A 115343-nucleotide genomic window follows, 5' to 3' on the forward strand; every position below is an offset into this window, starting at 1 on the left:
CAGGGTTCGGCGGTTCGAATCCGTCCCCCTCCACCATTTATCATAGGGGCATAGTTTAAAGGTAGAACTGAGGTCTCCAAAACCTCCAGTGTGGGTTCGATTCCTGCTGCCCCTGCCATTTTAATTATCAATGGCGGCTGTGGCGAAGTGGTTAACGCATCGGATTGTGGTTCCGACATTCGTGGGTTCGATTCCCATCAGCCGCCCCATTATAGAAACGCGGGTGTAGTTTAATGGTAAAACCTCAGCCTTCCAAGCTGATGTCGTGAGTTCGATTCTCATCACCCGCTCCATTCAATTTTATCTTTGGGCTATAGCCAAGCGGTAAGGCAACGGACTTTGACTCCGTCATGCGTTGGTTCGAATCCAGCTAGCCCAGCCATAATGCGGAAGTAGTTCAGTGGTAGAATACAACCTTGCCAAGGTTGGGGTCGCGGGTTCGAATCCCGTCTTCCGCTCCATTATACGGCGGCATAGCCAAGTGGTAAGGCCAAGGTCTGCAAAACCTTTATCCACCGGTTCGAATCCGGTTGCCGCCTCCATAACTTTTTTGCCGGTGTGGCGGAATTGGCAGACGCGCACGACTCAAAATCGTGTTCCTCACGGAGTGTCGGTTCGACCCCGACCACCGGTATGATTGATTTTTATGCGGGTGTAGTTTAATGGTAAAACCTCAGCCTTCCAAGCTGATGTCGTGAGTTCGATTCTCATCACCCGCTCCATTATAATGAAGTCTTCGAGTTGTCCTTATCGCGCTTCTTGTTCGATTCACTTACTGAGATGAGGACATTTGGCAACACGAAACCAAATTAAGGCAACATTATTACTTTTCCGCAGTAGCTCAGTGGTAGAGCATTCGGCTGTTAACCGAATGGTCGTAGGTTCGAGTCCTACCTGCGGAGCCATAATGGAGAGCTGTCCGAGTGGCCGAAGGAGCACGATTGGAAATCGTGTAGACGGGTAACCCTGTCTCAAGGGTTCAAATCCCTTGCTCTCCGCCATTTGTATTGGCCCCTTGGTCAAGCGGTTAAGACACCGCCCTTTCACGGCGGTAACACGGGTTCGAATCCCGTAGGGGTCACCAATTCCATATGTGTGGAGGATTAGCTCAGCTGGGAGAGCACCTGCCTTACAAGCAGGGGGTCGGCGGTTCGATCCCGTCATCCTCCACCATTTATATTACCGCGGGGTGGAGCAACGAGCTTGACTTCACTGAATATCTTCGAGTTGTACGGATTGAGCCGCTGCTAGGTTTGGCTTTCTGAAATCCGGACAGTCTACAGTACACTTAGTGCATAAATTAAAATTGTATCATTTATATTACCGCGGGGTGGAGCAACGAGCTTTACTTCACTGAATATCTGCGAGTTGTACGGATTGAGCCGCTGCTAGGTTTGGACTTCTGAAATCCGGACAGTCTACAGTACACTTAGTGCATAAATTAAAATTGCATCATTTATATTACCGCGGGGTGGAGCAACGAGCTTTACTTCACTGAATATCTTCGAGTTGTACGGATTGAGCCGCTGCTAGGTTTGGCCTTCTGAAATCCGGACAGTCTACAGTACACTTAGTGCATAAATTAAAATTGCATCATTTATATTATCGCGGGGTGGAGCAGTCCGGTAGCTCGTCGGGCTCATAACCCGAAGGTCGCAGGTTCAAATCCTGTCCCCGCAATCAAAAACCTTAGGACTGTTTCCTAAGGTTTTTTCGTGTTATCAGGGACCTTCGGCTGAACGTTTTCCTATTTTAGGAACAGCATATGGGTTCATAAGGGGTTGTGTATCACGCAGCAAAGTACAGCCAAATATGATGAATTGTTGTAAGATGCAGAATAATTTATCCGGGGCAAAAAAAGTAATTATTATCCTGCAATTTATACATCATGCGACCTTATTATTAAAGGAAATCATTAAATAAAACTCCCGAGGAAATATTTGGTATAATCAGCGTCGAATTAATTTTTGACGATTTTTTTATAAATGCCAAAGATAATGGTATAAGTTAGCTGAAATTATATTAATATATTTTATTGACATTTTTTAAGATGCTCACTATTATATTATTATGCATTAAATTGAATAATTATTTTATGCAATGATGACTTAAATTGCTTAATATTTTAGGTAATTTAATAATTATTGCATATATTATGCTTGTTTGATTCGTATCTAGAAGAAATTATAGATATTATTTTGTGAAAATAAATGAGTGACAGCGAGAAGGGAGCAACTGGATGAATTCGAAGTATAAGTTAGGATTTTGGATATTAACAGCATTGGTTACCGGTAACATGGTAGGTTCTGGAATTTTTATGCTGCCAAGTTCTTTAGCCAAGCTAGCAAGCCCTGGAGGTGTGCTTGCTGCCTGGGGCATCACTGGTTTTGGTGTGCTGATGCTTGCACTTGTATTTGGCAATCTGGCAATCAGGAAACCGGAATTGACAGGGGGACCGCAAATATATGCAAAAGAGCTTTTTAGACCAGGATCCATAGCATCATTATTATCTGGCTTTATGTCCTCCTGGGGGTATTGGATCGGGAATTTTGCCGGCAATGTTGCTATTATTACTACATTTGCTGGCTATCTTTCAGCATTTTTCCCAATTTTAACAAATCAGGCTGAGCTCTTTAGCATTGGGTCATTCACTCTAAAAATAGGAAATGCAATGACCTTCATTGTAAGCTCAATTTTATTATGGGGGATACACTTCATCATCTTAAAGGGATTGGAGGGAGCTGGAAAGCTCAACTTCCTAGCTACAGCTACGAAGGTTCTTGGCTTCATGATATTTATTATAGTTGGTATTTTTGCTTTCCAAAAAGCAAATATCCTGCCCTTTGTAGCACCAAAGACGACGGATGAGGGTGAAATCATTGGCATGTATGGGCAAATCAGCAGTGCAGCTGTTACGACACTTTGGGCCTTTATAGGAATAGAATCAGCGATGGTATTTGCATCCAGGGCCAAGAAACCTGCGGATGTAAAAAGGGCTACAATTCTTGGACTCATCATTTCACTGGCAATCTATATTGGAATTAGTACGTTAGTAATGGGGATGCTTAGCCCTGAACAATTGATGAATTCCGGAAAGCCCCTAAGCGAGGCAATTGAATCTGTCGCTGGCCCTATCGGCGGAAAGCTTCTGGCTGTCCTGGCCTGTGTAAGCATGATAGGTTCAACGATTGGATGGGTGCTGTTAAGTGCGGAAGTACCTCATCAGGCTGCCAAACAAGGATTATTCCTGCCGGCGTTCCTGCAGGAGAATAAAAAAGGTATTCCTGTTTTTTCGCTTGTTTTATCGAATGGCCTTGCACAGCTATTCTTATTTTCAACAATTTCGAGCTCTATTTCAGAGGCATTTAATTTTGTAATCTTTATTGCTACTTTAGCTTATTTAATACCATATTTTATCTCTGCTGTATTTCAGGTAAAGCTAGTATTCACAGGAGAAACTTATAACACCATGTCAAGCAGGGTAATAGATGGAGTTATTGGAGCATTAGCTACCCTTTATTCACTGTGGGTGATCATCGCAGGAACAGCAGATCTAAAAACCTTTATGTTCGGGGTAGTCTTGTTAGCAAGTGGTATTGTATTCTATAAACAATTATTAAAAAATCCATTGGCCGCACAATCGATTAAGCAAAAATAAACCAGCCAATTTTCTTTTACTAGATATTATGCAATTTGAACCAGGTGGAAATAGAATTTCCACCTGGTTTTTTAGTGAATTTCCTGAGGATTATCAATATCGTCATTCTGTTCATTTTCTTGTTTCTGGTTTTGCGTATGATCCTGCGCCCAAAGCCTCCACCATTTCTTTTTATTACCTTTCGCAGCAGCTGCTTCTCTAAAGCTTGAGACCATGTTCTGGAAGGCATCTTCTCTTTCTCTAATGGCTTGGGTTAGTTCTTTTAAATTGTCGTTCATAGAGCTTACGAAATGCTCCTGTTCCGCATGCAAGGATTTGGATACAGCCCGAATGTCTTTCTGCGCTTCATTAACTGTTTGGGATACTTTATTTACCAGGGTTTTGTAATCTTTTATAGATGTCCTGGATGTTTCATTTATCCGTTTATTCAGCTTTTCGTAAGTATCCTCGGAGGCTTTCGAAATGTCCTCAGAAAGAATTTCGAAGGACTCGGAAGTATATTCCGAAACCTTTGCAATCGTTTGGGCCAATTCTGTAAACTCTTGTTTGTTTTTCTCATTTGACCGCTGGATTGATTTTGAAAGGCCCTGAACGGTATACAAGGATTTCTGATTTAGTTCATTGCTTATCTCCTGCACCATTTCTCTTCTTGAATCTGTCATCATGCTTTGGATTTCGGCAATCATATTATTCTTATATGTCTCCATAGCGTGATAGAAGTCTTCAATTAATTGAGTTTGCTCAATTACTTGTGAATCCATAACTGGCTGGATTTCCTGGCTCGTAACTGTGGGTACATAGCTTTCGACTGTTTCGGAAGAAGGTTCCGAAGGCTCGTTTATATGCTTGTCAAGCAGGGTTCTGATCATGTCCTTACTTAGATTTTTTGCTCGCATTTCTTTAACCTTCTCAAGAATCGCAACCTCCTTATCCGTATAGAATCTTGCTCCCTGCTGAGAACGCGGAATAACCAGAAGCCCCTTTAAATCTTTCTCCCATTGCCTAAGTGTCCCTGTCGGAATGTTAATTCGCTTTGATACATCCTTTATCGAATAAGTTTTCATATATTGAGCAGAAGACATTTTCTCATCCCCTTGTTATTAGATTTTTAAGATTCTCTTTATTAGTAGTGATATTCTTCAGATCTCTTCTCTTATTCCTGCTGCTTGACAAAAGCTATCAAAACAAGTTTGCATTCTTCAAAACCATTTAACATTCAACAAGTTTTACAGTTCTTACATTAATCAATGTACTCTGAAATACTAGATTATTTAGCATCCATAGCTGCAAAATACTACAAAGGTAACTGTTTATATATATTCTGAATTGTTAAAATATTTGTAACATCAAGGCGGAGCCATACTTCATAATTATTAGGAGGGGACAGGGATGGAACGAAAAGTGCGTTTAATTCCGTATCGAATCATTGAAGAGGCTGAAGAGGTTTCCGAGATCCCAAGAGGGGTGGAACTGATACAATCCCCGAAGATCTGGGACCATACAAAAGGAGAAGGAATAACTATTGCAATTTTGGATACTGGTTGTGATGCCGACCATCCTGATTTGAAATCGCAAATCATTGGGGGGAGAAATTTTACGGGAGATGACCAAGGGAACCCTGACATTTATGAGGATTATAATGGACATGGCACTCACGTGGCAGGAACAATGGCAGCCGAAGAAAATAATTCAGGCGTAGTAGGCGTTGCACCAGCAGCATCATTATTAATTGTAAAGGTACTTGATAAAAATGGCTCGGGCATGTATGAGTGGATTATTAATGGAATCAATTTTGCAGTAGAGCAAAAAGCAGATATCATATCCATGAGCCTGGGAGGTCCTGAGGATGTACCCGAACTGCATGAAGCTATCCAAAATGCAGTGAGAAATAATATACTCGTTGTCTGTGCTGCAGGAAATGAAGGGGATGGCAGTGAAACAACAGATGAAATGGGATATCCGGGCTGCTATAATGAAGTGATAAGTGTCGGTGCTATCGATCTAGAGAGGCGTTCATCCGAGTTCACTAATTCTAATAGAGAAGTAGACCTTGTAGCTCCTGGAGAGGAAATAATATCAACGTATAAAAACGGGAAATATGCAAAATTAAGCGGGACGTCCATGTCGACTCCACACGTGTCGGGTGCATTGGCTTTAATAAAAAATATTTCTAATAAAAGCTTTGAAAGAGAACTTACAGGGACAGAGTTATATGCACAGTTAATTAAGAGAACAGTTCCGCTTGGGTACTCACCAAAGCTGGAAGGAAACGGACTGCTGTATTTGACGGCTGTTGAGCACTTATCAGGGATATTCAGCCAAAAATTCATGGCAAAAGTCTTGAATATGCAATGAACAGCAGGACAAAGCTCTTGGAGGAGCGCAATGAGGCAGAGCGGGAGCTGTTGGCAGGTTTACAAGATCGTCCTTATTATGATGCCAAACAGGATAGTCAGCGTAAAGAAGATTATTATGGTGGCATTTCCTTTGAAGGTGACAATCTATTCAATCATTTGAATGTTTTGTTGAACGATACACATGAAAAAAAATTGGAGTATGCACCGCACCGTTATATATATCCCTGGGTCGATCTCCATGAAAATGGAAAGCTAAGAAGTCTTTATTCCGGGATAAAAATGGAGCCTTTGGAAGCCATAGACCAAGATTATCAAATGTTAATCAGCGATAATTTCATTACTTTTTCAATCGGCAAACCTCTAAATTGTGAACATGTGGTTCCCCAGTCGTGGTTCCGCCATGAAGAACCCATGAAGGGCGATTTGCACCACTTGTTTTCGTGCGAACCAAGCTGCAATAGCAGGCGGGGGAACAGTCCATATTATGATTTTACCGACTATGTTCCAGAGGTGTCGGGGATAAAGGACGGATGCGGTAAAGCGGTCGAAGGTAAGTTTGAGCCTGAATATGGAAAAGGAATTGTTGCCAGAGCCACATTATATTTTCTCATTAAATATAAAAATGCAATAGATATGGGGAATATTGATATGCCGATTTTGTTGCAATGGCATAAAGCATTTCCAGTATCGATTTACGAGAAGCACAGGAATGCTGCTATTCAGGATCTTCAGGGAAATCGCAACCCCTTGATAGATTTTCCCGACATATCGATCTTACTTTTTTAGGGCTTGGATGGAGTAAACATAAAACAGTGGACTGTAATTGCCCACTGTTTTATTAATTTTCGAATATTATTTCTTAGTTTTATCATTCTGGGAAGTTATTTGCTCCTGATCTTCCCCAAATTCCGTTCCATAAGCAAGATTTCTCCTAAAGTTTGCCTGTTGCGATGTATGTGTCCTCTCCTGAGACATACCACTTGTTAAGTATATATGAACAAAGAGTTCTGCGACCGTAATAATAGCAGCAGAAATAATGCTCCCCCAGGCAATTTGCAAGTAACTGTTAAGCAGGATATTGCCAAAGAGCCAGACCAGTACATAAGTTAATATAAAATCTGCAGTTGTAGCAGCAATAATACCGAAATGCTTCAAGATAAATCTGTCTCCAATAATGTAAGAAAATACTGTAGTAATAAAGCTAAATGAAATGATATGTGCCATATTTGCATCAAAAAACAAATCTAAGCCAATGGCAAACGCTGCTAGGCATGTAATAAATTTTATCAATAATACAGTAATAAGTTTTAGCATGGTATCCTCCTTTGGTTTCAGTTTTAATCAAAATAGGAATAAACATACATATGAGATAAAATAATCATAGGGTTATTAATGGATAAGTTGAGATGAGCAGGGCCCCAAATGAAATAACGAGCAAGAATCATTCCAAAACTTTATGAAATGGGTACTTTTTTAATCATGAAAAAAGACAGGACATTTTTCCTGTCTATTATTTAGCAATGAAGGAAATGGGTTATTCAGTATCAGGAATTATATCGTTATTTCTCTTTTCATCGTTCATTTTGTTATCTAATAGATCGTCATTGTCCTTGCCTTTATTATCTTTATTTTTATTGTTATCTGATGGATCTGCGTCACCGGGCATTCTGCCATCATCATCATTTCTGTCATGATCCCTTAATGTGCCGTTGTTGTTTTTTGGGTCTTGGTCTTCTAGTTCCACATTTGTATCGCCGTTATTACCGTTGTCATTATCAAGAACACCGTTATTGTTATCCTCTGGAGCTGGATTGTTGTTATCATCATTATTGCAGCCAGTAAGCATGAGCAAAACAGCCAGGATTGAAACGGATAAAATGGAAGATAGTCGTTTCTTCACGGGATATTCCCCTTTCTTAGCATTATTTTATAGCCGTAACAGGCCATTTCTTATTGTTTCCACAACGACTGTAATTATGACAAATTATTCAGGGTACATGGTACATGCATTGTGTAAAGAAAGGAGGGGCAGCGAGAATAGGCTTTACAAAGAATCGAAATACATTCATAACTACAGCTGAAATTAACTGATTGTAACGATTATGGACTGTAGATTTGTTAATCAATATGTCATCTTGCTATAGTTAGGTAGTAAGAGGTTGTATCAAAAAATAACAAAGCAGGAGATTGAAGAGTGATTGAACCAAATTGGACTATTTTAATTAGCTTATTCGCACTTTGCGGGCTGGGCTGTATTTTTGTGGCAAGAAAGAATTTTAAACGATATGGGTTGGTTTTCTCCATAAGCTTAGTCATTTCGGCCGCTTTATGTTTGTTTTTTTACTTGTTAGGCTTCTATCAGTTTGCTTTGCCCTTATCGTATGTAATACCTGCAGCAGCTGTTAGTTTCAGCTTTTTGGTATTGTTTACGATAAGATTTACTCCAATAAGACAGGCATTTTCATTTTATTTCATGATCGTTATTTTCATATTTTCTCTCGAAGTGCTCATAATTAAACTTTCCGAATTAATACGATATAGAAGCGGCTGGGATTTCTGGGATTCGTATACCTTTTATTGGGCTTATACCCTTGGCCTTGGCTATATAGGCGGATTATTCATCCCTGCTAAATATCGAAATCCTGTGGATTCAGATTCAAAAGTCTATAAATTGTCTTATTACTTGTCCCTGTTTTTTGCAATTTTATTGTTTATCTACATTTATTCAGACTATAAGGGTTACATTTAAACGAATAACTTAGGCTTCTTACATACAGGATTTAATCAATATCCTTTGTTATTCACTATGACATTTCTTGTATTCCCAGTGGCAAATCTGCATAATTCAACATATTTTTAACAAATTCTTTTATCTTTTGACAATATTGCGGTTTATTTTTATACCATGCGGGAAGAGTATAATACAACACTATAAAGTGTTACCCCCCTGCTAGCCCAGTGACTCTTCACTGGGGATTTTTTTTGCTTGAAAAGTCGAATTATTTATGGATTTTGAATGGGTTTGTCGATAATTAAAACCTTGTAATGATACTGCTATTGCTTGGAGTATATCAATCAGCGGGTGACGAATCTTCTAGCGTCTGGAACAGGAACCCTACCGGCACAGCACCAGTAGGGAGTGGGAGATAGCTACTATTGTGTCAATCGCTCGTCCTTGGTTGCCATAGGCTGAATCTCATTGGTAGTTCCTTTTAAGTTTTTGTTATTTGAATTTTGTTTTTCAAGTTGATCAAGCTGCTTATCAACATAATTCGAATGTATCATACTACTCTCATTGTCTTTGGTCATATTCTCCCCTCCTTTCGTTATATCAACATAGTTATTATGATTGAAAGGAGTTGCGATTATGTATATGGAGGATAGCTGTATTGTAAAACGCTAATCCCTACACACGTGTTTAAATGGCAAATACTCAAGAATCGTGGAAAGAGAGGGTGTTAAAAAAATGCTAAGATAAATAAAGCAACAAAGATGTTCCATTTCATAGCGCTCAGATTTTTTAACTACCATTCATTTAAAATCCTCCTGAGGGCTCTTTTCTTCTAATATCTCTTAACATGTATTCGAGCTTCATCCTTTGATTCGTTTATTCTATTTCAAATTAAGTGATTAAGTGAAACAATGTAATGCATCCAATTTAAAATAAAAAGAATATTAAAAGTAGCAGGGTTGGGCGCATTGCTGGCATTGCATTTGGGTGAAGCAACTATTTATGAATTTAACAATTGTCTCTTTACATACATGCTGCTAGCAATCGTATTTTTTGTTTTCTATAATTTTGTAAGGGCTGAATTTATAATATTACCTTTTTCCTATTCTTATGAGATATACATCTTGTCACAAATGGAAAATCTAATACCAAATAAAATGTGAGAGGATGTTACGTAATGGATATAAACGAAAGCATCAATTATAGTGGGTTAACAAATGTTTTCATGAGTATTGAAGGAGTAGATCAAGAAATAGGAGTAATAGAAGAACATCCGACATCAACAGGATATTTTAGAGCTTTTGCATATGATGGTTCATTATTACAATCATCTGAAAACAATTACGCCTTTTTCAATTTCGCACACGCAAAAGAAGCAGTGATTGCTGCATATAATTCTACTCAGGAATTTAAATAAATAGAGCATTCTTTAAAAAAGAACACTCTGTGAGAAAAAGACAAATTTACAAAAGGAACTACTGAAATTTATAGTCAGCAGTTTATATTAAAGTATAATAGCTCAAAATCGAAAGCAGTGTTTGGGCGGTTTTTGTTCGAATCTTTTATTCTGTATTTTCTCCATAACGTGATCCATGTCATCGGTGAGACACCTTCTTCAAAGGTGATCGTCTCGGCTTCCATAATCGGCTCATAACGGTCATTGACCTTTGCTAAATGCAGGTTTTCTCCAAAGTCAGCGAACAATCCCTTAATCACTGTTTCTCCCATTTTCAGGTATAATTCAGCTTCGGGTGTATGTTCGACAATCTGCGCGGCTGCTTCCACAACTTGATGCGTATCAACCCATTCCCTCAGTTCACGTTTTTCACTTGCCTTCCATATTCCAAGGTCTTCTTAAAATGTTCTAATTCTTCGAGGTTAACTTCAAATATCTCATATACTCGTTCCTGTACCATGTTCATGACCTGTGCCTTCATGATTTCAGGCATGGATTCGTTATACTCGATAAATTTTAGAAAGTCTTCAAAATAGCGGGCATGGGATGACTGGTGAATTTTTAACTCACTGTGTTTCCACCATGCCTTCTTCCGGCATATACCGGTATTGAATCGACTTCATGTTTTTAGCAATGAACGCCATTTCCACGATACGGATAAGAGAATCACCTTTTCCTTCGACCGTAACGACAAAAAAAGATAAGAATATAATATCGAAGTCCATAATTTCACCTTGGTTTCTGTTAATCAGCTTTTTTAAGTATAAAAGAGGTTCAAGCCATTCGTTAATGAGAGTTGTCTGGTTTTACATATGTCATTCTGGTTAAATTGTTATATAAAGGGGGCGGAAATAGGATGAAAATTATTGTGGTTTCCGATACACATATGCCAAAACGCGCGAAAAGCCTCCCTAAGAAATTAACTGAGGCTTTAAAGACAGCCGATTTAATTATACATGCTGGAGATTGGCAAACGATCGATGTATATAATGAACTCTCTAGCTTTGCTCCGGTGGAAGGAGTGTATGGCAACGTAGACGGGGAAGACGTCAAGTCTCGTTTTGAGCAGAAGAAAGTCCTGGACATAAACGGCTATAGGATAGGGATTGTACATGGGCATGGGCAAAAAGGCAGTACGGAAAAGAGGGCCCTTTCCGCTTTTTCGGAAGAAATGGTGGATGTAATCGTTTACGGGCACTCGCATATCCCCATCAAGAAAATGGTGGGCGATCTGCTGTTATTTAATCCCGGGTCAGCAACCGATAAGCGCAGGCAAAAAAAGTTTTCATTCGGTATGATTACCATCAATGGTGAATTACACGCTGAACACATTTACTATGAAGATAAACAATGACTGCATTAGTTTATATTTGAGCAAGTATCTTGCTCTTTTTTATGCTCTGGGCGCCTCTGACTGTTTGATGTACTATAACCAATTACATAAAACAAAACTTTAATCCTCAAACTATAGGCATCAGTGTTTATAGAGGAGGAAGAACTTATGTCATCAGAGAAGGCCCAGGCATGCGGTTCGGATGAGGGTAACTTAAAATGGTGGCAGCTCTCGCTACTCGGCGTAGGCTGCATAATTGGTACCGGTTTTTTTCTGGGATCAGGAATAGGGATCAAGAAGGGCGGTCCATCTATTTTATTTGCCTTTCTAATTGCAGCATTTGCAACATATGTAGTTTTTGATGCCCTTGCAAGGCTGACTGCGGATAATCCGCAGAAAGGTTCGTTCTGTAAATATGCACAAATCGCATATGGCCGCTGGGCAGGGTTTAGCAACGGATGGGTGTATTGGACTTCAGAAATACTGATTACGGGAAGTCAGCTCACAGCACTTGGCATTTTTACACGGTTTTGGTTTCCAAATGTCCCTTTATGGCTACTCGCAGCGATATTTGCGATTTTAGGTTTAGTGGTTATTTTTATGGGGACAAAGCTATTTGAAAAAGTGGAGGACGTTATGGCAGTGATCAAGGTCCTCGGCATATTCATGTTCATTGTCGTTGCGGCCCTTGCTTTATATGGCATTTTTGGACACCATGGAAATAATCCAACTGTCCCAAAGGATTATCGATCATTTTTTCCGCACGGTCTGACTGGTTTATGGTCAGGGCTTATCTATGCCTTTTATACATTTGGCGGAATAGAAATCATGGGTTTGATGGCTAATAACCTGAAAAAGCCAAAGGAAGGCTCGAAAGCGGGAAAAATCATGCTGCTTCTTCTCGTAATTATTTATGTTGTTTCAGTAGGCTTGGCTGTGATTTTAGTGGATTGGTCTGAATTTAACACAAAAGAAAGTCCCTTTGTTATCGCGTTGCATGATTATAATCTTGCTTTTGTACCACATGTGTTCAATGGGATTTTAATAATTGCCGGCTTCTCCACAATGGTTGCTTCACTCTTTGCCGTAACAGATATGCTCGTTACACTTTCAGAAAATGGGGATGCACCCAAGATGTTTTCAAAAAAACTGAAAAAGGTGAAGGTTTCTTTGCCAGCACTTGCTGTTACGGCAGGAGGACTGGTAGTTTCGATTATTATGTCTCTTATACTTCCTGAAAATATTTACGAACATTTAACAACTGCGGCGGGGCTAATGCTTTTGTATACCTGGATTTTCATTCTCTTTTCATTTAATAAAATTATGGAGCTGAAGACAGGGGACAAAATAAAAAGAATCGCTGGCTTAATCTTTATCCTTCTGGCAATCACAGGAACCCTAATGGCCAAGGACAGCCGGCCTGGTTTTTTTATCAGCATCGGTTTTTTAGTAATAATAGCACTTGCTACGATCATTATGAGAAAAACCGTGTGGCACAAAACCAAGACCACCTAGTATGATTTTTCGATTTACCGCATTAAAGGGGAGTCTGGCCCCATTTTGTTTTTTAAATGAATAATTTGACCGCTTGATATCCGAAGTAGAAGCCAAAGCCAACAAGGGATAATCCGGACAACACCGATATCGCTTTCAGAACACGGGTTGTCAGCAACTTTCGGGCCGTGCTTGCCACGAATGCCATTGCGATATCCCAGCATAAAATTCCAAAGAAAATCGCGAAACTGTAGATCATTAACTGTTGTGGATTATATTTTTCTGCAGCATTAGCTAAAACTGAGCCGAAGATTCCGAGCCAGAAGAGAATGGTAAGCGGGTTAGATATGCTCATAAAGAATCCCGCAAAGAATGATTTGAATAGGGACTCCTTGCTGGACCTTCTTCTTGTATCTAAATTGACAGCACTTACCATGCTTTCAATCCCGGAGTATGTAAGTACAAAAAATCCGAATAGCCATAGGAACGCTTTCATGAAGGGTGTCTCCAAAAAGTGAACCACACCGAAATAAACTAACAACATATAAACCGCATCCGCCAAAGCTGCTCCCCAACCAAGGATCCAAGCGTGCCAGAACCCATTTTTTATGCCCCGGTCAAGCTGTGCAGCATTGATTGGACCTATAGGAGCAGCCAAAGATAATCCAAGAAACATATAACTGATAAAAATACTCATAACATCTTCCCCCAATAGAATGTCCTGCCTGGCTCGTACCATTTTATTCACGTGAGGGCATTTCTACTACAAATTCCCTAAATTCATTGCCAAAAGTGACCAGGGGTTGAAACAGCTGAAAGAAGATGTTATATTAATAGAGCGATGAGCTAAATTGTGTAAGCCGGGAAACACGCAGATTGCAGCGTTTGGATGTGGCCAAACGGTTTTTCGCCTCAATACGCATCAAAGACGCCGGCAATTGCCAGGCGTCTTTTCTATTTCCGTTAAATAAGTCGTTTTACTTCACAACGGCAGACGGTCCTAGTATGATAATACCTTCTAATCACACATACAAAAGAATCCTCTTCAAGTAGAATACTAGAAATACAGTCAGCAAAAGGAGAGAGAAATGAAACTTGTACTTAAAGCAGTCATGCTTGCATTATTAATTGTCCTGTTCTTATTCTTGCTAAGTTATTGGCGTAAGGAATCAGGTGCTGTCAGCAGCAAGGTCAAGATTGAAGAGAAATATTATTCCCCTGAATCGAACGGCAGGGTTACAGGCATCAGTACGAACGATGTTGTATCGGTTGAGCCAAAGTCCTCCGATCATAGTGCTGTTTGCGCCATGAAGTTCAGCAATAATAAGATTCTTACACTCGATTGTGAACGTTATCTGGATTATAGACTAGGGGAAGAGGTTAAAATAAGGTTTCGAGACGGGGAAGTAACGGAAATCCAGAGTGTCGAATAGGCAATATTACTTACATAACACTTTGATTTACATGACGCGTTTCTTCTTACAGTTGATTTTAACAGCAAATAAAATGCCATAAAAACGCGGAAAACATGCTAAACACAACTATTTTAAGTAAGAACGGTATTCTTGTTTATTTGTTTTTCAAACATCCTGCTTATTACACTTGCTATCCGCTAAAATTACTGATAACCTAAAGAAGAATTATTTTTGTTCAATTTTATGAGATTGTTATCTGTACAAGCATGGTACATCTTCAAGGATTTTGAGCAAGGATAGTAATACAATGTGCTTTATATGCACTAGGAGGCAACAAATATGGAACAAGGTAAAGTTAAATGGTTTAACGCAGAAAAGGGATTTGGATTCATCGAGCGCGAAGGCGGAGATGACGTATTCGTACATTTCTCAGCTATCCAAGGAGAAGGTTTCAAATCTCTTGATGAAGGTCAAGAAGTTTCTTTTGAAGTAGAACAAGGTCAACGCGGACCACAAGCTTCTAACGTTGTAAAACTTTAATCTAGACCACATACATAAAAAGCAGGCTCCCAGTTGAGCCTGCTTTTTAACTGGATCCGGAAGGCCGGCAAATATTAAATGCTTGATGATAAGGTACATGATAAAAAATGGATTACGTAATCCTGGGGTTAATTCCATTTGATTTAGGGCAAACTTCTTAAAAACATTAAGGGGTTAAAATATGAGATGCTCTATTTGCAAGAGGCATAAAGAAATTGTACATTCTTCCGAAATGTATTATTGCCATGACTGCTGGTCTGTGCTTTGCACTCCGCTTCCTATATTAACAAGCCTGGGACAGCACTACATACATTCAGCCGACGATGTTGATGAATATGGGATCAGTTGAAAGCGGATTCAAAAATAAATGTTTACGCAAGCCTACCATTGCGGTGGGCTAACTTTTTTTATCGAAAAATAGGAAAGGCGTACTTCATCAACAAAAGTGAATTGAATAATTGCGGAACAGTAAGTTATCAAGGTTCTTGGTAAATTTATTTATATTTTTAGAGGATAAACAAATATGTTATCGCAATGTTTGCAGTGCTTGGTAATGATGGCGGAAGCGAAACTGATGTAATGCCTTTTCTCAAGTACTTGGCGTATTCATCGTTGCCATTTTATGTTGGTCCATCTTGACTTTCAAAGTCAGCACTTTCAGAACTAAAATAATTATGTATCTGCCAGCAATATATAAAATTTCGGGAATGCTGATTATCCTTCTTGCTCTCATGTCTTATTTTAATAGTAGACAATTAGGGCCTGCTGGATAGGAAGATATTCCATTATTGCCGTTTAACAATGCAAATTCCTTTAGCCATTTATCAGTTAAAATGTCTAATGCCTTTAGCAAGAAACATTTCACGTTTTTTTCTTTCGGCCTGGAACCTTATCCAACTTAAGAATGAATGAATCGTCCGCTCAGTTTAACTTAGTTTTCCAAAGCTTACTATCTTGACAAGTCAGCTGTTTCAAAGGATAATATCAAACAAATTATTAAATTGAAAACGGTAAGGGATTATTAAATCTAGGGAACGTGATAGAGAATGGAACCCGCAGGCTGGAAGGTTCCTCACGGAAAGCAGATTGAACCTGCCCTATTATGCTGCTTATGAAAACATAAGCCGTTTTTCCCTCGTTACGGGTATAAAGTGGATGCTTTCTCGCATCAATAAAGGTGGTACCGCGGAACGACTCTTCCGTCCTTTTCAAGGGCAGAAGAGTCGTTTTTTATTTTATACAGAAAGGTACGAATTCTATGAAAAAACAGCGGATTGTCGTCAAAATTGGCAGCAGTTCTTTAACGAACGATTCAGGGATATTATCACAGCAGAAAATGCGCGATCATGTAGAGGCACTTGCCTTTTTAAAACAACAAGGCCATGAGGTAATACTTATCTCTTCTGGAGCTGTAGCGGCCGGATTTGGTTCGCTTGGCTATCCTGGCCGTCCAATAACAGTAGCCGGCAAACAAGCATCAGCGGCGGTTGGCCAGGGTCTTCTTATGCAAGGCTATATATCACTTTTTAAAGAATTCAATATTATCCCTGCACAAATGCTTTTGACACGTGAGGATTTTTATAGTCACGAACGTTTTCGCAATCTTTATTCTGCGATGACAGAGCTGCTTGACAGGGGCGTATTGCCCATCATTAATGAGAACGATTCAGTATCCATTGAAGAGCTGACATTCGGAGATAATGACATGCTTTCAGCTCTTGTGAGCGGATTTTTACATGCCAATGCACTTATTGTTCTCACAGATATTAATGGACTATATGATGGCAACCCAAAAGTATCAAAAGAAGCAAAAAAATATCATTTTATACCCGATGTGACAGATGAACTTTTAGGTGTCGCTGCTGACAGCGGTTCTGCGGTAGGGACAGGCGGAATGAAGTCAAAACTGTTAGCGGCAAAAAAGGCACTTTCACTTGGTGTTTCAGTTTTCGTCGGCAAAGGCGAGGGCAAGACGAAACTGGCCGATATTTTAGAGGGAAAAGGCGACGGGACATATATTGGCGGTCCATTCCAAACACAGATGCAGATGAAGAAGCAGTGGATTGCCCATCATTCACAGGTTTCAGGTATCATCGAGATTGATGCAGGTGCTGAAAAAGCTGTTATTCAACAAGGAAAAAGCCTCCTCCCTGTCGGCATTAAACAAATAATTGGTGTATTCAACGCGTTGGATGTCGTAGAAGTGCGCAACCAGAAAGGCCATACAATCGGAAAAGGGCAAATTTATTATTCTTCTGAAAACTTACTAAAAGCAAAAGGCTTACCTAGTGACCAGGCAAAATGTTATTCAATCAATCAACGTGCTGAAGTCATTCATAGAAATAACTGGGTTACCATGTTTAAGGAGAGGGTTGTGTAATGAGTGAACTATTGGAAAAAGCAAAGAAACTAAGAGTGGCAGCCAAAACTTTGGGAATGCTTACTGCGGAGGAAAAAAATGAAGCCCTGGCTAAAATCGCGGATAATCTCCTAAACGAAAAAGAGTGGATTCTGCAAGAAAACGCCAAGGATATTCAGCGCGGGAAGGAAAGCGGCTTCTCGCCTGCCCTTCTGGATCGATTGCTATTAAATGAAGAAAGACTGGCACAGATTGCAGATGGAATTCATCAGCTAATTAAGCTTGAAGATCCTATTGGAGATACAATCGAAACCTGGGAAAGACCAAATGGATTGCAGATCCATATTATGCGCGTTCCTCTAGGCGTAATAGGAATGGTATATGAAGCGCGCCCGAATGTAACGGTGGATGCCGGAAGCCTTTGTTTAAAAGCAGGAAATGCAGTACTTTTAAGAGGAAGTTCCTCTGCCATCCATTCGAATAAAGCACTTGTTCAAGTGATGCGTAAAGCACTTGAAGGTTCCGCTATTCCGGCAGATGCTGTTCAACTTCTAGAGGATACAAGCCGTGAAACAGCTTCAGAAATGTTTAAGCTGAATAAATATCTCGATGTACTCATTCCACGCGGCGGAGCGGGCCTTATACAAACGGTCATTCAGAACGCGACTGTTCCAGTACTGGAAACTGGGGTTGGCAATTGCCATATTTATGTTGATGTGTCAGCGAAAAAGGAAATGGCCATCGATATCGTTATAAACGCAAAAACACAGCGGCCTTCTGTTTGTAACGCTGCTGAGACGGTACTAATTCATGAAAACTGGCCATACGTTTCAGACTTGATTCATGCTCTTCATGATAGAGGAGTTGAGCTGCGCGGCGTCGATGCGTTATCTTCTGCATACTCGTTTATAACACCAGCAACCGAAGAAGACTGGCATATGGAGTACTTAGCTCCAATATTGGCTGTAAAGCTTGTGAGAGGTGTAGCAGAAGCGGTAGAACATATTGATATATATGGAACAAAGCATTCAGAAGCGATAATTAGTGAGACAGGAGAAAATGTCCAACAATTTTTCCAAACTGTTGATGCAGCAGTACTTTATCATAATGCTTCCACTCGTTTTACCGATGGCGAACAATTCGGATATGGTGCTGAGATTGGAATTAGTACCCAAAAGCTTCATGCACGCGGACCGATGGGGCTTAGGGCCATTACAACCACCAAAGCCATCGTGATGGGAACAGGGCAAATTCGTTCATAGATATTTATCTCTTTGTGTTTTGTTTAGGTCTTTAGTTTCTTTTCTCGGTGAACCCTGCCTACAAAAAGTTACATGAAAGCATAGAACACGGTCATGCTATGAAGAATATTGTTGACGCCTTTATATAAATCGTGATATAAAGCATAAATATAGTAAATATTTTGACTAATGAGCAGAGTTGAGAAAGGGAGTATTACAATTATGGAGCATCACAGCAAAATTATAGACTGTACAATTCGAGATGGGGGACTTGTCAACAATTGGGATTTCAGCGTTGAATTTGTTCAGGACTTATATAATGGTCTGAGTGAAGCTGGCGTGGAATACATGGAAGTTGGATACAAGAATTCTGCCAGGCTTCTAAATGTGTCCGAGCCTAACCCGTGGAGATTCCTTGACGATAATTTTCTAAAAGAAATTATTCCTGAAAAAAAATTCACGAAGCTATCTGCATTGGTGGATATTGGCCGGGTGGACCCGAATGATATCCTTCCCCGTGAGGAAAGTGTTCTTGATATGATTCGCGTGGCCTGCTATATCCGTGAAGTGGACAAAGGCTTAGAGCTGGTACAAATGTTCCATGACTTAGGGTATGAGACATCTCTTAATATAATGGCTTTGTCTAGTGTGCCGGAACACCAGCTTATTAAAGCGTTCGAAATGGTGAAACAAAGTCCTGTAGATGTAGTTTATATTGTGGACTCCTTCGGAAGCTTGGATCCTGCAGAAATTGAGCATCAAGTAAAGAAGTTTCGTGCGATGATCCCTGATAAGCAGCTTGGAATCCATACACATAATAACATGCAGCTGGCTTTTGCCAATACATTGGCTGCATATCAAAATGGTGTCACTTTCTTGGATTCGTCCGTGTACGGTATGGGGCGTGCTGCGGGTAATTGTAACACAGAGCTTCTCGTCAGCTATATTCAAAAACCGAGCTATGAGCTTAAGCCGGTTCTTGGAGTGATTGAAAAGCATATGCTTGAAATGCGTCAAAAGTGGGAATGGGGATATATTATTCCTTATATGATTTCCGGTGTACTCAACGAACACCCGCGTGTCGCCATGGCATATCGTGACAGTGCGGATCGGGATAAATTTGTAGAATTCTACGATAAGGTCACGACACCTGAAGCGACTTTAGCCTCGGCGTCGAAGTAGGTTGGAAAAGCTACACATTCTGTCTGTTAGGAATGAACGATATACGGACAGCAATCTCCAGACACCATAGCAATTTTAGAAAAAAGGGCCATAGTTGGTCCTTTTTCTATTTTGTATGATTTTACTCTGTGCGAAAGGTCAGAACTAAATCTGGTGAAAATGAAGACCGATCGTATGTAAGAATGGATTACTGCTGATACTGTATGTGCATTCTTATGTAACAATTATTGTATTTGGAGAGAGTCCTGCTGAACTGCATTAGAAATTTCGTTTTGAGTCAAGATGGTTCTTCTATACATGTGGACAGTAAAATAAATGTGTCTATAGGTTTTTCGAGAAGAAGCGAATTTTTTTCTTTACTTCAGGCCCCTTTTTGTATAAAAATAGTTACATCGTCTATTGCAGATAATAAGAGCAATGGAGATTACATTGAAATATAGTTAAGGCGGGTTAATCATGGAAAACACTCAATATAGAGTTCTACTGTATTATCAGTACGTAACAATAGAAGATCCTGAACGTTTTACAAAGGAACATTCGAGATTCTGCAAAGACTTGGGCTTAAAAGGAAGAATATTAGTATCCAAAGAGGGTATCAATGGCACTGTTTCCGGTACTTTCGAGCAAACTGAAAAATATATGGAGCATATGAAACAAGACCCCCGTTTTGCGGATATGGTATTTAAAATCGATGAAGCAAAAGAGCATGCTTTTAAAAAGATGCATGTCCGACATCGGCCGGAGCTTGTGACGCTTGGCCTCGAAGAAGACGTAAATCCTCTTGAAACAACAGGAAAGTATCTGGAGCCAAAGGAATTCTTTGAAAAGTTGCAGGATCCTGATACAGTTGTCATTGATGCGCGGAATGACTATGAATATGAGATAGGTCACTTCCGTGGAGCGATAAAACCGGACATTAAAGCGTTCCGTGAATTGCCTGAATGGATTCGAAACAATAAGGAAAAACTGGAAGGCAAGAAAATCCTGACTTATTGCACAGGTGGTATACGTTGTGAAAAATTCTCTGGCTGGCTAGTCGAGGAAGGTTTTGAGGATGTTTCACAATTGCATGGCGGCATCGTAACATACGGAAAGGACCCAGAGGTTAAAGGCCAATTATGGGACGGAAAATGTTATGTTTTCGATGACAGAATCAGTGTTCCAATCAATCAGATAGAAGATGTAATTGTAGGAAGAGATTATTTTACAAACGAGCCCTGTGACCGCTACGTAAACTGTGCGAATCCTGAATGTGATAAACGGATCATTTGTTCAGAAGAGAATGAGCATCGCTATTTGCGTAGCTGCAGCCATGAGTGCAGAGTACATCCGGATAATTTGTATGTAAAAGAGTATGGATTATCAAAAGAAGAAGTTCTGGAACGTATAAAGCAAATAGAAGACCATACACAGCTGGCATAATATAGGAAAATGAAAAACGACAGTCCCCCGAACTGTCGTTTTTCATTTTCTTATGTATAACTCTCTTTCTAATGGAGTTTTTACGCCAGGTATACCATCTTTCATTAATACCATTTACCAAGTAAATATAAAACATGCTGATCCATTCTGGTTCAATTCTTCTTTTCGCAGTCTGCCATAATGTCTGCCTGCTTCTTTCGAGATGCCATTCCCTACAGCAAATTCACTTCTCCTTTTCAGTGAAATGTTTTCCTGCGTGCATATCGGGTAGAAATATATTGAATCACTTCATAATAGAGGAGGAATAAAACATGGCAGATAACCATAAAAATAATGGCAGCAATGATGAGCGTGACCAGTATTTTAAAGAACGCGCTGGCACTGATGATGCGCGGTTCCATGTAGTTCCGCATGACGAAGAAGGATGGGCTGTTAAAACTGAAGGAAAGGATGAGCCAGACTTTACGACCGGCTCAAAGTCAAAAGCTGTAGAAGAAGCCAAACGGATGGCTGAAGAGGCTGGAACAATGGCGATCATCCACAATGAAGACGGCAAGATAGAAGATCAAGTAAATTATCAGGAGTAATAAATCACAGATAAAGAGTACTTATGAAACAACCCTTTGCTTGAATCAAAGGGTTGTTTACGTTGCAATGGATCCTTCTTTTACACTCCCGTATAGCGTAAACCTGAAAATACAAAAAGAGAAAAACTACTCAAAAATGAGGTTGAAATTATGAAAAATAGAAATGATAAGAGTAAGTCTTTTGTTAGGAGGTAATAAACTATGGATAAGGAAAAAAACAACCAGACAATTCAGTACAACAATCAAGGAGATGTTATGCAGCCAAAAGGCAAGGAAGCTGAGTTTGATTCTAAACGCGGCATCATGGATGAAAAAAATCCAGATGATTTCGATATCATGGAGTAATTGGCGGGCTTTTGCCCGTCTTATTTGTTATTCAATTATGAGTACAATATGTGATCTTAAGCAGCGGTTAAGCTTTTTCATGTCTCTATCTTATACTCCTATCATACAATATCGTTATAGCTGAATTTAACCTCAAAAAGTAATTTTTCAGCTATATGTTCCCACAATAAAAGGTGACAGACACTAAGACAATTTCCAAAGACACTGGCATTTTTGGACTCTGATCAGCCAATTCGGTATTGACAGCTATAGGTATGGAAAGTTTATTTGCAGCCAGCCTGTAAGCTTATGAATAGCAATTTAAGTAATGTCCGGCGATTTATGACGGGCTTTTTGTTGCATTTCACTGAAAAAGGAATACAATAAGATTTGAGATTTTGAAAAGAAAGAGGACTGCGATGATTACTTTAAAAAGTGAACGTGAGATAGAAAAAATGCATAATGCAGGCAAACTTTTGGCAGCATGCCATAGAGAAATTGCGACGATGATTAAACCAGGTATTACAACTGATGAGATAGATAAGTTTGTGGAAGACTTTCTTGAGAAGCACGGGGCAACTCCGGAACAAAAAGGATATCATGGCTATAAATATGCAACATGTGCATCTGTGAACGATGAAATATGTCACGGGTTTCCAACTGATAAGCCTTTAAAAAACGGTGATGTTGTAACAATCGACATGGTCGTAAATCTGAACGGCGGTCTTGCGGATTCTGCCTGGACTTATGCTGTCGGCGAGGTATCCGAGGAAGTTCAACACTTATTGGATGTGACTAAGAACTCATTATATAAAGGCATTGAAGCAGCCCAGGTTGGGAATCGCCTTGGAGACATCGGGCATGCCATCCAGTCCTATGTAGAAGGTGAGAACTATTCGGTAGTCCGAGACTTTACCGGCCATGGAATTGGCAAGACGATGCATGAAGAGCCTACCGTGCTCCACTATGGCAAACCTGGAAAGGGAACACGGTTAAAAGAAGGAATGACAATAACAATCGAACCAATGGTCAATGCTGGAACATGGCATTCAAAGATGGACCCTAATGGCTGGACAGCAAGGACGGTCGATGGAAAGCTATCCGCCCAATATGAACATACAATCGTAATTACGAAGGATGGACCAATCATATTAACCGAGCAGTGAAATTTAAAAAGCACCTGGATTATAGAATCCAGGTGCTTTTCTATGTTGTTAATTCAAGAACTGAACAGCTACTTTTTCGTTTGCTACCTTGCCCAGACTTCTTTGAAATGAAATAACTTAAGAAACAAATGATTAAACCATTCTATCCGTCTCAAAAATAGCATTTTTATTATTTCAATACATACCTCGCAAGAATATTTTTCAAACTATACAATCCTATCAAGATTAAAAATGTTTAATAGTTTCAGTAAAAGGAAAAAAGGCCTAAAAGCTACCTTGTTCAGCTTTAGGAAGGATAATCGTTTGCCGGTATAGAACAAATATTCTATAAAGTAAAATATGTAATTTAAGAGGGGGGAGTACATAAAAATGAAGAAAAGCAATCACCAAACTGTGTCTCTAGAGTCAGTTGGGATCAGCCAAAGAGAATTTTTAACGATGTACTTGCTGCATACACTTACAGAAAAGCCAAATTATCCAACTGCAATCCATCAGCAATTGAAATCGCTGTTTAGCGGAAAAGTCCACAGCTATGATTATTTATGTAAAACAGCCAATAATTTGGTGGAGAGCAAGCATCTTGAATTATACACAAAAAAAGGGAGAAACTATTATAAAATTACAGAAAAAGGAACCGAGCTGCTTACATGGTACCAGGAGAATTTCCGGGATAAACTCTCAGAGGTAAAGCTTGTAATTGACCGGTTTGTGTTTGGCCTTACAGGGACAGGAGACAATCCAAAAGTCGAACATGATCTCCCAGAGGAATATAGGTCCTATTTTTCCAAGCTGGTTTCTGTAAAGGATCTGGTCCGGTATGTTACATTAAAAATGGGCTTTGACGGGAAAAGGTTTTATATGGGTGAAGTCGGTGACTTATTAAAGGAAAACTTCGGATGGATTGCCAGCAATGGGTATTTGTATGACTTAGCACATGAAATGGAAGAAAAAGGCCTGCTTGTCGGACGATGGGAAGGAGAAAAAAGGACAAAACGCTTTTTAAAGATCACCGAAGAGGGCCGATACCATTACAAACAAATTGCCGATTCTGCCGCCTATCAGGTAAGGGAAATCCAAAAATACATTAATAGTGTACTATCTTTTCTGGGAGAAAAAGTACATTTGAAAAATTAGAGGATGATTTTATGGTAGACAGGTACAAAAATCTAGATGATATCAGCAATATTAAATCATTCAAGGATATGATGCGCTGGAATAAGGAGAGGCGAAGTAAGAAGAAAGATTTGACAGCTCAAATACCCCAGACGAATAATAAACAAACAGCAGAACTTCAGGTCAATAAGAATAAAACTACCATTACATGGGTGGGGCATTCCACTTTTCTCATTCAGATCGCAGGCTTTAATATACTGACCGATCCGGTCTGGGCGAATTGGATGGGGGTGCAAAAAAGGCTGACACCACCAGGCATTTCTATAGAAGAGCTGCCTGATATAGATATAGTCTGTATCTCGCATGGGCATTATGATCATTTGGACTTCCCTTCCATTAAAAAATTAAAGGGTACTCCATCCTTTTATGTGCCAGCAGGGCTGGGTGGGTTATTCAGAAAGAAAGGGTATCGGGATGTCACGGAAGCCAAATGGTGGGAAAGTTTTAGCTATAAGGGCTTAGAAATATCCTTTGTACCGGCACAGCACTGGACCCGGCGAAGCTTATTGGATACGAATACATCTCATTGGGGCGGCTGGGTACTGCATGATAATTCTACTGCAAAAACCATATATTTTGTTGGGGATACAGGCTATTTTCGCGGATTTAAAGAAATAGCAAATAGGTATACCATTGATTATGTGTTGATGCCTATTGGAGCATATGAACCAGAATGGTTCATGGCCGATTCTCATATTAACCCCGAGGATTCTATTAAAGCATTTCTGGAATTGAAGGGAAAGCACTTCGTTCCTATGCATTACGGGGCATATAGACTTGCAGATGATACCGGACCAGAAGCCTTAGAAAGGCTGAATACGGAATGGAAGCGATTGGGGCTTCCTGATGATCAGTTGAAGACTCTTGCCATTGGAGAGACGATCTGGGATTTGTCTTAGTATTTCCTGCCTTTCACCCCACGAGCTTTGTTATGGCTCAGGGTGGGTATACATATCTTGAGGAATAAGAACCATTCTTATTAACCGAAAGGCAGGTCGGCTGTTATGAATACAAATAAAAAAGAAGAATTGGCAACTCTGTTTTCTTATATTAAAAGCAAAGTTGATAAACTGCCTATTTCTCAGGCGAAAAAAAATCAAATGCTTGAAGAAGTCTTAGACTTAAAGAAAATGACCGTGGATTCTAGAGAACCAAGGATAGCTTTAGTGGGCAGGCGCGGAGCGGGCAAGTCGTCACTAATCAATGCCCTTTTTGGTAAAAAGGAACAGTTTGTGAGTCCGGTTCAGTCAGGTACCGGTATGGGAAGATGGCTCTGGTATCCCAATGAGACCGATAAAAAGGTAAAGCTGTTAGATTCCAGAGGGCTTGGAGAAAGTGAACAACCGATTGAAGCTTACAAAACATCTTTTGCATTGGATGAAGTAAAGCGAGCTTTCACACTCGAGCGTCCTGATGTGTTTTTATTTTTAATAAAAGCCAAAGAAGCAGACGCACGCATTGAAGAAGATCTGAGAGACCTGAAAAATTTAAGGGAAATGGTTAAATCAATTTATGATTATGAGGTTCCCGTTATATGTATTATCACTCAGGTGGACGAGTTGGATCCGCCACACTACAAGCAGGTTCCTTTGGATGCTCATCCCAAGAAAAAAATCAATATCGACAAATCGGCCGAATTGATGAAAAGACGTTTTGTGGAAGCTAAAATTCCTTTGCTAACCATTTTACCCGTCAGTTCTTATATAGAATTCGATGAGGATGGTAATATCGAGTATGATATGCGCTGGAATATAGATTCCCTGTCGAACTATCTTATTGAGGCCTTACCCAGGCAAGCTCAACTAAGGATGGCAAGAGCGTTACAAATAATGGCAGTCAAAAAAAGATATGCATTTACATTAGTTTCTGTTTTTGCTGGAATCGCCGGCTTTATCGGCACTGAGCCGATTCCTATAGCGGATTTCCCTGTTTTGACGGCCATTCAAGGGATCATGATTATGATCATTGCCTATATTGCAGATAGAGAAGTCTCTACAAAGGCTGCAGGGGAGTTTATCACAGCATTGGGAGTAAATGTCGGCGTGGCTCTCGTTGTCAGGGAAGGAGTACGAGCTGTCGTGAAGCTTATTCCTGCTGCTGGGAATGCCGTTTCAGGTGCAGTTGCAGGAGCTGTTACGTTCGGCATAGGACAGGCAGCAATTTCCTTTTATATAGAGGGCAAGGATTTGGAGCAGGCGAAAGAAATACTGAAAAAAACAAACAAAGAATTTAAAGCAAAACGAAGCCGTAACAATTCGGATCATGAATAATAAAAACATTTCTTATTCAACAAGAACAGCAAAATTTCTTTTCTTTGAAAGGATGAATTTGATTGCCCTTCTATCAATCTCAAGAACAGCAAATATATATTGATAAGCTTGGACAAGCGATAGAAAATTTTTCTGAACGAGCCAAGAAGCTGGATTGGACTCAGGAATTTCCGTTTGAAAATATAGAGGACCTTAAAAAGATAGGGTACAATACGTTGACACTCTCACAAAAGTATGGAGGCCAGGGTGCTTCCTTGTACGATTACCTTCTGTCACAGGAGCGTATTGCCCGGGAATGCGGTTCTACAGCACTTGCTATTGGATGGCATAATGGAATTGTACTTGAGCTTGTGGAAAATCCAATCTGGGAAAAGGATGCAATGGATGAATTTTTCAATGAGGTATCCAAAGGGGCACTAGTGAATCGTGCCGCAACCGAGCCTCAGACAGGAAGTCCCACACGTGGAGGCCGACCGACCACGACAGCCGCAAAAAAAGGGGATAACTGGGTGATAAACGGAAGAAAGACATTCACTACACTTTCTCCTGTATTAGATATTTTTATTGTTAGTGCATGGGTGCCTGAAGATGAAACAATTGGATGGTTTCTTATCCATAAAGATACACCCGGACTAAGAATTGAAGAAACATGGAACATGGTTGCTATGCAAAATACTGGAAGTCATGACATCGTGCTGGAAAATTGTAAGATTCCGAGCAAGTACTATGTTGAAAAGCAAACAAAGAAACAATCGGCGTGGCTTTTACATATCCCGGCATGTTACCTCGGCATAGCGATTGCGGCCCGGGATTACGCCATTTCGTTTGCTAAAAGCTATGCACCAAACAGTATTGCAGGAGGAACCATCAGAGACCTGCCAAATGTACAAAAGCTTATCGGCGAAATTGAATTGGAAGTAAACAGTTCCAGACATTTTCTCTATTCGGTAGCAGAAAAATGGGATCGATATCCAGAAGTCCGTAATGATCTCACTGCACAATTAGGAGCAGTAAAAGTAGCCGTCACCAATAGCGCGTTACGAATAGTCGATAAGGCCATGAGAGTCGTAGGTGCCCAAAGTCTGCACAGAGACAATCCTTTACAGCGTTATTATCGAGATGTTCGTGCAGGACTTCACAATCCACCGATGGAGGATGGAGCCATTGCAATGCTAGCAAGATCAGTGTTATTTGACTGATATTCAAATTGCGAAGGAAAATATAAACAAAAAGGGGGAAGGGCAATAGCCTTTCTTCCTTTTTGTTTATATCTACTGTTGCACATTAATATAAATATGAATTTTTGCGATCGAGACATTGCAGGTTGATCGATTTACAATGGTAAAGACGAAAAGATTGTCATAGTTTACATAATACAGGGGGAAAAAGGAAGACTATACAATAAGCTAACTGATAGTAAAACAGATAAACTGCTGATTGTTTGATATAAACAAACTATTGCTGAATCAAATTGCAAGCTGTTGCAGTCAAAAAAAGTCCATCGAAATACACTGGATTTAATTTTTGCGAACCGAATTAATTTAATTGATAATACTGACAAAAAGGTAAACAATTAGCTAAAGCTGTAGATTACAAAGCTGTATATTATGAAATTTTTTATTTTGTCTCATTAAATAAAGTAATCTTAGGTTTTGAGATAAAATTAGCTATTTTTGAATTACTTCCTATAATATATATTATGTAAACTAACTTTTTTCTCCGTAATCTCGGGCTTATCCCCTCTAGTGCCTATAATATCAATTGTTAGGCACTTCCACACTCAAGTTCCTTGACGTGATGTTTATATTTTCCATTTTTATCCTCCGAATCACAACAAAAAACCCCAATCTCAATAACACTACTAACGCACATCTGTTGGCGATAGCAATGCTATATAGATTGGGGTTTTCCCTTGTTTATATTATTAAGTTATTAATTTCTAAAATATATATCTATATTAACATTATTTTCTTGGCTAATGATTCATCGGAAATGGCGATAAATATCCCGGGTTCTTTTTCTTCAATTCCTGCATTGCGAATCTTATTATTAAGATTTAGCAATATCATCAATAGATAAACCTGAATTTAATGTTTCTAATACTTCTGCTACAGTTGATTGTTTTGTAAGTGTATAATTCATTTTTTCTTTTTCCATTTTTGGGCTTCCTTTCAAATTATTATTATTAAAGATTATGTTTGAAATATTATAGCTTTAGGAATTGCCCATTTTAATACAAAAATGAAAAAAGTATATTTAAGGAGAAAAATAAGTAAAAACTAAAACTAAGATTAGGCATACCTTTTCTTTAGGTCATATTTAGTGCAACTCCACTGAAAATTTTAATTAGATCGGGTTAAAGTTTAGACGTTTTAGCATATCCATTCTCATCCTTTGCCTTTGTTTATGGAGTTTCAACGGACATAGTTTTCTATGTCCGTTAGGGGTGTCCGTTGAACGGATAGGCTATAATGGCTCTCAAGCCTTGATGTTATCAGCTATTAATGGATTTAGGAATTAAAAAATACAGCCCGACTATATATAGTTTCAAGTACAAAGAATTACAGGTTTTATATAAACCTAAAAAAAAATAAGCATTCTCAGTTTGTAACAACTTCGAATGCTTTTGCAGGTTCACATTCATCTTGTTATTTGAACGAATGGGATTTCTTCTCTTATTTCATTGTCTTCTATTACATATATATAAACAAACAGCTCGATACTCAAATAATCTTCGAGTTTTATATTCCGGATTAGATCAGTTAATGAATCTGTTACAATAATAAAACGCGTATCATCCTTTGTTCCTTCACTAGTAAAATCAACAAGACCTAAAGCATTTCTCTTTTGGATATTGAGTCGTCCATTTCTGTATTCATATTCCCTTATGAAACACATCATCTGGGATCACTCTTCCTGTCTGTTCTGCAGGCCCTAGGACCAGTTGAGCAATTCGTTTGATTGGTTGTAATTGTATGCTGCGTTCTCGTTTAATGTCATCTAATCGCTCAGGGCTTCGTTCTTCTAGGTCTTCAATTTGAGTGTAAGTTTGATTAATTAAAGCACTGTTTTTGTTATCGATATTATTCTGCTCATATTGAAGGAGGCGACTTTGCAGGTTCGTCATTTGGTCATCGAAAGATTTACGTAAGTACACACTCTTTTTATTAACATAATCATCTCTCTTCATTTGAACCCTTTGCAACAGTCTCCGTGCTTGCATAATGGCCTCTCTCTTGGGGATGTATCGTCTAAGCCATCAGTGTCTATTACTTCAAATGTATCAGTAAATAAGCAGTATGGATCGATCTGAATCCAGTTATCTGATTCACGCTTACCTAATAAATGAGAGAACGATCTAATTCTCCTCCTGTACCGTCTACTATACTAACTTGATCTAATTCAATAATAATTCTTTCATTAACATCTGCTTTAACACGGCTAACAGGAATTGCCACTTGCTGAGCTTCATAAGAAATAGGGTGAATAGTTTGAGTTAATAATATTACAACTTATTAGTCTGATTCGAATATTTCTTTAATTCCCACAATTACCTTTAGATCCAGACCAGTTGCTTGTGCAATTTCTTCATATGATTTTTTCGCAATTAGCATTTTAATAACCGCTACTGTATCATCCTGAACTTTTACTATTACTCTCGGTAATCCGGAAATCATAATATATTCCCTTTCCTATTATTATTTATTTTCAATCACCAATCAGTATTTGAAGTATTAAAATTAATATTTATGCAACGCGAATGTAATGTTACTTTATTAAAAGCTATAATAACCTTCAATGAAAACAAGTTTAAAAGCTCATAAAGATTAAGTAACTTTAACCAAGTGTCAATGATAACCCTATTCCCTCTATATTTTGAATCTAAAATGATTTACAAATTAAATTAATGGCTAATTTCCGAACCTCTGAGCCGTTATCTTAAAAAGCTTTTTGTTTGTTCGCCAGTTTGTTCACCCTCAGTTAAAACGCTAATTCCTAATTATGACTTAAATATCTATTCCCACCTACTTTATAATCAACAGTAAAATTGATGAAAAATGGCATGTATTCATTAATTCAAGCATTCAATAAATACATTAAATTAAAAAGAGAGAGATTTGCATACACTATTTAGGTCTAACATTAAGATGAACATTCATACAAATATGAATTCTTCACAGAGGACCGGTGAAAACAGTGTTTGAAATTGATGGTGAAATATTCGAAACTTACGATTTTATGGACATAGACCAAGAGATGTATTGTGGTTATGTTTACGTAACCATTAATCAAATTAATGGCAAAAAGTATATTGGACGACATACCAGATGGATAAAGAAATATGTCGGTTCAGGAATTCGCCTTAGACAAGCCATCAATAAATATGGAATAGAAAACTTCGAAACATACATAATTGACTTAGCTATTTATAAAAACGAGTTGAAAGTTAAGGAAGAATTTTATATCACTTACTTCAAAGCTCACGAAAGAGACGATTGGTACAACATTTCCAAAGTATCAAGTGGAGGTAATACTTTAGCTGGTTATACACCTGAAGAAATGCATGAATTCAGACGGAAAATTTCTAACGCATTTAAAAATATGCCTAAAAAGAAAAGAGAGGATTGGTTGAAAAACGTTAGAGCTAATCATAAAGCACTTAAAGGTAAAGAAAATGGAATGTTTGGTTCAGCCAGATTCGGTGAAAAAAATCCGATGTATGGAAAGAGACATACCGAGGAATCCAAGAGGAAAAATTCAGAATCCAATAAAGGTAATGAATTTTTTCAAAATTGTTTTTCCTTTCACTAGCCAAAGTAACAAATCACTACAGTAACACATTGCCCTGATAACCATTCAATGGCATATAACTCACCTCTTTGTGGTGAGTTATAAACAACAAAGGTCTTATTCTTATAATTTTATACCAACCCTTAATCGCCTTGTGATAATTTCTCCCATTCTAATTCTGCTTTCTGTGCTTCAGTAAATACAGGTTCAAGGCCGTTAAGAATTTGTTCTATGTGTTCAATCATTATGTTAAGCCACTTGACTTCATGTTCAATTATCATTTTGGAAGAGCCTAAGATTAATAACCTCTCAGAGCGATTTAGTCGGTTTTCAACCATACGCAAAGATTTTGTTTGCACATCGTTCGTTTTATCTAGATTGTGAATAGTGCTAAGGCAATGTTTAATAGAACTTACTTGTTGAATTTGTTCTTCACAAGTACCGTTTTCTTCAACAAGCTGCTTTAGGTTTGTACCATAATTTTTCAATTTAAATAATTCACTTTTTTGATCAATATTCATAAAACCTCTCCTTATTTATTAAGTTAGCTATATTTTAAAAAATCCCAACAGCATAATGTACTGTTGGGATAAATACTTGTATTATTTAGTTTTTCTTAAAATCCAAAGTATACTGTGTACATGATTTTTTTATTGATATATCAAGGCTGGAAAAAGACAAGCAGAAGGTTTAAACAAGTCTAGAAAGCCTAATAAAAAGACTACAGGTATTTCAATTAGATCAGTTCAGGGAATGATACATTCAGCTAAATATATTAGTCTGAAAGTCCATAATAGTAATATTACTAATAACCAGATAAGTTCTGGACAAATTCTACAAAAAGAGTGTGATATAGGAATTATCGTACTCTAAATCTTATTTAGTTACTTTATCTACAAATAATCAAATAAATAACTAGATTCCAACGATTTGTTCCATTTTCACTTCTTCTACGATATTATGTTGGTTTACTACATAAACATATACCGATCCATTTAATTCTTGGTAATCATTTAATTCCCATTGTTGTGAAAGTAACTCTATAGACGGTGTTAATAAAATAAATCGTGTATTACCCTCTGGTTCTTCACTCGTGAAATCGACTAAGCCAAATGCATTCTTAACACGGATGTTTAATCGTCCATTTTGATATTCATACTCTTTTACAACTTCTATGAGATCTTTTGAAATAACACGTGCTGCACTTACACTTGGTTGTACATGCAGTTGGGTAATCGGCTTAATGGATTGTAACTGAATACTTCTTTCTCTCTCAATATTTTCAAGTCGATCTTTACTACGTTCCTCCAAATCTTCAATTTGAGTATAGGTTTGGTTAATTAATGCGCTGTTTTTATTATTTAAGTTATCACTTAGAAAATTAGTTACTCTTTCCTGTAGAGCTTGCATTTGTTCATCAAATGAACGACGTAAGTAAGTACTCTTTCGGTTTAAATAATCATCGCGTTGCATTTGTACAGATTGAAGTATTTTTTTCGCTTGAAGAATAGATTCTTTTTTAAATGATTTATCTTCTGTACCCACTGTATTGATTAATTCAAAGTGCTTTTGGAATAGGAAATACGGATCTACTTGAATGAACTCCCCGGTTTCCCTTTTAGCTAATAACAGTAATTCTTGTTCCAACTCTCGGCCTGTACCATCAACTACACTAATACGGCTAATTTCTAATGTTAAAGGTTCACTAACATATGTTTTTACTGTACAAATTGGTAAAGCCACCTGTTGCAACTCTTGACTAGCTAATTCCATCGCTAACTTTTTTAACGGATGGTCATTCTGTAATATAGATAACTGTTCTGTTTGTTTATCTGATCTTAATGTAAACCGTAATGATTCATCAGTTCTTAAAGAATATTTTCGCTTCTTAATTAGTTCACGAATATTTTTAGGAAAACGATCAATTCGAACTGTATTGCCCTCGTTTGAGATATGTACTTTAATACGTGTTTCCTGAAACTGTTTTACTACAAACTCACCATAGACTCGCGACGGCATACTGCTAATTGAAATTTCATGATAAGCACGTCTTGCACCCGGTAAATCAAAACTGGAATCATCTAAGCGTTCTTGTTTAGCTAATTCTAATAATCGTTCATGTTCTTCAGATAATGTTTTTTCCATTTGTGCAATTAGCTCATCTAAATTTTCACGGCCACTAATGGCTTCCTCCATTAAGTGAGATAAATCGATATTGTTTTCTTCTAGTACTTCACCAATAAAATCATAGACCTGATCTTGCCCCAAATCTGTGCGCATTTGTTCCATCTTATCAAGGAGACGTATCAGTACATCTCCTTCACGTGTATTTTTCGCAACAAGATTAAAGACAAATACTTCATTCTTTTGTCCAATTCGGTGAATACGTCCCATACGCTGTTCTAAACGATTAGGATTCCACGGAATATCGTAGTTAATCATTTGATTACAGAATTGAAGGTTGATAGATTCTCCCCCGGCATCTGTAGCAAGCATAATCTGTAGATCATTTCGGAATCGCTCCACTTGTTCACGACGTTGATCCATCGAAAAACTCCCGATGATTTTTGTGACTTCAGGGACATGCTGTAGGAGCTTTCGTTCAAGGTAATATAAAGTATCTTTTGATTCCGTAAAAATAAGAATCTTTTCTCCTTTATATAACAATCCATCTTCACCAAATAAGGTTTCTTCAAGTTCTAAATATTTCCGTTCAATATCTTGATTTACGAGCATCTCTGCTTTACGCACTAGTCCATCAAGAATCTCTATTTCTAACTTTAGTTCCTCTATATCAATAACATCGGTTTCCCCTTCAACTAAAGTCTCTATTTCTTCCTGCTCTTCTATTGATAGTTCGTCGTATTCAAATTGCTCAATGGATTTATTGGCCGTTACCTCAGTCTCTAATAATTCTTGTAACTTTTCTTTACGTCGTTTAAGGGATAAATAAATAGCATCTAATGACGAACTTAGGCGACGTTGTAAAATCATCATCGCAAATGCTACGTTTGGTTTATTATTTTGTTTTGCTCGATTGAAATGTTCGCGTGCATAGGAAGTTACTTCTTCATAAAGGTCACGTTCGCCATAACTTAAATCAAAGGTAATTGTCGTTGTTGTTCTTTTCGGGAATAACGGTGTTCCATCAAAATTTTTCATTGTCTCCTTTAAACGACGAATAACAAACGGATTACTCTTTTCATATATAGAATCACCTGTATTTAATCGAGAAAAAATATCATGGTCTACCAAACTCATTAAATGCCGAAAATTTTCTTTATCTCCTTTATGCGGTGTTGCAGTTAGTAATAAGCAATGCTCTGTGTGACGAAGTAAACTCTCCCCAAGCTGGTAGATTTTCGTACGATTCACTTTACGTTTCTTGACTCCATGCGTATATGCTGCCATTTTATGCGCTTCATCGACGATTACTAAATCAAACTGTGCATTTAAAATATATGCTTTAATTTCTTCACGTGAAGCCCAATAAATTGATGCAATTACTTTATCATGTGATTCAAATGGGTTCACTTCACTTGAGCTATTTAATAAACTTCGATTTATTATCGTAAACTCTTCCCCAAATTTATCTTTTACCTCTTCCTGCCATTGTTTCAATACTAAAGGGGGAACTAAAATTAATATACGCTCTGCAGCTTGTCTGGCAATTAACTCACGAATTAACATACCAGACATAATTGTTTTCCCTGCTCCGGGATCATCCGCTAATAAATATCGCACTTGAGGTGACTGTAACATGCGGCTATACACAGCTTCTATTTGGTGTGGTAGTGGGATAATCTTTTTGTTTCCTCGCGCACGTGACTTCGAAAATTTATCCTCTGTCTTTAAAATGTAATATTGTAAATAATGTTGGAATCTATCAGAATTAAAGGAACTTTCCTCTTCTTGAATGTTCTCTAATTGACCTAGCTGTCCCCTATCTAAATACTGTTCATAGTATTTATTAGTTTTACGCCCAATTGATTCAACTAAATATAGATCATCATCAATTTCTTCAAAATGCTTTATTTCAACAATTTCCGGCCAGAAAGAGCCTTTAATAATCTCTCCTACTTTTAACAATTCAGGATCCCCCTCAAATAATTACGATCAATCAACTTAATTTAAATTATATAGCAATAACCCAGATACTGTTAGAAGAAAATAAGAGACAAAAAAATAAAGAACTATGTAAAATAGTTCCCTAGCTTCATTAGTAAAGCGCATTATACATATGAATCGTAAATTCTGTCTCGCGATATGGTATGACTTTATCGTCGTCCACGGTTAGCATTTTCAACTCACAAGTTTGCCCTGTTGGATAATAGTTTTCTACAAGGTTAAATATAAGTTGCTCCGTACGTTCATGGTTTTCACCAACCAAATTAAACGTCCATTCAACTTGGTTCGAAATTCGCTCACCATTCAGGTAAAACGCAGCTCGAATTGTACGTGCCATATATTCTTGTGAAATACTTTGTTCTTGATATATCGGCACTTGGATACGGAAACCTGTGATTACACGTTTTGGCATGGCCACACAGATTTCAACAGGAGCCGCTTGTGAAGTACGACGATAATCAATTAGTGGCACAATGACTTCTTGAGGTGTTGCACCGCCGTGTACAAACTGTAATCCACCACCGCCAATAAAACGGTTTACTCCTTTAGCTATCACTTTTTCAATACCTTCTAATGTTGAAAAACCATCTGGTACATTAATAGCCCCATCATCTGTTAGTAGTTTATGACCAACAGCAAAGCGACGATTCGAATCAATAATGTCACCTTTAACACTCACTACTTTAATATCATTTTCAATTTTTGGATACTGATAAAGGAATCCGTGATCTGCTGTTATAAAAATTCGTTTTGCTTGCCATTTAGATAACCGATCAACAGCAGTTGATAATTCTTTTATTGCTCGTTCCGCAGCTATATAAGTATCTCGTTCCGATTTTGCAGAATCACCTGCTGCATCGATTACATCATGATATAAGTAAACGAGACGTTTTCCTTTTAAATTTTCATCTACTGTCGCTCTTGACCAATCTAATAAATCAGTTAAACGATAGGCAATTGCTTCTGGATGAGCTGCTTGTAGAATTTTAGTGCGATTTGCTAATCCATTTGTAGGTTCATCATCTGCTAATACTGTTCCATTTTCAGTAATCGCTAATACTTTATGCGGTAATAATGAAGCCATACCCAATTGTGTATATGTTGGCATATTCGCAACTAACGGACTGATAGAGGCAACTCCATTCGAACGTAAATTTAACCGAGATACTAATTCTGCCCCTACTTCATATCGTACTGCATCCGAAATTATCACAAATACGCGTGTTGATTCTTTATCAAGAATGGGCTGAACAACTTCTTTATAAAATTTAACCTGTTTCGGCAACTTCCCTACTTCTGCATTTTCTAAAAGATAATTGGTCTCTTGGGCTATCTTCAACAAGTACTTATTTTCATACCAGTTTGTTAATTGCTCAGCTAGTTCTTCAAGCATTTCTTTATTTTCTAATTGCATAAACCCTGTCATAAAGCGTCTATAAGCTTGATCAATTAAGTAAAGTTCACTTGTGTATTGGACGTATAAAGCCTCACGAGTATCATATTGTTTCAAGTACATTTTATACTTTGTCAAATCAACTGCATCTATCATTACATTTAACACGCTTCGGATTCGTTCATTTCGTTTCGCCCAATGCATCTTCAAACGTTTATTCAAAATTTCTTTCCAAGCATCAAAATTGGATGTTTGATGAAGAAGTTCCGTTATTAACTTGTTTATCAATAAATAATCTATAGCAGGGAAAGTTGAAACATCAGCAAATTGTTCTATAGGACGTTCACGCAACACATCTACAATCGAAAAATTTTGTTCGATTTCCTTCATATAATTTTCTATGACTTCTACATCGGTTTCTTTTGTATGTAGCCAATCATCAATAAATAAAGCACATACATTTCCACGAGTTGTTTCATATTTCTTTTGTAATGACTTTTCTTCCAATTGGGCATGACGTTGGAAATGAGCATATAATACATTCTCCATTAAATACTGCAAGGTCAAATCATTTGAATGCAAACCAAAATATTTCGAAATATGCTCCCACATACGATTCGTGCTAAACCGTTTTGATATGGCTTTATATACTTCATTTGTTTCTTCTTGTAAGCCACGCAACAATAAATGGCGAGTAATCTCTTCCATATTTGTAATGGATGCGCCTGTAAGAACAGCTAACATAGCATACTCTATATCACGTTCGCTAGCATTTGGCGGTACTACTTTCTTTAACTTATGTTTACGCTCCGCACTCTTAAAAAAGTCTCCATATTCCTTAATCAAAGGTCTAAAAATGGCATCACTTACCTGCAACTGCTCTGCAAGTAAAGCATTCGTATCAGCTTTAAACTCTGTACCGTAAAGCTCCATATCCAGTAAAAAGTTGTCTTCTATCGCTGGTTTTGCAAAATCAGCATATAATAAAAAAGAATCCTTTTTCTTTTCCAACTCGATTTCTAATTTAAGCGTAAAGAAATTATTACGTGTTAATTGGCGGATTTGAATTGGTTGTTCTGCTAGTGTTTCTTCTAAATCAGAAACAGTATATTCTCCATGCTCGTCATACCAAAAAATAACCGTGCGCGGCTTATTTTTTTTATATAGCTCGTCATCTATTCGCTCTTTTAACAGATCAATGACATTCATTGTGTCACCTCATTATGAATATTTGCTAATATATTTTATTATACCTTAATAAGAAACAAGCCTCCTTGCAATGTAAGAAGGCCCTGATTATTTATTTAATCTTCGCTAATACACCTTTACCACCACGATAGAACTTCTCATAGTTCACATTTACACCATAGTCTAGATCAATTTCAATCTCTTCGTTAGCTATTTCAGATAAACGTTTATCAAACTCTCTTAGCTCATCCATTTTCTTTTCAAAAGAAGTTTTTTCTGCTGTTAGCTTTTTCTTCTCACTTGCTGATAAGTTTGGATTCACTAAACGATTATCTAAATCAGTAATTTCATTTTGATACTTGGCTTGAATTTCTTGCAATTGCTCAAAACGAATCGTAGCCATCGTATCTTGCTGATAACGATGCATATAAATCATCGTACGTAATCCCTTTTGTCTACCAGAATCCACCAACCAATAAAATGGACACTTTTGATATATCTTACAATGATCTGCAAAAAACTCATCCAAGAAATAACGACGCAAACGTGTCTCCGCATCTTCACCTTTTTTAATCTCAAGAGCTTCTGCTAACCAATGAATATTTTCATCAACTGTTTCTTGAGAGAATGCAACAGAAAGAAATTCACGTAAACGAAGGATGATATCGTTTTCGAAATAGGCTAATTCAGTAAATTGGACTATACCGTTTTTGTTTGGTATGAATGATTTATAAACACCTTCATCCCATTTCCCACCTGCATAAGCTAACCCTTCCGAATCTAGGTTATATCTACCAACCAAACACCCTATAAAGTAAGATAAGAAGCTTTTTGTTTCCCTTAATATATCAGCTTTATGAATTGAAATATCTTTATCATCGACATCAGGTATTAACTCATCTTGTAAACTGTAAACATCAATGAAAATACGGTTTAGTTCTTCCTCATTGGATTTCAGTTGATAAAATTGTGATTCAGTAAATTGTGACCACTTTTCAAACGCATCTTCAAGAGTAATTGCTAGTTCATTCAATAAAGGATGCTTCTTATAATCCCATGATGTTTCAAAAGAATCCCAATTAGATTTGGATATTGTAATATTCTTATTAACTATTTCTTCTACATTCAAAAAATATCGACTTTCTTCTATATAGGGCATATTTAAAACATCTTTTATATTATTATTAAGAGTTGGATTTAATGCACGTAGTAATGTTTGTGCTACTTTTGTGTTCAAAAACCCTAAAACATACTTAATTTTACTATCGTCATTAAATAATATTGTTGCAGCAGCTTTATTAAAGGTTAAGTTACAGTCAAGAAACCTTACCCCAAAATTTGGGTTGGTAGATACTAATGACCATGTCACTCCATTTCTAAACAAAATATTATCTTTGGGAAATCGAGAAATTTTATCTTTTTTATAATGATTTATAGACTCCTTTTTCCAACTTACTACTTTATCGATATTTCCATACCATCTTCTAAATTCGCCGCCTTTAGCGTGTAAAACCCAATCAGATTTAGGAGATATTTTTGGAGCCTCTACTTCCCATAAAAACCTTAAATATTTATCATTATTTCCGGTTAGAATTTGTCCATCTGAAAATGCTATATTACTTATTAGATTATTTTTGAATGTGTTCATTATCTTAGTACTCAGCCAATATACAATAGGACTACTTGGTATATTCTTAAAATTATCTTGATTGAATGTATATCGATAAGGAACCGATGAACTATTTACAGCTTTTAGAGCATGTAATTTTTTATTTTCTGCAATTTTCTGATCTACTAATCTTTGATAAATACCATTTGTGTTTCTTATTAATGGAGTTCGTAAAACAAAAGTTGTTGTTTGAACAACTTCTCCGCCTATTTCTTCAAAAGCTCTCGGACCTAGATGTAACATAGTATCGATAAATTTAGTGAGTATAATTTTCTCTCTTAATTTTTCAAAACTCGATAAAAACATCCATGAATGTTGATTAATTGCTGCATAAAATCCATTGGATTTTAAATAAAAATCTACTTCCATAAATACAGCAAATAAATCTGCTTTAGAATCAGGATAATATTTCTTTAGAAAGTCCCCTAATTCTTTACTCATACTACCTGAACCCATATATGGTGGATTCATTACCAATACATCATATTCATTTCGCATGATTTTCGTTTGCTGAACTAAAGCAGGCAATACTTCTTTTGCGATATCATGCTGCTCCCCATAGAATAAATCTTCTGCAGGATGATTTTGAATATGTTCAAGACGTTTCTTGATAAATGTAATATCCCGTACTGTAATATTGATTAAAGAACCATAAATTTTCGCATTTTCATATTGATTAAAGAAGGCTTTTACTTGGTTATATCGATCACCCTTTTCTTCCTGAGCAATATACGCTATGACGCTATCTGAGATATGATTGGTTTCTCGAATTGAAGCTAAATTCAGCTGAATCCCTTCCCTTTCAACACTACGCAAGAATCGACGGGAATAGGTAGCAGCTTTCATGACGACTGCAAATGCTGCTAATTGATATGCGCGGTCATCAATATCTAATCCATATAAATTGTTTTCTATGATTAATCGTGGAATGTCACGTTCTGGATATCCACACTTTTCATAAATCTGATGGAATAATTCAAATGCATAAACTAAAATATGTCCACTTCCCATTGCAGGATCAAGTAGTTTAATATCCTCTACTCTTAATTCTTTATTCACATATGGAGCAATTTTCTCATGGAAATCCTCTTCTTCATGCTTAATGAAGTATTCCCAATTACTGATTAAATCTTCATCTTCTCTATGTGCCTCAGTCCAATAGCGACCAAGTGAGTTCTGTACCATATACTGCACGATCCACTTTGGTGTAAAGAGTTGTGTTGCAAATGGAATTTCTTCTTTTTTATATTTGCTTTTTTGCGCAAATACTCGTCCCTTTTCTTCTGCGATGTAATATTGATACAACCAACCAATCACTTCAATTTCATCAAAACTATTGGTTAATTCATCATTTTGAACAAGTACCTTAATGACTGATTCTGCATCAAGTAAAAATTCTGGCAGTAAAAGCTCCGTATAACCTTGAATTTGTTCAAATAGGAATGGCAAAATACTATTTAATGTATTACATTGTGCAATAAATAACTTGCGATATGCACCTTCTATATCACCTGCATCTAATAATTCACGAATTTCTTCTTGTTTTATTGGTAAATCCATTGTTTCATATTCAAATAAAATATCAGGATCTACTCGTCCAACACTACTTGACAAAACATTTACTTTTTCAGGTAAGTAATCATGTACTTCCATATAACGAATGGCAATAATACGGTTAAACCATGTATAAGAAACCTCTTCAACTAACTGCTTATAACCTTTTTGTTTAAGCTGATTCTTTAATGAGTTGAATGCTGGTTTCATATAAAGGGGATATGGCTTATCATTAATCATTATTTGCCCAAATTGTTCTTGAATTTCTAAATCATTCTTTTCATCAATACCGTACATTAGTGCCTTTGTTTTTACTTGATCGATTAATTGACGACGTGATTGAATGGCAAAATTTTTCAATTCCGTTTTATTCACTTTTTCCACCTCATAACAACAATGGAAGAAAAAGCCCCTTCCAATGCCTACAATTCAATTTTTAATGTATTTTCTTTTAGTTCTTTTAATAACTGAGTTCGTAACTCTTCTAATACAGCATCTAAGTCAGATTGTGTTTCGATGCTTGTATGTGAAATCATGCTTTTAAATTCTCTTGAAGAAATAACTTTTGTTCCTTTTTCACGTACAACCGTGACAGACGGGTCTGGTGTTGGTGGTTTTAATTGTAATAATTCTTTTTCTTTACGTTTTGCTTCTTCTTGAATTGTTTCTGTTACTGTACGCAGTTTCGTCAAATTCATTTGATTCGTTATTAAGCTATTACTATTAAGAATTTCTTGTTGCAACATTTTGAAGTTCTGCATTCTATCATTTATTAGTTCAGTAATGATTTCATTATTTGAATAATAATCTTTTAAATCATCTATCTTTTTCTCTAATTGTGTAATTTGACTTGCAAGACCTTGTTTTTGCTCTGTTACTTCTTCTTGAATTGCTTGATCGAGCTTTTCAATTAAGCTAGGTAATTGCGGAATTTCACTATATGGTGATGCTTTTGTTAAAATGTCGGTTATTTTTTTCTTTAGCAGGTTTACCTTTTCTGATTGAGTGTAACGTAAATCATTTTGTACTTGATTTAAAAACGCTACTGCCTCATCAAAACGTTCAATCGGCGCTTTTAAATAGAAACCAGTTAATTGTTCAATCGTTTCTTGCCAATCGTATAAATCATCTTCGGCATCAATAAATGCCTTTACAAGTTGTTCTGGTTCTCTAATTTGTGTTACTCGAAGTATATCGATTTTTAGAGAATTAATTTTTGTCCCTTCAGGATATGCAAATTCAGAAGATAAAGCTTTCTTTCGACGGTCATCGATCTCGTTTAATGGATCAATAAAATACTTCCCTATTGCAGTTTGAATTGCATTCGCCAACTCTTGATAAGAATCTCCAATATCCATTCGTCCAAATAAATCCTTATATAATCCAGTGAATTCACGGCGCACTTTTGGATCTACTTCAATTTCAGGAATCACACGGATTTTATCTCGCTCTGTTGTTCGAGCAAGTTTATCATAAAATTGAGGTGAAGTCGTTTGTGTGAAGTGTTCATCTGCAATCATTAACTTTACTTTACCGGATTGCATTAATGCTAGGACAATGCCAATTGAATCGTAGTCACTCCAGCCATAAGGGATCTGATTATATTTATCAATAAATTCCTTTAACGATGGTTTCTGATGCATACGAATGAGTTCATCTAAATGGCGTAATACTTCATTATAAGCTTTTACATTACCTGTTTCACCTAGTAAATCATTTGTAATACCTTTCTCAGCTAGGTTTCTCCATTGTTCTTTGAAAGTTTTCATTTGAATTGGTTCATCAATGTATTCTAAATACTTATAAGTATTTTGGATTAACATATCAAAAGCATCCGAAACTTGCTTTTCAAAATTACCTCGGAAGATACGCTCCTGCATTTGAATGAAGAATATTGCTTCTTCACAAGCTTTTCGTAATAATTCTTCTGCCTTTACCTCGTATTCACCAATACTGTCCATTTTCGCATCATAAATACGATGCTGTGCCTGCGTTGTACTTGGATTACGTTTTAAATTCACATAACGACGTATTTGTTCAGAAATACGAATGGCTTCTTCTGCTTCTGCAATTAATTCCTCATTTAAATAAATAACCATTTGTCCTTCTATTGCCTGTAAAGCAGCTTCTGTAATAGTTAACCCACCCGTAATGACTTGCATCGTTAACGGATACTTCATATTCGTTTTTGAATAATTATCAAAGCGTTTATTGTAATCAAATAGCATTACCTTTTGATAGTTATATTTAGCATTTGGATACATTTTCTCAAAAAATGTATCACCCAATCTTTCTTTTATCTTGATAGCATTAACATCAACATTACGAATTTCTTTATTTATTTCTTGCTCTTCATCTGATAAAAATGAATACGTACCATCTGCGTGCTTTTCAATAAACATCGTTTGCTCCAGCCGGTTTAACGATTCTTTAATCAAAAGTTCATTTTTCTCAGTCTGAATACTTTCTAATAACAGTGTTGAAATATTATTTGGTGTTGCTTTAATGTGGTCTATTCCTTTAATCAAATACAATACTTTTAATACATCAACATCATATTCAACAAGACCTTCCGAATTTTTTGCTCGGTTTTCAGCTCTCGAAATTGTCTGAACGATAGCTGATTCTAAATGTTGACGAATTGTTGTATAAAACTCCGCCATTGTTACTAGATTACCTAACTCTACGTGGCCATTATAGATCGCTGCTTCTTGGAAAGCTTTTAATAATGAACGTTCCCCTCTAGAAGCGTAAGAACTTCCTTCACCATGTATACCAATTTTCTCTAAAACAGCTTGCAATAAATCCACTTGATAAGGTACAAATGGATATGTTTCAACAAATTCATTTGTTGAACGATAGCCTGAGCGATATTGTGTTCTATCTTTATCAAAAGAAAGACGATTACGAATTAGTTGCTCATTTGGTTCAAAAATGGACTCTAATGTTTTCGAAGCCGTTTCTGTCTTTTCTAATAATCGGCGTTTTAAAACTTCGTCTGTATCTGAACTCGATAAATTAATCCGTGTTTCAAATCTTCCTTGAATTTTCGAAAAATCTTTTGTATTGGCTGAATTCATATTAGAAACGTCTTTAATCTTTTCCTGAGAAGTAACTGCAATCCATGCTTGTCCCATTGCAGCAGCACCAATTTCTTCTACAGCGTTTTGTAAATCAAGCATAAGGTTATTATCTGTACCGATGTATTGACCAACTTCATCAATTAAAAAGATTAAGCGATAATCGGAGCCTTTAGATTTACAATATTGTGCAACAAGCTCACCTAACTGAACAGCTGAAATCGAAAATTCCTTCTGTGCTGATTTTACTAGGAAATCCGCCGTTTCTTTTTCATAGCCAATTTCACAAAGTGCAGCAATAATTTTTGCATATCTCAAGCGGAATTTAGTACGGAAATCTTGCCATTTTTCGTTATGCAACTCTTCAATTTTCGAACAAAAAGCATCATATTTTTGGTCACTAGCTAGTTGTCGTTCGAAATCCGCTACCCATAGCGTATTGGAATAACCTAAATGTTCATTAAAAATACGTAAGATGATTTCGATAATACTTTCTTTCGTACCACGTGCTGCACTGGCTCCTGCTTCAGAACCAACATTAAATAACAATGCATCTGAGGGTTTTGATTCTATTCGAGACATTGTATCTAAAAGTGCGGTATCAGAAACTTTATCTTTAAAGTATTCAAATGGCGTTTTTTTTCCGACTTTCTTACCATCCAATAAGTAAGATAAAATTTTAAGGAAATGTGATTTACCGGAACCGAAGAAACCAGAAATCCACACACCCACATTTTTCGTCGGTGTTGAATACGCCTTCTCATAATTTTTATAAAATCCTTTTAAGCTATCTAAAATTTCTGCTGTCACAACGTATTCTACTAACTCGGTTTGAATTGTATCTTCATCAATTTGACCTGCTTGTACAACACCATTGATCGGTCGGTCAATTTTCTTCTCAAAAATCTCTTGAATAATCATTGTTCCTACTCCTTATGAAATCCTTGTAATTTGGTATTCATCTTCATGTCGAAATTTGTTAAATAGACGTAAATCTACTCCTGAAAAATACCCCGGATAAAATAATATAAGCGGTGTTCTAAATGCATGGTTAGATAGTTTTTTAAGTAAATGACTGGAGCGAATAAATGGATGTACTGTTCCTACACCTGTTATAAAAATCAATTCCACGGTATCCGCTTTTTCAATGAATGCGTTCACCAACAAATCTTGATCTTCTAAAACAGTTTGAATAGCTTGAGATAGTTCCACATAGCCTTCTTCTTCAGCAATAACGATTAATTCTTCTAAATCATCTTCAAACAAGCTAATAAGAAATTCAAAAAGATTGATTTCTTTTATATTTAATGTTGTCCGCTTTAATAATCCTTCAACATATATACGTACTGTTAATTCATCTTCAGCCGGATAATCAAAAACAAAATGTGGAATTTCACTGCCAATCCCTTTTGGTGTCGTAAACCCTTCTTCATTTATACGTTCTTCCAATTGTTCTAATCGTTTATATATGGTCACTCTTAACCACCTGCCTTTAATGTTATTAATGCCTTTAACAAAACGTCCTGTTCTTCAGCATACTGTTTAAGAGCTTGACTCACATGTAAAGGAGAGACTTTGTACTCCTTTTCTACTAATTCAATCATACTACTTTCTCTGTAAAATAATAGAAGAGTACTGTTGATTTTCTTTTTTGTAGCTATATGCCAATTTGCGATTTTCTCTGATTGTTGTTCCTTTTCTTCCATGTAAAAATTCATATCTGAAACCTGTAAAGTTCCATTCTTATGTTGATATCGATAAACAATCAATTCATAGAAATTTTCGTAGGCAAATCGATAACATGTAAGAAAGCTATATAATAATAGCACTTTTTGATCAGAATTGGTGCCATTGAAATAGTATTTAGATAATGTTGGATATAATGTCTTTGCTCTGCGATAAACCATTTGAAACCTTTTACTAATAGCCGACTCACTTCTTAACAAAAAAACATTATCCTCAATTACTTTACTTCTAATTTCTATGCGGCTAAAACCTTTGTGAAGTTGTTCTAAAACATATTCAATTTCCTTTTGGAACCATCCTTCGCTCGTAAAACCAGCTGAATATTCCATTAAAAATCCCTCGTTTCAAAATCACTATGAAAACGTATCAATAAATTCCATTTTTTATGAATTGACTTATTATTTTATAAGCAAATTAAGCGGAAGTTCTCACTTCTCAACTTTTTTATATTAAATTTGTTTACTCCTGTACAATGGTACTTTATATAAGTTCCTTTTCTATAATTTTCTCTGCCCGTTTTTTCTTGTTAGCTCGTACAAGCGTAGATACTGAAATACCTGTCATATCTTCAATTTGCTTATACGAATGTTTTTCTAGTAAAGATAAGGCATGATTAATTTGCTGCTTTGAGTATTTTTTTGGCCTTCCCTCTCGGAAATCAGGATTCTGCTTGGCCAACATTTTTCCTTCTTGGGTTCGTTCTACAATCATATCTCTTTCAAACTCAGCAAAGGCTGAAAAAATCGTAAAAATTAGACGACCGGTTGGTGTATTTTCAATAATGCCCATATTTAGTACATGAACTTTAATATTCCTATTAAATAAATCTTTAATGATTTCTAGAGCATCCTGTGTACTTCTGGCAAAACGATCTAGCTTCGTAACAACCAACGTATCTCCTTCTTGTAAAATGTCTATCAATTTCCGGAATTCAGGTCTCTTTTTATTTATCCCCATATATTTTTCTGAAAATATTTTGTTACACTTCTCTTTCTTCAACTGCTGGAGTTGAACTTGTAAATCTTGATGAATCGTACTCACCCTTGCATAACCATACTTCAAGGAAAATCACCTCTTTTCGCCTATTTGCGAGATGCACTTATGAACATAAGTATTGATTAAGCTTGATAACCCCATTTTACTGTACTAACATAACATGTTCAATACTTTGAAGTTATGACCAATCTAAATATATTAATCTTCTTTTTATCATCCGTTATATAATGTGAAAAACGGACATACAATTTTTAGGTAAATTATGACGTTTAAATAAGAAGGGGGACGGAAAAGTGAACAGAAAAAACAATAGAAGCAGCAAAGGAAACACTATGACCGAAAATCAATATTTAAAGATGTTGAAAAACATCACGGAAGAACCTCTAAGAAAACTAAAAGAAGAGGGAGAGAAGGATCATTATGATTATGTTTTGGAGAACGGACTTCGGGATTTTGACGAATATCCAGTTACATACACTTTGTTTGATTGTCTAACTTCCAGTGGATTCTGCTTATGTGGGTCTAAGATGCAATTCAAGCATTGTTGCGAGCAAAGAGCCAAAGTATTAGTAGAAGATCTCTTACAAGCTAAATATGCTGGATCAATAGAAACAACCAAAAATCCTGAAAAGCTGCCAATGAGCTTTCATCTCTCACCTATTTTTGAACTTGAAGTAACATTAACAGAGCAGGATACAATTCTATTAAAAGAAATTATCCGGACACACCCAATAGTTGTAGATCATCTGTATCTTATCAGTGCCAAGAAGTTAGCAAAGGCTAGCTCAGAAAGTCCGTATGCACGGTATCATTACGACCTTATGGTTAGTTTCGAAGAAAATACCCCCTTCAATTTTCAAAAAGGAATTAAAGATGATACACCGTTAAATGAAACAGAGAAAGAACGGTATGTGTATGGGAAAACAGCTGTGCCTTCTCATCGACATACAATGCGGAAAGATAGTGTAAAAATCTTATCTACTCATCAATTTGTCCTACAGTAGAGAGCTAATAGATAAAATATGTTCTATATACTAGTCCTTGTGTCTCTTTATCTTGTTTCATACATAAAATAGAAATCAACTGTTATTAGTCCAAAAAAATTGTCGTAAATTCGAATTATTAATCATTAACAAAAGATCTTATAATACAGGTGTTGTATGCATTTTAGTCATTCTATATCGTAAAGGAAATGAAATTTTACAGAGACAATCATCAATCAAAAAAGATTACGACTAACTAGACATAAATAAAAAGAGAGTGCGATAATGGTAAATTTCGCACTCTACTTCTTTAAATACGATTTAAAATCTAGTGGGTATTTTTATTGAATGATTACATTTCCCACAAATAAAAGAACGATTATCTTTACTACTTTTGTTCATACAGTTATTACCACATTTAGGACAAATATCTCCATGCCTGTAAGAATTACTTTCTCGTGGTCCACTGCCACATGTAATACAAAGATAGAATCCATCTTTTTGTATTTTACTTTCACGGCTGTCAATTAAAGAATTACATCCCCAACAATGGTTTAAATAGACATTCTGATCATGATGAAATCCATAGGTGCATGAAGCAATTGTCATACTATACGCAGCGAGATTCTTGGAATATTCAAAATTATTTTTCATAATTTGATTACAAGTAGTACACTTTAGTCTTGCTCGAATTTCATTTATTCGATTTATCCATCCTGCTAAGCGATTGACATATTGATGAGGTTGCTTTAAACCTGTAATAACTGGTGTTATTTGACAATAATTAAGGTACTCAAGTAACGACCAATCCTCCCAGTTGTTCTGTAAATCAGAATAAATTTGAGCACTATTCTTTCTATTTATTGTCCAATCATTTGTTATCTGTTGTTTGGTTGAATTTCTATAACCAAAAGAAAAATCATGAATTGTATAGTGGTTACACTCGACTGTTGAACAAGATCCTCTTGTCCTTGGACAATAAGCTCTATCCCCTTTTTTAATGCCATTACTAACTTGTTCTTGTGTTAACCAAGGCTTTCCCTCGCAATATGTTACAACCGCTTGATAACAACTAGGCAATAACCTTAAAATATTGATTGGGCCAGTAGTGTTAATAGCTTGGGATAAAATATCCTTTTGAATATAGTCGTGAGCCGTATTAAATACTTTAATCTTTTTATTTTCGTCTTGATGTTTTCCCCATAGCAATAATAGTAAAGCTTTAATCTGTAATTCCTTCTCCGACTCGCCCATTTTAATTAAACTGTCAAAATCCAGAGTTTTACCTTCCTTTGCTACTCGGTATAAGGATAAAACTCTTGCATATTTAGTAAATATTCTCCAGACATGTAATGGAGACTCTAAGAATTCATTCCAAAGCAAGTCAACTTGGCTCTTAGGCGGTAGATAAGCTATAAACGGTTTTTGCTTTTGATAAATTTCTGGGATGCTCTCAACAAAGTACCTTTTAGAATTAAAGCTTTGTTCCTCTGACAGCCACTTCTTTAATAGATTTATATTCTCTTCTGTAATTTGTATTGAATCAAGTAATGGAAGCTTTACGTTTTTTGGTGCATGTAACCAAAGCGGCTCTTTTTTCAACAAATGTTCCGGTACTAAACGCCACATAAAATCTGAAATAAAGCTATATTTCGTCAATACTCTTTGTAACTCTTCTAATAAATTCTTCTCAAGTTCTGGATAATTTTCTATTAATTTGACTAAGATTGGAATGTATGTTTGTTCCCTGTTTGATAGAGCATTCAAAATTTCCGGATTGTTCTTATAAACTTTTAAAGGGATTTCTTCCCAATTGTTCAATCCCGTTTCTTTTATGGATTGAATAAACTTTTCTTTCACTTGAGGTATTAAAGGACTATCTTGTGTCTTATAAAAATTAATACATCTCAACTTTGCTTGCTCAAGAGATACATACTGTTTAAGGTTTTTATAATGATTTAGAAACATCTTATCGTTTAAATAATTTAAAACGATATCTCTGTCTTTTGAATCCGTTAAAGTTTGAAGTCTTTTAATGATAAAAGGTAGTATTTCTTGATTATCTATTTTTTTTATATACTGCGGCATTGAATATTCCCATACCCAATTTAATGGATGCAGCGATAATTTATAAAGTGTATCTATATCTTCTTCTAAACTTAGCAATGTTACATTTTGTGCTTCTTCTTTACCTTTATGACTACCTATTTCAAAAGTTACTGCTACCCCTTCGTAAATACTTTTTAAGTCACAAAGTAATTGATTTTTATGAAGATATAAATCTGTAGATTGTTGTCTTGAAATAAAACCATACTGCAATTTTTTACCTAATGAATTTTCCCCGCCAAACCACTTTATTTTTCCTATTTCTCTCATCTAAAGCCATTCCCTTACAAAATTATCTAGGTACAACATTCAGTCTGATTGTTATTAACTATAAAACATGGAAAGTGCTTGAATTGCTCCTGTATTACCTTGTTTTGCTGCTGCTCGCCACCATTTTAACGCTAATCGTTGATTTTCAGGTACACCTCGCTCGTTAATATAGGATAGTCCTAAATTAAATTGCGCTTCTGAATTTCCTTTCTCAGCAGCAATATTAAACCATTTAACTGCTTCTTTATAATTTGTTGTACACCCAGTCCCAGTAGCGTAAAGAGATCCTAAAAGGCTTTGTGCATTCATATTATCCTTTTCCGCTTCCTTGACTAAAATATTAAAAGCCCTTCTAGGATCTCTTTTTGTTCCTATCCCTCTAATTAAACAATCTGCTAAGCTTATCTTTCCGTCTGTATCTCCATTATCAGTAGCTAATGAGAAATATTTAAAGGCCTTGTCACCATTTTTTTTCACTCCTACACCTTCAAAATACATAGTTCCTAATATATATTGCGCAGAAGCGATTTCTTGCATTGCAGCTTTCTCCATATAGGCGAATGCTTTATTTAAGTCCTTTTCCACATTAATTCCAAATCTATATAAAAGTGAAAGAACTATTTGACAATTACCGTTATTATCTGTATCAGCCATGAATTTTATATAATCAATTTGGGTATCATTCATTGTTTCAAGTGTTAACCCCTCTGTATCGGTTAACTCTAAATATTTATTTAAAATATTTAACATAGGATCGGGTCTTATCTCTGCCTTATTGTTTTTCGCATTTTGTTTTTCAACCTTTTTCTTATTACTCTTTTCTTTTTCCCATACTATGGCACGTAATGCACTAACAGACTGATCATCTCCAAGGTCAGCAGCAATTTGAAAATACTTTTGTGCTTTATCTAGATTTGCATCTGCTCCTTTACCGTGAAAATAAATAGACCCTAAGTTATATAAAGCATAAATATTTTTTTGCTCAGCTGCTTTCTCATAAAATTCAATTGCCTTTTCTTGATTTTCTTCTACACCCTGTCCCATTTGATACATGTATGCTATATTTGCTAATGCATCTGCATCTCCTGATTTTTCGAATAATTCAAAGGCTTTTTTGTAATCTTTTTCGACTCCTTGTCCTTCTCTATACATAATTCCTAGAAGACTTTGAGATGATGTATCGCCTTTATCTGCAGCACGGCTTAACCAATAAATTGATTTTTCATAATCAACAGCGAACCCTGACTTATCATTTTTATAGCAAATCCCAATAGTATGTTCTGCCGCTGTAAAACCTCCTTCTGCTGATAAAATTAACCATTCCTCTGCCTTTTTTATATTTTTTTCAACGATAATACCGTTATTAAATAAATTAAATAAAGAAAACCGGGAACTAAGGTCGCCCCGTTTAGCCTGCTGGTATAATTCCACAAACATACTTTGTTCTTCAGGAGTCGAATTTAACCGAAATGAAAAGTCAACTTTTCCTATACAACACTTTTTAAATTTTTCTCCACTACCACAAGGACATGGTTGATTCTTACTTGGTATACCACTAGCAAGATTGAGAAGAAATTGTTTTTCTTCTTCATCCTTTGATCTTTGTACAATGATTTTTATTTGTCTTTCATAAGATTCCGTGCTTTCCTCGGATAACAAATTATTAGAGGAATCTACAAAATATTTAAGTTTATGCTCTTTAAAAACTTCAAGTGGAACATCTGCTAATTTACTACGATCTTGAGTTAACAAAAAGCTTTGCAGGTTATTAAAATATATATCAATCTTTGGCATATCCTTATAATATTCTTTCCATAAAGGGAGAAGACGCTTAGCAGCTTCAAAGTCATGGATATTTGATAAGTCTGTAAAGGAAATCAAGCTGTGAGAAAATTCATCTAAAAACCGGTTTTCATCAAATCCTCTCTCTTTTAAGATTGCTACTCTCGTTTCTTTTGCTTTATTTAGGAATGAAAAATCCTTTGTAAATTCCTCCTTTTTTTCTTCCTCAAATCCCTCCCTTTCAATTCTTAGAAGCCAATAATAAACAAGTACCATCTGCCCAATTTCAACCTTATACAACTTAAAGAGGGTTACATTTAATCTTTCGAGAAAATGAAGCCTTGTTACTTCATCTTTTTCCATTAAAAATAATTCATAATATAAAAACATTCTTAGATTCAATGGTAAGAAGCTGATTTCTCTGGACATAATGCTTCTAAAACGTCCAATATAATAAGAAGCTACTTGATTTGATATCAGATTTTGTAAGTTTTTTGTTGTGCCAATATCAGAAAGTCGGTCAGTTTCTGACATAATATTTGAAAGTTCCGTTAGAATAAAGTTATAAAAAACTTCTTTTTTCTGATTATATAATTCTTTAAGATTCTCATCTTTTTTGTGGAGATTAGTTGCTGCCACAAACAAATAAGGTGAAAATTTGAGTAGTTCACTTTCTTTAGACGATATTTTAGAATATAGTAATCCTTTTTTAAATTTCTCTTGTCCTTTTAAATTCTCTTGCAAACTTTTATAAGCATTTATCTTTTCAAATAGCTTTTCAACATTAAACATTTTCTTTTTCTCCCTCTATAAGCATGTTAGTCAAATCATCAAGTATTAAGTCTATGTTCATTTTAGTAGTATGAAAAAGCTTTTCTCTGTATTGACTTTTAACTTGGTAATAAACAGAATGTTTTGATTGCGATGTGGAAAAAACTATATAATCTACCGCTTCCTGACTGAATTTGTTATTGAAATTTTCTAAAGAAGAGAATACTCGCAGATTTTTTAATTGATAGTACTCTTTTGCTTTTTGTTCTTGCTCATTTTGTTTTCCATCACCAATAAAAATAACAATACTTTTATTTACAATAGTTAACCGTTTTTGTAAACTAATGTCAGATTCCAATATTTTTTCCACTTTACTCCATTCTTGTCTAATTCTTTGCAGCTCAGTTCTTGTTTGATTTTCTTGTGCTTTGGACAGCTGAAGTAAAGAAATTTCCCTTTCCATTCTTTCATGTGATTCCAATAGCGACAAATACTCATTTTCCGGAATAGTACAAAGTTGAACTTCATTAAAGAAGTTTTTATTATTATGTGCATTTCCAGTTATGATGTTGTAGAACCATGCAACAGAGGTATCATAGTTATTATGGTCAACTTTTATAGCCTTCCCCTTTTCGATATGTGAATAGTTTTGATGAAACCAAGGTAGTAGGTATTCCAATAGCTCAATAGCATTTTTTTTGTCATTACTGAATAAATTAATTAATTGTTCTACGTAAGTTTCTGTTGAATATGTTAAATCGAACTCTATAAGTTTATTGTATTTACCTATCAAATCTGTTTCTAAGCTTTTTTCAATTAAATCCTTCAAATGTTTTTTATCCCATGTCAATTTCATTATCGAATAAATAAGTGACAAGTCCATCCTTCACACCTCAAATTGCAAATAATACACTAACATCCAGATTGTCAGTATGTTAATTTTGTATCTTGTCCTATGTGGGTATCTTTTCCTATTTTATCGGTACAAATTGCTATTATCTTTAACGACTACCATAAATCACTGAAATAAAAAAAGCCTATTCAAAAATATGAACAAGCTATCTTCCTATCAAGAATATAGTTTTGTAATTCGCTAAGTCTTTTTGACTCCTGTTCCATTTCTAGATTCTCTACTTCCTTTCTTATAATACTTCAATTAAAATCAGAGTATATTTAACTATAAGAGAAGAAGATATAAGAATTGGAGTTATGGCAGATAATTTTAGATACAATAGTGTTTCTTATAAATGACAAATATTTTATCTTAATAATAATCTGCCAATCTAGATAAGTCGTAATTCCATTCATTAATGGCATTGGCATACTTAATTTCTCCGTCTTGTTGTAATTTCCTTGTTTCAATTAACCCTGTAATAATTAGTACTGTACGATCTAACCCTAATTGTGGAATAGCTTTGTTTTTCAAAATATCCCATCTTTGATATCTTGATAAACCTGTAATTTTATATCCTAGTTTGTGTAGATCAGATTCATCGGAAAAATGCGATTCAAATTTAGAGTTTTCATCCTCATTTATTTTATTCGAATGTTCCTGATTGGCCTTATTTGAGTTATATTCTTCTAATAAAAGCTCCCAACTCTTATATTCATCCGCCTTAATTGCAACTAAAATCGTATCATCTGTAAAAGATTCAATTGAATTTTTTAACTCTTTTTGGAAGCTTAAAACATGATTTAATTCTTTATAGGATTTTTTATTAAACAACATTTGAAAAGCAATTTCTATCTCTAAGAACTTTTCTAGTTTTTTAGCTAGATAAATACTTAAAGTAACTTCAACTTTATATTTATCAAGGTTATTTGGTGTTTTGTTATACTTAATGAATGATTCATAAATACATTTTACATTTTTTAAATCATCTAATAACTCATTTGCTTTTGAAAATAGTGTTAAGTCCGTTGACCAATCAAATTTATTATTTATCACATCTTTTATTTTCTTGTACATACTGTCAATGTTATTTTTACAAGTTTGGTATTCCTCTTCATTATAATAAGAACGAACAAGACGAGAAAAATGCTTTTTAATTAACTTTATTACGATAACAAGGACCTCTTCTTTTACTCTAATGACTATCATCTTCAACAACACCTCTTTACATTACCTTCTAACATAATAAATATCGGTAAATTTATTAAGTATTTGAGTTTAGTCAATTTTATTTTTAAATACAATTATCTTAGCGTAGCCCATGATATGTAATCACACTGAATATTTTTAGTATGGTTAGCACATATTCAATTAAAATCGGAAGAATATTAAAAGCAGAGATAGACAATAAACTTAAAGAGAAATCCTTTTTATTTGGATGAAATGCTAGTTATATAAACAAAATGGACTCAGATAAAAAATTAGTAAAAACGATTATATTTCCTTTCGCGATTTCCATGATATAAAGACCAAGAGGAATAAATAAATAAGAGTGCGATATAGTAATTCGCACTCTTGAAGCTTTGTTTTATGGAACAGTATTTGCAGTTTTCGAACTTGAATATTTGTAAATAATTTAATTTTATTTGTAATACCATGCTGCCCTTTTTTTCGTTGTTCTGCTGCCATTTGGTGAATAAGAAAACTTGATATTTCTGCTTCTAAGAAGGTTCAATTCTGACTGTAAGTTTTCATCTCCAATTACCCAGAGATTTCCTCCTTTGTCACGCTGATCGATGACTTCATAGCCTTGTGATACCAAATAGTCAACCAACCCGAAGGAACTATGGTTCAAGTAGGTTTGTTTATCTGTGTATGTTTCATTTTCCTCAAAGTCAAATAAATTAATCTGGTCATTGTACCCTTCGAAATTAGGATCAAAAAAATGTAATTGTTCAATTGATGCTTTTGTTCTAACTCCTTTGGGAGTTGTACGTACATTAATTTTGGCACTAACGTCTTCTGTGCCACTTTCCTTTAACATAGGTAGGTCTTGAACTTTAGCGGCAGGCTTCAAAGAAGTTTTATTTGCAATAGAAATTGCACTATTGGAAATAACATTGCGAGCTGGTTGACCACTCCATGTTCTTTCAATTCCAATCTTATCTAACAAATCCCAGAGACCCTGCATAGCTTTCATTCTGTCAAAATAAAATTCTCTCCCTCGGATTCTCCAGAACTTCCAACCAGCACGCTCTAAGGATTCCTGCCGCATTAAGTCTTCTTCAAATTTTTCAGGCCCGTGCCACTTTTCTCCGTCACACTCTACTGCCAATCGGTCACGAAGACCTTCTATTACCAGATCTATTCTGTACCGGCCTACTTGAACCTGCGGAGTGACTTTATAACCCTTTTCAAGAATCATTCGCAGTACATCAACCTCAAATGGTGAATCGCATTTGTCCTCTAAATCAGCGACCTCTTCATTAATTCGTGTAGGGTTTTTACAATAACTAAGGAATCGATAACGCAAATCATCTACATTCATTTCCTTTAAATCAACTGAATGATATAGACGCATTTGATTTCTCGCACGACTTGCTGCAACATTAAATCGCTGCTTTTCATCAGTCTTAGTCATTGCTCGGAAGTTCCTATTTGGAGCTATAACCATTGAGAGGAATATTATATCTCTCTCATCTCCTTGTAAAGTGTATGGGTTTCCGCAAATAATTTTACGGTCCACAAATTCCTTATCACCAATTTTTTCCCGAATTCTTGTTTCCAGTAGTTTATGCTGTTTATGGCCTTGCAGGGTAATAACGCCGAAAGTTTGCTCATTGTAGATTGGGTTGTCAATCATTTCTAGCATATCCGTTACAATGGCATCAACTTCAGCCGAATTAATATCTTTTTCTCGCTCGTCGTTATATCCGTCTTTCACTTTAATAGCCATTACTGGAGGTTCAATTTTTTCTTTTTCCAAAGGTAATCGAAGTGGAATCATTTCCCCACCGTAGCTTAAATCGTTTGAAAACTGGATGATCTCCGGCACACAGCGGAAATGTTCCCGAAGCATTAGCTTACCTTCCTTCGGAAAAGTTTGCTCTGCAATTTCGTACATTGAAATATTCCCATCGAACAAATTTGCGTTTGGTATTTCCATAAGATGGCGCCGGACAAGTTCATAAACATCTTCTTGGTTTGTTCCAATTGATTGAGGACTTATCTGTTCATCATCACCAACTACAATCACTTTTTTACCACGTAAGAGTATATTAATGGAAAATAAATCACATTGACTGCTTTCATCAAAGATAATAACATCAAATTTTTCATTTGTGATTGGAAAGTTTTCCATCACTTGATTGATTGGCATAATCCAAACCGGAATAGCTCCTTGTGCAGTTTTCATTTCTTTTCTTGCATCCTGAAGATGAATTTGAGCGTACTTTCCTGTTCCTTTGCCAAACTTTTTAATGTATGTTTTCCAAGCGGATAACGCCCTTTTTTGTGAATCCGTTATTCTTTCCGCTTGGCTCTTCCATGTAGAGTTGCTGATAATATTATTGATTAGCTTCAGCTGATACTTTTGCTCATCGTCTATTTGTTTTCTTAACTCTGTACTGTTGATATCTTTCGTTTCATCCAGCCATGTCTGCAGTTTACGCAACTCAAAGGCTTCTAAGTAATCTGCAGGAAAATCCTGATCGACTCCGACGGATAGCTCCAGCATTTTGCATGTTAGCGGCAAGGTACTTTTTCCTTTTCCGAGAAGACTATAAAAACGATCAACATTTCTCTTCGTCTCATTAAGGAATTGCAAGGATCGTAATAGATCTGCCCATTTTGAACCATCTTTTTGCTCAAAAGCAACAGCAAAATCTTTCAGGATAGCATGTTGCCCTTTATCTTGGGAAGATGCCTGCAGCTTTACAAGAGATTGGTCGAAATTTTTGTGCCAATCTCGATATTGTAAATGTTTAATTGCCAATTCTAATTCTTTAATAAGAAGCTCCTCTGCTTCAGAAGAATATAGATCAACATGCTCCAATTTATATTCCTTATATTTATCCTGAACAGCTTTAATCTTATCAATTACTTCTATAATAAGTTTTATTTCGTTAAGTCGTTCTGCTAGAAGATGAGGAAATCTTTTTTCTGAGTGCTGGAGTCCGGGTTGACCGATTTCTTCCATGTTCCGGCTAAATACCCTTGCAGCTTCTCTTTTCATTTCCTCATACTGCAGATGCATCTCTATGGGATTAATGTCATCTATAGTTTTTAAAGGGCTGCCATTTAAAATCGGAGATTCAAAAAGATATTTTGTTTGCTTTCCTTTGCCCATATAGAATAGGAAATTAGGCTTTTTGCCGTTCTGTAGTCTTTCTTTAACAATTTTTATCTCCTCTTTTAATGTGAGGATATCTTTTTCTGGTAAGCTGATTTCATGCGTAATTAATTGATTGTAAAGCGGTAACAGTTTCTCATTCAATGCTTCCATTTTTCCAATAAAATCATGCCAACGCTGCTCCCTTGGTCCTCTATATTTACAGTCTTCGACCACCAGTTGGAGAGAAGTCTGTTTTATTACCGGTGCGATACTTGAAATTGCTTTAAGATCGGTAAGAAGACTTTGAATCGCTTCCATATTTTTAGGAAGGTGATAAGACTCAATGATATTTTGACCTTTTTCATCGTATTTGAGTAGTTCCACACCAGTATTGACAAGCGACTTAAAACTATCTTCGTCTTGAAGATGAACATTTACAACAGGGAGAGTCACATCCTTGAGTAATAAACTGGAATTATCCAGTGGTCCTTTCAAATTCCAAAGTTCTTGGAACTCAATAGCATCAAATGGAAAGGTGACATCCATCGAAACAGAATCCTGAATCCATTTGTAACTTATATTAGATTCAGCCAATTGTTTAGCCACGTCGTATTTGAAAAGACGCTGACCCTTGTATTGAAGCTCGGTTCCTTCTTTCTCCGAGCATATTTTCAATTGGTTTTTCAACTGAGCCTCGGCTCTTTTGCTTTTATCAAGTTCTTCTTTATCTCTTTGTATGTCTATTGAAAGCCGTGTGGGATCCAGTTCTCCTAACTTTTCTCCAATAACCCGGATGGAAGTTTCAATTTCTTGCAGAGATTCACGGCCTCCTCCAAGTACTGGAACACACAAATCCCTAATTTCTTTTGGTATTTTATTTTTAAGTACTTTTAAAGGATTTTCTTTTTGACTAGTAATTAATATCCGTTTTCCTTCTGCAAGAAAGTGCGAAACAAGGTTTGCGATAGTGTGCGTTTTACCTGTACCGGGTGGCCCTTGGACAGTGACTCCGTAATGACGTTCAATGCGATTGATAATTTCCTTTTGCTGCTCATTAGATGGCAATGGAAAGTATAAGTTGTTTGAAGAAAAACGATTGTTGCCTGCGTACTTTTTATTGCCGTTTTCTTCGGAATTGCTTCCACCTTCCCCTAAAATTGAGCGAATAGTATCCGGGAGATCCATTCTTCCTAAAGAAATCTCTGACAAAATGCTCTCCAAGTCATCACGAAGTACTCTGATATTTTTATTCCTTAATATAAAGATAGAACGGTCATATATGATTGGAAATTCTTTTGGTATTGTCGAAGTAGAATCGGTTTCAAATGCTCCGTTGGCATTTAAAAGACGAATAAAGCGATTAAAAAAATCTGTTAAATCATCTGTAATTTTTTGTGATTGAACATTTTCAATTAAGGCATTGATTTGCTGAATATTTGGTATTTGAATTCCTGAAAACGCGTCACGTTCAAAACGAATGTCTGAATTGACCTGTTTGACCGATATGATGCCTTTGTCTGGATCTAAATGCAATTCATTTTTAACTGTGAGTAAAGGTAGGCGAATAGAACCAACCGATGGATGCTTCCAATAGAGTAGTCCTTGCCCATATATAAATTCAAGAGACTCACCTTCTTTTTCAAAACGGGAAATCAATTCAAAAAAAGTCTCGTAAATCTTTAGAACCCGTTTCTTTTCGCGTAAATGCTCTGCCCACTCAGTCCATATTGATCTCCATTTCAAATAATCCGATTCTCGTTCTAAATCATCGGCGAATTTCTCAATTACTTCTTCATCGTTTTCCAATTTTGTTTTTTGTTCCTTGATTACACTTGGCGTTTTATTCTCATTGCGATAATCGAAGTTGAGCCATTTTTTAAAGATTCCATCTGGTTCAGGAGGTAGTTTTTCTTTTTCAGAAATATGCGGCCTATGTATCTCTAGCAGGTTTTCTTCTTCATGGCATTCATCTAAAACAAAACACCCTTCTAAATCTTCAAATTCATCAAGCATCCAGTAGCGTTCAAACTCTGAAAAATCGCGGATCACATTTGCCTTTAAATTGTTTAAAGCTAAAAGGTACTCAAAGAAATTTTTAGCTTTTAATTTCAATGGGTATTTTTCCAATTGATACACCTCTTTTTTTACAACTAACCTTAATTTTTATTTTAGACTTCTAAAAAGTATTGAACAATCGTATTTTTAGGAAATTGACAAAAAAAAGCCGTCGGAATATAGTAGGAAAACAAGAAGGGTGAAATCAAATTTCTTAAATAAGGGTGAGGTCTAACGGGTTGCTACAATAAAAAATACTACAGTAAATATGTGAAACTAAAATATATTATTGAAAAAATCAGCATGTAAATGTGGAGTTGAGAGTAAAAGGATTGCCTATATTTTACAGATTTGTTTTTTTTTTAAAAGGAGATAACAGTATGTCTTTCATAAAACAGTTGGAACCTGCTTATATTTCATTTTACGTAACATTTAATCAAGTTAAAGAAGTGGCAAGAAAAATGATTTCTGACTGTATAGATAAAGAGATATCAATTTCTGTTGAAGCAGAAGATTTCAATAATAGTTTAAAAGTATTATTAAACTTCGACGATAGTTCATTATCTGATGACGAAGTCGGAATTTTAGGGAGTAGTGGTTTTTATGCAGACGAACCTTATAATAATGGGGATATTGTTCTAGGTGAGATGTTTGCAGGGATCTCTGAGTACGAAGTCCAACCTTTAACTGGGGAAGATGAAGAATGGGGTACATATTTTGTTGTGCAGATCTCATACACTGATTATAAATCGTTTGTAGAGTAAAGAATTGTACTTATCTTTAGTAATACACTATTTGAATGTCTTCCGTAATGTGCAGGAGTGCGAAAACGCGTGATTTCGCACTCTTATTTTATATATGGCACACGAGTCCTGTAATTTACATCCTCAACTAAAATGGAATAAACTTCTTGAAACACAATTTATCCTTTATAATTCAAGCTCTTCAGTCTGCAAATCTCGAATAATTTCCCCTTCCTTTTGTGTTTTCCTATTTATTAGCTAGATTTCTGATGTAGATTTTCATCTGCGTCTACTACTGGAAAATAAGTTTCTACGCTAATTTTCCAATGTAAATTCCTTAATTAACTCTTTGAATAGATCAATAATATCATTTTTTATGTTAGTTCGTTCCCTATTTAGTTTTTGTTCCGCTAAGATGCCAGTAATTAAGGAAACTGTATATAGTGCTGCTGGGATGACCTGTATAAATTTCCTAAATTTAGCCATACATTTTTCCATTTAACCGCCTCCCACAATTCATTTATTTATTCAAAAAATGGAAGGTTGAAAGTATTCCATTTTACATTAGTCATTAAATATTTTAAATTCTTTTGAAGAAATTCAGGCTATGGGGTATGAGGGGAAATTAACCATTTTAAGGGACTTTGTTATTAAACCTCACCGTTGGGATTTTAGCACCGATTCTGACATTGGGGAAAGCAATAAGTTAAACAAAAAAAAGAGTAAGCTCTTCAATCCAGCCTACTCTAAAGATATTAAGAACCAGATACAAATGAAAAGAATTTATTTCTAGAGGGAGTTTTTTTAAAACCATCATTGATTGTATTTGTTTGATCTTTATTATTACTATTAACTTCCTTGCTTTTTTTCAGATTACTTTCAATGACAAATTCTTTTGTTCTACTTGCTGGTTTAATGTCAATTTTTTCAATAGCCCTTTTCATTTGCTCGATTTTATCTTTTAATGTTTGGGATAATGATTTAGTTTGTTTTATAACCTCAATTAAGTCTTCTGTAGTAAGTTCTTGATTTCCCTGAATAAATGCTTTTTCTATTACATCCTTAACAATGGCTTCAATATCTGCTCCTGTAAATCCTTCCGTTTGCTTTAATAATTGAATAGTGTCTATTTTTGAATTCCACTTATTTCTTTTCTTTAAATGTATCTCAAAAATTTTCTTCCGTTCTTCTCCATCTGGAAAATCAACATAAAACAATTCATCAAAACGCCCTTTTCTTAAAAATTCTGCAGGTAATTTAGAAATGTCATTTGCGGTTGCAACAACAAATACCGTACTCTCTTTTTCTTGCATCCATGTCAAAAAGTAACCGAATAATCTAGTAGTTACTTCATGACCATCATTGCCCCCAATTCCAGCGAAAGCCTTTTCGATTTCATCAACCCACAAAACACAAGGACTAACTGCTTCTGCAACTTTAAGAGCTTTTCTCATGTTTTCTTCGCTTTCACCCATGTATTTACCTAATAATTTACCTACATCTAAACGCAGTAAAGGTACTTCAAAAAGTTTTGCAGTTGCTTTTGCAGTCAAACTTTTCCCGCATCCCGGCATACCAACAATTAGAGTTCCTTTTGGAATATCTACACCAAATTTCAGTGCTTTATCTAATTGCTTAAAAATAACTGATTTTTGTTCTAACCAAGTTTTTAAGTTATCTAGCCCGCCAATATCTTGAAGAGTTTCTTTAAAATTGACAATCTCTATCATCCCAGATTTTTTTATTATTTGCTCTTTTTCCCGTAGCACTAGATTCTTATCATCTTCATCAATAATTCCACCATTTAGATAAGCTAAATTCAAAATTTGGATGATTTCAAATGTACTTAGACCTTTAAATGAAACAGCAAGAGAATCTACAACGTCATTTTCTACTACAGTTCCTTGATTAAAGGCAAAATCTTTTATAATATCTTCAATTTCACTTATTTGTGGGTTAGGCATATCAAAGATTGTAATATAAGGCTCCAATTCATTAGGGATGTTCAAGGATGCTGAAACAATAAAAATTGTAAGTTTAATATCATCTTGATACATACTTCTATGGGATATTGCTTTTAAATAGGCAATTATCTTAGGGTCCTTTAAATGAGCATCTATATCCTTTAATACAATAAATCCGTGGATATTCTCACTATCCTCAAGATAAGCCAAAAATTGGTCTAAAGTATATTCACTTTTTTTGCTTTTAGAAAAGAAGTCTATGTATCCTTTGGCATTATTATACTCAAAATATTTAATAGATTGAGTGTCATCATTTAATTGAATGAGCAGGTCGTCTACGGCTTTAAAATCAAAATGGTTAATATAAATAATTGGTCTCAATGCATCTACATAAGATGCTAAAATATCAAGAGGTTTGTTTTTCATCACTATACCTCCATGTATTTTAATTCATGGGTAGAATTATTACTCATATAATTTAATCCATTTAAAATAACAAACTGTCCATTCACATCATTACTAGATAACTGTTCACCAACATTTCCGATACTTCTAACAAAATTGCCGTTCACTAAACTGATAACCATGAATTTTTTGCCATTTGGTTCTAGGTCTTTCCAATATCCTTCTGTTTGTCCCTTAAATATTTTTAGATGTTCTCCTAACTGTTCTAGTATTTTAGCGTCAAATGCAATCTTGGAAATTACCTCTTTCACATATTTATGGTTTAAGAAAACTTTTCTTGCTTGATCATTAAGTAATACAGCAAATATAACAATTGGAGCTTTTTCAATGAAATATTCATAAAAATGACGGGTATTCAATCTAAATAAGCCTTCATAATTTTGGATGATTTCTTTAATAGTGGCCTTAATAAAAGCAATATCCTCTTTTTGATCTAAAAGCTGATTTACTAATTTGCTGTAGCCTTGATGATAATCATCAATTATTTGATTTATAGTGAAATTAGATTCCTTATACATATCTAAAATTTCTTGCTGTTCTTTTTGATACTTAATACTATAAATAGCCTCTTCAACTTCTGTTGGATTAATTTTTATATTTAATATTTCTATAATTTTCTTAATGATACCTAAATCATTTTCCTCTTGAACTTCTGTAAGTTTTTCAACGTAGGAATCCATTCCTCTAACCGAAAACCATTTATGTAATAAACCTGAATGGTAGTATTCTAAAATATCATCAATATTAAAGTTGTTTTTTAATACTTCTAAATCTCTTACATTAATTCCATCTAATATTAGATTAAATTTAATCGTTTTTACCATTTTTTCCACCTCGTATATATGAACTAAACTCATCTTTTATATAGTGAAAATACATTACCAGTAGCTGATTTTATACTAGACCACGTATTGCTAACGAATTCCTTAGCTTTTGTAGAAATTTTTTCAATTCCCTTGGAAATACAATTTCCAACTGCTTGTCCCGCGACTTCACCAACAATTCGTCCTACCTTTGACCCAATGACTGTACCAGCTGGACCAAAAACAGATCCTACGAATCCTCCTACCTTGCTGCCAATAGCACCACCAGCTTTTCTACATACTTTTGTAACAGCCGTTTTTACAGTTGAAGTTGTTCGGTCTATCATATAATCAACTGCGTTTATTGGGTCTATTTCACCTTTTGCAATTTTATATGCAATTTTCGCAGAAGTTAAACCACGATCAACAATCATGGCCATTTCGTCTATTGACTTATCTTTCAAAAAGGGAATATAGCCCTTCTTGTTTGCTATCAATACTCCTGTAGTAGCCACTTTTTTTACATTTATATCGAGTGGGCTATCCATTCTTTCATTAAAGTAATCTTGTAAAATCTTTAACTCTTTATGATTTTTATTAAATGCAACCCCTTTTTCTTTATCAAATGAAACAATAGATAACAGTGTATTATTTTTTATGTCTGTTAAAAAATCTTCAATAATAGCCTTTTTATTTAAGTCTTCATATTGAGAATCTTTTAATGGAATTGAAATAATCGAATCTTCTTCAAAAATACTTTTTATTAGTGAATTGTTTGAACTAGAAAGGCCAGTTTTTATACTATTAATCAGATTATTGTCTTTATCTTGAAATTGTTGTAATATACCATCTAAATTACTTTGGAGCCACTGACTTCTAGATTTCCCTTCTTTTTTTGCGGTTAAAAGACTTTGAAAATCTTGTTCTATGTCTTCAAGTGTAGTTGAAAATTCATTTATTAAATTTTTTGCTTCATCTGGTGAATTAGTTACTTTTTTATCTAATAGTTGTCTTGCTAAAAAGTCATCTAGCTTTTCAGACTCACTACTGTTTTCGTATTTTAAAAATAGTTCATTAAGGAACTCAGCAGTTTTTTGGTCAAAATCATTTGTTATTGTTTTTACACTCATATAATTCCCCACCTATAAATCAAATTCTATATACCTAAAACTATATTACTACTATTAATTAATGAAAAATGTAGAATATTGTCGAATTCAGAAAGGATATGAGTTTTTGAATCACTAAAGATAAAGGGTGATGGATTAATAAAGCGTCAGAAAAAGCAAAGAGTCGCTATCGGTGATTGCAAAGTACTGTCAATTCCTCTAATCTCGTTTAGCAAGCTGGAATATAATAGTTGAGGATATTGGAGTTTAATTCTTGACGGATAAACAAAGAACAGAGTTTGGATAGTTTTACATTGGACATTAAAGGATATCTATGGTAATATTTAACTAGGATATTTCTTTAACGACAATTATCATTTTTTCTTCGTCTTATCATAATTTGTACGACAAATTATGAGAACTTCCTCTAATTCTTTTTTAAAGCCCTCCACTATATATTATGTAAACTAGGATAATTTTACGCCGTGATTGGGGTTATCCCCTGACGTTCCTATAATATCTGTACTTTGGAACGTCACTTCTGCACATTCCTTATAATTTTTCACGTTTTTCATGTGAACGATAATCCTCCTTTTGAACGATAATGTTGTGTATTTGTACGGATAATGAGTTATCGTCTAAACAACTTTTATTGGAGGTTTTTGGTTTGCAATTAAAAGCTGCAATTGACGAATTCATACTGTACATTCAAGTTGAAAAAAATTACTCCACACATACAGTTGTCAGTTATGAATACGATTTACTTCAATTTTTAACTTTTTTACGTGATCATGACTGTTCAACTGATTTGGCTTCAATCACCAAGACCCATGTCCGTCGCTTTATCCAGCATCAACTGAGAACCCACAAGCAAAAACCGCGTTCCATGAACCGGAAAATTTCCAGTTTTAAGTCATTCACTAAATACTGCATACAGGAAAAATACCTGATCCATGACTTTATGAGTGGCATTGAAACACCCAAAACCGATGACAAATTTCCAGTATATATGACGTTAAGTGATCTTCAGCAATTATTCCGCTCGCTTGAACAGGATGATTCGACTTTATCAAAACGAAATGAAATCATGTTCAAGTTATTGGCGGTAACCGGTATGAGACGATCCGAACTTGTCTCGCTTACATGGTCGCAATTGGATTTTTCCAATCAAACAATCCGGATATATGGAAAAGGTAAAAAGGAACGATTGTTGCCCCTTCATCCCCTCCTTATCCCTCTTCTTAGTAGTTATAAGCATGGTATTTTTTAACGCTGTGAGGAAAACCTGGTCCTGGAACAGCCGTATATAATTATCCAGACCAGTGAATGTCTTCGCATCCGGATTCAGCATGTTGTAATTCATGAGGCTGTAGAAGAATGCGAGGGCGACGGGCAGGATGAGGACGAATGTGAACAATAAGGCCAGTGCAGGCAGGGAAAACAGGACACCAAGCCATTTCTGCTTCTGACTTCGCCATGCTGTTCATGGAAGGGAAGGTCATGGCCGAGGAGTTTTTCACCGAGCCCGTGCTGGTCAACTATCTGTTCCGAAACAGCAACATCCGGAATCCGTTGGCTGGATGCATCATCAGCGATATCGAGAGATGAAGCATGGAACTAAACCTGTACCATCGGCCACGTTCCGGATTCGGAGTATATGAAACGGGAGGAGAAAAGGATGGGGATGAAAAATGATCATTGGTTGCAGTAAGGAACTGTATAAGGTAAAGGTCGACTTTAGTGATTTGGAAATAGAAAAACTTCAATCACATGAAATATTCGGTTTGTATCTAATTGGTGAACTCAGTTTCCGTAGACTAAGAGAAATTTTCCAAATAGATGATGATGAATTACGCTCGCTAATCAGTAAAGTGTGTGTAGATATTGAAAAAGTTTCTCAAAAGGATGAAAGTAAAGTTGAATTTGACTTTTGATTATGAACAGTATTGGTTTGAAGGAGCTCATAAAAGATTCAGGTTATTTGAGCAACTAAAGAAGCCTGCTATTCAGCAGACTTCTTTTTAATGTTTATTGAAATATTTTTCACCAAACTAATTTAGCATTGGCTCCTTCTTTTTATTTTGGAGCAAGCTCACTCTCTACAACCCATTTATGGTTCTTCATTGTTTCTCCACCAGTTGTAGGCGTGTAATCAAACATATATACCGTAGTTTGTTCGGCTGAATCAATCACAGCCTTTGCTCCATTCATGCCTTCCATATGATCTGCCTCAAGGGTAACCTCATCACCAGCTTTTAAAGGCTGGGCAGGAGCGTCCTTCAGTTCTTCGTGGATGACCCATTTATGGTTTGTTACTTTTTCTCCACCTGTTGTAGGAGTGTAGGTTACAGCATAAGCTGTGGTTTCATATGCCCCAACGATTTTCGCTGTAGCTCCGTTCATCCCTTCCATATGATCCGCCTTGATGATGGCTTCACTTCCCACTTTATAGGTTGGATTCTCCTTTGTCTTCAACCCCTCCGGAACCTTGGCGGATCCCGAATGATTCATGTCCCCATGATCCCCATGCATACTGCTGCTGTCATCTGCCTTATTGTCAGGCTTTTCCGTTCCATGATTAGCATGTTCATTGTTATCGCCATTGCCGCATGCAGCAAGCACGAGTGCTAATACAAGCATAAAAGGGAACAACCATATTTTTTTATGTTTCATGTTTATCCTCCTCGTTATGTGATACACCTATTATATCCAACAGTTATGAAGAACTTATGAAGATGCATAAAAACATAGTATTCTCTTGCAACAGAGGATTTGTATCATTTTGTCAATCGTGAATTCATGAAGTGTATTACTTCGTTTGCCCTTCATCCACGATTTTGTCCCATTTGCCCCCTCCATCTTCTGTCAGGTAAATGTTCTTGTTGAATGTGGTGAGAGCGTATTCGTCCTGGTCTTTTGGATTTTGCTGCACATACATGACCATGTCATTCTTTGAGACAGGAACCTTCAAGTCCTTTGTTTTTTTGGTCGAGATGTCCAATTGAAACACTTCTGGTTCATTCTCAAGTGATCCCACCAGCAAATTGCCCCCATGGTCAAAGGCTAATGCACTCACGGGCACCTCCGGCATAATGACTGTAAAGGTATCGCCGTAGTCCCTAGAAAGATAGAGACCGTGTTCCGTACCAAATGCCACTACACCCTTTTCAGTTGGATGGGCCGCAATGGTTGTAGGAGGATCGGTTACTCCCGCCATGTTCGTTTTAGTCCAGGTTTTCGTGTCGTCTATTGTATAGTAAAGGCCGGGTTCTTCCATTCGTGTGTTTTTTTCCAGGTTAATCACATAGACCTCTTTGGTTTCATATCCGGCTGTCATTGTATGGAAGTCCATCTCCCCTTCCAGATCGAGGCCCGTAATTTTCTTTCCAGAAGCATTCCCCTTCACGACTCCCAATGGATTTGCCAATTTCGAAGTTCTAGAGGGATGCCCGCTGCTGTAAAATCCATCTTTTACGGCAGAATACCCCATATAATCATGCTTTTCCCCATCGGGCACCGTCCATTTACCTTCCGAAAATTTCGTTAAACCGGTGTGGCTCGCGACCGTTAAAGAATCCCCCGAATAGCCTATTCCATGGATATCATGAAAGGTGATCTCTTCCGCGGATAGCCTGGGAATGAAAATCACCAGCACCATTCCAACTAGAATAGCGATTAGTACCGAGGCTAAACCCCAACTCTTCTTTTTTGACTGTGACATCTTTTTCTTTTTGCTCACGTTTTTCTCCCTCTCCTTTAACATCTTTTCCCTATCATAAACCTGATGCACTTTAAAGAGTACCGGTTTTAATATACCATATACCTATACCGGGCATAAGTACGTTGTTACTTTTGGACATTGACAACGCTCCCAAGGCAACCGATAATGGCATTTGAGAATACATACATAGGGAGGGAAACACCACGAAGATTGAAATGGATGAGACAGTAAAGAACTGGGTCGATTCCCGAGGGAAATGTGTCACCATTGAAACGGTGGAGGTGCAAGGCTGTTGCGTACCAGGAGCCCTGCAAGAACTGCTTGCCTTTCCCAAAAAACCAAAGAACCTGCAAAAATTCCGCCAATTCCAAGTGGATGGCGTAGACATTTATGTTCAAAGAAATGTAGAAGTGAGGGAAAGCCTTCTTCTGAAATTGACTGGATTTAGTATCATTACGTCTATTTCTGCTAAAGCCCATGTTTCCTGATATCTTTAGAACACAAAAAAACCGCCATAAACGGCGGTTTTGCTCTTTTTTAGAAGGACTTTGCCCCAAGGTATCTTGCACTCCAATAGGAGTTGGACATTTTGGCGATCGCTACTCCCTTGGAAGAGCTGGAATGGATAAACTCCCCATTGCCGATGTAAATCCCCATATGGGACGGGCCCGGCTTATAAGTTTCAAAGAATACGAAATCCCCAACTTCCGGCGTGGATACAGCCTTCATCATCTTATAATAACCTGCCACATCTACTCGCGGCACGGATTTTTGCTTGTTGATCACATAGTACATGTATCCGCTGCAATCAAAGCCTTTTGGGCTAGTTCCGCCCCATACATAAGGAACCCCCATGTAATTTTTGGCTTCCGCAATCAAGGTGTTAGCCTCGAGGCTACTGGCTTGTTGCACGGTCATTGTCACTATTGTCTTACCTGCCTGGATCTTCAATACCTGGCCAGCATAAACAGTATCTTTTTTCAGCCCATTCAAACTCTTAAGCTGCGAAACTGACATATTGGACTTTTTAGCTATAAGGTATAGCGTATCCCCTTTTGCCACTTTATACGTAGAAGCAGTGGCCTTTTCAGGAATGTTCAGTTTCTGGCCGACGAAGACTGTGTCCGATTTCAATCCGTTCGATGCTTTGATGGCAGAAACAGATATGTTGTATTTTTTCGATAATGCAGAGAGTGATTTACCTTTTTGAACCGTAACATTTGCAGCGAATGCAGATTGAGCAAGCAACATAGAACCGAAGACGACGCCAGCCGCCGAAATGAGCTTCTTTTTCATATTTCCCCCTGAATGATATCTATTTTTATCTATATCTGTTTATATTTGTCGAATATTTAATAATCTTATTGTAAGGGGGAATGGTTTTTCTCTCTACCCTTTTAATCTACTTGTAATATAAATGATACAATGTGTAATAATAGAATGACATAAAAGCCGGAGGTAACGGGAATCAATAGAAAAAGGAAGGTTTTATGCCTTCCTGGTGGTCATTATAGTATCGAAACACAGTCTCTACTAGGCTATCATTTTCCTGCACACTTCTGCACATTTGAAACATGCCTCCGCACATCTCTGGCAATGATCATGATCATGCTGTTTGCATTCATTCCCACATCTTTCACATACCTTGGCACAAAGATTACATATTAAGTCCGCTACGGGACTATTTGTCTGCATCGCCTGCACGGCCATCCCGCAGACCTCTGCACAAGCCCGGTCCAAACGGATGCAGTCAGCCATCATATGCGTATGCTCTTCTGTGAGGCAGGCATCAAAACAGACATTGCACGCTTCCATGCATTCCAGGCATGCCTGGATGCACTCTTCGTAGTTCATAAGGAACCTCCTTTCGTTCATGTTTATCTATCGAACCTATACCCTCTTTAAACCTGAATCATTCATTGTATATCCCATTTCCAAGCTGTGAAAGTTCATGAGTATAGAACAAAATTGGACTGTTTTGTGGATTATCCACAAAAGCACCCTGAATTCCTTAAGCCCATTCAGCCGCCTATTCAAGTAGGAAATGATCAGTAATAATAGCCCTTCCGGTTGAGAGGGCTTTTATTCTATGTGTTCGTTTTAGGCAATCTTATGTAGATGCTGGTTCCGTTTCCTTCTACGCTTTCTGCCCAAATGTCACCGTGGTGAGCCTCCACCAGACGTTTTACTACGGCAAGTCCGATTCCACTGCCACCCGTTTCCCGGCTCCGCGAATTGTCTTCACGGTAGAATCGTTGGAAGATACGGCTCAGCGATTCTTTCTTGATTCCAATTCCATTATCCGTAATGGACAATAGAGTATCCTGCGGGGACTCTTCAGCCTTTACTGTAACGGTTCCGCCGGGTGGAGTATATTTATACGAGTTGGAAAGAAGATTCAAAAGTACCTGCCTCCATCGCTCCGGATCAACCGACACCGTAATTTGTTCAGGCACTTCCATCTTGATCTCTATTCCTTTCTGAATATAGGCCGCTTCGACGGATTGTATCGACAAATATACCAATTCATTCAGATTTTCAGAGCTGATTTTCATGCGGAAATCTGGTGCCTCAAATGCATGCAACAACTCGATATCATTCACAAGAAAGATCAGACGGTTGATTTCCTCCATACACGCTTTGAGTCGCTCTGGCGTAGGCTCCCATATTCCATCTTCAAACGCTTCCATATGACTTTTTAGCGTAGCAAGTGGTGTCCGAAGTTCGTGGGCGATATCCGCGGTCATGTCCTTTCGGATGCGATCCTGCTTTGACAGCTCCGCAGCCAGCCTGTTCAGCGATTCGCCGAGCATGGCGATTTCATCCTTGCGATCAAATGTGACACGGGACTGCCATTCCCCTTTTGCCATCTTTTCTGCGATATTCTGCATCTCGATCAAGGGAAAGGCCATACGTTTGGCTGCAAAATAACTGACGATAAAAACTAGAAGAACGGCTCCAATTGCTGTAAAGAACAGCGATTCTAAAAGGGCACGCTCAAGATGAGAACTCAATGATACACTGTCGCTATGAACATTCTGGTTCTCGAACATATTCAGGTGATAATGAATTTCGATGGCAATAACCCCCACAGCCGTAATTAATACAGTCGAGGCAATTCCAAAAAAGTTCAGGGCCAGACGTCTATGGAGGCCTTTCATCATGGCCTTTCCCCCATAAACTTATAACCTGTCCCAAAGACCGTGACAATGTATACGGAATCTTTCGGATTCTCTTCGATTTTATGTCTAATATTCTTGACATGCTGGTCAATCACCCGTTCATCGCCCTCGAAGTCATACCCTAACACTTTTTCGACCAGTTGCTCCTCGGAATAGATGCGTTTTGGGAACTTGGCCAATACCAGTAATAATTTGTATTCATTCGGTGTGAGATTCACCTTTTTGCCCCTAACCGTCACTTTTTGTTCGGCGGAATCAATCGTCAGCTCACCATCATTGAAAGAAATGATGTCTGCCAATAGAAATTCATCGCTTGACCTACGCAGGATCGTCTTCACACGCATGACCAGTTCCCGCGGGCTGAAGGGTTTGACCATATAGTCGTCTGCACCGATTGCCAGTCCGTGCAGCTTGTCATTTTCCTGTACCTTTGCCGTCAGCATTAGGATCGGAGTAGAAGATTTCCGCCGAATGCTCATGCAAATTTCCTCCCCGGGAATGTCCGGAAGCATCAAATCCAATATGATCATGTCAAAATGCTGTCTCTCCACCAGGGCAATGGCTTCTTTGCCGGTGCTCGCCCCTATCGTCTGAAACTTTTCTTTTTGGAAATAGGAACGAATGACATCCCGTATCTTTTGCTCGTCGTCTATCACTAATAGGCTTTTCATTACATCCTCCGAGGTTAAAACTATTATTAATACATTCCATACAGCGTTCCTGGATTGTGAATTTTTCCATTAGAATTTACAATTATACTGTACCATTTGTTCAGCTCTTAGGCACTTTATTGGTATGGTCCAAGACCTATCTTCTTATAAATATAAAATATGTAACCGCAGGAGGAACTTCCATGGAGACAGAGGAGAAAAAGAAAATTAAAATCGCTGTAAATGGCGGGATAGGGTTCGGTTCTAAACTGACAGCCCAGCAATTAGTTATGATGGCAAAATATATGGACGATGGGCAGGAACTCGAGCTGACCACCTTCCAGCAGATTTATATAGAGATACCGGAAGATCAAAAAGAGGAAATTATGGAGTCGTTCCAGAGCGTTGGACTTCGCACCTATCCTGTGGGCAATTTCGTTAAGTCCTTGAGAACGTGTAATTTCTGCAAGGGGGAGCTTGAGGAAGGAATGCCGGTTGCCAAGGAACTGAATGAAAGAATAGCAGGAAAGCCTGTTCCGTTTACACTTAAAGTCGCTTACACTGGATGTGCAATTGGATGCGGCGAGCCGATGCTAAGTGATATCGGGGTGATGAAAATAAAAGATACGTATAATCTCTATGTAGGGGGAAAAGCCAAAGGCAAGGATGCAAAGGTTGGCACCTTGCTTCTTGAGAACCTGACACCTGAAGAATTATACCAAGCGGTTGACAGATTAATAAACTTATATTCACAACAGGGCAAAAAACGAGAACCCTTCAGTAAATTTGTAGCAAGGGTAGATGAGAAACTTTTATTGACATAAATATATAGAACGCACGCTAATAGCATGCGTTCTATTTGTTTTAGTGACATATCCCCTAACATTGGGGTTATAACTTCACATAGAACTCAAAACTCACAAAAAAATGGACTTTTCCCTTCTTTAACTAAAGCCCCCTATAGTTTAAGTACATTTATTCACAATCTCTTATATTGGTCCCCTTCTGAATTGTTAACTCCAACGCTTCACTAACGACTATTTCCAATGAGTTTCTGTTTTCTCGGTATGGGCGAACAGAACCCTCTTAGAATATATAGTCATTTCTTGTTTAGGTATGAAGTTCCCTTAGTAGGCTAATTCTACCATTTTGCGATAAATGCATATTCATGTTACTAGAATTTGTGTATTATTCTTGAATGTAAGGATTTAACTTACATTTACTATCTTAGGAGGGAATTCCATGTTAAAAAAAATGTTAAAGGTTACTGGCAGCCTACTTGTAATGGTACTGATGGTTGGAATGTTTACAAAACCTGCAGAAGCCAGCACCACCTACCATTTTGGCAAAACTTCTTTTAGCAATTATATTTGGCTTAATTCAGGGTACTCATTTTATAGCCCTTATTTTGTTCAATTTGAGAAGTATGATGCAAACACAGTTAGAGTAGAAGTCTATAACAGTGCTAATGCTTACCTGGGATCCCAGACTTATACTGGTTCTGGTTGGAAAGTATTCTCCTTGAACGGTACATCCCCATCGGGATTATGGATGCAAGGGAAATTTGCTAAATTCAAATTTGTTAATCTGTCAGGTGGCACTGCTGATATTTATCAAGGTGATGTACGCTACAACTGGTAAAATCCGAAAATATACATAATCTGCTATGTAAAAAAATGTTTATTTTAGCTAAAAATGAAGGGAGCCTCGGAGGCTCCCTTTTACTTTCTATTCATTGTTGGTACTGCGGTAACACATCGATGAAAAATAAACTTTGAAATCATTGTCTCTTTCAATTATGTCAAGAATGGATGGCTGAAGTTCCACTAATTGTTGAAACTAATATTTTTCTTTTACCAATCTTAAATTGCTTTCAAACTTATCTTCCTGCGAAAGGAAGAGGTACTTTATATAAGAACTAACCTGCCCCTTTAATTGCGGTAAGCAAGCAATGGCCGGATGTACTGTGCCATTAGGTCATTAGAGTATAAGAAAAAATCCCGGAACAATTTCGAGAGGATCAATCACGCAGTGTCGGGATTTTTTCATTCGACTGTATCTGGTTTCGAAATTAATGGATACCTGCACTCCTCAAGCATTCTCTTAACTTCCGGTGATATTATCTAAGATAATTACCACATTTATTCAGATGTATAGGATGCACAGCTAAGGAAATAATATCCACTAAGGAACATCTCGTTCTCTTCCATTGAGAAGATACTCCACGTTTCTCGCCCGGTGACTCACTCCACCGGGTTTTTTGCACAATGTTAAAAAGCCATCCAATTGGGACGGCTTCTTATGAGAAGAAAAAGATAACTTAGTGGTTGGTTAGAAGCTTCACAGCGTCAATAATAGTTTGTGTACAAATTCAGAAGTTATACTCCAAAAACCTTTCTCCTATTCTGGCAGATAATCAGCCCCATCAGCACCGATAAGTTGATCTAATTTATCATTCACAGTGAAATGGTGATATATTGTCAAAATGATTATCACCAAGCTAAGCATACTGGATAATATCGAACTATTTCTTACAAGACGTTTCGTTCCTGACATGTGACACCCCTTTTTCTCTTAGTATGGCTGTCACAAAATTAAATATGTAACAAAAAGAGGCAGTGCATTACTAACTCTTCTCACAAATAAGCAGAATTATTGTTGCTGAGTATATTGATGAAAGAAAACAATTGAAGTTAAAGATTACAATGAGTATTTTCGGAAATGATAAAGCTGCCTCCAAACTTCCTTGACTATTTACGCTGGTGTTATGGTTTCCTGGATTTTTCTTGCTTAAGCACAATTATGAAGTTACGAAAAAGGTACAGGCATACATTTTAAGAGATCTGTCCGCTTTTGTTAGTCATAGAGCTAAAAACGTCAACCCTTTTGGATCAACATTAATTATGAAAACTTCTTGATATTACCTGTTAATTGCTAATTTTTCCAATTTACATATCCACTTGTAATATCCCAGCAAGATAAGTAGAAGTACGGGATTAATCACTGCTGCATACTGAAGCTTCCACCATCCGTAATGGAAATATCCCCAGGGTTCAGGAAGTAAGGTGGCCGTTTCGTAAACTAAAAAAACCACTTCCCATAGGAGTATGTATGTGAACTGTTTCATGATTTTTGCCCTAAAAGGGTACCAATTCAGAAACATCATATTAACTGGGGGAATAAGGACAGTATGTGGCAGCAGCCCTTTCCAGTCGATTTCCTTACCGAAATACCAGTACCCGTGATATTTGAATTCGACCATTAGGTCAAAAGTTTGTTGGAATGCTATGGTAAATACCCAAATATGTACTATTTGATTAGCTGTTAGTCTTTTATTTGTTTTGAACGCTAAAAAATTAAATAATAAAATTGAAATTATAAGCCCTATCATACCAAGTTCCTTTTTTTATTAAGGATGCCCCATCTCTCTATAGTACTATTCAGCTTATTCAACTCCCTCAGTATGATTCGATTTTCTCCCAAATGCTCGCTCATTCGCAGGATTTCAATCTCCTTGCTTTTAAGTCATCTTCTGTTCGAAGTAAGATTGGGACAACTTAGCTACGTGAAGGCATAGCTAAATAAAGGGGTGTGATAACACTCCATATTTTGCCATATGATGTACTACTCCACACCGCCCCTGGAGGCTTTCCCTCCCATGTCTCAACGGGTCTTAATTGCCCTGTCATTCCTTCGTCATGCCTTTCCAAGGGGTGGAGGCCAGTTATGCTAACCTAATGGGTCTGTGCCCTTTTGTTGAATAAACCTGGTACTCCGTACATATTTGAAATCCTGCGAATAAGCCAACATTTGATAATCCATTGCTTGATTTAGGTGTGTTCTCTCCGAGAACGTAAGAGTTGTATTACGCTGCGATGTCTTTCATGGGCTGCACTTTATAGGCACAATACACTTCGTTCTTACGTGCTATTCCTACAAAGATCCTCGCTAGTTTGCCAATGAGTTTCATGATGGATTTCATCTTTTTCATTTTCTTCATTTTGACATTATAGGTATGTATAGCCTTAAATTCGGGGTTGTTCATCACTAGGCTCATAGTGGCTAAGAACAGGAAACGCCGCAGCCTTGACCTTCCACGCTTGGATATGACAGTCTGGCCTTTCCACTTTCCTGAACTCGCTTCCACCAGGTGGAGTCCTGCATGACGAAGCAGTGAGTTACCATGCGAGAAACCACTGAGATCACCAGCTTCACCGAGGATGCCAGCCAGGGAGATCTCGCTAATCCCTTTAATCATAAGCAGCTTCCTTGCGAAAGGAATCGAGTCCAATACCTCCTTGACGGCCTGTTCCACCCTTTCGAGTTGTTGGACCGCAAGGTCATATTCCTCTATTAATTGCTCAAGGTGGAATCTATAAGCATCAAGGGCTTGCCTTGTGCCAACAGATTTACTGGCCACATGGACAAGCAGTTGGGCTTTCTTCATTCCTGGCTGCCTCTTCATTACGGATTTCCACCCTATGACGATCTGTTCAGGTTTCATGGAACGCAGTTCCATGGGCAATGGGAACATCCTGAGAGTAGCAATCGCTCCCTTGGCCGTTATATCTTTAAACACCTGCCTGATTTCCGGAAAAACGATGTCCACCCAGCGGTTTAATTGATTAATAGAGCTGACCAGCCGTTTGACAATCACATCCCTGTTCGACATTAGCACCCTGAGTTGTTCAAATGATTCCGAAGTGTTTCTTACAAAAGCATAATATCCGTTCTTCACCATATCAGCTATGACTAAAGCGTCTTTCCTGTCACTCTTGGACTGGGTATTATCTCGGTTTTCCTTGTTCCTCTTCACTAAATGCGGATTCACGGTTACTACTTCGATATCTTGTTTCATCAGCCATTTGGAAAGGTTGATCCAGTAATGGCCCGTAGGTTCCATACCGACTATGGACTCCTCATATTTATTTATTTTCATAAGATTATTTATCCAGTTTAATAGAGTCGCAAATCCCTCTTCATTATTTTCAAAAGTGATGGCATCGCCCACCACAATCCCACGAAAGTTCACGGCTCTCGCTACGTGAAATTGTTGGGCAATATCCACGCCAATGACCAGATGTTTTTCAGTAATTCTTTCTATTAGTTGATTTTGTTTGTCCTGCATTTTAAACTTCATATAAGGGGTTCCTCCTAAGATGTTGAGTTAGAGTGGTGTCTTACTCATATATCTTACCGAGGGCCCCTATTTTTATCAAAGTTCAAAAATAACGAACTACAGGAATGCTACTCTGCCCCTTTTGTTAAACATGTAAAAACAAATTATCGGGTAGCAAGATAATAAATAAATATCTGCAGTGGAGGACAACCATAGAGAGAAGCCCACGCAAAACAATATGATCAGCATATAATATTATTGAGTTCCATGGAAATGGTTCATTTACTTTCAAAGCATACATGGAGAGGCAGGCTAATATCTGTCTCTTTTTGTTTTAGGGGGTAAAAAAGCGGTCATATTTCTTTGCTGTTGTTCAACTAACCTGCCCCTTTAGTTGCGGAAAGCAAGCAATGGCCGGATGGACTGTGTGCAATTAGGTCATTGGAGTATAAGAAAAAATACGGGAACAATTGCGAGAGGATCAATCAAGCAATATAGAACAAATGCTTGTGAAGTATAACTTCTGAATTCTTGCTAGAAAGCTGTCCCCGTTGGATGGCTTCTTAGCCATTGTCTTTTCGTAAAAAAGAGGACTGGCAAAGTGCCGTGTTATACTACAATTGATAAAAGGTCTGTAATTGAACAAGTCATTCCCTAGTTCATATGAGTCATTATCTTATTCAACTATCCTGCCCCGTTAGCACAAGAAGAAAGCGGTGCCGCAACCATCCCCTTGAGGTAATCTCTGTACTCTACACAGAATCGAGCTGCTTTTATTCCCAATTACATCCCATAACAGTGTCACGTGCTTAACGGTTACTACAGATGTTTAAGGGTATCCAGTAATTAATGTATATTTTTTATAATAGTATCTAAACCTAGAGTAATGCTTTTGGATCTAAGCGGGTGATCATTGTGGCAAGTAAAGACAGCATCCTCTCGATGCAGGATAAAAATTTTTATAAGACTGAAGAATTAATTGACCAAAAGATAGAAATATGGCAGGAACATGTTCTTTTTTCTGGCTTATGGTGGTTTGGAGTTGCCCTCTCCATTATCCCCTGGGTTATCTGGTTTCTTATTAGAAAAAAACAAAGTACAGATCGAATGATGTATGTGGGCTTTTATATTATGGCAATTTCAACCCTGCTTGATATTTTAGGAGACCAAGCAGGCATTTGGCATTATCGGTTTCATGTAATCCCAACACTTCCTACCTATTTCCCATGGGATGTTACGCTCATGCCTGTATCGGTAATGATTCTCCTGCAATTCTTACCAAAAATAACTCCATGGTTAAAAGCGATATTTTTCGCATTATTAACTTCCTATATCGCAGAACCATTTTTTGACTGGCTGGGCATTTACGAGCCGAATGCCTGGCGTTATAGTTATTCTGTCCCGATTCAAATTTTTCTGTTTATGAGTGCATATTGGCTTAACAAACTGTCTAAGTTTTCCCCATTGTACGAAGACACAGAATAAATTTCATTGGATATACTCCGCTCTTTGCTACAAGAGGGGAGTCTTACTTTGTTACTAGGGACAAATCTTATTCAATTGTTGCCGGCTCCTCAAGTATTGCCCCCTAAGCTTTTTATTTTATAGGAAGGGTGTTAAAGAAAAAGGTTGCCAATCGGCAACCTTAACTTATATGAAAACCTTATATTTTGAAATTGCTGTTTCCAAATTTGAAACAATTGATACATCATTGAAGTTCATTCCAAGTTTAGTTGCTGTTTGTACCATTTCTGGTCGTAGTCCAGAAAGAATTGTTTTCACTCCAATTAACTTTAATGCTTCAATCAATTGAAAAATTTGTTGGGCAACCATTGTATCAATTATAGCTACACCTGACAAATCAAGTAGTAATTTGGAAACACTTAGTTTTTTACATTGAGATAATGTTTTTTCAAGTATTAAGGTGGCTCTTCGGGTATCTATATCGCCAATCAGAGGTAATAGTCCGATAGTGGAATTTAAGCGGATAACAGGCGAACTTAGTTGGATAATCATTTCCTGCTGAGCATCTAACCTTTTTGCGGAGTGTTCCTGTAACTCCTTGGAGAACCAAGCCATTACAATACTGAACGCTTTGAAAATATGCTCAATCCAGTAATAATGTTCTTCTGAAAGATATTGGTTATGTAGAGTGAAAAACTCCTTCACCAAATTTAAATATTGTTTCTGTGTATTAAAAAATTCTCTCAATATAAAGTGCACGGGTGTTTGTTGGTGTTCTTCATCTTGTGCGATTTCTTTAACCCACTCTTCAAATCCTTCGAAAAAATCCTCTAAAGACTCAGCGATAAAGATATTGGCGAAACGCTTATGAAACTCATAGTTCTGCTGTTTAACCGTTTCAATAACGGATAGGTTCTTTGAAGAATAAACTCCTTCTGGGTCTGTTTTATCCAAGGAAGTGTACCATTCTTCAGTAAGATTCCATGTTTCTTTTAGGAAGAAATTATATAACTCTTTGTTCTTCTCCATCAACAATTTACACCCCCTTGGCTTCTAACGTTTGATTAAATAGTAACATAATTCTGGTTTTGTTGTTAGATTTTGCATCAAATTCATCGCAGCCCCATAAAGTTCGATTACGTAAAGCAATTAATGCCTTTGATAAAAAATAGAATAAACATAAATAAAGAAAATGTTAATTTGATATAGATTTCATATCGTTTAAAATTTCATTCTCCAAATATAAATAGAGCCTGTTTTTTAAAATAAAAATCAGGCTCTTAAGAGTGTCTTGGATTCAATCCTTCTTGAACTAACCTGCCCCTTTAGCTCAATAAGAGGTATTCAATAAAAAAGGCCGTTAATCCTTCCTGGATCAACGCCCCCGTTAGTGTAAGTACATTGCTTCACAATCTTGCTTTGATTGGTTATACGTCCGATATAGTTATTTGTAAGGTGAACTTAATTCTTCCACAATAACCCACTCATCTCTACTTTTACGCGGGCTTCAGGACAATCCTTTTTAGCTCCAATATACATATAGTTGTCGTACCCAAAATGGATAAAGAACTCCTTTTTATAGCTTAATTTACACCAAATAGCTTCACGTAAAGTTAGCTTAACTACCTCTTTAATTTCTTGTTTTGATACCCTTTTACCTAACCACACTTTAGCCATAACACGAGAAGCATTTTGTTTCTCCACTTCATCTGAATTAAGTTTCAAAGCATTCAAATACATCTTATCTAAATTCATTTCATTCATAAAAGAAATAATTGCATTTATATAGTTTTCTTCAGTAGTTAAATACTCTTCTTCACTAACATTACTACCTATATCTGCATAAGAAGTCCATTCATCTTGATTTTTATAAGAACCAGGTATCTCCTGCCCCATCATTTCTTGTATTCCAGTAAAGTTTAACACTTATTAAGAGTTTCTTCTTCTGTTCTAACCTGCCTCATAACACATTGACATGGGACCTTTCCTTCAATGGAAACAGAGGTCGAGGTCGTAAAGCACGGCGTGGTAAAACGGTTTACTGACACTGAAAAAATCACTCGAATTCGTTGATATCATTGACGGCGTCATCGGATTCGACCAGAAGATGACCTTGGACAGAGGCGATGGATATTCCGTAACTTTATAAGGCAAGTGAAAGGGTGTGATTTTCACCCTTTCATGTTTCCGCTTTGAATAATCGCTGGAATATTGGACACCTTTTGTATATGAAAAGAAAGGAAGGGATGTTCAGTGATCATACATAGTCAATTGTTGAAATTGTTGAGGGCGAAAGGGATTCCACTCTCGGACAGTTTTATATATCCCTTTGATGCGAAGTACCTTAGGAAGTCGATCGGAGAAATTTTCGACCGGTACGGAATTAAGTATGGGGAAGGTACATTGGAACTTGTCAAAATGTATCAGGATTGGACGAAGGAAGAGGTATTGGATTCCATTCACAATTTAGGCTTTAGGCAGTGCCTTGCTGATATAGTCGGAGAATACAATGGCGACAAGATGGAACGCATCGTTCATGACATGGTGAGCCAAGGTCAGGTTTCGGTCAGATTCCTGGATGACGAAGGAAAGCTGCAAACCTGGCTTCTCGAATATGACGCAGAAGAGGGAATCAAGCTGACCAAATCCGCTTCGGCCATTACAACGGATGATTTGACACAGGTCATGAAAGAGCTCACACTGATCATTGATGACGTGATTGGATACGATGGGCAGATCATGAAGAATCGGAACCATTATTGGGCTTCGTTTTATGGTTAGATAATTCCAGTTGGAAATATGGCATCTTTCCCCGTAAAAATGTAAGTAGGGACGCCTATTGGGTACTTAAAAAAGAAAACCGTTTTCGTGACGGTTTTCTTTGTTATCTTTTTGCATGATTTGCTTCGAGCCTTCGGAAATCATTGGCGATGGTTTCGATATCCTCCACGATTTTTACAAAGGAACTGGTGCATTCTTCAATAATCGCCCGATTTTCTTCACTGATGAATGTATTCGACATTTCCATTGATGCCCTGGATTTTACCCTTGATTTCCGTAATCATGACCTCGACCCTTTCGATATGGCTGGATACGCTCTGGTTGTTCTGGGTAATGTTGGTGAAGGCATCCTGTACGTTTTGTACTATCCAACGTTTCGGTATCATGGACACTAATTTCATTAAAAATTCTCTCTATTTACAAACTCTTTGTACTCAAATTTATTAATGAAAAAATCTCTAGCAAATTCATTAGCCTCCTCTTCTTTTGTGTCAGTATTAGGTTTTAATTCTAATTCATTCTCAAGAGTTACAATGAGTTCATTAGGTATTACAAGGAAAAAAGAGGATATTTGCCGAAGTAAATGAAGATGGGTATAATGCGTGCTTTGCGAGCCCGGGTCTAAATAGCTTTATACAGAGAAGAGAGTGTTCCCACTCCCTTTTAGCCCTAAAGCATGTTTAACTTGTTAAGTATTAGATGTAAAATGAACTAAATTAATAAACTCTTTCGCTGTAACGCGTAATACCATTTATGAATTGATAAGGTAAAATCTTATCAAATGAAGCTGTTCCTAACCAGCGACCATGTCTGTAATCGTACCTTTGAGTGAGATCCCATCCTGAACCATACCTATAGGCTTGCCATACAAGTTTTGAACAGTAGGTTTTGTTATACGTATTTAAGTTTGTCCAAATGCCATATGTAGCTTTCTTGTATTCTACTTGGTATGTTCTTGCCCACGCACCTGCTTTTTTAGCTTTAGCAGTATCAGTTAGACGGACAACACTTTTAATCGGGTACTTCTTCATCCATGTATCTAGAGTTTCTATTATTGGATGAGTACCGGGAGCAGGGATATGAACCACCTTAAGATTATCTGTCACAATAGCGGAATGGCCAGAATGATATCTTGTTTCCGCCTTACTCGTGATCAGAATATCGCCTGCTTTTGGAGATACTTTTTTACCTTTATAATACGCTGCTGATGCTTCTGTGGAGTGAAAAGCTAAACTGATAGTTAGTAAGACTAGTAATGTTGCTATTATGGCAATATACTTTTTCAATTCATCTCCTCCTTTAGTATGTGGCATAAAACAAGTTTACCAATTATACTAAAATTGTGAGAATAAGGAAAAAGGAGTAATTTTATGAAAAAAAATCATTGGGTTATAGGACTTGTGGTGGTTGTAATTGCTATAGGTAGTTTCTTCTATTTTTCACAGCAACGAACAAAAGCTGATACAGCCTACACACAACAGCTGAAAAAGGATGTCGAAGACTACCTGATCAATGAGAAAAATTATAATAAAGACGACATAGCTAAATTGGTAGTGGAAGAAAATAAATTAAAAGGCAAGAAAAGATTTGAGGTTGCTGTCACCTTTAAGGACGACAAAGATAGCGTTTATAATTACAATTATGTAACACCAGGTAAACGAGGAAAAGTAGAACAAACCGGGATTTCCGGTACGAAACACGAGGAAAAATAATAGGTTAAAGGTTAATGTTGACGGTTTGGTGTGACAAGGTTTTATTAGAGTGTAAGTTACAACCGTTATTCAGAAGGTGGTCGTAAAAATAATTAGAGTCCTTTTCCAAGGCCTCTTTTTTTGTGACTAATTATTATGCCGTATGTGACACCTCAATTCTTCTTCACCTCCCTCAGTATGATTCGATTTTCTCCCAAATGCTCGCTCATTCGCAGGATTTCAATCTCCTTGGTCTTAGGTCACCTTTTGTTCGAAGTAAGTTTGGGCCAACTTGGCTACGTGAAGGCATGGTTAAATAAAGGAGTTGGAAAACCACTCCATAATTTGCCTTATGATGTACTACTCCACGCCGCCCCTGGAGGCTTTCCCTCCCATGTCTCAACGGGTCTAAGTTGCCCTGTCATTCCTTCGTCATGCCTTTCCAAGGGGTGGAGTCCAGTTATGCTAACCTAATGGGTCCGTGCCCTTTTGTTGAAGAAATCTGGTACTCCGTACATATTTGAAATCCTGCGAATGAGCCAACATTTGATAATCTATTGCTTGGTTTAAGTGTGTTCTCTCCGAGAACGTAAGAGTTGTATTACGCTGCGATGTCTTTTATGGGCTGCACTTTATGGGCATAATACACTTCGTTCTTACGTGCTATTCCAACAAAGATCCTGGCCAACTTGCCAATCAATTTCATGATGGATTTCATTTTTTTCATTTTCTTCACTTTGACATTATGGGCATGTATCGCCTTAAATTCTGGATTGTTCATGACAAGGCTCATAGTGGCTAAGTATAGGAAACGCCGCAGCCTTGACCTTCCACGCTTGGATATGACGGTCTGGCCTTTCCACTTTCCCGAACTCGCTTCCACCAGGTGGAGTCCTGCATGGCGAAGCAGTGAGTTGCCATGCGAGAAACCACTGAGATCACCAGCTTCACCGAGGATGCCAGCCAGGGAAATCTCGCTAATCCCTTTAATCATAAGCAGTTTTCTTGCGAAAGGAATCGAGTCCAATACCTCCTTGACGGCCTGTTCCACCCTATCCATTTGTTGGACCGCAAGATCATATTCCTCCAATAATTGCTCAAGGTGGAATCTATAAGCACCAAGGGCCTGCCTTGTAACAACAGATTTCCTGGCCACATGGACAAGCAATTCGGCTTTCTTCATTCCAGGCTGCCTCTTCATGACGGATCTCCACCCCATGACGATCTGTTCCGGTGTCATGGAACGCAGTTCCATCGGCAATGGGAATAGCCTGAGGGTAGCGATCGCTCCCTTGGCCGTTATATCTTTAAATACCTGCCTGAGTTCAGGAAAAACGATGTCCACCCAACGGTTTAATTGATTAATAGAGCTGACCAGCCGTTTGACAATCACATCCCTGTTCGACATTAGCACCCTGAGTTGTTCAAATGATTCCGAAGTGTTTCTCACAAAAGCATAATATCCGTTCTTCACCATATCAGCTATTACAAGGGCATCTTTCCTGTCACTCTTTGATTGGGTATTATCTCGGTTTTCCTTGTTCCTCTTCACTAAATGCGGATTCACGGTTACTACTTCGATATCTTGTTTCATCAGCCATTTGGAAAGGTTGATCCAGTAATGGCCCGTAGGTTCCATACCGACTGTAGCCGCCTCGAGTCTATGTATTCTTTTAATCTCGTGTATCCAGTTTAATAATGTCGAAAATCCACCTTCATTATTTTCAAAGGTGATGGGTTCTCCCACTACAATCCCACGATAGTTCACGGCTCTCGCTACGTGAAAGTGTTGTGCAATATCCACGCCAATAACCAGATGCTTATCAGTAATTCTTTCTATTAGTTGATTTTGTTTGTCCTGCATTTTAAACTTCATATAAGGGGTTCCTCCTAAGATGTTGAGTTTGAGTCGAGTCTTACTCATCTATCTTACTGAGGGCCCCTATTTTTATCAAAGTTCAAAATAACGATCTACAGGAATGCTAACCTGCCCCTTTAGTGAAACAAGAAAAGCTGCCTAAAAGCAGCTCCATCTTTTCTAAATCGCTGCGTCCTCGCAGCAATGTTGACACCAATACCTCCTGTTGGTCGGGGCTCGGTACTGACCGCCACGCCTTGGGGCTACTCGGGGACTCGTACGATCGTTACGCCGAAGCTAGACATCAGTCTAAGTTAGAAAGTTATACTTTCTTATCTAAATGCATCTAATGAAGGCTACACATTTTGACTGTAGTTCTATTGAAAATTAATAACAAGTTTCGAACTTGTTAGTACAGAAGTGAACCTGGCTGCGTCCCTTTGTTTTTGCCCTGTATAGGGCTTGGTCTGCGTGCTTTAGCAGCAGCTGAAGGGTCTCACCATGATCGGGATATATGGCAACACCAATGGATGAAGTGGTTAGTATTTCTTGGTCCTTGACCAACCAGGGTTGTTGAAGGAGCGTACAAAGTTGATTTGCAACAGTGGAAGCTCCGTCTTGAGACTTCAAGTTAGGAATGACGATAACAAACTCATCTCCCCCCATTCGTGTAATTGTATCTTCCGTTCGCAACGCTGTATTAATTCGTTGAGTTAACTGTATGAGTAGCTCATCGCCAACTTCATGACCAAATGAATCGTTAATCTGTTTGAACTTATCGACATCCAGATACATGACCGCCATATGGGTTTTGTTAGTTTTCGCCATTTCGATTTCGTGCGGGATTTGCTCCATAAACCAGCGGCGATTTAGAGTGCCAGTTAACGGGTCATGGTAAGCCAGGAATTGTAGATGGTGTTCGTAACTCTTACGCTCACTAATATCTCGAGCGGCCATAATGAAATGATCCACCACACCATTGACCTCTTGCACGCATGAGAAGCTGATTTCAAACCAAATATAATGTCCATCCAGATGTGTGCACCTTAACTCCGCCTTTTCTTCATTTTTTTGTTCCGAAATCATTCGCTTAAGCTTTTCCCGTACTGAAGGTAAATCTTCTGCATGCACAATCTTGAAAAAGTTAAACGCTCCACAACGACCTAGTACTCTCTCAAAAGAGGGAGATCCATATCTAATGTTGCCGTCTTTATCAATCATAGCGATTAGATCATTCATATGACTTGCTATCAAACGGTACCTCTTTTCGCTTAATTGCAAAGCTTTCTCGGCTTTTTTCCTCTCTGTCACCTCACGGCTGACGATAACCATACGGTGCCGTCTTCCGTTTTTATCGAAAATAGGAGTTTTGATCACTTCCCAAACCTTCATTACCCCGTCCTGTCCTAGAATGTTCTTTTCGATTTTTAATTCTGTTCGTTTTTCCCAGGCCAACTCGTCGGTTTCAATATTATAATCAAACGCCTCCCTATGCTGGGGACTCATTTCCGCAAGCTCCATGTCCGTTTTTCCAATGTAATCGCGACCGCCTAATTCATATAGCTCCAGCACCAGCTGGTTGGTCAGAATCCAGCGTCCTAAACCGTCCTTTAACAGGATCAATTCTGGAATTAAATCAATTAACATACGAATTTGTTTCTCACTTGCCTGGATGTCATCACTTTGTTCGTCGCCGATAATATTCTGACTGAAGCTTTCTGCAAAAAAATTAGAATTGTGCATGTGTTTTCACTTTATTCTCCTTTATGGTTTCTTACATTCACAAGACAGTGAGCTACATTGCGAGACGTTATTTCATTAGGTTAATAACATTTGTCTTGCAATGTCAGTTAGATTATCGGTAGATGTAGCCACTGTGCTGACACCATCTGTAATTTCTTCGATTACCGTAACAAGCGACTCCAGTTCTGTTTCAATTTGAATACTTCCGTTTTTGATTTGCCCCATGGACTGTATTACCTGTTCGAAGAATTGATCCAATTGATTGACTCCCTTTACTCCCTCGGAAACCAAGGTGTTGGCTTGGTCGATGGATTGGTTGACTCCTTGGATGCCTTCGTTCGTTTCAGAAATGAGTGAACTTACACTGGCTAAACTATTCTTCGTCTGCTCAGCAAGTTTTCTGACTTCGTCGGCTACAACAGCAAAGCCCTTGCCATGTTCTCCAGCCCGGGCTGCTTCAATAGCGGCGTTTAATGCTAATAGATTGGTCTGGTCAGCGATGGAAGACACAATCCCGGTCACATCCTGTATTTTTGAAGAGGTTTCTTGGAGCTTATTAATCTGTTCATTGACCTGATTCATCCGCATCTCAATTTTCTTCATTGCTTCCAATTGCTTATTCAGTCGTTGTTGTGCATCCAAGGATTGTTGCTCAGTTTCTTGAGCGGACGTGGAACCGGACTGTGCAAAAGATACTACTTGTACGGACTGTGCTGATACCTGTTGTAAGGAAGCACTTGTCTGTTCCGCAACCGCAGCAAGTTCCTCTGCTGTCTCACGCACTTTATTCTGAACTTGCTCTTTTACCCTTTGGGACTCTTGCCTCACTCGTTCATTTTCCTTGTCATAGGCTTCCAATACAATAACCTGTTCCACTGACAAAATGTTTTTGATTGCAGTTGAGAACGCAGCATATTCCTCTTTACTCGCCGTGTTTGCATTAACCACCTCATGTAAACTGTTAGATAGATCCACAAATGCAAGCATATACCACTTCGGTTGCAACCCAATTCGAACATGAACATGTGCGATAATTTGCCGTTGTTTTACGAAACCTTCATCAATTCTGCCAGAAAACAATTGAACCAGGTGATGAGTAAGTGTGTTTTTCAGGCGATCTACCGAGCTGTGAGCTTCAATGATTTTCGTCAAGCTCGGTTCATGGGCTAAATTGGAGTAAAAATTTTCAACAATCCTGGCTATGTTCTCTTTCACGTAAGGCTGCAAAAGTTGGGCTGCTGAAAGATCATAGGCTGTAAAACCGGCCATCTGTAACACTTTTTCAACATTATAGTTTACATCGATTACAACATTTTTTTCGTTTAGTTTTATTTGTTCCAAAAGCGTTTCATGATTTTTTTGGTTATTTTTAAAAATGTTCAACAAAGGTATTCCCCCGATTAATAATTATCTTCTTCTGTTTATTTATCGGGCAAATTGCATATTAATTAAATCTCTTCCCAACACGTATAAGGATGGGTGACATTTCTTTCTTTAACTAACCTCCCTCAATAAAGAAACAAAAATCTTCCGATTTCTCCAGTATTCTTAGGTTTTCATAGTTATCTACTTGTCGGTAATATTTTTGTAGTTGGGGATTTATCACTTAAAAGGATATAATTGGACCTCTAAAGGAAAAAGAGTTATAACCCACTAACCAACCAATTACATTTATTGGTTGATGATCCAAAATATGATTGCACTGGCGGATGTCCACATTTCTCATGGAGGTCAACCCTCCCATGCCTCACAGAGTCTTCGCTCTCAAATTCCTTCGTCCAACCTTTCCATGAGGTGGATGTCGGCCATGCTGCCCCACAGGGTCTTCGCCCTTAATTTAGTTGCTTTGCCGACTAATCCGTGCTTCAAATGTCCCCAAATCAATAAAACAACAACTACTATTTCCCTAACGAAAAAAGTCTTAAGCGGCCATTTCTGTCTTCTTGGATATTGACTGATGAGGGATGTCTTTTAACATCTTGTCTTCACTAAAATCAAATTGCTTTTTCCCTATTCCAAAGAAAATTCGGATCAATTTATTACACAATGCAATAAGGGACTGCATCTTCTTTAAAGGGTTATCAGGACGTTGCGTATAGTACACATGTAATGAATGAAACGCTGAGTTTTTGGCTACGAGAACCATACAAACCCGGAACAACAGGGCCCGGAGCTTTTTACGTCCCCTCTTTGTAATCGTCGTTTTCCCCTTGTGCTTACCAGAAGTATTTTCTTTTAAACTCAAGCCGGCCAGCTTGATAATCTGTCGGGGATGAGAGTATTCGCTAAGATCACCTACTTCGGCAAAGAAACCGGCGACCGTGTCCCTGCCAACACCCTTTATCGCCAACATTTGCGGTACACCCGGTATTTCCTCAAGTAAACTATCTATCTGTGCGTCCAATTCTTCGAATTTCACCTGTATTAACTCATATTTAGCCAGAAGCGTTTTCAGTTCCAGTTTTGCCATTTCAGAGCCTTGACGAAGTCCGATGGACTTCTTCGCAGCCTGCTTTAATTCCTGAATCTTATTCAGACCTACACTCCTGGTTACGGCTTTTCTAAGATGAGAAAGCAATTCTTCGTCGGAGAAATCAACTATCTCATGCGGTAACGCATCGAGCTTTAGGAATTGTAACGCTGCCTTGCCCTCCCACTTCTTAAAGACCGTCAGAAATTCAGGAAAGTACCGGTCAATCCAGTTATGAACCTGACCTTGGACTGTCTGAAGATCCTCTGTCAAAAGGTCCCGTATCTTCTTTGCCACCCGTAGTTCGGCATAAACTCCCTGTGGAATTGTAGGTTCTGCGAACCTCCCGTCTTTGACCAGCTGGGCAATGACTTTAGCGTCCTTCACGTCATTTTTAGTGGGAGAATTATCATCAAGCTCCTTGCTTTTCTTCACGTGCAAGGGATTCACAGCTACCAATTTTATTTCATTTTCTTTTAATATGTGAGCCAAATTGAACCAATAATGACCTGTAGGCTCCATCCCCACCATCACATGATCCATGCCTTGTTCTTTCTTGATTTCTAACATCCAATTAAGGAAATGCTCGAACCCTTGTCTTGTATTTTCAAAATAACAGGGCGATCCAAATTCCATTCCCCTAAAGTCCTGGGCACGTGCCACGTGCTTGAATTTTGCAATATCCACCCCTATAATCAAGGTTTGGGAAGTAATTTGAGCAATCTTCTTATTTTGGTTATAATTCATTGTAAAGCCTCCTGGTATATGAGATTTGTCCTTTCCGCTGGCCGAGCTTCAGGACCCTCTCATTCTACCAAGAGGTTATTTTTTTGTTCAAACTCCATTTTCATTCATTACAGGAATGCTGCCCCTTCAGTTCAATAAAATAAGCCGCCCTATAAGACGACTTCAATCCTTTGGGTGATTCTTGACTTGCGAATCTGCCTTAGTAATTCTGTACTTTGCTTGTTCTAACTCAAAATTCTGCTCGATCCTTATGAGTGTATCAATTAATTCATTATCTGCTTCTTGTGCAATCTGCTCTAACCTTTTAAGGATTCTCTCGGTTGCCTGCAAATTGATTCCATCATTACGTATTGTCATCGTTTGTAGAAGATATGATTTAATCCGTTCAATGTCTCTCAGTGTATCTGTCAATAACTTAAATAGCTCCTTATTCACTACCCTCCCACCTTTTTTGCTCTGGACTGTATGATTTCCTTTACCCAGGACTAAAATGCCTTATGCACAGTGACTGTAACATCCATTAGTTCCCATTATCTTTACGGAGCCTATCCTATCCATAAAACAGGCGTCTTATTTAAAATACACTAGTGGGCCGTTAGCCATCGATGCAGCAGTTCTGCATCACAAAGGATGAAGTTGTTCTTCAATGGTAATTAACAAGGCTATGAAGATGAAATACAATTTTACCCCATATTTGCCGTCCTTATTTCGTTTACTCAACCAACTAATCTTTGACTCTATCTCATTTTTTGCTTGTTTCAATGTAGAATCCTTCAAAATGAGTGAAATTGTATATGGAGATGGTGTTACTCATGCAGAATTAACGGTGTATCCTTGTTTTTCGACTAATTATGAGAAGAGTGAGACTACAAGCATATATGCACACTTATGCGGCAGCCTAAGACAGGAACTTTATAGAAAGTACTTTTAATACGTTGAAAAGCAGTGCATCATATATGCACTGCTTTTCTTTAAATATTGCTCGTACAATACTTCGCATTCATTAACTAAAACCTTATTTGTTCTATTTATTAATTAAAGAAAAAACAAGATAAACTGCTGGCGCCCACATGATCAAGGCAGTTATTTTATTAAGAACCATCAAAAACACGAGGAATCATCTATTCTATATTAAACATTTTCTGATGCTAGTAATTGAGCATACAACGCCTCAAAGACCAGGCTGCCTCTCTCTAATGCTGTCATATCATCTACACTTATCAATCTGATGCCGTCACAAATAAAATCTAATCCCGGAGCAACAGGCTCCAGGAAAGCATCCTGTATGGTATCTGCCTCATCCACGATTTTAGCAATTTGCTCCAAAATAGGATCCTTGATATTGAATTCTCGCAACATGGTGTGGAAGCTGCAGTGCCCCCTGCGATGAGAAAAGCGAACGCCCGGGATATCGAATGGTTCCGCATCTTCCGGTAATGGCTTCTGAGCAACCGGAATAAATGAAAATTCCGCTTCTGAATCAATCCACCTCTTGATTAACCACGCACATGCCATCCTGTCTACCCCGACATTTTCCCAGGTTACCCATCTCATCCTTCTATCCCGCCCCTCACATTCTGTAATTGCTCCAGTACCCGTTTCCCTGCATCGGATTGAAAATAATCCCTTACTCTGATTTGCTGGCATTTACGGGAAAGGGAAACGATATCCATCTGATTTCCCTTTAACTTCTCCAGAATTTCGGCGTATTCCTGTTCTACCTGATGTAAAAATTCCTGAATGATATCTTCCTCTTTCATGCCTAGAAGAAGCTGCGACTCCCATAAGGACGCTTCTCCTCCAAGTTCCTGGATTTCAACCGCCAGCCACTGGAACTGCTCTTTAGTTTTTTTATTCGACGGGAGGCACCAGACGGAATCATGAAGAAGTACTGCGCCGAGCCGTTTTAATTTCCGCCACACATATACCCTCGTTTTACTTGGATTGCGTGGAATTTTATACACTAAATGAAGCCAAGTCTGCATAAACCATCTCCTACTTTTACTGTACCAACGGGTAGACAATTAAGCCGATAATGGCTGCAACAAGAATGATAATCGGCTCCGGAACCTTTTTGCTTTTCCATAAGAGGGCCAATGTGACAAGGGCAAACAGGATGGTAGGGAGGTCGACGATGGATCTCTTGCCCAATACGATAACCGCTCCGCTAATAGCCCCTGTCGCGGCTGCCGTCACACCATTGACAAAGGCGTTGATACCAGGACGTTTTCCGTACTTTTTAAACAAAGGGGCGGGCAGGATAGTCAACAAATAGCACGGTAGAAAGGTTGCTAAGGCGGCAACGGTCGCTCCAGAAAAGCCGGCAACCAAATACCCAATAAACCCGGTGGTAATGACGACAGGTCCTGGTGTGATCATGGCGACCGCTACCGCATCAAGGAATTGCTGGGCATTCAGCCAACCGTATTCCTTTACGACACCACCGTATAGAAAGGGAACGATGGCAAGGCCGCTTCCAAAAACAAATGCCCCTGCCTTTGAGAAGAAACTGGCAATGTTCCATAAGACGCCTGTATTTGACTGCATAGCAGACCCGAGCAGCATCATTATCGAAATTGGTTCATAGCTCTTCAATGATGATTTTTTCCGTTTCCAGTTTGGTGGAGCCTTTACGAGCCAGTACACCATTCCGGCTCCTAAAAACAAGAGTATGCTTTCCGTTTCAGTGATAACCGTCACTGTAGCAGCAATGAAGTAAATCATCCAAAGCAACCAGTCCTTGCCGACCGTTTTCGTTGTCAGCTTATAGGCATTAAAAGCAATGATCCCAATGACACTTGACCCTACTGCATAGAAGACAGCCTGCATCCAGGTCAACCCACCGAATGTTACATAGGCCCAGCCTAAGGCAACCACCATGATAAATGAAGGGATGACAAACGTAATGGCTACCAATGTTGCCCCAAGAATTCGATAATGGACATAACCAAGATAAATGGCCAATTGGGCTGCCAACGGACCGGGAGCGAGCTGGGATAATGCAAGGCCGTCTTTATAATCAGCTTCTGAAATCCAATTTCTTTTCTCAACTAAATCTCTGTACATGTACCCGGTCAACGCAACCGGTCCACCAAAACCGATCGTACCAAGTTTCAGAAAGTACAATATCAGCTGAAAGAGTGTGTAGGTGGCTGCTTGAGGGCGGACATCGAACTTACTTTCCACCGAACCATTCATTGCCATCTCCCCTTTTGTAATACTGGTTAATTTCCATTATATGTTAAATCAGTAATGTTGAGAAGATAAATTTGTAATACTGGTTACATAAATTAGCAACTGTGTCCAAGAGCTGAGTAACGCTTATGGATGCTCTCCAAAAAGCCCTATATAAATCCATACGGCATTTTTCCTAAAAGATATACGCAACAAGACACCGCCTATCTCAAGCGGTGTCTTGTTTTATTTCTAAGCGGCTCCTGACTGCTTCCTTAGAAATTGTATAGTAATTTCGTTGAATTTTTCAGGCTGGTCGACATTGCATACATGTCCACTGTCCTCAATCACTGTTAAAGTAGAATGTGTGCATTTTTCCACTGCTCGCTCGACAGGCAAAAGGAACATATAATCTTCTTTTCCCATTACATATAAAGTGGGAATGTTGACTGGTCTTTGTTCGAAATAGGCCAGCAATGGAACAACGTCTCTCGTTAACTTGAACCACTTAATAAATTCCTTTTGACATAATTTCTTTGCTTGGTTCACAAAGAGTAATCTGGATTTTTCATGACTTTTCTTGGGCATCAAGCACCAAGCGAACAATTGATATAGCCACATATAGGGAATAATCCGTTTAGCGATATGGCCCACCGTCATCAAGGTTTTAATACGTGTGTTTAACCTTAAGACGGCACCTCCCAGCACCATGGTCTTAATTCTCTCTGGTTCTGCTTCTGCAATATTTCGGATTACTATGCTTCCTAATGACATCCCAATAAAGTGGGCGGATGATATCTTCAAATGGTTTAATACCTCGATGATGTCAGAGCTCACCTCGAGAAAGGAATATCTTTGCATGAGCTTCTTGGTGTCTTTCGATTTCCCATGTCCTCGTAAGTCAATAAGCAGTATATTGAAGTGTTTTTTGAACTCCCGGATCTGCTTGTACCAAATCGACGAACTGCCACCTGCTCCGTGTACAAAAACAGCCCACTCACGAGAAGCACACATTTCGTAGCATTTATAATAAATCATTTGCTGCCTCCTGCTTCCATTCTTGTAAAATGTCATCGAATGCAAAAAAAGGCACTTACCCATACAGGTAAATGCCTAAATAAAAAAGACCCTTACCAACTGAAATATTTGATAAAGGTCTGGCTAACAATATAATTGCCAATAAAACCGAGAGACCGAGCTCCGAAATGACGATTTTATTGTAAAAGCTACTCCCCTTTAGGAGATATTCGATTACATACATTATACAGATGAAATGATCACAATTCAACGATAAACAGTCAAATAGGTACCCAATGCAGTTCGGTCACTCATGCTGTTGACTCTGAAAGAGGAATCTAGTGGTAAAGACAGTCCCCACACGGATGGCACTTTTGCTGCAAGCTCCTAAAAATACACTCATGACTAATAAAACAGCCAGCCATAGCTTTCTCATTTGCTCTCCCCTTCGTATAACACCATCGAACTTCTATTGGTATAGACGATAGAAACACCTGCGGGTTACATCTTCTCTCTAAGAAAAATCCTATGGACAAAAGGAGCCAACCAGATACCCTACTTAAAATTGCTACTTAGGATAAAACTTAAAAACAGGAAAAAATACTCATTTTCACTGAGTGTTCTGTGTATCTTTTTGAACCTACTAAGTATATTGTACTTTCTCCTAGAATAGATATTATCAGAAACATACCTCCTTAGAGCTGTCCGTGTGGCAATGGTCATTCGCTTAACAAATGCAGCATAAGGAATGAAACCATTCCCAATAATATGCTAGCATATATTGACGCTTTCGCTTCCTGTCGCATTTCCTCCTATATGATTTGTATAAGTGTGCCCATTGCGGCTCCCATAAACATCGTAAATAATTCAATCCGGAAATTTCTATCTTTATTCCGAGATATATACTTACTGCAATCGCCATTGATAATAGCAGATCCAATCGAGTTGCATAAGGGCAAGGAAGTTCATTTGCTTTTTTGTTTAAAACATACCCATTTTCTAAAAAAAACGCTTTCCTTCCCTCCAAGAGCTGTGGACGATCGATAGAAAAGTATGTTCAAGTGCTATGAAGCTTTGTTATTCTAGTACATAGGCAATTCAGGTCAACTTAGGAGTGAATGCAAGCATGAACCAAAAAGACATTGCACAAATTCGAAAACAATTCAAAGCAGGAAATGATTTACTCACCATTTCCGATATCTTTAATGTTTATATTACGAAGGAACCCAGTGAAATTTACCATCATGAAAGCCAGCCTTTTGAAATGCTCGACCAGGAACAGCAGGAGTTATTCTTGAATAACTTCAAAAAGATGCTAGCCGGTCAATTGGATGAAAAACTCTTTGAGTTAAAGTTTAAGCGGGACGGGGAAGAGAACAGCCAGCTCATTTTGCATCAAGGATTGCTGAGCCCTGATGTAGACAGCTGGAAAGAGCAAATGCACCACATCGTTGGCAAAATGCTGGAACTCCGCCAATACGAGAAGGATATCGTCGTCACTTTCATTCGCGGAGAATATTTAAAACCTGTGAAGCGACGAAATGAAGAGGACGAGACAAGCGAACGGGATACCGTTTATTCCCACCCGTTTATCCTGTGCAGCATCAATAACACACAGGAGCCGAAGAAAGAGCTGCTTTTCGACTATGTAGAAAAAGAATTTAAATATCACTTTGTCGTGGACCCCATTATCAACCTAAAGGCTCCGATTTCAGGCTTTTTGTTTCCCAGCTTCACCGAAAACGCAGCAGACGTCAATCACGTTCTCTATTCGGCGGGCAAGGTTCACGAGCCTGACCATGCGTTCATTGAAGAAGTCTTAAACGGCGAAGAAACAATGACGGCACAAGATGACAAAATCATTTTTGAAGAAATCGTGAAAGACATAACAGGGGATCAGTTAAGCACCTCTGCCCTCTCCAATGTGTATGAAGAGATACACCGTATGATCGAAGAAAATGAAGAAGAGGGAGAGCCGCCGAGATTAGATGCAAAAGATGTGGAAAGGGTGCTAAAATTGAGCGGGCTTGAGGACATTGATTCGGAAAAGGTTGAATCTGCTTACCAAAAAATCATCGACGATGATAAATATGAGATTAAAGCCAGCAGCATCCTTCCGAAATATACGTCCAAATCGATTAAGATTAACACGAAAGCGGCAAACATTTCGATAAGTCCACAAGACTTAAGGTATGTAAAGCAAATTATGTTTGGCGGAAGACGCTACCTCATGATCGAAGTTGAAGAAGATGCCGTAATCGAGGGCTTCACGATGATTCCGGAAGCTTTGGCCGGCGAACCTGAACACTGATTTATAGGGAGTGTAAGTCCCAGGCTGTTTCACTATCAATGGGGATTTATGCTCCCTTCTCTTTGCTCTTTTGGAAGGCACTTTAGATGTAAGACGTTTTCAAGATTGAGAAAACGTTCGGAAATTCCATATGTCTACCAGTTTGATGAATCGAATCTTCCACTCCATTCATCTTGATGTGCGAGAGTGAATCGGCGGATTTTCGAGCAATCACCAATACCTGTCCGACTTGGACTCGTTCTTTCTTGCGTTCGAGGTATTCGAAACGACTGGTAAGAACTTCGAAGCGGACTACAGTTGCGACGCGCCCCTTAGTGCAGCAGGAAAGGCTGTGGCTCAGATCTCCATCTCGCGAGGCTGCTGAAACACTAAATCAGAATTGAATAGATACATGGTAAAAGTATTCATGTACTCTAAGAAATTATGGGAAATACCATCAGTAATATCAGTATTCAATCCTATGAAATCCACCTCTACTAATAACGTGATATCTTCTTGAAAATGATGCCCATAAGCAAGCCCTGCACCATTTATACCTATTCAAAATACTAAGTATGTGTTTCTACCTCATCCCAGTTCTCTGTACCCATAAGCCAATTAAGTGCATAATGTCTCTCCTGTACTACTCCAATGTTAAGGTCGCCAGGTATGGCTTTACCATCAATTTGTGCCTGGCGGACTGCCCAGTGCATATTGTAAATTAAATCAGCTTGTTCAGCTAATTCTTCTTTTGACCTAATTATCGCTTCAGTGATGAACGTCTCACTCGTTCGTTCTGATAATTGAGTTACAGCAAAGGGGACATCACATGTTGCATCCGGATAGGACAACTCCTCCACATAACCCAGCATCCACAGCAACACCCAATACCCTTCATACTTCCAACTAAAGTGAAATCTCTCCTCCTCACTTACATCAGCATTATGCAGAAACTCCTTTTCATTTTTTGTAAAATGATTGATTAAATCATATCTCTGAATGATTTTTTTCACTACTTCCGACTCCGTGCCCTCTCCTTTTGCGGCAACTGTACAAATACACATTGCCCTATTTGCTATCTCTTCCACAGTTCTAATTTGAATTTCCTCTCTCGGCACAGGCAAGTTTGAATTGACTGGAATTCCCGCTCTTTGAAGATATTTCTGAGATTTCTTTCTTCTCTTAATAGCATTTCTAAAGAATGTGAACATTGGTTTATCTCCAAAACTTGTATTTTAAAAATTATTTCACTGGCCTTCCCCTATTGCTAAGTAAGAATGACCCCCGTTGAAAATCGGACAAATTGATGAAAAAAAAGGAACTCTGGGCTCCTCTATGAAAATAGCTTTACTTATTCATTTTGGTTTTCCTAGTAGAGCAGTTGCAATTGCGGTGAAAAAGTTACCTATAGCCTCTAAAATATTTTAAATATCTCCTTCTTATTAAATTTTACATTCGTTCACCTCATGCAAGCTTCACCATATATACCAGTATTTTAACATTAACCTTTATAGATGTGAGCTATAATAAAACTCCTGCTGACTAACCTGTCCCTTTAATACAATTAGAAGTGAAAAACCACTCACCAACCGTTAGAAAACGCACCTATTTTGTTTTTATCTAAAATTTAAATAAAATCGTCGTTCCATGCTTGGTGCTGTAGCCATGTGTGGTTACTTGGGGATGACTCGTTCAGCTATGGTCTCATTCACTTGTATGGACTCATGATTTTTGATAATCATCTCATACATCAATTGGTTATAAGCTCTTTTATACTGATTCCCGCCTAATTCTTCCGGTTTCCCAATCAAGGATTCTGCATATTTATCAGCAACGAGGTCCATTACAACCTGTTCCTCTACACGATGCCAATACAGCACATCTTCCATCCCCAGTGTCTTTATGATTTTGTCATGAAAAGGACGGTTTTCATCATTCATAAGGTCCGTCATCGTGTTTAACACTTCTAAACGGTCTGGCCCAAGGCCTGCATTAGACCCCATTGTATAAAAAATTTGATGGGCTAATAGAATAATGAGCTCTTCCTTCGATTCGATAACCGTTCCAAGAGGCACACGCATTTCTTTTCCTTGATATGTCGCAAAAATATCTTTTTTCAACGGAGCTGTTACATCCTTGATCACCGCCAACACCGCATCCGAACTATATTTTTCATCTATAACAGGTTTGACTTGTGGAAAGGTAATGTCCGAATCTTTCTTTTTCTCATTCTCCTTCGCATCATCTTGGCTTGGCTCTAGTTTGCTTATTTCGTAAACAATCCCGATAACCAGTAAAATCATGACTCCAATCCACAACTTCTTGGCCATTTAAATTCTCCCTTTCCAAATGCCCATACAAAAGGTAGTTTTAGACTTTGTATCCTCTTGTAATAATTTTGTATATCAATTGGTGTTATTCAAATAATTTCCCTTCCTCATTCCCTCGGTGACATCCCTGTTGGGAAAAATCCTGGTCCAATGGCAAAATATGAGCCACTCAGCTTTATTTCAAGGAGTAGGTAAAGACGCCAAATATATTGCCAATCATCTTCTTCACTCTAAAGACGAACATCTTGTATATACATTTGCTTAATATTAAAATTCACTAAAATTTTAGCTGTGTTTGTACGAAAAGGGGCTTTCGTTTGGAAGGTCACTTTTTTATCTCCGTGTATCAGCCCTTGTCGACTCATCACGTTCCCCCGGATGAAGTAAGGGTATTAAAAGGCCGGAACCGTCTATCTGTCGGGCTGGGTAATTCTACAGTAGGGTTCAGCTCCAAGCTTTTTACTTGCGGCTATTCTCAATATGTTAGTTTTTTGGTATATCGGACCACTTTCCTATGGAAGTTAAATTAGTAGTAAGAAAAAGCATCAGTGGAATTCCCAAACAGGAATTGCCTTATTCATTAATCTGTATCTTTTACCCTAAGCAATCTTAAACTGTTCAATGTGACAAGGATTGTCGCTCCCATATCGGCAAAGATGGCAATCCATAGTGTCAGCCATCCAGGAATCACCAGGATCAAGGCCAACAGTTTGATAATCAATGAAAACGTGATGTTTTGCTTGATGATGTGTAAAGCCTTCCTGCTTAACTTCACAGTAAATGGAAGTTTTCGTAAGTCATCCCCCATAAGGGCGATATCTGCGGTTTCAAGAGCCGTGTCCGTACCAGCTCCACCCATTGCTATACCGACCGTCGCGGAAGCCAGGGCAGGGGCATCATTCACTCCATCACCAACCATTGCCGCTTTGCCGTATTCCTTCCGGAGCGACTTGATCACGTTCAGCTTATCCTGTGGAAGGAGCTCAGCCTGGATGTCATTCACGCTGACATGTTCCCCGATGGCCTTTGCTGTGGCTTTGTTGTCACCGGTCAGCATGATCGTCTTTTTGATGCCCAACTCATGCAGCTTCCGGATAACATCGCGGCTGCTTTCACGGACCTCATCCGCAACGGCAAGAATTCCTAACACCTTGTCTTCCGTTCCAGCCACTATTACCGTCTTTCCCTGGTTCTGAAGGGCAACCACTTTCTGTTTGATGTCTCCCTGGATTGATGCGTTGAAGCCATCAAACAACTTAGGACTTCCCACATAATAGGCGGTGCCTTTAATGCTTCCCTTGATTCCCTTGCCAGTGATGGATTGGAAATTGTCAACGAGAACACCCTGGTAGGAAATGCCGTCCTGTTCCGCCTTCTTCAAGATAGCAGAAGCAAGTGGATGCTGAGAACGGTACTCGAGGGCTGTGATGATCGAAAACAGTTCACTGTCTGCAGTCCCATCCAATGGCATAAAGTCAGTCACCGCCGGTATGCCCTTGGTCAGCGTCCCTGTCTTATCAAAGGCAATGGCCTTTAAGGCTCCTACCTCTTCCAGATGGATGCCACCCTTAATCAATACCCCATTTTTCGCAGCATTCCCTATGGCCGTCACAATGGAAACCGGCGTAGATACGACCAACGCACACGGACAACCCACTACCAGAACTGCTAATCCTTGGTAGACCCATTCATTCCAGTTACCGTTAAAGAGAACAGGAGGAAGGATTGCTACAATAGCCGCAATGACCATGATGACAGGCGTGTAATACTTCGCGAAACGGTCAACAAAGGCCTGTGACGGTGCCCGTTCAGCCTGTGCTTCCTCAACAAGGTGGATGATTTTTGCAATCGTTGTGTCATCTGCCAATTTGGTTACCTCGATTTCGAGAAGCCCTTCCTCATTCAAGGTCCCGGCATACACATCATCTCCAGTTTGTTTTGCGACCGGCACTGACTCTCCCGTAATGGCGGCCTGGTTTACAGAAGAAAACCCATATGAAACCACGCCATCCATTGCAATTTTCTCGCCTGGCTTCACGATCATCAGGTCGCCTACCCGAATATCATCCACATGAATGACGATTTCTTTTCCATTCCTTCGGACCTTTGCCTCCTTAGGAGCAATAGCCATAAGGGACCTGATGGAGGCTCTGGCCTTATCCATCGAGTATTTTTCCAATGCTTCGCTGATTGCAAACAAAATTACCACAACGGCCCCTTCACTCCACTCGCCGATGAAGGCCGCCCCAATGATGGCAATGGTCATTAGCGTCTTCATGTCGAAATCAAGACGGAACAGGTTTGTAATCCCTACCTTGAAAAGCGAGCCCCCACCGATAAGAATCGCGGCCAAAAAACCTGCGATGGTCGTTACGCTTTCCTCTCCATTGAAGAAATGGGAGATATATCCCATGACCACGAATAGCATGGAGACAATAACCGTCGAATGTTTCTTCCAAAACGGCTCTTTCGCAATTGGTGCTACTGCACCCTTCTCAGGGGCCAGCTTCAAGTTTTCAAAAGCCCCTGCTTTTTCTAGTTCTTCAATGGTTGTGTTCCCGTAAACCGTAATCTTGGAAGCACCAAAGTTCACTTCTGCATCTGAAACACCATCCAGGTGTTTTACGTTCTTTTCGAACTTTCCGGCACAGCTAATTCAAGAAAATCCTTGCACGCGGTACACCTGTTTTGGCTGCTCCAGCTCTTTTGCTCTAATCAAGGTTCATCACCTCTTTATGGTGGTCAAACGCTAACTGAACCATCTGTTTCACCTGTTGATTTTCAATCGAGTAATACACTAGTTTACCTTCCTTGCGAAAATTGGCAAGCCCTATTTTTTTCAAATACCTTAAGTGGTGAGATGTAGTCGCAACTGTAGCTCCAATGATGTTGGCTACATCGCATACACACAGCTCCTCTTCTACCGATAGGGCATATATGACTTTTAGCCTTGTTTCATCTGATAACGCCTTGAAAATCGTGGAAACATCCCCGAAATTCTGGTCGGCAGTCTTTCCCTGTACACGGGTCACCTTTTCGTTATCCTCGCATGTGACTTCACATATATCTTGTTCCTCCATGCTTCTCCACCCCATATTCAAACGCTGATTTGATTTTATAATATTCAAACAACTCTTTGATTGTCAATGGAAAAGATCAAATGTTTATTTGAATGATGGGTTCTGAAATATTCATATATTTGACTAACTTAAATAGACAATTTCTCCAACATATCAGTATAATCAAAAACTAGGAGGGTTTCTCCTAAAAAACAGATGGAGGACAAGATGAAGAAATTAATGATCCCCCTTATTGCCTCAGCATTTCTGATTACGGGGTGCTCTGGCGATCAAGAAGAGAAACAGAACTCTTCTGAAACGCATCATTCTGAGGATGCACCTGAGTTATCATACATCATCGGCAGCGATGACTGGTCATCTATCACAAATCTTACGAAAGATCCTGCGATTCTAGAAGCCTATCAGTTTGCAGTGGCTCACCCTGAAGTCCTGAATTATATGCCATGCTATTGCGGGTGCTATGAAGAAGACGGACATACCAGCAATACAAATTGCTTTGTTGACAAAGTGGAGAATAAGCAAGTCACTTTGGATGCCATGGGCTTTGGCTGACCAGTCTGCGTAAACATAGCCCGTGAGGCTAAATCAGAGTTTGAAAAGGGAACGCCATTGAGGGACATACGAAACATGATTGATGAAAAATACAAGGATGGAGGAACGCCTCCCACCCCTACCCCAATGCCAAAAGGCTGATTAAGAAGAGTTGCTTCAAAAAATCCGCTGGACTTAAGTAGTCCGCGGATTTTCTTTGGACAGGAAATCATAATATGAATCTTGAAAATTAAGATATGCAAAGATTACTGCTGAAAGTTGAGCTTCCCGTACGCTTATGTAAAATAATATTTGGACCTAATCTATGTACGGGAAAGAATATCGCTTGGAATGTATATAAGTACAGTAAGAACAACCAGGCTAAACGTCAGCCACTTCAGTTCCTAAAATATACGCATTCAGATAGAAATCCTAGAAGGTTACATCATAATGGTCTAGTTTCAATATGTTCTCCTTTAGTATTTTTCTATTGGGATTAAAAAACGAACTTTCTTAATAAACTAAAACAGTTTATTAAGAAAAAGATTTACAATTTTAAAAAAATACATATATAATACGAGAATAATAGCTTAATATCCAAACACTCATATAATGGCGGGAATATGGCCCGCAAGTTTCTACCGGAATGCCGTAAACGTTTCGACTATGAGTGAACAATGTGAATAGTGGATGGGGTCAGGGGATTTATGATTTCCCTCCCTTTCCTCTCTTCTGCTGACAAGCCTGAAGGTCATTGTTTCACTCATATTCCCTGAGTGAATGCAATGATATTCAGGCTTTTTTGTATATCAGAAAGGGGTGCAGGCAGCAATGGAATTGCTCAAACAAATGATCTTGGAGAAAGGTATAGTACTTTCTAAAGATGTATTGAAAGTGGATTCGGTTATTAATCATCAGGTAGATCCCTTTCTCATGCAGGAAATTGGTAAAGAATTTGCAGCACGATATAGTGAAGAAAACATTTCCAAAATACTGACCATTGAATCATCTGGAATCGCACCGGGAGTAATGGCAGGTTTGTATCTTAATGTTCCGGTAATTTTTGCAAGAAAACGCAAATCCCTTACTTTGGTGGATGACTTGCTTACTGCTTCGGTATATTCATTTACCAAGAATGAAACAAAAGAAATATCGGTATCAAAGCAATATGTGCAGCCGGAGGATCGTATCTTAATTATTGACGACTTCCTGGCAAATGGACAGGCTGCACAAGGGTTGGCAGAGATTGTAAATAAAACAGGCGCTTCTATCGCCGGGTTTGGAATAGTGATTGAAAAGGCATTCCAAACAGGAGGGAAACTCCTTCGTTCACAAGGTTATCGTGTGGAATCCCTGGCAAAAATCCAATCTTTAAAAAATGGCACAGTTCAATTCATAGAGGATAATTTGGAGGTATATAACATATGAAACCTAATGCACTCAAAACAGCATCCTTAGGAATTCAGCATGTATTAGCCATGTACGCCGGAGCTGTGATTGTCCCATTAATTGTGGGTGCAGCCCTTGGTTTATCACCGGCACAATTAACATATCTTGTTTCAATCGATATTTTGATGTGCGGAATTGCTACCGTTCTTCAAGTTTGGAGCAATAAATTTTTTGGAATAGGGCTTCCTGTCGTACTTGGCTGTACATTTACAGCAGTTGGTCCCATGATTGCAATTGGGGGTCAATATGGGATATCTGCAATCTATGGTTCGATTCTTGTTTCAGGGTTGTTCGTCGTACTCATTGCTAAGTATTTTGGCAAACTTGTCAAATATTTTCCTCCTGTCGTAACAGGTTCAGTTGTTACCATAATAGGGATTACATTAATACCTGTCGCTATGAATAATATGGCAGGAGGCCAGGGCAGCCCGGATTTCGGGTCAATTTCAAACATCTCCCTTTCATTGGGAACACTCCTTTTTATTGTGGCCCTGTATAGGTTTTTTACTGGATTTATTCGTTCAGTATCTATTCTGATCGGCATATTGGCTGGAACTGCTGCTGCGTTCTTTATGGGTAAAGTGAATTTTTCGGCTGTGGGAGAGGCTTCCTGGCTCCACCTACCTTCTCCTTTTTACTTTGGTTTGCCTTCCTTTGAGCTCACACCTATCCTGACCATGATCCTTGTGGCAATGGTTAGCCTTGTGGAATCAACTGGTGTTTACTTTGCTTTGGGTGACATTTGCAATAGGAAGATTTCTGAGAAAGACCTTATTAAGGGTTATCGTGCTGAAGGGTTGGCGATAATATTCGGCGGACTGTTCAATTCCTTTCCGTACACAACTTATTCCCAAAACGTAGGACTCGTCCAGCTGTCCGGTGTCAAAGGGAAGCAGGTTATTTATGTGACAGGCGCATTTTTAGTTGTTCTTGGATTTGTTCCTAAAATTGGAGCAATTACAACAGTTATCCCTTCAGCAGTGCTTGGTGGTGCTATGGTGGCGATGTTTGGAATGGTCATTGCATATGGGATCAAAATGCTGAGCGAGGTGAACTTTGCTTCTCAAGACAATTTATTTATCATTGCTTGTTCTGTTGGAATGGGGCTAGGAGTCACGACTGTTCCAGATCTGTTCAATAAACTTCCTCAAAACATTCAAATATTAACAGACAGCGGAATCGTCGCTGGCAGCCTTACAGCAATTTTCTTAAATATCATTTTCAATGTGATTCCGTATGGCAAAAAGGCTTCCATTTCAGCTCCGGTAAGAGAACATCAGGCATGATAAAATAAATCAATATCACTGTTTTCAGCTTGTGGAGAATATCTCCACAAGCTTTTTTAGTACTGACCAATCATTATTTGTGCTGATTAAGCTGGTGTAAGGTAAATAATGTTTACTTTGTCTGTGATATTTCATAAATAATGCCACAAAAAAAGAGTAACTAAATAGCTACTCCGTCATAATTTAGGTTCAAATGTTTTGCAATCAGTCTCGGCGGTAGTTGAAGCTTGTCTTCCTCGGTTGCTGACCACATATATTGCTTCAGCTCGGCATTTATTTCCGGTTGCCCAATATTTGCAATTATTTACTTCGCAAAGAACATCCCTGGCCAACTAAAACACCTCCCTATTAATATGTCATGGCTGATATTTATTACTTAACCTGTTTTGCACCTTTTCAAACAGTCTTAAAACAATTAACTTTCATTTGTACAAAAAGGGTTTGGCTTTGGCTTCGACGTTCGTTATTTGTACCAATAACCTTCCCTTCAGTTACTTAACTTAATAATGAATTAAAATGACGGGAGGGCTCCAAATTGAGCCAGAAACGTGATAAAGGCCATAAACAGAAAGGAAAATCCAATAGCGATATTGTGAACCCTGTAATTGCCATAGAAGAATTGGAAAGCTCAATTCATCCAACGAACGCTCCGCCGCGAAATGCGAAATATTGGTTAGCTGACAAAGACAGGCACTTCTAAATAAACGGCATGCCTGTTTTTTCTCCGAAAGTTACCTCCCTCCGTATAGATTTAAATAGCTTTTTACGCTTGCCGGGTCAGTGCAGTCTGATGATCTAGCAGCCAGCCAATAATGTTTTTCAAATTATCCGGGCTTTGAAGTTCAATTGTTTTTTGATAATAATCCAACGATTTATTCAACCTGTTCATCTGCTGCTGATTGTTCAAAACACTGGCTAATTGTGGACCAATTGATTGTTTACTATTAAGCTGGAACACAAGGCCTTTGTTTTGTAAAAAGTGAAGATTGATCTCTTCCTGTCCTGGCAGGGCCGAGTGCACAAATATGGGAATCCTTTTGTATAATGCTTCACTTACAGTTACACCGCCAGGCTTTGTAATGATTGCACTGACCTGATCATAGAGCGAGTTCATTTCAGATCGTGACGTAAGGTAAGGCATTGGTTTAACATGCTCTATATTCCATGAAAGAATCTCGTGATATAGTTTTTGGTTTTTGCCACATAACACAACAAAATCAAAATCGAGGGAATTTTTCAGATCGGCAGACAATCTAAGAATTCCTCCCAAGCCGCTGTTGCCGCCAGATACTAAAATTTTTGGCCGGCCCGCTTTTTTGGCAGCTAAAGGCCTGGCAGTGAATTCTTCATGTATTGGTATTCCCGTTACAATAATTGAATGATCCGCCTTTTGATTCTTTCTGTATAACAAGGATGCTTTTGCTTCTTGGCTGGGAAGAAAGTGTAAATCTATTCCATCCAATCCCCAAACATTATTTATAAAGTAATCCGTATATACGTTAATAACCGGAACGTTACATTTGCCTTTGCTCTTTAATTGGCTAAGAAGATGCGAAGGGAACCCGTGAGTACAAACTATTAGATCCGGCTGTTCTTCTATTACCATCTGCTCCATTTTTCTTAGGAATATATGCTCATACCATTTAAATGAATTTATTTTGTTACTTGGTTCGTAAAAAAAGTTCTTATAAGCTAAGTTATAGCTTTCGGGAGCAAAGCGAATCCAGTTCAAGTAACTGCTGGTGATCACTTTTTCCAGTGATCCATTTGTATAACTTAAAAGATCCATTTATTTTTGCGGACAGGTCACGATTCCCGCAAAAATGGTATATCGGCTTTTATCGGTCAATCCTGGTCCAATGAAATAAAATAAGGCTGATCCATAGTTTTTATACTATGGATCAGCCCTGGGCCTTTAATCAATTCTTATCCTTGAAAAAGAAGTCTTGAAATGCATGAAAAAATTCTATCCCTTGAAAAGCAAGCAGACTAGTAGCGGTGATAGAGCATAAACCCATCATAATCAGTCGAAACCACATTTTATTACCTCCTTGTTTATTTAGTAGATAAATAAGGAGGTCTCGTTTAAATAGTTGGATTGGTAAAAAACTGGCTTATTCAGCTGACGCAATCTTATTGCCTTTACCAGCGAGAGGTTGAAGATGATTAAAATTAATATTGGAGTAATAAGCAGCCCCTTTATAATAGTCATTTCCGGAGTAAGCTTCTTATCCAATAATTTTAATTCTAAAAAATCTTCTGGATTTGAAGTAATTGTCGCAGCCTTGCTGGTTGCTTGATGCTGGACAGTAACTTCATGGATTAAGTTAATAACCCCAATGGCCAAAAAGGCAAAGAGAAGTAAGAAAGAAAAAACTCGGTATCTTTTCAGCTGAAATCCCTCCTTTCAGAGGATTATGTTAATCTTACCATGTATTTTCCCATTGTAAACAATAAATACTTTTACACATAATTTAATATTTTGCCTGAAGGATATTTATTTAATAATTATAATAAATGCCACCCGGTTTTAGTCTTTTTAAAAAGCTGGGCCATTTACTGACTGTTATGGCCCAGAGTATTCGTTAATTAAATTGCTTTGAAACATTGCGTTAAGCTGCATTTAAGCTCCCTGCTCACTCAGCTTTAAAGTTATCGTCTTTTCTTCGCCATTCCGGTATATTCTTAGCTTAGTGTCTTTTCCGATAGACGTTTTAGTGTATAAATATTTCCTGAATTCACCGACTGTGTCAGCCTTCGTACCATCAATGGATAAAATAACATCCTTAACCTCGAGCCCCGCTTGGGAGGCAGCTGAAGAAGGCTCTACATGAGAAATAATGACACCCTCTGACATGCTGTCTGGAAGGTTTAACTGCTGTGCTCGGATAGAAGGCGATATCTCACTTATATTTTGCAGGCCTACACCAAGGTAGGGTCTTTCAACTTTCCCTTTTTGCATTAAATCTTCTATTATTGGAACCGCATCCTGGCTGGGAATTGCAAATCCAAGGCCTTCTACCCCGCTTTCGGCAATTTTGAGGCTGTTTATGCCAATCACCTGTCCTGATTCATTGATCAGTGCTCCTCCACTGTTACCCGGATTAATGGCTGCATCAGTTTGAATGACATTAAGGTCCCAATCCCCTTGTGAAGTTGATACAGAGATGGTACGCTGCTTCCCGCTGACAATTCCTTGTGTGACACTTCCTGAGAAATCCAGACCTAAAGGATTACCGATTGCCGCTACCTGCTGGCCAAGTTTTATTTTGGAAGAGTCCCCGAAACTGGCCACCTTGTTTACATATTTACTATCAATCTGTAGAACAGCTAAATCAGTCAAAGCATCTGCGCCAACTATCTTAGCTTCAATCCGTTTGCCATTTGATAGTGAAACTTCTACTTTGACAGCTCCCTCAATCACATGGTTATTGGTTGCAATATATGCTTTATCTGCTGATTTTTTAAAGATTACCCCTGAGCCTGTACCGCTATCCTGTACATTTCCCTGAGAAGTTTCATTGGAGGAATAATAACCTGTCTCCTGATCCTGCATATTTACTACTCCTACAACGGCATCCGATACATCATTGATCGCATTCAGCATACTGCTTGGGGTGCTTTCTGTTGTACTTGCTGTTTCTTGTACTGCAATAGAATTTTCAGAAGATTTATTAGCTGATACATTCGCTTTGGTAATTGTATTGGCTTGATTCACAACAGTTATACCGTTTTTGTCGATATCAATCATGTTGGTCGAATAAAGCGTAATCATAGTCCCTAATGCTGCTCCAGATAAAGAAGCGAACATAATCGGGAATGTCCTTCTTTTTTGGGGTTTCTCGTTATACGTTGTTTCGTTTTCATTCAAATTCATATCTTGTCCCTCGTTTCATATATTATGAAATATAAAGCTTTCAGATTACCTCTCTGAAAACATTGTAAAAATGTTTGGTGAAATTTTGATGAAAATAGTTAGGTGAAATGCTTTTTTATAAAAAATTTTATTATTTGATAAAGGGCTGCCTCAAAAACAAAATACTTTCGTCAAGCCGGTAATGCGGATAATGATCCATATCCAGTTCAAGATGTAACTTCCATTTCCTTAAAAGTGAGGGGTTTGCTCCGATTGCTATTTGATTTCTCCCTGGATTAGTTGTGACTCTTTTCGATAGTATGTTGATTCCGCGTTACCAGGCCTCCAAAAGTTAAAAAACGATACAGCAGTGACTGATATGATCGACCACTTAACTTTCTTATTCATTTATTATTTCACCTTGACTTTGCTATTAGGATTAAATGGTTGTTCTGAAATACACAATAACGTGCAAAAGTGAATAATAAGTGAATAGACCATCATCTTTTATTTCAAATAAAAAAGAGCACAGGCTGGTCGCCTTATGCTCTTCTTGCGGTTTGATCTGTATCAATAATTACATTAATTATTCTGTGATTAAAATTAATGGTGGTTTATGTAAATATGGTGCGAGGTTAGCTGCATCATCGCCAACCTGTTTCCCTTCTGGCGAGGAAAGTGAAGCATGCAGATCATCTACATTTGCAAACTCAAGTTCTGCTATCAAATAATAATTTGTATCCGTATTTTGAGCGTTCTTAATGTAATGTATTGAGGCATTATGAACATTAGGCATTTTATCAACCAACGGCATATGCACCTCGTTGTAGTGTTTTTCAAAACCTTCTATATCCTTTGGCTTTTCGTACAGTACGATGAATTTGGCCATCATTTACACTCCTCTATATAAAGAATATTTATACACAGATCCTTCGATATCAAGTTCCTTCTAGTTTTTAGGAGACAAAAACTTATATATGGCGGAGAAGTCTTCCTTGCTTAAACCATTTTGTTTTGCAAGGCCATATATTTCTTTTGTAAGGTTAGCGATCGGCATTGCCACATTACTTTCGTATGCAGTCTTGGACACAAGCTGAAGATCTTTTTGTAATAGCTCCAGCGGGAATTCAGCATCATATTCATTCTGCATTATCTTTTCTTTTTTGCCGTTAAGGAATGGTGCTGCAGTTGGACCATTCAGCAATGTATTAACTACAGTTGCTTTATCCAGTCCCATAGATTCTCCAAAGTTAACGGCCTCAGAAAAGGCAGCCATAGTCTGGGCCAGCATGAGATTAACCACTAACTTCATGGAGGTTCCATATCCATTTTCCCCCTGATAGGCGATTGCCTTTCCCATGACTTCCATCATCGGCCTGACCTCTTCAAGATCTTCTTTATTTCCTCCCACAAGAAAGACAAGCTGACCATTTTCGGCAGGAATTTTGGAGCCGGCAACTGGCGCATCCAAAAAACGAATGTTACTCTGTTGAGCTTCCTCAGCCATTTTCCTTGAGAATGAAGGATTTACCGTACTGCAGTCTACCCACAGACTTCCCTCGGACATTTCTGACAAAAAACCGTCGGTGCCAATCGCGGTGTTCTCAACCACTTCGGGATTGGCCAGCATAGTAAAAATAATTTTGGAGTTCTTCGCTACTTCTTTTGGCGATTCTGCCCACTTGGCACCAGAAGCAAGCAGCTTGTCAGCCTTTGACTTTGACCTATTGTAAATAACTAAATCGTATCCGTTTTTAATCAAATTTTCCGCCATACGGCTACCCATGATTCCCAGGCCTATAAAACCAATCAAAGTCTATACCTCTTTTCCATTCATTATTGGTGGAAGTTCTCCTTCTTATTATCCCTTCCCGGCTGTTGACATACCAATAAAATGTACTGATCTTAACGAAAAACCATTGAGTGTATATTGGAAAACAAAGAGCAACCCTAAAGGCTGCCCTTTTTTAATGCAGGAAGTTTTCACGATTAACTGCCACTTGTTCATGGCTTAACCCAACATGATTCAAAAATGAATTAGCATCCATTCCCATTTGGAACCTGTCCAGTTCATCATTGCTTAATGTTAAGTGTCTATGAAAGGTTGTTCCCTCAATAGGCCTCAGTACACCATTTCCATCACTCATGGCTACTCACCTCCTATTGAATAATGTGCCGTTTCTCCCAAATAACATTCAGCCCATTATAAGGGAAATTACATTAGTATGTTAAAACATTTTACTGTTCGATTATACAAGTTATAATTCTTATTTATTCTAGTATGGTTTACGACAATACTGGTAAAAGTTATAGTGATTGTGCGTTTATTCCATAGCCGGAGTTTTTTCTTTATCTGAAGCTTAGTATTGCTTACTGATGATAAGGCTGGATAGCATCCGCGTTTTTCTTTGTGTCTAACTGCAAGCTTGTTCCTTCTGGTTCAGTTCTTTCTAACTGCAACCGATAGCTTTGCTCGTTAGCCGCCTCATAGGATATCTTAGGCATGGAAAACCGGTGTTAATAATTCTTGCAGGAAGGTTGTCATAAAGCGGGTAATTTTTTAGAGGTTATGCATCAACTTCTTAGCTCGTCAAACCATTGAGCGGATTGGTATGTTTGAATCCAATTTTCATCTTTTTCTTGTACACTCCAACTAGCGGAGAGAATGGACATGGCTATACAAGCTTTCAAAAATCGATCATAATCTAAACCGAGCTCCTGTTGGATGATTTCCACCCTTTTTTCTAGTACAGCTTGAGGGTTGTTTTTCGTATGTAAATGATTGATCATAAATGAAGCCAAATCAAAATATGGGTCGCCGGCAACGCCTTTTGGGTCTATTGCCACCCAGCCATGGAGTTTTGAATAAAGTATGTTTTCATGATGCAGGTCGCCATGAAGAAGTTCCATTCCTGATGCACTCTCCGCTATATCATGAAAAAACTGGGAAGCTAAGTCTATATGTTTCATTGAAATCGGGCTGTCATTGCCATTATATTTTGCTTTATAACCGCTAAGCCCCTTTGCCCATTCCAGTATGCTGGGGAAAGCCGCTTTCTCGGGAAGAGGCCGCCTTATTGCCTCCCACACTTCTATGTATTGCATGATAGCAGTATGATCATCCTTTTCCTCAGAGAGCATTGTTCCTGGGACAATATGTTCAAGCAGCATGGCTCCACGAACAGGATCTGCCTTTAATAGCTGAGCACTTCCTTCTCCGTTGTATACCTGGAGTGCATAGACTTCGTTTCTGAACTCGGAATTGGGGACACCCAATTTTAGAATGACAGGTGTATCATCTTCCTGCATTGCCTTTAATACATAGTTATAGGACAAGTTGTCGACCAGGCCCACAATTTCCAGATTCCACTTTCGTGTCCATAAATGGACCTGGGATTCTATTGAGTCCAGCCATTTTTCCCCTTGGGCACCAAAGGTATTGTAAATTTTATTCTTAAAATAATCCGGGATGTGCATTATTTTTTCCTCCATTCTAAGGAACTGATTCCTCTCACTATAAAACTTCCGGTATAAAATATCCAGATTAATAGCAGGAGGTGTAAAAAATCAACATTGATAAAGGGCCTGCAGAAAAAAGCTGCCTCTGCTGCTTGGGAATTGGAAGGATAAAAAGCTGTAAAGAGCGGAACAGTTTCTTCATAGAGGTGATAAAGGTCGAAGTAAAAAAGATTTTCAAGGTTCGATCAAGGTCTAAACTAAGTTCAAGAGCTAGACACAAAATGTTCATTGCGTAAATGAAGTTAAAAAACTGTGCCAGGGCTTCATGAGGAAGAAAAGCCAGAAAATCGATCATCATATTTATAATTTCAAGTACGCATAAGGCCAATCTCTTTTTCAACGGACGCAAAAAAGCTGCCTGTGCAGCTTTTTAAATCTCCTATTGCTTGTTTTCTCTGGAAATGATACCACAGGCTATCCGTTTACCGGCATCTCCAGTTTTTAATGTATCCTTGTCGGGTCCCGGTTTTCCGCCGGCCTGGTAACGTTCAGGTATATTGCCGAAGTTATCAGGGTTCTCATGAATCATGACTGCTAATTTCTGGTCAACTATTTGCTGAGCTGTCATTCTGTCGAAATCGGCTGTAAATGTTCCAGTTCCATCCTTATTTACATATAAAGATGGCATGTCGCCTGCATGATTGGAATGTACTGTCTGTGTGGGATTGAAATGCCCTCCAGCTGACATAAACGCTCCATCTGGAGATTGGGGATCACATATCCCTTTTTCGTGTATATGGAATCCGTGGTGACCGGGAGCCAGGCCTTTGACCGATGCTTCAATTCGAACATGATCCTTATCCTGGATAAACGCGACGGTCCCGACCTTATTGTTTTGGACATCGTACATATCCGCTGTCGCCCAGCCGCTGCCTTGTCCTTTTGATGAAACTGTAACTGCTTCAGATTCCTGTTTTGGCATAGTTTTTTCCATGTCGGTATCTGGCATGCATCCGGTCAATAAGGGGAAAATCAACATTGGTGCAACCATTTTAACATAATTTCTTACCATAGAATCACTCCTTCTGAGTAAAGATATATACTTTAAAATTCTGCCACTTTTTACAGGTTTTAATCATGCAGGCTATTTAGGGATTTGAATAAATACAAATACTATGTTTCAATCATCAAAAAAAACACCAGCCCCTAATGTCTGGTGTCCGAACATTTCATTATTGCAATCGATTTCCAGTATCATTCTTCTTCTTCCAAGATTTCATCAAATGCTACCGATACTCTTTCAAATTCCTCATCGCTTTCAATCGCAGAAAGGTCGCCCTCCTGATCTACTTTGAGAAAGAAAATGTCGATATCCTCCTCGGTTTCTTCCTGGAGGTCCTCAACAAAACTGACCGCTACATATTCAGTACCCTGCAGGGTTAAAGCTGCTAGCACCTCTACATCCTGCTCTTGATTGTCTGCGTCACTTATGGAAAATACCTCGCCGACCTCAACTTTGCTCATAATGTAAATCTCCTCTCTTTTTAATTAAAATTGTTGGCGCTGGTACATATCACTTCTGTTTTAACTATGGTATGCAGCGCAATTTTTAAACTGTTACTTACATTATTTTCCCAAACCATACATATCAATACCCTATTTTTATAATCAATGTATTAGGGAAGCATAATCCAATCCCAGGCAGCATCCAAATGACCCTTTTCAAAATGCTTTGCCTCAATGCCGGGCAGGTAATTTCCTGCTTCCGCCGCACTCTTTATCCAATTTTTATCAGTAACCACCGCGAACTTACGAAATTGTTTCCAACGCTTGATATCAAATGTAACGCCTTCTGTTATTCCCTTTAATGTTGAGCCATCCAAATCATGCAGGATAGCAAGAATATTGAACTTCTC

At 37.9% G+C, this 115343-nt stretch carries 101 protein-coding genes, 14 tRNA genes, 1 pseudogene and 1 riboswitch (2 of these 117 only partly in view); of the genes and pseudogenes, 52 read left to right on the forward strand and 64 right to left on the reverse strand.

Annotation, left to right across the window (positions count from 1 at the left end; all coding sequences use genetic code 11):
- The 15 genes from V1500_RS11655 to V1500_RS11725 form a co-directional block, all read left to right on the forward strand.
- Nucleotides 1-36, forward strand: a tRNA-Tyr gene (locus V1500_RS11655) (it extends 49 nt beyond the left edge of the window).
- 8 nt (nucleotides 37-44) lie between these two features.
- Nucleotides 45-118, forward strand: a tRNA-Trp gene (locus V1500_RS11660).
- A 15-nt stretch (nucleotides 119-133) separates the two neighbouring features.
- Nucleotides 134-209, forward strand: a tRNA-His gene (locus tag V1500_RS11665).
- 10 nt (nucleotides 210-219) lie between these two features.
- A tRNA-Gly gene (locus V1500_RS11670) sits at nucleotides 220-293 on the forward strand.
- Between the two features lie 14 nt (nucleotides 294-307).
- Nucleotides 308-382, forward strand: a tRNA-Gln gene (locus V1500_RS11675).
- 4 nt (nucleotides 383-386) lie between these two features.
- Nucleotides 387-461 (forward strand) — tRNA-Gly (locus V1500_RS11680).
- Between the two features lie 6 nt (nucleotides 462-467).
- Nucleotides 468-542 (forward strand) — tRNA-Cys (locus V1500_RS11685).
- Between the two features lie 10 nt (nucleotides 543-552).
- Nucleotides 553-634, forward strand: a tRNA-Leu gene (locus V1500_RS11690).
- 14 nt (nucleotides 635-648) lie between these two features.
- Nucleotides 649-722: transfer RNA gene (locus V1500_RS11695), tRNA-Gly, on the forward strand.
- A 108-nt stretch (nucleotides 723-830) separates the two neighbouring features.
- Nucleotides 831-905 (forward strand) — tRNA-Asn (locus V1500_RS11700).
- 4 nt (nucleotides 906-909) lie between these two features.
- Nucleotides 910-1001 (forward strand) — tRNA-Ser (locus V1500_RS11705).
- 8 nt (nucleotides 1002-1009) lie between these two features.
- Nucleotides 1010-1084 (forward strand) — tRNA-Glu (locus V1500_RS11710).
- A 13-nt stretch (nucleotides 1085-1097) separates the two neighbouring features.
- A tRNA-Val gene (locus V1500_RS11715) sits at nucleotides 1098-1173 on the forward strand.
- A 433-nt stretch (nucleotides 1174-1606) separates the two neighbouring features.
- Nucleotides 1607-1680: transfer RNA gene (locus tag V1500_RS11720), tRNA-Met, on the forward strand.
- 559 nt (nucleotides 1681-2239) lie between these two features.
- On the forward strand, nucleotides 2240-3658 hold the full coding sequence (locus tag V1500_RS11725) for an amino acid permease (protein WP_409305686.1): 1419 nt from the start codon (nucleotides 2240-2242) through the stop codon (nucleotides 3656-3658).
- 71 nt (nucleotides 3659-3729) lie between these two features.
- On the opposite strand, the gene V1500_RS11730 is transcribed toward V1500_RS11725, so the two are convergent.
- Entirely contained in the window at nucleotides 3730-4740 is a 1011-nt protein-coding gene (locus V1500_RS11730; RefSeq protein ID WP_409305687.1) for a helix-turn-helix domain-containing protein, read from the reverse strand.
- Between the two features lie 307 nt (nucleotides 4741-5047).
- On the opposite strand from V1500_RS11730, the gene V1500_RS11735 reads away from it, so the two are divergent.
- Nucleotides 5048-6013, forward strand: coding sequence for a S8 family peptidase (locus V1500_RS11735; protein WP_409305688.1), 966 nt, complete (start codon nucleotides 5048-5050; stop codon nucleotides 6011-6013).
- Complete coding sequence (locus tag V1500_RS11740; RefSeq protein ID WP_409305689.1) at nucleotides 6010-6801, forward strand: endonuclease I family protein; 792 nt, start codon at nucleotides 6010-6012, stop codon at nucleotides 6799-6801. The genes V1500_RS11735 and V1500_RS11740 overlap by 4 nt, the downstream gene beginning before the upstream one ends.
- Before the next feature lie 66 nt (nucleotides 6802-6867).
- Here V1500_RS11740 and V1500_RS11745 read toward each other — a convergent pair whose 3' ends face one another.
- Complete coding sequence (locus V1500_RS11745) at nucleotides 6868-7329, reverse strand: YndM family protein (protein ID WP_409305690.1); 462 nt, start codon at nucleotides 7327-7329, stop codon at nucleotides 6868-6870.
- Nucleotides 7330-7549: 220 nt separating this feature from the next.
- Nucleotides 7550-7915 carry a hypothetical protein gene (locus V1500_RS11750; RefSeq protein ID WP_409305691.1) on the reverse strand — a complete coding sequence of 122 codons (366 nt, stop codon included), beginning with the start codon at nucleotides 7913-7915 and terminating at the stop codon, nucleotides 7550-7552.
- 294 nt (nucleotides 7916-8209) lie between these two features.
- On the opposite strand from V1500_RS11750, the gene V1500_RS11755 reads away from it, so the two are divergent.
- Complete coding sequence (locus tag V1500_RS11755) at nucleotides 8210-8764, forward strand: CBO0543 family protein (protein ID WP_409305692.1); 555 nt, start codon at nucleotides 8210-8212, stop codon at nucleotides 8762-8764.
- Between the two features lie 404 nt (nucleotides 8765-9168).
- Here the strand turns inward: V1500_RS11755 and V1500_RS11760 are convergent, their stop codons facing one another.
- A complete protein-coding gene (locus tag V1500_RS11760; RefSeq protein ID WP_409305693.1) occupies nucleotides 9169-9324 on the reverse strand; it encodes a hypothetical protein in 156 nt (51 codons plus the stop codon).
- Between the two features lie 599 nt (nucleotides 9325-9923).
- Between V1500_RS11760 and V1500_RS11765 the strand changes: the two genes are divergently transcribed.
- On the forward strand, nucleotides 9924-10163 hold the full coding sequence (locus V1500_RS11765) for a hypothetical protein (protein ID WP_409305694.1): 240 nt from the start codon (nucleotides 9924-9926) through the stop codon (nucleotides 10161-10163).
- 74 nt (nucleotides 10164-10237) lie between these two features.
- On the opposite strand, the pseudogene V1500_RS11770 reads toward V1500_RS11765, so the two are convergent.
- Nucleotides 10238-10867: pseudogene (locus V1500_RS11770) on the reverse strand (DUF3900 domain-containing protein); the annotation flags it as partial.
- A gap of 191 nt (nucleotides 10868-11058) precedes the next feature.
- Between V1500_RS11770 and V1500_RS11775 the strand changes: the two are divergent.
- A complete protein-coding gene (locus V1500_RS11775; protein WP_409305695.1) occupies nucleotides 11059-11556 on the forward strand; it encodes a metallophosphoesterase family protein in 498 nt (165 codons plus the stop codon).
- Between the two features lie 147 nt (nucleotides 11557-11703).
- Nucleotides 11704-13050, forward strand: coding sequence for an amino acid permease (locus V1500_RS11780; RefSeq protein ID WP_409305696.1), 1347 nt, complete (start codon nucleotides 11704-11706; stop codon nucleotides 13048-13050).
- A gap of 52 nt (nucleotides 13051-13102) precedes the next feature.
- On the opposite strand, the gene V1500_RS11785 is transcribed toward V1500_RS11780, so the two are convergent.
- Complete coding sequence (locus V1500_RS11785) at nucleotides 13103-13726, reverse strand: LysE family translocator (protein WP_409305697.1); 624 nt, start codon at nucleotides 13724-13726, stop codon at nucleotides 13103-13105.
- 391 nt (nucleotides 13727-14117) lie between these two features.
- Here V1500_RS11785 and V1500_RS11790 point away from each other — a divergent pair, with 391 nt between their 5' ends.
- The 13 genes from V1500_RS11790 (at nucleotide 14118) to V1500_RS11850 (ending at nucleotide 27907) form a co-directional block, all read left to right on the forward strand.
- Entirely contained in the window at nucleotides 14118-14462 is a 345-nt protein-coding gene (locus tag V1500_RS11790) for a hypothetical protein (RefSeq protein WP_409305698.1), read from the forward strand.
- A gap of 321 nt (nucleotides 14463-14783) precedes the next feature.
- On the forward strand, nucleotides 14784-14984 hold the full coding sequence (gene cspD, locus V1500_RS11795; RefSeq protein ID WP_409305699.1) for a cold-shock protein CspD: 201 nt from the start codon (nucleotides 14784-14786) through the stop codon (nucleotides 14982-14984).
- Nucleotides 14985-16242: 1258 nt separating this feature from the next.
- On the forward strand, nucleotides 16243-17364 hold the full coding sequence (proB, locus tag V1500_RS11800; RefSeq protein ID WP_409305700.1) for a glutamate 5-kinase: 1122 nt from the start codon (nucleotides 16243-16245) through the stop codon (nucleotides 17362-17364).
- Nucleotides 17364-18605 carry a glutamate-5-semialdehyde dehydrogenase gene (locus tag V1500_RS11805; protein ID WP_409305701.1) on the forward strand — a complete coding sequence of 414 codons (1242 nt, stop codon included), beginning with the start codon at nucleotides 17364-17366 and terminating at the stop codon, nucleotides 18603-18605. Before proB ends, V1500_RS11805 begins: the two co-directional genes overlap by 1 nt.
- 201 nt (nucleotides 18606-18806) lie before the next feature.
- Nucleotides 18807-19766 carry an aldolase catalytic domain-containing protein gene (locus tag V1500_RS11810; RefSeq protein ID WP_409305702.1) on the forward strand — a complete coding sequence of 320 codons (960 nt, stop codon included), beginning with the start codon at nucleotides 18807-18809 and terminating at the stop codon, nucleotides 19764-19766.
- A gap of 456 nt (nucleotides 19767-20222) precedes the next feature.
- Entirely contained in the window at nucleotides 20223-21188 is a 966-nt protein-coding gene (locus tag V1500_RS11815) for a rhodanese-related sulfurtransferase (protein ID WP_409305703.1), read from the forward strand.
- Nucleotides 21189-21499: 311 nt separating this feature from the next.
- Nucleotides 21500-21775 (forward strand): DUF2188 domain-containing protein, encoded by a 276-nt coding sequence (locus tag V1500_RS11820; RefSeq protein ID WP_409305704.1) that lies wholly within the window; start codon nucleotides 21500-21502, stop codon nucleotides 21773-21775.
- Between the two features lie 201 nt (nucleotides 21776-21976).
- Nucleotides 21977-22120 (forward strand): hypothetical protein, encoded by a 144-nt coding sequence (locus V1500_RS11825; protein ID WP_409305705.1) that lies wholly within the window; start codon nucleotides 21977-21979, stop codon nucleotides 22118-22120.
- A 398-nt stretch (nucleotides 22121-22518) separates the two neighbouring features.
- A complete protein-coding gene (gene map / locus V1500_RS11830) occupies nucleotides 22519-23265 on the forward strand; it encodes a type I methionyl aminopeptidase (protein WP_409305706.1) in 747 nt (248 codons plus the stop codon).
- Between the two features lie 369 nt (nucleotides 23266-23634).
- Nucleotides 23635-24399, forward strand: a complete 765-nt coding sequence (locus V1500_RS11835; protein WP_409305707.1) for a helix-turn-helix transcriptional regulator — start codon at nucleotides 23635-23637, stop codon at nucleotides 24397-24399.
- An 11-nt stretch (nucleotides 24400-24410) separates the two neighbouring features.
- Nucleotides 24411-25337: an MBL fold metallo-hydrolase gene (locus V1500_RS11840; RefSeq protein WP_409305708.1), complete on the forward strand. Its 927-nt coding sequence runs from the start codon at nucleotides 24411-24413 to the stop codon at nucleotides 25335-25337.
- Between the two features lie 105 nt (nucleotides 25338-25442).
- Entirely contained in the window at nucleotides 25443-26708 is a 1266-nt protein-coding gene (locus tag V1500_RS11845; protein ID WP_409305709.1) for a GTPase family protein, read from the forward strand.
- A gap of 62 nt (nucleotides 26709-26770) precedes the next feature.
- Nucleotides 26771-27907 carry an acyl-CoA dehydrogenase family protein gene (locus tag V1500_RS11850; protein WP_409305710.1) on the forward strand — a complete coding sequence of 379 codons (1137 nt, stop codon included), beginning with the start codon at nucleotides 26771-26773 and terminating at the stop codon, nucleotides 27905-27907.
- Nucleotides 27908-29348: 1441 nt separating this feature from the next.
- Here the strand turns inward: V1500_RS11850 and V1500_RS11855 are convergent.
- The 3 genes from V1500_RS11855 to V1500_RS11865 form a co-directional block, all read right to left on the reverse strand.
- Nucleotides 29349-29609 (reverse strand): hypothetical protein, encoded by a 261-nt coding sequence (locus V1500_RS11855; protein ID WP_409305711.1) that lies wholly within the window; start codon nucleotides 29607-29609, stop codon nucleotides 29349-29351.
- Nucleotides 29584-29931: a hypothetical protein gene (locus V1500_RS11860; RefSeq protein ID WP_409305712.1), complete on the reverse strand. Its 348-nt coding sequence runs from the start codon at nucleotides 29929-29931 to the stop codon at nucleotides 29584-29586. Before V1500_RS11860 ends, V1500_RS11855 begins: the two co-directional genes overlap by 26 nt.
- A gap of 292 nt (nucleotides 29932-30223) precedes the next feature.
- Nucleotides 30224-30385 carry a hypothetical protein gene (locus V1500_RS11865; protein ID WP_409305713.1) on the reverse strand — a complete coding sequence of 54 codons (162 nt, stop codon included), beginning with the start codon at nucleotides 30383-30385 and terminating at the stop codon, nucleotides 30224-30226.
- Between the two features lie 520 nt (nucleotides 30386-30905).
- Between V1500_RS11865 and V1500_RS11870 the strand changes: the two genes are divergently transcribed.
- Nucleotides 30906-31520, forward strand: a complete 615-nt coding sequence (locus V1500_RS11870; protein WP_409305714.1) for an NUMOD3 domain-containing DNA-binding protein — start codon at nucleotides 30906-30908, stop codon at nucleotides 31518-31520.
- Between the two features lie 122 nt (nucleotides 31521-31642).
- Here the strand turns inward: V1500_RS11870 and V1500_RS11875 are convergent, their stop codons facing one another.
- The 8 genes from V1500_RS11875 to V1500_RS11910 all read right to left on the reverse strand — a co-directional run bounded on the left by V1500_RS11875 (nucleotide 31643) and on the right by V1500_RS11910 (nucleotide 47319).
- Nucleotides 31643-32020 (reverse strand): hypothetical protein, encoded by a 378-nt coding sequence (locus tag V1500_RS11875; RefSeq protein WP_409305715.1) that lies wholly within the window; start codon nucleotides 32018-32020, stop codon nucleotides 31643-31645.
- A 394-nt stretch (nucleotides 32021-32414) separates the two neighbouring features.
- Nucleotides 32415-35588, reverse strand: a complete 3174-nt coding sequence (locus V1500_RS11880; protein ID WP_409305716.1) for a DEAD/DEAH box helicase — start codon at nucleotides 35586-35588, stop codon at nucleotides 32415-32417.
- Between the two features lie 130 nt (nucleotides 35589-35718).
- Complete coding sequence (pglZ, locus tag V1500_RS11885) at nucleotides 35719-38229, reverse strand: BREX-1 system phosphatase PglZ type A (RefSeq protein ID WP_409305717.1); 2511 nt, start codon at nucleotides 38227-38229, stop codon at nucleotides 35719-35721.
- 91 nt (nucleotides 38230-38320) lie between these two features.
- Nucleotides 38321-41806, reverse strand: a complete 3486-nt coding sequence (gene pglX / locus V1500_RS11890) for a BREX-1 system adenine-specific DNA-methyltransferase PglX (protein ID WP_409305718.1) — start codon at nucleotides 41804-41806, stop codon at nucleotides 38321-38323.
- A gap of 47 nt (nucleotides 41807-41853) precedes the next feature.
- Entirely contained in the window at nucleotides 41854-45432 is a 3579-nt protein-coding gene (gene brxC, locus V1500_RS11895) for a BREX system P-loop protein BrxC (RefSeq protein WP_409305719.1), read from the reverse strand.
- A gap of 12 nt (nucleotides 45433-45444) precedes the next feature.
- Complete coding sequence (locus tag V1500_RS11900; RefSeq protein WP_409305720.1) at nucleotides 45445-45987, reverse strand: BREX protein BrxB domain-containing protein; 543 nt, start codon at nucleotides 45985-45987, stop codon at nucleotides 45445-45447.
- Between the two features lie 2 nt (nucleotides 45988-45989).
- A complete protein-coding gene (locus V1500_RS11905; RefSeq protein ID WP_409305721.1) occupies nucleotides 45990-46586 on the reverse strand; it encodes a BrxA family protein in 597 nt (198 codons plus the stop codon).
- 151 nt (nucleotides 46587-46737) lie between these two features.
- Complete coding sequence (locus V1500_RS11910) at nucleotides 46738-47319, reverse strand: recombinase family protein (protein ID WP_409305722.1); 582 nt, start codon at nucleotides 47317-47319, stop codon at nucleotides 46738-46740.
- A 227-nt stretch (nucleotides 47320-47546) separates the two neighbouring features.
- Between V1500_RS11910 and V1500_RS11915 the strand changes: the two genes are divergently transcribed.
- A complete protein-coding gene (locus V1500_RS11915) occupies nucleotides 47547-48257 on the forward strand; it encodes a hypothetical protein (protein WP_409305723.1) in 711 nt (236 codons plus the stop codon).
- 300 nt (nucleotides 48258-48557) lie between these two features.
- Here V1500_RS11915 and V1500_RS11920 read toward each other — a convergent pair whose 3' ends face one another.
- From V1500_RS11920 to V1500_RS11940, 5 genes are all read right to left on the reverse strand, one after another.
- Nucleotides 48558-50612 carry a cold shock domain-containing protein gene (locus V1500_RS11920; protein ID WP_409305724.1) on the reverse strand — a complete coding sequence of 685 codons (2055 nt, stop codon included), beginning with the start codon at nucleotides 50610-50612 and terminating at the stop codon, nucleotides 48558-48560.
- A 54-nt stretch (nucleotides 50613-50666) separates the two neighbouring features.
- Entirely contained in the window at nucleotides 50667-53186 is a 2520-nt protein-coding gene (locus V1500_RS11925) for an SEC-C metal-binding domain-containing protein (RefSeq protein ID WP_409305725.1), read from the reverse strand.
- Nucleotides 53179-53994 (reverse strand): hypothetical protein, encoded by an 816-nt coding sequence (locus tag V1500_RS11930; RefSeq protein ID WP_409305726.1) that lies wholly within the window; start codon nucleotides 53992-53994, stop codon nucleotides 53179-53181. Before V1500_RS11930 ends, V1500_RS11925 begins: the two co-directional genes overlap by 8 nt.
- 435 nt (nucleotides 53995-54429) lie before the next feature.
- A complete protein-coding gene (locus V1500_RS11935; protein WP_409305727.1) occupies nucleotides 54430-55272 on the reverse strand; it encodes a hypothetical protein in 843 nt (280 codons plus the stop codon).
- A 427-nt stretch (nucleotides 55273-55699) separates the two neighbouring features.
- Complete coding sequence (locus tag V1500_RS11940; RefSeq protein WP_409305728.1) at nucleotides 55700-60517, reverse strand: AAA domain-containing protein; 4818 nt, start codon at nucleotides 60515-60517, stop codon at nucleotides 55700-55702.
- Nucleotides 60518-60825: 308 nt separating this feature from the next.
- Here V1500_RS11940 and V1500_RS11945 point away from each other — a divergent pair, with 308 nt between their 5' ends.
- Nucleotides 60826-61209 carry a hypothetical protein gene (locus V1500_RS11945; RefSeq protein ID WP_409305729.1) on the forward strand — a complete coding sequence of 128 codons (384 nt, stop codon included), beginning with the start codon at nucleotides 60826-60828 and terminating at the stop codon, nucleotides 61207-61209.
- Nucleotides 61210-61503: 294 nt separating this feature from the next.
- On the opposite strand, the gene V1500_RS11950 is transcribed toward V1500_RS11945, so the two are convergent.
- From V1500_RS11950 to V1500_RS11965, 4 genes are all read right to left on the reverse strand, one after another.
- Nucleotides 61504-61686 carry a hypothetical protein gene (locus V1500_RS11950; RefSeq protein WP_409305730.1) on the reverse strand — a complete coding sequence of 61 codons (183 nt, stop codon included), beginning with the start codon at nucleotides 61684-61686 and terminating at the stop codon, nucleotides 61504-61506.
- Nucleotides 61687-61943: 257 nt separating this feature from the next.
- Complete coding sequence (locus V1500_RS11955) at nucleotides 61944-63578, reverse strand: AAA family ATPase (protein ID WP_409305731.1); 1635 nt, start codon at nucleotides 63576-63578, stop codon at nucleotides 61944-61946.
- 2 nt (nucleotides 63579-63580) lie between these two features.
- Nucleotides 63581-64441, reverse strand: a complete 861-nt coding sequence (locus tag V1500_RS11960; RefSeq protein WP_409305732.1) for a hypothetical protein — start codon at nucleotides 64439-64441, stop codon at nucleotides 63581-63583.
- A 29-nt stretch (nucleotides 64442-64470) separates the two neighbouring features.
- Nucleotides 64471-65550, reverse strand: coding sequence for a hypothetical protein (locus tag V1500_RS11965; RefSeq protein ID WP_409305733.1), 1080 nt, complete (start codon nucleotides 65548-65550; stop codon nucleotides 64471-64473).
- A gap of 646 nt (nucleotides 65551-66196) precedes the next feature.
- Here V1500_RS11965 and V1500_RS11970 point away from each other — a divergent pair.
- A complete protein-coding gene (locus V1500_RS11970) occupies nucleotides 66197-66799 on the forward strand; it encodes a site-specific integrase (protein WP_409305734.1) in 603 nt (200 codons plus the stop codon).
- Between the two features lie 421 nt (nucleotides 66800-67220).
- Nucleotides 67221-67463 carry a hypothetical protein gene (locus tag V1500_RS11975; protein WP_409305735.1) on the forward strand — a complete coding sequence of 81 codons (243 nt, stop codon included), beginning with the start codon at nucleotides 67221-67223 and terminating at the stop codon, nucleotides 67461-67463.
- Nucleotides 67464-67605: 142 nt separating this feature from the next.
- Here V1500_RS11975 and V1500_RS11980 read toward each other — a convergent pair whose 3' ends face one another.
- On the reverse strand, nucleotides 67606-68202 hold the full coding sequence (locus V1500_RS11980) for a YdhK family protein (protein ID WP_409305736.1): 597 nt from the start codon (nucleotides 68200-68202) through the stop codon (nucleotides 67606-67608).
- A 136-nt stretch (nucleotides 68203-68338) separates the two neighbouring features.
- Nucleotides 68339-69268 (reverse strand): F510_1955 family glycosylhydrolase, encoded by a 930-nt coding sequence (locus V1500_RS11985; RefSeq protein WP_409305737.1) that lies wholly within the window; start codon nucleotides 69266-69268, stop codon nucleotides 68339-68341.
- Between the two features lie 197 nt (nucleotides 69269-69465).
- Between V1500_RS11985 and V1500_RS11990 the strand changes: the two genes are divergently transcribed.
- Complete coding sequence (locus V1500_RS11990; RefSeq protein WP_409305738.1) at nucleotides 69466-69738, forward strand: CC/Se motif family (seleno)protein; 273 nt, start codon at nucleotides 69466-69468, stop codon at nucleotides 69736-69738.
- Between the two features lie 49 nt (nucleotides 69739-69787).
- Here V1500_RS11990 and V1500_RS11995 read toward each other — a convergent pair whose 3' ends face one another.
- The 4 genes from V1500_RS11995 to V1500_RS12010 form a co-directional block, all read right to left on the reverse strand.
- Entirely contained in the window at nucleotides 69788-70546 is a 759-nt protein-coding gene (locus V1500_RS11995) for an NlpC/P60 family protein (RefSeq protein ID WP_409305739.1), read from the reverse strand.
- Nucleotides 70547-70783: 237 nt separating this feature from the next.
- Nucleotides 70784-71104: a four-helix bundle copper-binding protein gene (locus V1500_RS12000; protein WP_409305740.1), complete on the reverse strand. Its 321-nt coding sequence runs from the start codon at nucleotides 71102-71104 to the stop codon at nucleotides 70784-70786.
- A gap of 233 nt (nucleotides 71105-71337) precedes the next feature.
- Nucleotides 71338-72414, reverse strand: coding sequence for a sensor histidine kinase (locus tag V1500_RS12005; RefSeq protein ID WP_409305741.1), 1077 nt, complete (start codon nucleotides 72412-72414; stop codon nucleotides 71338-71340).
- Entirely contained in the window at nucleotides 72411-73103 is a 693-nt protein-coding gene (locus tag V1500_RS12010) for a response regulator transcription factor (RefSeq protein WP_409305742.1), read from the reverse strand. The genes V1500_RS12005 and V1500_RS12010 overlap by 4 nt, the downstream gene beginning before the upstream one ends.
- Before the next feature lie 182 nt (nucleotides 73104-73285).
- Between V1500_RS12010 and V1500_RS12015 the strand changes: the two genes are divergently transcribed.
- Entirely contained in the window at nucleotides 73286-73906 is a 621-nt protein-coding gene (locus tag V1500_RS12015) for a nitrite reductase (RefSeq protein WP_409305743.1), read from the forward strand.
- 418 nt (nucleotides 73907-74324) lie between these two features.
- Nucleotides 74325-74723 carry a hypothetical protein gene (locus V1500_RS12020; protein ID WP_409305744.1) on the forward strand — a complete coding sequence of 133 codons (399 nt, stop codon included), beginning with the start codon at nucleotides 74325-74327 and terminating at the stop codon, nucleotides 74721-74723.
- A gap of 1279 nt (nucleotides 74724-76002) precedes the next feature.
- Here V1500_RS12020 and V1500_RS12025 read toward each other — a convergent pair.
- Together V1500_RS12025 and V1500_RS12030 are read right to left on the reverse strand one after the other, a co-directional pair.
- Entirely contained in the window at nucleotides 76003-76473 is a 471-nt protein-coding gene (locus V1500_RS12025; protein WP_409305745.1) for a hypothetical protein, read from the reverse strand.
- 474 nt (nucleotides 76474-76947) lie between these two features.
- Nucleotides 76948-78222, reverse strand: a complete 1275-nt coding sequence (locus V1500_RS12030) for an IS110 family transposase (RefSeq protein WP_409304991.1) — start codon at nucleotides 78220-78222, stop codon at nucleotides 76948-76950.
- Between the two features lie 921 nt (nucleotides 78223-79143).
- On the opposite strand from V1500_RS12030, the gene V1500_RS12035 reads away from it, so the two are divergent.
- Entirely contained in the window at nucleotides 79144-79686 is a 543-nt protein-coding gene (locus V1500_RS12035) for a CBO0543 family protein (RefSeq protein ID WP_409305746.1), read from the forward strand.
- Nucleotides 79687-79851: 165 nt separating this feature from the next.
- Here V1500_RS12035 and V1500_RS12040 read toward each other — a convergent pair whose 3' ends face one another.
- Together V1500_RS12040 and V1500_RS12045 are read right to left on the reverse strand one after the other, a co-directional pair.
- Nucleotides 79852-80694, reverse strand: coding sequence for an STAS domain-containing protein (locus V1500_RS12040; protein ID WP_409305970.1), 843 nt, complete (start codon nucleotides 80692-80694; stop codon nucleotides 79852-79854).
- 432 nt (nucleotides 80695-81126) lie between these two features.
- Nucleotides 81127-81564 carry a hypothetical protein gene (locus tag V1500_RS12045; protein ID WP_409305747.1) on the reverse strand — a complete coding sequence of 146 codons (438 nt, stop codon included), beginning with the start codon at nucleotides 81562-81564 and terminating at the stop codon, nucleotides 81127-81129.
- Between the two features lie 354 nt (nucleotides 81565-81918).
- Here V1500_RS12045 and V1500_RS12050 point away from each other — a divergent pair, with 354 nt between their 5' ends.
- Nucleotides 81919-82446, forward strand: a complete 528-nt coding sequence (locus tag V1500_RS12050) for a hypothetical protein (protein ID WP_409305748.1) — start codon at nucleotides 81919-81921, stop codon at nucleotides 82444-82446.
- A 103-nt stretch (nucleotides 82447-82549) separates the two neighbouring features.
- On the opposite strand, the gene V1500_RS12055 is transcribed toward V1500_RS12050, so the two are convergent.
- From V1500_RS12055 to V1500_RS12065, 3 genes are all read right to left on the reverse strand, one after another.
- Complete coding sequence (locus V1500_RS12055; RefSeq protein WP_409305749.1) at nucleotides 82550-82687, reverse strand: hypothetical protein; 138 nt, start codon at nucleotides 82685-82687, stop codon at nucleotides 82550-82552.
- The gene (locus V1500_RS12060; protein WP_409305750.1) at nucleotides 82665-82847 is read right to left on the reverse strand and encodes a hypothetical protein; all 183 of its coding nucleotides are present in this window, start codon (nucleotides 82845-82847) and stop codon (nucleotides 82665-82667) included. Before V1500_RS12060 ends, V1500_RS12055 begins: the two co-directional genes overlap by 23 nt.
- Nucleotides 82848-83162: 315 nt before the next feature.
- Nucleotides 83163-83732, reverse strand: a complete 570-nt coding sequence (locus V1500_RS12065; protein WP_409305751.1) for a YiiX/YebB-like N1pC/P60 family cysteine hydrolase — start codon at nucleotides 83730-83732, stop codon at nucleotides 83163-83165.
- Between the two features lie 84 nt (nucleotides 83733-83816).
- Here V1500_RS12065 and V1500_RS12070 point away from each other — a divergent pair, with 84 nt between their 5' ends.
- Nucleotides 83817-84158, forward strand: coding sequence for a DUF3139 domain-containing protein (locus tag V1500_RS12070; protein ID WP_409305752.1), 342 nt, complete (start codon nucleotides 83817-83819; stop codon nucleotides 84156-84158).
- 580 nt (nucleotides 84159-84738) lie between these two features.
- Here the strand turns inward: V1500_RS12070 and V1500_RS12075 are convergent.
- From V1500_RS12075 to V1500_RS12120, 10 genes are all read right to left on the reverse strand, one after another.
- The gene (locus V1500_RS12075; RefSeq protein WP_409305753.1) at nucleotides 84739-86013 is read right to left on the reverse strand and encodes an IS110 family transposase; all 1275 of its coding nucleotides are present in this window, start codon (nucleotides 86011-86013) and stop codon (nucleotides 84739-84741) included.
- A 369-nt stretch (nucleotides 86014-86382) separates the two neighbouring features.
- Nucleotides 86383-87738 (reverse strand): diguanylate cyclase domain-containing protein, encoded by a 1356-nt coding sequence (locus V1500_RS12080; RefSeq protein ID WP_409305754.1) that lies wholly within the window; start codon nucleotides 87736-87738, stop codon nucleotides 86383-86385.
- Between the two features lie 75 nt (nucleotides 87739-87813).
- Nucleotides 87814-89121 carry a globin-coupled sensor protein gene (locus tag V1500_RS12085; RefSeq protein WP_409305755.1) on the reverse strand — a complete coding sequence of 436 codons (1308 nt, stop codon included), beginning with the start codon at nucleotides 89119-89121 and terminating at the stop codon, nucleotides 87814-87816.
- A 538-nt stretch (nucleotides 89122-89659) separates the two neighbouring features.
- Nucleotides 89660-90955, reverse strand: a complete 1296-nt coding sequence (locus V1500_RS12090) for an IS110 family transposase (RefSeq protein WP_409303922.1) — start codon at nucleotides 90953-90955, stop codon at nucleotides 89660-89662.
- A gap of 162 nt (nucleotides 90956-91117) precedes the next feature.
- Entirely contained in the window at nucleotides 91118-91390 is a 273-nt protein-coding gene (locus V1500_RS12095; RefSeq protein ID WP_409305756.1) for a hypothetical protein, read from the reverse strand.
- A 696-nt stretch (nucleotides 91391-92086) separates the two neighbouring features.
- Nucleotides 92087-92509 (reverse strand): chromate resistance protein ChrB domain-containing protein, encoded by a 423-nt coding sequence (locus tag V1500_RS12100; protein WP_409305757.1) that lies wholly within the window; start codon nucleotides 92507-92509, stop codon nucleotides 92087-92089.
- Entirely contained in the window at nucleotides 92506-92940 is a 435-nt protein-coding gene (locus V1500_RS12105; RefSeq protein WP_409305758.1) for a Chromate resistance protein ChrB, read from the reverse strand. Before V1500_RS12105 ends, V1500_RS12100 begins: the two co-directional genes overlap by 4 nt.
- A 16-nt stretch (nucleotides 92941-92956) precedes the next feature.
- The gene (locus tag V1500_RS12110; RefSeq protein ID WP_409305759.1) at nucleotides 92957-94153 is read right to left on the reverse strand and encodes a chromate transporter; all 1197 of its coding nucleotides are present in this window, start codon (nucleotides 94151-94153) and stop codon (nucleotides 92957-92959) included.
- A 228-nt stretch (nucleotides 94154-94381) separates the two neighbouring features.
- Complete coding sequence (locus tag V1500_RS12115; protein WP_409305760.1) at nucleotides 94382-95167, reverse strand: alpha/beta fold hydrolase; 786 nt, start codon at nucleotides 95165-95167, stop codon at nucleotides 94382-94384.
- Between the two features lie 286 nt (nucleotides 95168-95453).
- Nucleotides 95454-95582 carry a hypothetical protein gene (locus tag V1500_RS12120; RefSeq protein WP_409305761.1) on the reverse strand — a complete coding sequence of 43 codons (129 nt, stop codon included), beginning with the start codon at nucleotides 95580-95582 and terminating at the stop codon, nucleotides 95454-95456.
- Between the two features lie 690 nt (nucleotides 95583-96272).
- Here V1500_RS12120 and V1500_RS12125 point away from each other — a divergent pair.
- Nucleotides 96273-97457 carry a DUF4317 domain-containing protein gene (locus V1500_RS12125; protein WP_409305762.1) on the forward strand — a complete coding sequence of 395 codons (1185 nt, stop codon included), beginning with the start codon at nucleotides 96273-96275 and terminating at the stop codon, nucleotides 97455-97457.
- Nucleotides 97458-98005: 548 nt separating this feature from the next.
- On the opposite strand, the gene V1500_RS12130 is transcribed toward V1500_RS12125, so the two are convergent.
- Nucleotides 98006-98647, reverse strand: coding sequence for a DUF4272 domain-containing protein (locus tag V1500_RS12130; protein WP_409305763.1), 642 nt, complete (start codon nucleotides 98645-98647; stop codon nucleotides 98006-98008).
- A gap of 76 nt (nucleotides 98648-98723) precedes the next feature.
- On the opposite strand from V1500_RS12130, the gene V1500_RS12135 reads away from it, so the two are divergent.
- Nucleotides 98724-98864: a hypothetical protein gene (locus V1500_RS12135; protein ID WP_409305764.1), complete on the forward strand. Its 141-nt coding sequence runs from the start codon at nucleotides 98724-98726 to the stop codon at nucleotides 98862-98864.
- A gap of 245 nt (nucleotides 98865-99109) precedes the next feature.
- Here V1500_RS12135 and V1500_RS12140 read toward each other — a convergent pair whose 3' ends face one another.
- From V1500_RS12140 to V1500_RS12150, 3 genes are all read right to left on the reverse strand, one after another.
- Nucleotides 99110-99766, reverse strand: coding sequence for a hypothetical protein (locus V1500_RS12140; protein ID WP_409305765.1), 657 nt, complete (start codon nucleotides 99764-99766; stop codon nucleotides 99110-99112).
- A 580-nt stretch (nucleotides 99767-100346) separates the two neighbouring features.
- A complete protein-coding gene (locus V1500_RS12145; RefSeq protein WP_409305766.1) occupies nucleotides 100347-102485 on the reverse strand; it encodes a heavy metal translocating P-type ATPase in 2139 nt (712 codons plus the stop codon).
- Nucleotides 102478-102846 carry an ArsR/SmtB family transcription factor gene (locus V1500_RS12150; protein WP_409305767.1) on the reverse strand — a complete coding sequence of 123 codons (369 nt, stop codon included), beginning with the start codon at nucleotides 102844-102846 and terminating at the stop codon, nucleotides 102478-102480. Before V1500_RS12150 ends, V1500_RS12145 begins: the two co-directional genes overlap by 8 nt.
- A 207-nt stretch (nucleotides 102847-103053) precedes the next feature.
- Between V1500_RS12150 and V1500_RS12155 the strand changes: the two genes are divergently transcribed.
- The 3 genes from V1500_RS12155 (at nucleotide 103054) to V1500_RS12165 (ending at nucleotide 106112) form a co-directional block, all read left to right on the forward strand.
- Nucleotides 103054-103539 (forward strand): PCYCGC motif-containing (lipo)protein, encoded by a 486-nt coding sequence (locus tag V1500_RS12155; protein WP_409305768.1) that lies wholly within the window; start codon nucleotides 103054-103056, stop codon nucleotides 103537-103539.
- Between the two features lie 423 nt (nucleotides 103540-103962).
- A riboswitch (purine riboswitch) is annotated at nucleotides 103963-104064 on the forward strand.
- Nucleotides 104065-104208: 144 nt separating this feature from the next.
- Nucleotides 104209-104805 (forward strand): xanthine phosphoribosyltransferase, encoded by a 597-nt coding sequence (locus V1500_RS12160; RefSeq protein ID WP_409305769.1) that lies wholly within the window; start codon nucleotides 104209-104211, stop codon nucleotides 104803-104805.
- On the forward strand, nucleotides 104802-106112 hold the full coding sequence (locus tag V1500_RS12165; protein WP_409305770.1) for a nucleobase:cation symporter-2 family protein: 1311 nt from the start codon (nucleotides 104802-104804) through the stop codon (nucleotides 106110-106112). Before V1500_RS12160 ends, V1500_RS12165 begins: the two co-directional genes overlap by 4 nt.
- Before the next feature lie 176 nt (nucleotides 106113-106288).
- On the opposite strand, the gene V1500_RS12170 is transcribed toward V1500_RS12165, so the two are convergent.
- Nucleotides 106289-106444, reverse strand: a complete 156-nt coding sequence (locus tag V1500_RS12170; protein ID WP_409305771.1) for a DUF1540 domain-containing protein — start codon at nucleotides 106442-106444, stop codon at nucleotides 106289-106291.
- Between the two features lie 203 nt (nucleotides 106445-106647).
- On the opposite strand from V1500_RS12170, the gene V1500_RS12175 reads away from it, so the two are divergent.
- A complete protein-coding gene (locus tag V1500_RS12175) occupies nucleotides 106648-106812 on the forward strand; it encodes a hypothetical protein (RefSeq protein ID WP_409305772.1) in 165 nt (54 codons plus the stop codon).
- Between the two features lie 63 nt (nucleotides 106813-106875).
- Here V1500_RS12175 and V1500_RS12180 read toward each other — a convergent pair whose 3' ends face one another.
- On the reverse strand, nucleotides 106876-107901 hold the full coding sequence (locus tag V1500_RS12180) for an MGDG synthase family glycosyltransferase (RefSeq protein ID WP_409305773.1): 1026 nt from the start codon (nucleotides 107899-107901) through the stop codon (nucleotides 106876-106878).
- A gap of 373 nt (nucleotides 107902-108274) precedes the next feature.
- Here V1500_RS12180 and V1500_RS12185 point away from each other — a divergent pair, with 373 nt between their 5' ends.
- Nucleotides 108275-108412 carry a hypothetical protein gene (locus V1500_RS12185; RefSeq protein ID WP_409305774.1) on the forward strand — a complete coding sequence of 46 codons (138 nt, stop codon included), beginning with the start codon at nucleotides 108275-108277 and terminating at the stop codon, nucleotides 108410-108412.
- 323 nt (nucleotides 108413-108735) lie between these two features.
- Here V1500_RS12185 and V1500_RS12190 read toward each other — a convergent pair whose 3' ends face one another.
- The 9 genes from V1500_RS12190 to V1500_RS12230 all read right to left on the reverse strand — a co-directional run.
- Nucleotides 108736-109989 (reverse strand): S1C family serine protease, encoded by a 1254-nt coding sequence (locus V1500_RS12190; RefSeq protein WP_409305775.1) that lies wholly within the window; start codon nucleotides 109987-109989, stop codon nucleotides 108736-108738.
- A gap of 255 nt (nucleotides 109990-110244) precedes the next feature.
- Nucleotides 110245-110376, reverse strand: a complete 132-nt coding sequence (locus V1500_RS12195) for a hypothetical protein (RefSeq protein WP_409305776.1) — start codon at nucleotides 110374-110376, stop codon at nucleotides 110245-110247.
- A 178-nt stretch (nucleotides 110377-110554) separates the two neighbouring features.
- Complete coding sequence (locus V1500_RS12200) at nucleotides 110555-110860, reverse strand: EthD family reductase (protein ID WP_409305777.1); 306 nt, start codon at nucleotides 110858-110860, stop codon at nucleotides 110555-110557.
- A gap of 57 nt (nucleotides 110861-110917) precedes the next feature.
- Nucleotides 110918-111781, reverse strand: a complete 864-nt coding sequence (locus V1500_RS12205; RefSeq protein ID WP_409305778.1) for an NAD(P)-dependent oxidoreductase — start codon at nucleotides 111779-111781, stop codon at nucleotides 110918-110920.
- 154 nt (nucleotides 111782-111935) lie between these two features.
- Nucleotides 111936-112115, reverse strand: coding sequence for a hypothetical protein (locus V1500_RS12210; protein ID WP_409305779.1), 180 nt, complete (start codon nucleotides 112113-112115; stop codon nucleotides 111936-111938).
- Nucleotides 112116-112542: 427 nt separating this feature from the next.
- The gene (locus tag V1500_RS12215) at nucleotides 112543-113445 is read right to left on the reverse strand and encodes an aminoglycoside phosphotransferase family protein (protein ID WP_409305780.1); all 903 of its coding nucleotides are present in this window, start codon (nucleotides 113443-113445) and stop codon (nucleotides 112543-112545) included.
- Nucleotides 113446-113866: 421 nt separating this feature from the next.
- Nucleotides 113867-114499 (reverse strand): superoxide dismutase family protein, encoded by a 633-nt coding sequence (locus V1500_RS12220; protein ID WP_409305781.1) that lies wholly within the window; start codon nucleotides 114497-114499, stop codon nucleotides 113867-113869.
- A gap of 182 nt (nucleotides 114500-114681) precedes the next feature.
- On the reverse strand, nucleotides 114682-114951 hold the full coding sequence (locus V1500_RS12225) for a DUF1292 domain-containing protein (protein ID WP_409305782.1): 270 nt from the start codon (nucleotides 114949-114951) through the stop codon (nucleotides 114682-114684).
- 152 nt (nucleotides 114952-115103) lie between these two features.
- Nucleotides 115104-115343, reverse strand: the 3' portion of a protein-coding gene (locus tag V1500_RS12230) for an STAS/SEC14 domain-containing protein (protein ID WP_409305783.1). The gene runs 120 nt beyond the window's last position; only the last 240 of its 360 coding nucleotides appear in the window; its start codon lies off the right edge, out of view — the gene reads right to left on this strand; the stop codon is at nucleotides 115104-115106.

The organism is Peribacillus sedimenti, assembly GCF_046237635.1.
GTDB lineage: Bacteria > Bacillota > Bacilli > Bacillales > DSM-1321 > Peribacillus > Peribacillus sedimenti.

What these genes read in the sequence shown, in the direction of transcription:
- V1500_RS11725 (WP_409305686.1), top strand. Translation starts at nt 2,240, where the DNA reads ATGAATTCGAAGTATAAGTTAGGATTTTGGATATTAACAGCATTGGTT.
- V1500_RS11730 (WP_409305687.1), bottom strand. Translation starts at nt 4,740, where the DNA reads ATGTCTTCTGCTCAATATATGAAAACTTATTCGATAAAGGATGTATCA.
- V1500_RS11735 (WP_409305688.1), top strand. Translation starts at nt 5,048, where the DNA reads ATGGAACGAAAAGTGCGTTTAATTCCGTATCGAATCATTGAAGAGGCT.
- V1500_RS11740 (WP_409305689.1), top strand. Translation starts at nt 6,010, where the DNA reads ATGAACAGCAGGACAAAGCTCTTGGAGGAGCGCAATGAGGCAGAGCGG.
- V1500_RS11745 (WP_409305690.1), bottom strand. Translation starts at nt 7,329, where the DNA reads ATGCTAAAACTTATTACTGTATTATTGATAAAATTTATTACATGCCTA.
- V1500_RS11760 (WP_409305693.1), bottom strand. Translation starts at nt 9,324, where the DNA reads ATGACCAAAGACAATGAGAGTAGTATGATACATTCGAATTATGTTGAT.
- V1500_RS11765 (WP_409305694.1), top strand. Translation starts at nt 9,924, where the DNA reads ATGGATATAAACGAAAGCATCAATTATAGTGGGTTAACAAATGTTTTC.
- V1500_RS11775 (WP_409305695.1), top strand. Translation starts at nt 11,059, where the DNA reads ATGAAAATTATTGTGGTTTCCGATACACATATGCCAAAACGCGCGAAA.
- V1500_RS11780 (WP_409305696.1), top strand. Translation starts at nt 11,704, where the DNA reads ATGTCATCAGAGAAGGCCCAGGCATGCGGTTCGGATGAGGGTAACTTA.
- V1500_RS11785 (WP_409305697.1), bottom strand. Translation starts at nt 13,726, where the DNA reads ATGAGTATTTTTATCAGTTATATGTTTCTTGGATTATCTTTGGCTGCT.
- V1500_RS11790 (WP_409305698.1), top strand. Translation starts at nt 14,118, where the DNA reads ATGAAACTTGTACTTAAAGCAGTCATGCTTGCATTATTAATTGTCCTG.
- cspD (WP_409305699.1), top strand. Translation starts at nt 14,784, where the DNA reads ATGGAACAAGGTAAAGTTAAATGGTTTAACGCAGAAAAGGGATTTGGA.
- proB (WP_409305700.1), top strand. Translation starts at nt 16,243, where the DNA reads ATGAAAAAACAGCGGATTGTCGTCAAAATTGGCAGCAGTTCTTTAACG.
- V1500_RS11805 (WP_409305701.1), top strand. Translation starts at nt 17,364, where the DNA reads ATGAGTGAACTATTGGAAAAAGCAAAGAAACTAAGAGTGGCAGCCAAA.
- V1500_RS11810 (WP_409305702.1), top strand. Translation starts at nt 18,807, where the DNA reads ATGGAGCATCACAGCAAAATTATAGACTGTACAATTCGAGATGGGGGA.
- V1500_RS11815 (WP_409305703.1), top strand. Translation starts at nt 20,223, where the DNA reads ATGGAAAACACTCAATATAGAGTTCTACTGTATTATCAGTACGTAACA.
- V1500_RS11820 (WP_409305704.1), top strand. Translation starts at nt 21,500, where the DNA reads ATGGCAGATAACCATAAAAATAATGGCAGCAATGATGAGCGTGACCAG.
- V1500_RS11825 (WP_409305705.1), top strand. Translation starts at nt 21,977, where the DNA reads ATGGATAAGGAAAAAAACAACCAGACAATTCAGTACAACAATCAAGGA.
- map (WP_409305706.1), top strand. Translation starts at nt 22,519, where the DNA reads ATGATTACTTTAAAAAGTGAACGTGAGATAGAAAAAATGCATAATGCA.
- V1500_RS11835 (WP_409305707.1), top strand. Translation starts at nt 23,635, where the DNA reads ATGAAGAAAAGCAATCACCAAACTGTGTCTCTAGAGTCAGTTGGGATC.
- V1500_RS11840 (WP_409305708.1), top strand. Translation starts at nt 24,411, where the DNA reads ATGGTAGACAGGTACAAAAATCTAGATGATATCAGCAATATTAAATCA.
- V1500_RS11845 (WP_409305709.1), top strand. Translation starts at nt 25,443, where the DNA reads ATGAATACAAATAAAAAAGAAGAATTGGCAACTCTGTTTTCTTATATT.
- V1500_RS11855 (WP_409305711.1), bottom strand. Translation starts at nt 29,609, where the DNA reads ATGATGTGTTTCATAAGGGAATATGAATACAGAAATGGACGACTCAAT.
- V1500_RS11860 (WP_409305712.1), bottom strand. Translation starts at nt 29,931, where the DNA reads ATGCAAGCACGGAGACTGTTGCAAAGGGTTCAAATGAAGAGAGATGAT.
- V1500_RS11865 (WP_409305713.1), bottom strand. Translation starts at nt 30,385, where the DNA reads ATGATTTCCGGATTACCGAGAGTAATAGTAAAAGTTCAGGATGATACA.
- V1500_RS11875 (WP_409305715.1), bottom strand. Translation starts at nt 32,020, where the DNA reads ATGAATATTGATCAAAAAAGTGAATTATTTAAATTGAAAAATTATGGT.
- pglZ (WP_409305717.1), bottom strand. Translation starts at nt 38,229, where the DNA reads ATGAATGTCATTGATCTGTTAAAAGAGCGAATAGATGACGAGCTATAT.
- brxC (WP_409305719.1), bottom strand. Translation starts at nt 45,432, where the DNA reads ATGATTATTCAAGAGATTTTTGAGAAGAAAATTGACCGACCGATCAAT.
- V1500_RS11905 (WP_409305721.1), bottom strand. Translation starts at nt 46,586, where the DNA reads ATGGAATATTCAGCTGGTTTTACGAGCGAAGGATGGTTCCAAAAGGAA.
- V1500_RS11920 (WP_409305724.1), bottom strand. Translation starts at nt 50,612, where the DNA reads ATGAGAGAAATAGGAAAAATAAAGTGGTTTGGCGGGGAAAATTCATTA.
- V1500_RS11925 (WP_409305725.1), bottom strand. Translation starts at nt 53,186, where the DNA reads ATGTTTAATGTTGAAAAGCTATTTGAAAAGATAAATGCTTATAAAAGT.
- V1500_RS11945 (WP_409305729.1), top strand. Translation starts at nt 60,826, where the DNA reads ATGTCTTTCATAAAACAGTTGGAACCTGCTTATATTTCATTTTACGTA.
- V1500_RS11950 (WP_409305730.1), bottom strand. Translation starts at nt 61,686, where the DNA reads ATGGAAAAATGTATGGCTAAATTTAGGAAATTTATACAGGTCATCCCA.
- V1500_RS11955 (WP_409305731.1), bottom strand. Translation starts at nt 63,578, where the DNA reads ATGAAAAACAAACCTCTTGATATTTTAGCATCTTATGTAGATGCATTG.
- V1500_RS11960 (WP_409305732.1), bottom strand. Translation starts at nt 64,441, where the DNA reads ATGGTAAAAACGATTAAATTTAATCTAATATTAGATGGAATTAATGTA.
- V1500_RS11965 (WP_409305733.1), bottom strand. Translation starts at nt 65,550, where the DNA reads ATGAGTGTAAAAACAATAACAAATGATTTTGACCAAAAAACTGCTGAG.
- V1500_RS11975 (WP_409305735.1), top strand. Translation starts at nt 67,221, where the DNA reads ATGATCATTGGTTGCAGTAAGGAACTGTATAAGGTAAAGGTCGACTTT.
- V1500_RS11980 (WP_409305736.1), bottom strand. Translation starts at nt 68,202, where the DNA reads ATGAAACATAAAAAAATATGGTTGTTCCCTTTTATGCTTGTATTAGCA.
- V1500_RS11990 (WP_409305738.1), top strand. Translation starts at nt 69,466, where the DNA reads ATGGATGAGACAGTAAAGAACTGGGTCGATTCCCGAGGGAAATGTGTC.
- V1500_RS11995 (WP_409305739.1), bottom strand. Translation starts at nt 70,546, where the DNA reads ATGAAAAAGAAGCTCATTTCGGCGGCTGGCGTCGTCTTCGGTTCTATG.
- V1500_RS12000 (WP_409305740.1), bottom strand. Translation starts at nt 71,104, where the DNA reads ATGAACTACGAAGAGTGCATCCAGGCATGCCTGGAATGCATGGAAGCG.
- V1500_RS12005 (WP_409305741.1), bottom strand. Translation starts at nt 72,414, where the DNA reads ATGATGAAAGGCCTCCATAGACGTCTGGCCCTGAACTTTTTTGGAATT.
- V1500_RS12010 (WP_409305742.1), bottom strand. Translation starts at nt 73,103, where the DNA reads ATGAAAAGCCTATTAGTGATAGACGACGAGCAAAAGATACGGGATGTC.
- V1500_RS12015 (WP_409305743.1), top strand. Translation starts at nt 73,286, where the DNA reads ATGGAGACAGAGGAGAAAAAGAAAATTAAAATCGCTGTAAATGGCGGG.
- V1500_RS12020 (WP_409305744.1), top strand. Translation starts at nt 74,325, where the DNA reads ATGTTAAAAAAAATGTTAAAGGTTACTGGCAGCCTACTTGTAATGGTA.
- V1500_RS12025 (WP_409305745.1), bottom strand. Translation starts at nt 76,473, where the DNA reads ATGATAGGGCTTATAATTTCAATTTTATTATTTAATTTTTTAGCGTTC.
- V1500_RS12030 (WP_409304991.1), bottom strand. Translation starts at nt 78,222, where the DNA reads ATGAAGTTTAAAATGCAGGACAAACAAAATCAACTAATAGAAAGAATT.
- V1500_RS12035 (WP_409305746.1), top strand. Translation starts at nt 79,144, where the DNA reads ATGCAGGATAAAAATTTTTATAAGACTGAAGAATTAATTGACCAAAAG.
- V1500_RS12040 (WP_409305970.1), bottom strand. Translation starts at nt 80,694, where the DNA reads ATGGAGAAGAACAAAGAGTTATATAATTTCTTCCTAAAAGAAACATGG.
- V1500_RS12045 (WP_409305747.1), bottom strand. Translation starts at nt 81,564, where the DNA reads ATGATGGGGCAGGAGATACCTGGTTCTTATAAAAATCAAGATGAATGG.
- V1500_RS12055 (WP_409305749.1), bottom strand. Translation starts at nt 82,687, where the DNA reads ATGTCGAATACATTCATCAGTGAAGAAAATCGGGCGATTATTGAAGAA.
- V1500_RS12060 (WP_409305750.1), bottom strand. Translation starts at nt 82,847, where the DNA reads ATGAAATTAGTGTCCATGATACCGAAACGTTGGATAGTACAAAACGTA.
- V1500_RS12070 (WP_409305752.1), top strand. Translation starts at nt 83,817, where the DNA reads ATGAAAAAAAATCATTGGGTTATAGGACTTGTGGTGGTTGTAATTGCT.
- V1500_RS12075 (WP_409305753.1), bottom strand. Translation starts at nt 86,013, where the DNA reads ATGAAGTTTAAAATGCAGGACAAACAAAATCAACTAATAGAAAGAATT.
- V1500_RS12080 (WP_409305754.1), bottom strand. Translation starts at nt 87,738, where the DNA reads ATGCACAATTCTAATTTTTTTGCAGAAAGCTTCAGTCAGAATATTATC.
- V1500_RS12090 (WP_409303922.1), bottom strand. Translation starts at nt 90,955, where the DNA reads ATGAATTATAACCAAAATAAGAAGATTGCTCAAATTACTTCCCAAACC.
- V1500_RS12100 (WP_409305757.1), bottom strand. Translation starts at nt 92,509, where the DNA reads ATGAGATGGGTAACCTGGGAAAATGTCGGGGTAGACAGGATGGCATGT.
- V1500_RS12105 (WP_409305758.1), bottom strand. Translation starts at nt 92,940, where the DNA reads ATGCAGACTTGGCTTCATTTAGTGTATAAAATTCCACGCAATCCAAGT.
- V1500_RS12110 (WP_409305759.1), bottom strand. Translation starts at nt 94,153, where the DNA reads ATGAATGGTTCGGTGGAAAGTAAGTTCGATGTCCGCCCTCAAGCAGCC.
- V1500_RS12115 (WP_409305760.1), bottom strand. Translation starts at nt 95,167, where the DNA reads ATGATTTATTATAAATGCTACGAAATGTGTGCTTCTCGTGAGTGGGCT.
- V1500_RS12120 (WP_409305761.1), bottom strand. Translation starts at nt 95,582, where the DNA reads ATGAGAAAGCTATGGCTGGCTGTTTTATTAGTCATGAGTGTATTTTTA.
- V1500_RS12125 (WP_409305762.1), top strand. Translation starts at nt 96,273, where the DNA reads ATGAACCAAAAAGACATTGCACAAATTCGAAAACAATTCAAAGCAGGA.
- V1500_RS12130 (WP_409305763.1), bottom strand. Translation starts at nt 98,647, where the DNA reads ATGTTCACATTCTTTAGAAATGCTATTAAGAGAAGAAAGAAATCTCAG.
- V1500_RS12140 (WP_409305765.1), bottom strand. Translation starts at nt 99,766, where the DNA reads ATGGCCAAGAAGTTGTGGATTGGAGTCATGATTTTACTGGTTATCGGG.
- V1500_RS12150 (WP_409305767.1), bottom strand. Translation starts at nt 102,846, where the DNA reads ATGGAGGAACAAGATATATGTGAAGTCACATGCGAGGATAACGAAAAG.
- V1500_RS12160 (WP_409305769.1), top strand. Translation starts at nt 104,209, where the DNA reads ATGGAATTGCTCAAACAAATGATCTTGGAGAAAGGTATAGTACTTTCT.
- V1500_RS12165 (WP_409305770.1), top strand. Translation starts at nt 104,802, where the DNA reads ATGAAACCTAATGCACTCAAAACAGCATCCTTAGGAATTCAGCATGTA.
- V1500_RS12180 (WP_409305773.1), bottom strand. Translation starts at nt 107,901, where the DNA reads ATGGATCTTTTAAGTTATACAAATGGATCACTGGAAAAAGTGATCACC.
- V1500_RS12185 (WP_409305774.1), top strand. Translation starts at nt 108,275, where the DNA reads ATGATTAAAATTAATATTGGAGTAATAAGCAGCCCCTTTATAATAGTC.
- V1500_RS12190 (WP_409305775.1), bottom strand. Translation starts at nt 109,989, where the DNA reads ATGAATTTGAATGAAAACGAAACAACGTATAACGAGAAACCCCAAAAA.
- V1500_RS12195 (WP_409305776.1), bottom strand. Translation starts at nt 110,376, where the DNA reads ATGAATAAGAAAGTTAAGTGGTCGATCATATCAGTCACTGCTGTATCG.
- V1500_RS12200 (WP_409305777.1), bottom strand. Translation starts at nt 110,860, where the DNA reads ATGATGGCCAAATTCATCGTACTGTACGAAAAGCCAAAGGATATAGAA.
- V1500_RS12210 (WP_409305779.1), bottom strand. Translation starts at nt 112,115, where the DNA reads ATGAGTGATGGAAATGGTGTACTGAGGCCTATTGAGGGAACAACCTTT.
- V1500_RS12215 (WP_409305780.1), bottom strand. Translation starts at nt 113,445, where the DNA reads ATGCACATCCCGGATTATTTTAAGAATAAAATTTACAATACCTTTGGT.
- V1500_RS12220 (WP_409305781.1), bottom strand. Translation starts at nt 114,499, where the DNA reads ATGGTAAGAAATTATGTTAAAATGGTTGCACCAATGTTGATTTTCCCC.
- V1500_RS12225 (WP_409305782.1), bottom strand. Translation starts at nt 114,951, where the DNA reads ATGAGCAAAGTTGAGGTCGGCGAGGTATTTTCCATAAGTGACGCAGAC.